The organism is Brevibacillus sp. MS2.2 (genome assembly GCF_013284345.1).
Classification (GTDB): Bacteria; Bacillota; Bacilli; order Brevibacillales; family Brevibacillaceae; genus Brevibacillus; species Brevibacillus brevis_C.
Genome location: NZ_JABSUZ010000004.1, coordinates 1 through 115,343, shown reverse-complemented (window position 1 = coordinate 115,343; position 115,343 = coordinate 1). Strand labels below are relative to the sequence as shown.

Genomic DNA, 115,343 nt, shown 5'->3' with positions numbered 1-115,343 from the left:
ATTTCCAGCAGGAGCCCCACCCGCTTGACCTCCCGCACTGTTAGTGGAAGCTCCTTCGCTACATCCGCTTACAAGTAGTGACAACGAGAATACGACTCCTGCGATTGTTTTCCATGTTTTTTTCATCTGTTCCATCCCCCAATTCTATTTGTTCGCGCTTACTTTTTCATTACTCCACCATTTGTAAATTTTCTGAAATCATTAAAGGTGCTCCAGTATTCGTGATGACATTCTCCAAAGTGTACGGGTACATTACCTCTGTCAAAAGCAAGCCTCTTTGCGTGACCTCGATAACGGCCCTCTCGGTGATAATGAGATCGACGCAGCCCTTCGCCGTCAGCGGCAATGTGCACTCCCTGCGTATTTTGGGCTCACCTGCTTGATTGACATGGCTCATGAGCACGATCACTTTTTTGGCGTAATAAGCCAGCTCCGCTCCTCCACCAACTCCATGTACGCGTGAGCCAGGAACAATCCAGTTTGCCAGATCTCCTCGGCGATTCACCTGCAAAGCTCCGATAAACGCTGCATCCAGCTTTCTTCTTCGGATCATGCCATACGCGATGGTGCTGTCGAAATACGATGCCCCCGGAACAACCGTAACAGGTGCTCCACCTGCGTTGGAAACATGCTGGTCCTCTTCTCCCTTTAATGGCGTAGGTCCGACACCCAAGATTCCATTCACTGAGTGAAACATGACTTGCCATTCATACGGGATAAAATCAGCGACGAGCTCAGGTATCCCGATCCCCAAGTTCACTGCCATTCCTGGAGCGACCTCTTTAGCTGCACGCCACGCAACCATATTTCGCTGATCCATTTCCAACCCCATTAGCTGTTCCCTCCGCTACGAACCACGATATAATCCACAAAAATGCCGGGCGTCACGATTTTATCCGGGTCCAGCTCTCCTGCTGGAACGATCTCCTCCACCTCAGCAATCGTGATATCTGCTGCCATCGCTACTAGCGGATTCAAATTCCTTGCCGCCTTGTCATAAATGAGATTTCCGTAGGTGTCCGCCTGTTTCGCATAGACGATTCCTACCTCCGCTGTAAGGGCGGCCTCAATCTGACAAGTTCTTCCGGCAAAAGCAAACGGCTCTGCTCCTTCCATTCGCTCTCCTCTCACATGTGCATCTACAACGATTCCCGGAATGCCAACACCTCCTGCCCGAATCTTTTCTGCGAAAATTCCTTGTGGACAAAATGTCACTTCCAGCATTCCGTCCATCATTTGTTGACCTGCCTCGGGATTGGAGCCAATATGTGTAGTTATCAGCCGCCTCACCCGTCCATGACTGATCAGCTTTCCGATCCCGATTTCCGGATACCCCGCATCAATTCCGATGAGTGTCAAACTTTGCACGCCTTTGTGCAAGATCGCATCAATCAAGTGTGCTGGGGAGCCAATCGTGCCGAATCCGCCATACATCAGCCGCGTGCCATCCAGAACATGCTCCACTGCTTGTTCGTGCGTCACCAGTTTTGATAACATCGCATGCATTTCCTTATCTCTTATTCTTGGGTAGATCGCTTACGTCCCACTATGTAATAGCAACTCTTGTGCCAAGCCTCAAAACGGCAAGAAAGCACAATCAAGGTAAAAGCAATTCCTATTGCCGAGTCGAAATAGACTCACTTTTGAATCGAAAAGGCAGGAAAAGTCTAACTTTTCGCTCGAATCGATTTCGACTCAACTAATTTTAAATTCGACTCACTATACAACTATCAATTTCATCTTGTACAATCAGTTGAAAAACCGGGGAGCTACTCAACATGGAAAAAGCTGCGGAGATACTAGCACTGTCTTCTGTTGATCGTTTTATTGACATCCTGAACACACTGGCAGATGGCATATTCATTGCTGATGCGCAGGGAACTACTTTATGGCTAAACAATGCTAGTGAAAACCTGTGTGGTCTACCAAAAGCCGAACTCATCGGGCAAAACGTATCCGACCTTGAAGAAATGGGGATTTTCAGCCCTTCTGTCACCCGCTTGGTTTTGGAAACGGGAAAACCGACCACAACCATTCAGCTCGTCAATAATAAGGGGAAATTTCTGGTGACTGGACATATCATCCCGGATGAGGAGGGGAGACCGGAGCTGATCGTTTCCCACTCACGCGATATCACGGAGGCAGCCCGTGCCAGTTCACAACTAGAAGAGACGGTCGCTTTGCTGAAGAGGTACAGCGAAGAGATTCAGCTCATGAAGTGGGAAGCGAGCCAGAGCTCCTCCCAAACCTTGATTGGCAACAGCCGTTCCTATCTCGCCCTGCTGGAATTAATGAAAAAAGCAGCCCCTGTCGACACGACCGTATTTATTACCGGTGAAACAGGTGTAGGAAAAAGCTATCTTGCCGAGCAAATCCACCTGTTGAGCGAACGAAGCAGCGGGCCATTCGTCCACGTCAACTGTAGCGCCATTCCTGAAACCTTGATCGAGTCAGAGCTGTTCGGCTACCACAAAGGGGCCTTTACGGGGGCGAGTCATTCAGGGAAAATCGGATTAGTGAAAATGGCGGACAAAGGGACGCTTTTCTTGGACGAAATCAGCGAGCTACCCTACCACTTGCAATCGAAATTACTGCTGCTTTTGCAAAACAAAACGTTTATGCCGATCGGCGGCACGAAAACATATACAGCTGACATCCGCATCATAACGGCAACCAATGCCAACCTTCAGGAGCTCGTGCGCCTGGGCAAATTCAGACACGACCTGTACTATCGTCTTAATATTTTGCCAATCAATGTTCCGCCATTACGGGAGAGAAAGGACGATATTTTCCCGTTACTCCACCACAATTTACAGCGTTTCAATAGCAAGCATAACCAGAAACGGCGTTTTTCCCCGGAAGCGCTGGATGTTTTGCATCAGTACGAATGGCCTGGAAATGTGCGGGAGTTGGAAAATTTGGTAGAACGAATCGTTATTACGTCCAAACTGGATGAAATCCAAGTCAGTGATTTGCCAGAAGAACTGCGGAGTATTCGGGAGCTGGAGGACGGAATTCTTTCGCTCGGTTCTCTTTCTCTTACAGAGCGGATGGAGAAAATAGAGATGGAATTTATTCTGCAAGCATTGCGTACACACAAAACGACTCGCAAAACAGCAGCGGCCCTCGGCATAACCCAGTCCCTACTTATGCGGCGGATTAAAAAGTATGAGATTCAACTGGATTCTGAGGAAGAATGATTGGGAAGCTGAGTCAACATTGTGGAGGAGAAGAAAAAGCACAAGTCTCTTCGACTCTGACACGCCCGCAAGGGTGATTGACTGCCCGTCTCCACTTCAAAAAGGGGACCGTCGAGCCAAAGCCACCCTACGGGCGGACGTTTCTCAGGGGAGAAGTGTTCGACAACCAGGTCCCCTTTTTGAAGTTCCGACTGGGTAGGCGTTGTCAAGGTCTGCGAGCCCTGTGCTTTTTCTTCTCACCAGCTTTGTTGGTTCATCGTTACCCTCTAACCTTAAGATCCTTTTCAGTATAAGCTGAGGGATAATCTTCACAACGCTCAATACTATAGCTGATCGTTCGTATACAATCTTATTGGTATAAAAAAGGAGCGCTATCTCGCAGCGCTCCTTTTCTTTCTTGGATTACTCCTCAATCTTCTTTGCTTTCTTGCCAAACCACGTGTTCGCAACCAGCTCGACTACTTGCTTCGGCAATGATTGTGGTGCTTGTATTTCCATTCCGGCCTTGTCCACTGTGCGGTACAGCAAAGCTTTGTCATCTGCTGGGTCTGACATGGTTTGCAGTGTCCACTCACCGATTTGTCCGGCGCTTGTCCACTCTTCGATCATCAGTTGATACTCTCCCGGAGCCAGCTCGATGTAATCCTCGTCTGTCACATCCACAATCGCATAGCCATCATGCTCGATTTCAGCATCGTATGTATTTCCGTTCGCCGCTTCGTACAGAGCGAGCTCCTCCGGGTTATTCAAGTTTTCTGTAAGATGAGTAAAATCCGCAATCGTCACCTTAATACGCTTTTTCATAGGTACCCCTCCCGTGTTGAACACATCATTTCACACTCTACCACAACATGGTCAGCCCTGCCAATTGTCTCTAAGCAGACGAACATGTTTGATTTCTTCGCGATGTCCCCCTTCTGAGCCTCTCGCCGTTTCCAGGACGATGGGAAGTCCTTGCAATTCGGGTGTTTGCAAAAAGGTGGCGATGGCTGCATCACCGATCATCCCTTTTCCGATGGAGGCATGCCGGTCTCGAAAGGAACCACTCGGATAAACGGAATCGTTCAGATGAACGGCACGCAAGCTCGTGAAATAATCGAGCTCACGCATGTGATCGGCTACCTCCCCCCAATCATTCCCTTTCCACAATCCGCTGGCAAATGCATGACACGTATCTAAGCAAAAGCCTACCTTCTGTGGCTCAGCAAACAATTGTCGAACCTGTGTAAGCTCTTCGAGTGTCGTGCCCATCCGGTTGCCTTGCCCGGCATTGTTTTCGATTAACAGCTGGGCTTTTCCATTCCAGCCATCCAGTATTTGATTGACCATCTGGATCATGATTTTGTAACCGGTTAGTACATCAACGCCTTTATATTGGCCAAAATGAACAACCACGCCCAACGCTCCACAAGCTTCGGCAATTTCAAGGTCATTTCGTACGGAGCCCACTGTGACGGCGAATAGCTCCTGCTCCTCGACGCAAAGATTCACCGGGTATGGCGTATGAGCGATCGATAGCATACCGTTTTGCTGACAAAACGAGCGACACCGCTCTGCGTCCCGGGCATCGAATTGCTTGACACCTAAGCTTCTCGGGTTTTTCGGGAAAAATTGAAATGCTAACGCTCCTTCTTTGTATGCAGTTCTTGCCGCCTCCTTGTACCCATGACGAATACTGACATGACAACCGATTTGCAAGGCAATCCCTCCTCTCTCGCTAGCTTCTTATCATTTTTCCCTCTGTCCCTTTTTCTCAATCGAGCACTTGCGTATCCCTGTCAGATCGAATAAACTAAAACTAAACCGAACGTTCAGTCTAGAATAAGGAGCTTTTCTAAAATGTCAAAGCGTCGTCTCGATGGGGAGAAAACCAAACAACATATCGTAGAGAAAGCCACCGAGTTATTTTCTCAGAAAGGCTATTCAGCCACTTCCATTGAGGACATTTGCCAAGCAACTGGAGCGAGTAAGGGCAGCCTCTATTACCACTTCAAAAACAAGGAGCAGTTGTTCCTTCATCTGCTTGAAAAGCAATACAACGAATGGGTAGATCTGTGGCAGGAAAAAGAAAAAGAATTCGAGACATCCATCGATAAACTGTACGGCTTAGCTGCTTTTTTCCTGGAGGATTTTTTGTCCCACCCTCTAAAAAAAGCAGGCGAAGAGTTCTCCGGTAGCCAGCTCGCTGATCCAGTCATTTTGGAACAAGTGCTGGAAATGCTCGGCTCCACGTATACCCTCTATACTTCCCTCTTCCAAGAAGGAATCGACCGAGGCGAGTTCGCTCCATGCGATCCCGAAGAAATGGCGATGATACTGGAGGGGCTCATGAACGGAATCATTAACGTAGGTTATCAAATGGATGACGAGCGTCTTCATGCACTGTTGAAGAGGAGCATTGACGTTTTGCTGCATGGCATTATTGCCAAGTAGCATTTTTTTCACCTTTAATTAGACCGGACGTTCGGTATAACTTTTTGGGAGTGATATGACCTATGAAAGGTCTTTGGGGAAACAAAGTTTTTCTCACCGTTTTTATCACGGATACATTAGAAAATATCGGTATATGGATTCGGAACATGGCCTTGCTCTACTATGTGATGGAGACGAGTGGCAACAATCCGACTGCCGTATCGCTCTTGACCGCTATCGAGCTTGCACCGATCCTGGTTTTTTCGATTATTGGCGGGGCATTGGCTGATCGCTGGAATCCGAAGCGAACGATGATAGCCGGGAACCTGTTAAGCGCCCTCTCTGTTTTGGTCATCGTGTATTTGCTCTGGCAAGGAATGTGGATTGCTGTATTCTTTGCGACATTTATCTCTGCTGTGGCGTCGCAGTTCTCCCAGCCTTCTTCTGCCAAGATGATGAAGCGTCATATTCCTGATGAGCAAGTTGCCGCAGCTGTGTCCATTTCACAAAGTACAGGTTCTATTTTTCTACTGCTTGGCCCGATTGTCGGTACTTTCTTCTTTGAAAAGTGGGGCATCTACCCTTCCCTGTTAACGATGGCTGGCCTCTTCTTCGTCTCGGCACTGATTCTCTTGACGCTCCCTACCTCAACTGCCACTGCAACAGAAGAAGGCGGAACCCTCCTTTCTGAGATTAAAGCAGGTTTTGCCTATGTAAAAAAGCGACCAGCCTTGCGCGGGATCGCGATTACCTTTGCATGTCTGGGGTTATCCTCGGGGTTTATTAATTCGCTAGAGGTATTCGTGGTCACGGATCGTCTTTTACTCTCCAAAGAAGCCATTCAATGGTTTACTGCTTTAGACGGATTGGGGATGCTGTTGGGCGGCATTATTGCTTCCATTTACCTCGATCGCCTGAATGGTCGCTGGATTATTACAGGTGGATTAATCTTCTTCGCGCTCTCTGTCGCCGTAGAAGTTCTCTCTATTTGGGTATACGTAACCGCAGCGATGCGCTTTTTCACCGGAATTGGAATGGCATTTTTACAGATCGTGATCAGTACGTTCATGATCAAGCTCGTTGATGAAGCGTTTATTGGACGAGTGAATGGAACGATTTCACCGCTCATGATCGGACTCATGATGGTCGGTTCTTTTTTGGCAGGCCCACTCATGCAGATAACTTCGTTGATCACGGTTTTTCTGATAGCATCCGTAATCATTTTACTCGCTGCATGGGGATGTGCACGAATCAAGTGGGATTCGCCAGAGGTTACACCAGATGGGGCTAGCCATCTGCTCGAACACAAACAAGCGCAAACTCTATTGTAAGAGAATGCGCCCAAGCAAAAAGCTGTCCACCATACGGACAGCTTTTTCTACTAAATGCTATGTTTTTACAATGAGGAGTGGTGTTTTCGTACGATGAATCGTTTTAAATGTAACACTACCAAGCAGCGTACCTGCAACTGCACCTTGACCATGATGACCGAGCACAACCAGTCCAGCGTTGATTTCTTCTGCCGTCTGGCGGATCACAGTAGCTGGATCTCCAACCACAACCTTGCTTTCAAAAGGAAGCGATGCAGCTTCAAGCAACTCCTCGCAAGGTTTTAGCGTTTCACGTCCCCAACCTTCGAGTGTATTCATGTTATCCCAGCCTACGCCGTACACACCTGCGTATGTGACTGGTGGGATGACTACGGACAGGAGCGTATACGATACATCCGGGAGATGCTGCCCCATCTCGATGGCTTTTTTCGCAGCTTCCATCGAATGATCGGAGCCATCTACTGCAATGAGTACTTGATTCCAAGGGAAACGACTCTCATCTGTCTCCTCCGCAATGAGGAAGACCGGAACTTTGACATCGTGGAGTGTCGGATAGCTGACGCTTTGCAACAGGAAGCCTGTAATGCGACCGTAGCCATGTGTACCCATTACGATGGCAGCATAGTCATTCGCTGCGTGCTTCGCAATGACTTCATGCGGCTCTCCGAACTCAATCTCCAGTTCATAGGTGATACCGGCTTCTTCTACGATCGACAGGAATTTTTTCAGATCATCTCTTGCTTCATCCAATTGATAATCTTCAACGACCTCTCGTCCCAACCTTCTGACAACATTGCGTGAAGGGAACGGCGGGATGGCATGAAGCAATGTGATATCATGCTTATTTTTGGCGTAGGCCAGCGCGAAGCGGACCGCCTGAATGGACTGCGCTGAGAAATCGACAGGGACTAGAATACGGGACATAATGACACGTCCTTCCTCTTTTTCATCTGGCAAATGTGGTGTTACTCTATGTATCCATCTGCCTTGAGTTCATTGTAGCCCTGTGAGCCCTACGTGTATGTAGGGGTATTCCCTGATCTTGGTAGGGATATTCCCTGATAGGGAGTCCTATTCTTTCCTTTGTTCTAGTCCATGATAGCTGTGATAAAAATAGTAGGCTTTTCACTCAAATCAATATCCGTAATCTCATGATCATCCACCATCCGCCGATTCGCCTGCTGGTCTCTTCGAATGACCCGAACGACTGGGCGCGAAGGCAAGCCTCTATTTTGGTCAATGATCACACCGATCTCTCCTGTCGACAGCTTCAGCGAGGTTCCTGTCGGGTACATGGCAATCGAGCGCAAAAAGTGAATGACCATTTTATGATCAAAGCGTTTCTCCGCGAGCCCCATGACTTTTTCGCAAGCCTCATACGCTGGCAACGTCTCCTCTTCCTCTGAGAAAGGCGAGATGAGATTATCATAGTAGTTGCAAATCGCAACAATCTTGGCGAAATCATGAATCTCATCGCCAGTCAATCCTCGTGGCTGCCCACTACCATCCACCCATTCATGATGCTGCAAAGGAACGTGTGCGGAGACAATGCTCATTTCATGTTTTTTTCGCAACAGATTAAAGCCCAGCCACGTATGATGATTGGTTTTGCTGTTCTTTTTGTAGGCTGGGGCTTCCTTGTCGACTGACAGCTTTCCAATGTCATGCAAGAGGGCTCCGATGGCGAGCTCTTTTAATTGAGCCGAATTATAGCCTAAACCTACGCCCATTACGGTTGCCATCATGCACACATTCAAGGAATGAATGTACATAGCGTTGTCATTCGTGCGAATTTCTCCCAGATTCAAGAGCACGCGGCGATTTCTCAAGGTTTCGTCGATAATACTTCCCACTGATTTTTGAATACCGCGGACATCAAAATTTTTTCCAGTCTGTACACACGAAATCGCTTGCGACAGATTGCGGATGGCGTCCTTCCGAGTAGTCTCCGTGACGACCTCCTGCTCTTTCACTTCATCGAGCAGCGGGTCTTTGATGCTTAGCATCGTGACGCCAAACCGACGCAATTTATTAATCATTCCGACAGTCAGTTGGACACCTGCATGCAAGAGCGTCAAGCCCTCGCTTGTATAAATGCTTCGAGCCAAAACGTCCCCTGGCTCTACTAGGTCTACATTCACATATTTCATGGGGTCTTTCCTCCTGATTCCATCCTCCCCTGATGCTTCTTCCCTATCTTCGCTTTGGAAAAACCTTTTTCGCATGATTTTGCCGAAAAAACATCCACGGGACAATGCCTCCTCATTTTTCACTTGTTCCTGCCAAGATCAAGCCATGTACAAAGCCCAGAAAATTGGGCGCGTGCATCCTGGTAGCCTTGCCGGTAATAATGCTCGAGCTTCTCCTCTTGACGTTCAAAACCTCGTAAAAAGGTACCCGCTGGTGGTGCGATGACAAACGCTCTGCCTTCCTTCTGCATCTCTTTGACCTGCTCTATAGCCTCGCAATAGATGCGAAAATGGCGAATGAACGCCTGGCACAAGCTCGTACTTCTGGAAAAAAGACGCTCGACACGCGAAAGCTTGCGCATCCATTCACCTGGTGGACAAGAAGAAGTCAGCACAATAATATGCTTTTGATTGCCATCAAGAATGGACTTCATGAAAGGTACCGGATGCACAATGCCCCCATCCCATAGCTTACGTCCATTGACCGTAACCTTTGGTGATAGAAACGGAAGACTGCACGAAGCTCGAATCACATGGAAAATATCCTCACAGTCGTCTTTCGTAAAGTAAACGGCTTCCCCTGTCGCGCAATCCGTTGTGACGACGACAAACTGTTCCTTTGCTTCACGAAACCGATCAAAGGCGAACGGCTCCAGCTTGTAAGGCATTTCATTGAAAATAAAATCCATGCCAAACAGCGAGCGCTTCGTAATTAAGTTTTTATAGTGAAAGTAACGGGGATCGTGAATGTATTTCGTATGATAAATCTTGCCCAATCCGCACTGCCTCGCCAAGTATGCCGCTCCATTGCACGCACCTGCTGACACGGCAATCACATACGGGATGTAAAGCTCCTGCTCCATGAAGTAATCCAGAACGCCAGCGGTATAAATCCCACGGCTTCCCCCTCCCTGCAAAACGAGTCCGACCTTTTCCATACCAATCACCCATTTGATGTCATTTACCCGTAGTATGAATGGTTGCCCAACGAAACATGCAGGGCGGAATCGTGCCAATCAAAAAACGACCCTCAAACGGGGTCGCCACTCAATCGTCTTTTTTCATCATACTGTACTCATCACGGACCATTGCTACGTTTTCCCCTTGCTGTGTCAACTCCAGCTTATAGAGGATATCGGCAAGCACCACCGCATAGATCAAGGTTAATTCCCCGGTATTGACAGGCTCTCGAAAGTAACTCCTGATCATCTCATAGCCTTTTCGCTTAAAGGATTCGGTATCTTCCGCTTCCAGTGCTTCGCATAGCTCTTCAATCAGATCATCCAGTGCCAGCCTTGCGCGTTCATAGACATCTGGCTGGTCATGTGATAAAGCGTCTGACTCTTTGGTCGTACCCACTTACCCTCCTCCTTCTACTCCTAGAGTGGGGCACGTGAAGAGGCTTTATGCAGATTCTTGTTCCGTTTTCTTCGCAGGGGGAACTCGGATTCCCGTCAGCGCCTGAAACAGTACGCGTTGGTACTTCTTCTCGGCATCAGGATCAGGCCGATCCAGTAGTGTTCCGACCACCGCCCCTAAAAAGCCGAGTGGTATGGAGACCAATCCAGGATTCGTCAGTGGAAATAGAGGCTCCACACGAATAAGTCCAGTTAAGGGATGCATAACAGTCGGTCCTAAAATGACAAGGACTACCGATGCCGTTAACCCTGTCAGGACACCACAAATCGCTCCCCGCACGGTAAACCGCTTCCAATACAACGTAAACAACAGCAGTGGCAAATTGGAGGATGCTGCTACGGCAAACGTAAGCGCAACGAGAATCGCCACGTTCATTTTTTCTGCACCGATAGCCAGCCAAATGGAGATCACGCCCACTGCAACTGACGATAGCTTTGCCATGGTGACCTGTTCTTTTTCCGATGCCACCCCTCGCCTGATCAGATGACTGTAGACATCATGCGCGAACGCAGAAGAGGCGGAGAGCACGAGTCCTGTCACGACTGCCAATATCGTCGCGAAGGCAACGGCAGCAATATACGCCATCAAAAACTCTCCACCAAGAGCATCCGCCAAGAGCGTGACCGTCAGATTCCCCCCGAAGCCTACATTTTTCAATGCCTCGTAGCCTACAAACGTACTCGCTCCGAATCCGAGAAAGATCGTCATCAAATAAAAAGCGCCGATGACCCAAGTTGCGGTGTAAATCGAATTACGAGTCGTCTTTGCATCCTTGACAGTGAACAACCGGGAGATAATATGAGGGAGACCAGCGGTACCGAGAATCAAAGCCAAATGCAAAGAGATCGTTTCCAGCGGATCATGAAGTTGATTACCCGGCTGTAAGAACTGTTCCTGAAGAGGGGTAATCGTACTCACATGTGAAAACATTTCGGAGAAGCTCCAATCAAAACGGGCAAGCACAATCAGACTTAGGATCAATGTCCCTGTCAGGAGCAAAATTGCTTTAATAATCTGAACCCAGGAGGTCGCTACCATCCCGCCGAACACCACGTAAAATGTCATTAGGCTCCCGACAATCAGGACAGCCGTATCGTAACGAACTCCCAATAAATAATGAATGAGGGCACCTGCCCCAACTAATTGCGCTAGCATGTAAAAAATCGTAATTAATAGAGTCGTACAGGCAACAACGCCACGCAACCAAAGACTGTCAAACCTGACGGCAATCGCGTCTGCCAACGTATAGCGTCCCAAATTATGCAACGGCTCGGCAACTAAAAACAAAATAATCAGATAAGAGACAAAAAAGCCAATCGCATACACGAACCCATCAAAGCCGTACATCGCAATCGTTCCCGCAATCCCCAAAAACGAGGCAGCACTCATGTAATCGCCTGCAATGGCAATGCCATTTTGTAATCCGTTCAAGCGATTTCCTGCTGCATAGAAATCTTTCGTCGTCCCCGTCTGTTTGGCAGCCGAATAAGTGATAGCCATCGTTCCGATAATGACGGCAAGGAAAAAGATGATCGTCGTCACGGACAATACCTCTCCCTTCTTGCAAAAATGAAAAAAAGACCAGGGGTTAACCCCAGCCTTCTCTTCGTGGCATGAGCTTCCTACGTTTACTGTTTCTACGCTGAATCTTTCATTCCTGTATTCGCTTTCACCAAAATTTCATCGTACTTCTTATCATCACGGGAGCTGGACAACAAGGTCCCGATCCATGCTGCCAAAAACCCTAACGGGATCGAGACAATGCCCGGATTCGGCAACGGGAACAGTGCTTCGCCGACCAAAATGGCTTTTCCAGCTACAGGATTCCAAACGTTCGGACTCAGCGCAACCAGAATGAGAGAGCTGAACAGACCGACAAGCATCCCGCTGATTGCTCCTGCCGTATTGAACCTTTTCCAGAAGATCGTGAACAAGATCACTGGTAGATTTGCACTCGCCGCTACTGCGAAAGCCAGGGCAACAAGGAAAGCCACGTTCAGATTTTGCGCAAACAAGGCGAGCAAGATAGAGACAATCGAGACTCCGACAGATGCCCATTTGGCCATCTTCATTTGCTCCTTTTCTGTTGCTTTTCCTTGGCGTAATACATGTCCGTAAAAGTCGTGTGCGAAGGCAGAAGCCGCAGTCAGCACCAGCCCGGCCACTACTGCGAGAATGGTAGCGAAGGCAACCGCAGATACGAAGGCGAATAAGAAGTTCCCGCCTAATGCTTGCGCTAAAAGTGGTGCTCCCATGTTGCCCGCAGGGTCCATATTCCCCGCACCGACAAACGCTGCTGCACCGAAGCCGAGGAAGATCGTCATGACATAGAAGGCGCCAATGATCCATGTCGCGTACACGACCGATTTGCGAGCTGTTGTGGCATCCTTAACGGTGAAGAAACGAATCAAAATATGCGGCAATCCCGCTGTTCCTAGCACAAGCGCGAGATTCAGTGAAATAGTATCGAGCCCCACTTTAAACTTGTTGCCAGGATTGAGGAATTGGTCTCCCAATGGTGTCGCCGTCTTCATTTGCTCGAACATTTTCAAGAGATTAAAATCGAATTTGGCGAAAACCATCATGGAGATGATGAATGTCCCGACCATCAACAAAACTGCTTTGACGATTTGCACCCACGAGGTTGCCGTCATCCCACCGAACACGACGTAGATCGTCATCAATGCCCCTACGATTAATACGGAGGTCGTGTAATCCAGCCCCAATAGCAGCTTGATCAAGGCACCTGCTCCGACCAATTGCGCGATCATATAAAAAATCGAGATGGCAATCGAATTGAGAGCGGCGACACCACGAACCTTTTTATTGTCAAAACGGGCGGCTATCATATCAGCCATCGTGTATTTTCCTAAATTACGCAAAGGCTCTGCTACCAAGTAGAGCACAACGAGATACGCGACAAGAAAACCGATACTGTAGAAGAAGCCATCAAACCCGCTCAACGCAATCATCCCTGCGATCCCAAGGAAGGAAGCAGCCGACATGTAATCTCCCGCAATCGCAAGGCCGTTTTGCCAACCCGTCAAGCCTCCTCCGGCGGTATAAAACTCACTAGTCGTGTTCGTCTTTTTTGAAGCGTAAAAGGTGATGACAAGTGTCAAAAGAACAATGACAAGAAAGAGTAAAAATGCAGTAACGTTCATTAGCCCCTTCCACCTGCCTCTTGTTTGATTTTCTCTACGAGTTGATCAAACTGCTCTGCCCGCCTGGTGTACAGGATACAGAGACCCCATGTCATGACGAACTGAGCAAAGGCAAATACCCACGCCCACGAAATAGCTCCAAACGCTGGTTGATTCAATACGGTGAAGTAGGAGGTTAAAATCGGAAGGGTAAAGTAAAATACGAAGAAAAAAATAGAAGATGGCAAAATAAACGCTTTTTTTCTTCTCAAGAGCTCTTTAAAAGTGGCTGACTGAATCACTGCGGCATAATCAACAGCGTCCTTCTTCTTATCCTCGGCTTTTTTTGCCGAAGCGGATTTGCCCATGGGAACCTCCCCCTCATCTACAAAATGTAAGCGCTTCCTACATTGTAGAGAATCCTTTTCTACCCGTGTATTTTTCTGCGTAAGATGTCGGGGAGAGTGTGTCAGTGGCAGATTTTTAACCACCATCTGCAAATGATTGAGCAACAGGCTACTCCTCGAGACGTTTGAGCAAATCCTTGGCGGAGGTCCGGGATACGGGGATACGCGGTCTTCCTTCTCCCTTCAAAATCAGATTGTAGGCTCCGTTGAACCATGGTTCGAGCTCGCTCACAAATTGAAGATTGACCAGATAGCTTTTGTGGGTACGAAAAAAGTCGTATGCGAAAAGCTTATCCGCCAGTTGTGTCAGAGTCATCCGCGTTGCGTAGGTTGCTGTTTGGGTGACGATTTGCACATATCGCTCCTCCCGTACTGCATATACAATCGTCGCTGGATCAATGACGACTAATCTGCTATTGTCTTCTACCAACAGCTTGGTTCGTTTTGGCTGGACAGGGTCTGCTTTCGGCTTGACCAGACGCTCGCGTATCCGTTGCATCGTTTCGACCAGCCGCTTTGGCTCTGTAGGCTTCAACAAATAATCGACGGCGTACAGCTTAAACGCATCGATAGCAAATTCCTCGTACGCGGTACAAAAAACGATCAGGGGATGCTGCTTGCGTGATGCGAGCATTCTTGCTGCCTGTGCCCCTTCCAGTTCAGGCATTTTCATATCGAGGAAGACGACATCCGGTTCGTGCACATCGACCATTTCCAACAGCTCTCGCCCGTTGGTGGCATAGGGCAACAGTTCTACGTCTCCTTCTTGTAGTAATAAATAACTCAGTTCTTCGCGTGCTAGTCGCTCGTCTTCTGCAATCATGACGCGTATTGGCATCAGGCACTCACCTCTTTTGTAATCGGAATGGTAAAGGTAATCGTACTGCCACCTTCTTGTTTATTGGCAAAATGAAGTTGGGCATCTTGTCCGCACAAGCTGATCAGACGCTGGTTGACATTATGGATGCCAATTCCGTTGCCCTCCTTACTCTCCATTGGCACCTTTCCCAGAACTGGCAACAAGTTGTCGGGAAAGCCTTCGCCATTATCTTCGATTTGAAAAACAACGTGCACATCCTGCCGTTTCACATGAAGGATGATCTCACCGCCGTTCGTGATGTCGCGAACACCATGCTGAATGCAATTCTCAAATAACGGCTGCAACGTGCCAGGAGGAATAAGGGCTTCCTCTACCCCCGCATCAATGATGGTGCGAACGGCGAATTGCTCGGAAAATCTGATTTTGATAATTTCCAAATAAGCATGCAGGTGATCCAGCTCCTGTCTCACGGTGACAAGGGGACTCGCTGTGAGCTTCAGGTTGAATCGCATGAACACGCCAAGCTGAATGGTCATATGCCGAGCTAGCTGCGGATCAATTCGTATCAAGGTCACAATGGAATTCAATGTGTTGAACAAAAAGTGAGGATGAATCTGTGCCTGAAGCATTCGCAACTCTGCATCCTTCATTAATCCTTTCATTTGCTCCGTGAGAGATAGGGTCAATTGATTGGAGATTAGGTTGCCCAGCCCTTTTGCTAGTGCTTCCTGGACTTTTCCGATTTGTTGTGGCCTCCGATAATAGAGTTTGATCAGACCAACGACGCTGTCCCCCTCTTTAATCGGCACGAGAATCGCTGCATGCAGGTTGCAATTTTTGCGCTTGCACCCGACGCTCTCGCGCGTCAATCCTTTGTCAATTCCACCGCTATACAGAGCCCGCTTATCGAGCTCACTATGGAGCGCTTCTCCCGGATGATGATGATCTGCCCCCACTCCAACGTGTGCTAGAAGCCGTTCTCGATCCGTCACCGCAACGGCTGCTGCTTTCGTTTCTTTTTGTAAGACAAGGGCTGCTGACTGAGCCGTTTGCGGTGTGAGCCCCCTTTTCAGATGTGGCAAAATTCTTTCCGCTATCGTAAAGGAACGCTCCGCCTCAATGGCAGCCGAACGTTCTGCCTCTTGCAAGGCCACCCGGATCATCGTTGTAAAAATCGCAATCGAAACACTGTTCGTCAGCACCATCGGAATCCCAATCACGTTGACCATCGTTCGCGCCAACTCGGGCACATCCGCCATGATCAATAAAAGCGACATCTGAATAATAGGTGCGAACATGCCGATGAACATGGCTTTGGACGGAGAAATAACCCGCTCCTGCGAGAAAAAACGTGCTACATATCCTGCCAGCAACCCCGTGATCGGGATCGACAAGCCCATTGATGCTGCGGCGAATCCTCCCAATTGAAAGACATGAAGCCCAGCAATGACACCTGCCCCCAGACCAACGAAAGGCCCGCCGAGCAAACCACCAATGACGACCCCTACCAAAGTAGAGTTGGCGATAATTTCGTCATGTGACAAACGAAATATCCAAAATGCAGGAAGATAGCTCTCCCCTTGCACGACCACTCCTGCATATGTACCCGCAATCCCAAACAACCCGAACATGACCGAAAATGCGATTGACGTCCCTACGTGCAATTCACGGTCTAAAAGCTGGCGAAACAACGGTGTCCTTGTCAAAATAAATGCTAGCGTCAAAAGAATACCCATTCTTTCAATGAGCAATAACGTGAGATTGTCCACCGCAGCCTCCCTTAGTTTAAATCTTCTATAAATTCCGCATATTACCCGCAATTCCCTGCTGGACAGACAACCTCGCTAGGCTGATTGCATACGCTGTGTGTGCAATGCTTCAGGAGAAGGGTGATCATATCATGTGTGGAATTGTAGGATGGATTGATTGGGAAAAGGACTTATCTGGTGAACGTGATGTGCTGCAAAAAATGACCCAATGCCTCAAGGATCGAGGCCCTGATGCAGAAGGCTTTTGGCTGACTCCTCGTGCGGCCCTCGGTCATCGTCGCCTTGTGGTCGTAGACCCTGCTGGCGGACAGCAGCCTATGTCGGCTCTCAAAAACGAACATGCCTGCACCATGATTTACAATGGTGAATTGTATAATACCGAGGATTTGCGAGCAGAACTGCTTGCTTGCGGACATACCTTTCAATCTCACTCGGATACGGAGGTACTTTTGCACACGTATTTGGAGTGGGGGCCAGATTGTCTGTCAAAGCTAAACGGCATCTTTGCTTTTGCGATCTGGGACGAACGCGAACAAAGATTGTTTGTCGGCCGTGACCGTATGGGGGTTAAGCCGTTGTTTTATGCGCAAAGAGGCAGTTCCTTTCTGTTTGCCTCCGAGCTCAAAGCCTTGCTCGCTCACCCTGATGTCAAACCAGAGCTCTCTCGTGAAGGCTTGGCGGAGGTTTTCGGAATCAGTCCCGCTCGTACGCCTGGCCATGGTGTTTTTCACAACGTACATGAGGTTCGGCCCGGCGCTTATCTGTTGGTGACGCGTGATGGTGTCATGCAAAAACGCTACTGGCAGCTCGAAAGCCACCCACATACAGATGACCTGGAGACGACAGCAGAACGTGTCAGGGAGTTAGTCACAGATTCGATTGAACGCCAATTGGTTGCGGATGTTCGCGTTTCGACCCTCTTATCAGGCGGGTTAGACTCGAGCATTATAACAGCGATTGCGGCAGATCATTTTCAAAAAACAGGCCGCGGAACCCTGCACAGCTACTCCATTGATTACGTAGACAACCGAAAACATTTCAAGGCAAGTACTTTTCAACCGAATGAGGATGAACCATATGTGCAGCTCGTTACAAAGTTTCTCGGAACCCAGCACCATACGATTGAGTTCGACACAGACGATTTAATTGAATCCCTGAAAACAGCGACACTCGCCCGCGACTTGCCGGGGATGGCTGATGTGGATGCGTCCCTTTACCTGTTTTGCCGAGAAATTAAAAAAGAGACGACCGTCGTCCTCTCTGGAGAATGCGCCGATGAAGTATTTGGTGGCTACCCGTGGTTTCATCGCGAGGAACTGCTGAATGCCGGGACGTTCCCATGGTCGAGAGCAACGAAACAACGTGCCTCCTGGCTATCCCCTGATCTTCGCGATTGGGTCAAACCCGAGGAATACGTTGCCATGCGATATGAGGAATCTCTCGATGAAGTTCCACATCTTCCAGGCGAAGATCCAATGGAAGCTCGCCGACGGGAAATGTTTTATTTGAATATAACGTGGTTCATGAACACGCTGTTGGATCGCAAAGACCGAATGAGTATGGCGGCCAGTCTGGAAGCGCGCGTCCCGTTCTGTGACCACCGCATCGTGGAATACGTCTGGAACATCCCATGGGATATGAAGACGCATGGGAATCGGGAAAAAGGAATTTTGCGAAAAGCCATGGAAGGAATCTTGCCTGATGAGGTTTTGTATCGCAAGAAAAGCCCGTATCCGAAAACACATAATCCCGCCTATACGGAAGCTGTACGCTCTTGGCTGCTGGACATATTAAACGACTCTTCCTCTCCACTGCTTCAACTGGTAGATGTTCCAACGATTCGAAAAATTGCCGAGTCAGATGCACAGGCTTCGAGCATTCCGTTTTTCGGTCAGCTCATGAGTACACCCCAATTGTTCGCCTATCTCGGCCAACTGGATTATTGGCTGCGGGAATACCGTGTTTCCATTCGTGCCTAACGACATTACAAAAGCTCCTCGCCCCTTATGATTCGGGGGAATTGAGGAGCTTTTCGTTACTTTTTGGTTCTTCCCCGTTGCTTGGTTCTACGTACGGGTTGTGCCTTCGGGTTGAGGGGTATGGTAGCAATAGATTGATATCTCAGATCAAACTGCTCGCCTGAGCGTTTCATGATCGTGAACGTTTTGGTTGCGCCGACTCGGATCAAACGGTAGTCGACTCTTGTTTTTTTCCCTCCCCCGCTCAGTATCGCAGCCACGGTCCGATGATCCGGCTGATTCACTTTTATCTGCAACGACAACACGGTTGCAGGAAAAGGTGGGATGTCACGATAAGGAACACAGAGCTTTCCTTTCAGCATCCGCAAATGGAGATTCCGAATCATCACTTCCGTCAATTGCTTCCCCCAATACCGGCGGAAAATACGGGAGATTTTTCGTTTTGTGTTGTATTTTTCGGGCAATGGCGTGTAATCCACACCGTTTACGGTATACACAGGCTTTCCTCTCGGCGAATTCGCGATCTGAGTCCAGACATGCTCTGCTGATGTGATAAACTGCTTGAGCCTCTGCAACTCATCCAAGGATTTCACCTCCTCCATAAACCGTATGGTGGTGGGCTTATGCTAGTACGCCCGATTTCAGCGTTTCAAACGTAACGGACAACAATTCTGAACATACATATAAATTGCAATCATATTATCGAGATGATAGAATATAAACCGCTTTCACTTCTCCTGTCGGGAAGTGCGTTTTTTTGCCCTTTAAGTTTAGTACTATTTAATTTCTCGGAGGTTGTAATGAATTTCATCATTCCCATCGCTGGCTTACTCATCGTGATCGGGTTAGCATTGTTAGGGAGCAATGGACGTAAACAGGTCAAATACAAACCGATCATCGTCATGATTGCTCTGCAATTTTTGCTTGCCTTTCTTCTTCTGCATACCAAGTTTGGGTTTATATTCGTTTCAGCCATTTCCAAATCGTTTGAAAAGCTTCTTGCTTTTGCTGCGGAAGGGATCAATTTCGTATTTGGCAATCTGGCAAACGACGGACAAATGTCCTTTTTCCTTGGTGTATTGCTCCCAATCGTCTTCATTTCCGTTCTCATCGGTATTTTGCGGCACTTCAAGATTTTACCGATTATCATGAAGGCAATTGGCTTTGTTCTAAGCAAAATTAACGGCATGGGTAAGCTGGAGTCTTACAACGCTGTTGCTTCTGCTATTGTCGGCCAAAATGAAGTATTCATCACCGTGAAAAAACAGCTCGGTTCCTTGCCGGAGCACCGTCTGTATACGCTGTGCGCGTCAGCCATGTCCACTGTTTCAATGTCGATTGTCGGTGCGTACATGACGATGATTGAGCCAAAATACGTTGTCACGGCCCTATTCTTGAACTTGTTTGGCGGCTTTATTATCGCATCGATCGTCAACCCTTATACAGTGAACGAAGAAGAAGATTTACTGGAGATTCAAAGCAATGAAAAGCAGTCCTTTTTCGAAATGCTCGTCGAGTACATCATGGACGGCTTCAAGGTAGCGGTAGTCGTGGGCGCTATGCTGCTCGGTTTTGTTGCCTTGATCGCGGCTGTGAATAGCTTGTTCGGCATGATTTTCGGCTGGACATTCCAAGAAATGCTTGGCTTCGTCTTCGCTCCTTTTGCCATCCTGATGGGCATTCCTTTTGCGGAAGCGATGACGGCTGGTAGTATCATGGCGACGAAGCTCGTAACGAACGAGTTTGTGGCCATGATCGAGCTGGGCAAAGTCGTATCTGAACTGAGCCCACGTACAGTAGGAATTCTCTCTGTCTTCCTCGTTTCGTTCGCGAACTTCTCCTCCATCGGCATTATCGCTGGTGCGGTGAAAGGGCTGAATGAGAAACAATCCAATGTAGTCGCTCGCTTTGGGTTGAAGCTGTTGTTCGGTGCCACACTGGTTAGTCTTTTGTCTGGTGTCGTCGTCAGCTTTGTCCTGTAAGTGACATAAGAAAGTGTCCCTCTGCTATGTGCAGTAGGGACACTTTTTTGTATGCAAAGGGTATAGCTAAAGTTCTATTACAAAAAAAGGATGATTGCATGGTTTGTGGAAATGAACCAAATAAAAAAATATTTGGAGGAGATAAAATGAGTGACATTGGAATAAATGAACCGAGTCAAAAGCTCGACATCGGTGGAGTTAGACTATGTTTCAAATATTTTGGTGAAATAAGTGATTTTCCGACGGTGGTTTTTGATTCTGGTTATGGGTGTACATTGAACTACTGGAGTTCGATTGGTGGTGACATTTCAAAGCATACTAGGATGTTCATTTATGACCGAGCAGGTATAGGGGAAAGTGAAAGTGATAAAAGACCTCGTCATAGTCAGCAAATCATTGAGAATCTTAGAAGCTTGCTTCAGAAAGCAAACGTGTCTCCCCCTTACGTTTTGGTCGGGCACTCTTTTGGAGGATTGAATGTTCGACTATATGCAAGTACATTCCCAGAAGAGGTTGCCGGAGTGATTTTATTAGATCCATGTCATGAAGATCAAAATAAAGTCATGGTTCCTTTGTTCTCTGAAGAAGTTCAAGCAGCGTACTATAGTCAGTTTGTTCTTGAAGGTTCTATTCAAGAGATGGAAGAAAGCTTTGAACAAGCTCGAAATTCTAAATCACTTGGTAACAAGCCACTCATTGTCGTATCGGGTACATTACAACCTCATCATAATCCCGAATCTATGGCTGCTTGGGTCCACTTACATAAAGAGCTTACGAAATTATCAACCCGCAGCAAGCATATCATCGTTGAAAATGCTGGACATGCCATTCATATTGATCAGCCAAATGTTGTCGTAGATATCATTAAAGACATGCTCCTTTTGTGTAAAGCTCAAAAATAATTAAGATGAATTAGTTTTACAGCAGCTATGATCATTGGACAACTCCCTCACTATAACCCTTGCTATCCTTTCGGGTAATAAAAGTAACCAGCGAGTGTCCGGCTACAATCGAGACACTCGCTGATTTTTATCGTATGACCTTTTCTACATCGACACGTCCGGAAAAAAAGGTAGCTCCTCCCCCCATGTCCGCGATGCGATCCGGGGTCAGCGCATTTACATGATGCTTTGAGTGAGGAGCATCAGCCCACAAGCCTTGACTGACCACCACTCCCGGTAAAACATTTTCTCCTATCGATACAACCAGCTCGCATTCTCCCCGTTCATTCCATATGCGGACCGTATCTCCGTCACTTATGCCTGATACAGACGCATCTGCCACATTCATATGCAAACGAGGTATTTTTTCCATCTTCTGATGTTTTTCATTATTCGAGAACGTGGAGTTCAAATAATTGTGATTGGGCCCCGGGACAAATAAATACGGGAAATCCCCATCATTCACCAATGGCGTGTACGTTGGTAATGGGGGCAGCCCTCGTTTTGCCATTGCTTGCGAGAAAAGCTCAATTTTACCACTTGGGGTGGGCAGGTGTTCCAAAAAGAAAGGTTCCAGATTGGCTTTGGCATATTGTTTTTCGACCAAAGTTTCATACGTGATTCCTTCCAGATGAGGATTGCCGTGCCCCTCCAACGCCTGTCTGACCATCTCTGCATCACTGTCTTGAAAAACAGGTTCGTCATATCCCATGGCAGCAGCCAGCAAACGGAAAACTTCCGTGTTGGACTTGCTCTCTCCAAATGGGGCGATCACTGGTTGCTGAAGTTGAATGTAATGATGCCAATAGGACGTGTAAAAATCCGTATTTTCATAAGAAGACGTCGCTGGCAAAACGATATCGGCATAGAGAGCCGTCTCCGTCAAAAATAAGTCGTGTACGACCGTGAACAAGTCCTCTCTCGCCAAGCCTTCCCGAACTTTGTTTCCATCCGGTGCAACAATGGCTGGATTGCTCGTATAGACGAAGAGCGATTTGACCGGCGGCTCTGTATCGAGCAACGCTTTTCCAAGTTCATTCATATTGATGACTCTCGTCTGTTTATTGTCCAGCAAATCTGGTCGCTGCACAGCAAGCTTATTGTGCTCCAAGAAACCTTTATTCCCTTTATTGGCCCCACCGCCTTTAACGAGCCACTGCCCTGTCAGGGCCGGAAGACAAGCAATCGTCCTTACACACATTCCACCATTGTCGTGATGCTGAATGCCGTTTCCAATGCGAATAAAGGACGGAGAAGTGGTGCCATACATTCTCGCCAATTTGTAAATATCGTCGACAGGGACACCCGTTATGACAGATACGGTAGCAGGATCGTAGGTGCGTACATGCTCCTTGAGCTCTTCATGTCCTACCGTATATTTTTCCATAAAGGCTGAATCTACCAAGTTTTCAGCAAAAAGCACATGCATGATGCCCAATGCCAAAGCCGTGTCTGTTCCGGGTAAAATCGGGATAAACCAATCAGCCCATCGACCCGTCTGATTTTTATGGACATCAATCACGACGATCTTCGCCCCATTTTTTCGAGCCTGTTCTGCAAACACCACTTGATGCATGTTCGTGCTAACCGTATTGATCCCCCACATGATGAACAGCTTGGAATGAACGGTGTCTTCCGGATCTGTTCCAAAGGCTCCGCCCATCGTGTAGCTGTACCCTACAGCCCCTGCACTGTTGCATATCGTTCGGTCAAGCTGACTGGCCCCCATACGATAGAAAAAACGGCGATCCATTCCTTCCACACTAATCCGCCCCATGTTTCCGTAAAAGCTGTAAGGCAAAATGCTCTCGGGACCGTCTGAGTCGATCAAGGCACGCCAGCGTTCGGTTATGGTAGTGATAGCTTCCTCCCAACTGATTTGAACGAACTCCCCGCTCCCTTTTTTGCCAATACGCTTCAGCGGATGCGTGAGTCGCTTGGGATCGTAAATGCGCTCTGTCATGTTCCGGACTTTGTTGCAAATATTTCCCTTCGTCACCGGATGGTTCGGGTCCCCTTCAATTTTGACGATTTTCCCCGCCTGTTTATGAAGGAGCAATCCACATTGGTCCGGGCAATCAAGTGAACAGACTGCTGGAAAAACACCGTTTTCCTGGGTTGTATAAGTCATGGAGGTTCCCTCTTTCTCATAACAGTAACTAGCTTTTATACGCTATTATAATCGATTGAAAAAAGAAGGCACTACCCCTGCTGCAACGAGAAGTTACGTATTTTTATTTTTATGTACCATTCGTCTCATTACGAATTCCAATGGTCCGTTCAGCTTATATTTTTCTAAAATCGTAGCCAATAGCAGTGAAAGACTCCATATACCCACGGCAATCAAAGCAGCCATTCCGTTACTAACGCGTCCCCCTAAATCAAGTGCTACTGGTGACAAGAAAAGAACAAGCATCGCCTCATTCCATACAAAGAAGGTTAAAGAACGTTTTCCTAAAGCCATAATCGACTGGAGGACAGGCCCCGCTTTTTTTACCTTTGCCCCAATGATTCCAAAGAAAGCCGCATAAGCTAATCCTCCAGCAATTCCGGTTAAAATGTGGAATCCATAAACGAAACCAGCGAGAAAAAAGCTCGGGCTCCATATGTTCCCAATAAAGCTTAAAGGCAATGCTCCTAGTATAGAAACAGCTAAGCCCATCGTTGTTAGGAAAGTAAGTGTTCGTAACTGTTGCTCTGGCTTGGTTAATAATTGATAGTTGGCAATCCACATACCCAGCAAAACAGAAGGAAGAATCGGGAACATACCATGAATAAAAATAGGGATAAACGGAAAATAAGTCAAACTAAGTATCAGCGTGCTAAGATAGGTGTCTGTAGCTAACACCTCTGGAGGAAACCCATAATCTCCGATGGATTCCATCGTGAAGCCCCACATTATCGGATTTGCGATGATATACAATAACGTGATACCAATAAAGGTTCGGATCAGCGTCTTGATTTCATGTGTTAACAGCCAACTGACGAGAAGTCCAGCTACCCCGTAGGCCATTAAAATATCTTGACCGCCAATGATCACCACTAAAACGGCTCCAAATACTATCAAATACCAGGAACGCCTCCGGACCACCTGTAAGGCTTCTTTTTCTCTTTTTCCTTTCGCCATTTGACTATCAAAAGCCAGTACCAAACCATAACCGAATAAAACAGCAAACATCGCTCTCGCTCTGTTATCAATGATGAACATGCCAAAAAGATTCACAACCTGATCAAAGAAATTCTGACTTTCCATCCTGTGAACGATCCCGGGTTCCAAAGCGTACAGATACAGCGGGGCATGCGCGAGAGCAATAAGTAGTAACATAGCGCCCCTGGCAAGATCTAATGAAACGGCACGTTTTTTTGTCTCCGCCGTTTTTATATGAGGTAAAACAGACATACGATCCTCTCCTGTGTTTGTTGACAAAAGTTCAACGGTATCGTTAAACAATGAGCTTCTTCACCATTTTTACGAGCTCAACGGCGTATTGCTCCATGGGTATAGATGAATTCACTTTAAGCATTCTTTCTTCGATCGCCCCGATAATAATGGATGCGACTATATCCGTTTGAAAAGATGAAGTAAATTCCCCATTCTGTTGGCCTTCCTCGAGAATATCCACTAACATCTTTCTAAGTCCGTCCTCTTCCTGTTCGTCTTCCATTCTGTAATAAGGCAACCCCTTTTCATTACGAGCCGTAAACACAATCTCAATCAAGGCAATCGTATGTTTATAATGGGTTTCTTGATAAGCCAGATGTCCCTCTATAAAAGCTTCCAGTTTTTTCGTTGCGGACTGCGATAACCCAACGTTCCCACGAATAAAATCAAGTTGCTTCGCTACCAGAAACAGTAAGGTATGATTCATGAGATCAAGCTTGTCATGAAAGTGATAAGAGATAAGCCCTGTGCTAATCCTGGCTCTCTTTGCTACCTTCGTTAAGCTTAAGTTGTGATAGCCAACCTCTTCCAATGTATCAATACAAGCAAGTACAATCTGCTCTCGTCTAGCCTCGGCAATAAAAGAATCAGTCATTGCTACTACACTCCTAGCGGGTCATTTTTGATCAATTAATCAAAAATTTGATCGGTCAGTCAAATTGTATGTAGTATGATTTCATTTGTCAAGAACATCCCGAGACAATAAAAAGGGCCCCATCACTGTGATGGCGCCCCCTTTGTCTACGATTTTAGAAATCCCAATCCAGTAAGTCCTCCAGCAGTTCGCGTGAAAATGCTAATTGCTCCGGTGTGTATTTATCCAGAAAGCTCTTAAATCGCTGTTCAATATCCTGATGCATCTGGTGATGAATCTTATGCAGCTTTTGTCCCTTTGCAGTTAGCCGATAGTACACTTCTTTCTTATTATCAATCAGTTGTTGCCTTTTAATTAAATCAAGCTTCCATAACTTTTTGCTGATCCGGGTAATGGACCCTTTCGTTAAGTTGACTTTTTCCGAAATCGTGGTGACATTGATCGGACCATAATCCCCGATACAGGCAATGAAATGAATTTCGGATAGGGTAAGGTTTAGCTTCATCCCCATCTCGGATTCCAGCTTCTGCATCTCTTCTGCCATTCGCGCAGTCAATTTGCTTTCTCGCCGCTCTTGCTGCGTGACTAGCTGTATGTAAAGCTGTATGATCCTCTGCTTGGAAAGTTCTGTGCTTTGCATATCATGTCTCCTAGATAACCATCTCCTTTCCATTATATACTGATTGTTTCGAGGAAAACAATTTCATTTTGTTTTTCACAAAACAATCTTGTTTCAATCAATATGTCGGGCACCAGTGGGAGATTCCTTTCCGAATCGCTTCCATCGGATTAGACTCCGCCTGAGAAACCGCCCATGCGACATATCCATCCGGTCGAATCAACGCTGTATGCACGTCATGCCAATCAGTAGCTCCCTTAGCAAGCGAAGCGCGAACTACATGGACATGCTTGTATTTCGACCAATCGAGAGCATCGCCTAATCGTTCATCCGAGTCGAAATGTAGCAAGAGGAATGAACCAGAATGAAAAAGCTCGTATGCATTCTGACACTCACCGTTCTCCAAACGCAGATTCAACTCTGTAAAACGTCGACCGTTCAATACATGCGGCTCCGTCTCCCCATCCGGTTCATACTCGACATTGAGCGCAGAGATTTGGGTAGCCAGCAGATAATTTGCCTCGGGTATTTGCAGCAGGTCGGACACCATATTCCTCAAAGCTATGACGGATGGGGAGAATTCCGAACTACCGAACAGAAGCGATTGCACCTGTGTATTCGTTAGCAATGCGGTAGTGATGGGGGAACGCTCCGTATGATAGCTGTCCAACAGCCAATCCGGTGCCCAGCCTTTTAAATGGGCCGCCAGCTTCCAACCCAGGTTGATTGCCTCTTGCAAGCCAACGTTCATCCCCTGTCCTCCGGCTGGAAAATGAATGTGCGCCGCATCTCCCGCCAAGAATATTCGTCCTTCCCGATAACGCTGAGCTTGCAAGGTCGCATTGCCAAAACGAGTCATCCAAAACGGATCGGAAATTCCAAAATCGTCTCCAAGAATGCGCAGCAAGCTAGCCCGCAGTTCCTCCAGTGAAACTGGTTCTTCTTTTGGTATGGCCATTCGCTCCGGATCGATCAGCACCACCCGATGCATCCCTTTTGGCAAGGGTACAATCATGACCAAACCTTGTTCATTAAAGTAGGAAGGAGCTCCCGATTCGGGCGGATTTTTTAAAACAACATCCCCTTGCATAGCCGTAAAAGTCGCATTCTTACCGACAAACGGAATGCCTGCCTGCTTGCGGACAATACTGGCAGCGCCATCTGCACCGACCACATAGCGTGCCGTCAGCACAGCCTTTCCATTCGGCCCGACAGCCTCAACCTCAACCTCAACCCCGTGCTGATCTTGGTGTACGGCCATTACTTCCACTTCCCTGCGTATTTCCACCCCCAGACTTTTTGCCCACTCCTCTAGTATCTTCTCTGTTTCATGTTGGGGAATAATCAGTGTGTAGTTGGACGAAGAATCTAAGACAGAAAAATCCAAGCGTGTATCAAGCGCAGCAAAATGCCCTGTCTTAATCGGCTTACCTCTATCAAGTAATTTGGCTTTTAGCCCGCGCAAATCCAGGATTTCCAGTGTGCGCGGATGTACAGTGAGCGCCCGTGAAAACGGGGTTGTTTCCTTTAAGCGCTCAAGCAGGCACACCTTCACTTTAGCCAACGCCAGCTCTCCAGCCACCATCATGCCAACTGGTCCACCCCCAACAATAATCACTTCATAATCAACCTGCATCGAAACCACTCCCTCTTTTTGTTTTGCGCGAAACAATATTAATATATCACTTCTTCTTTTCATTGAAAACGATTTTCAATGAAACACTTTTTAAAGACTATGCCAACAAATGAAAAAAGGCGACCCCTTCTCGAATCGAGCAAGAGATCGCCTTTTTCTATATTCTTATCGTTTGGCTACGACAATAACATAAACATGACCTTGATCATTTGTCCACAAATCCACTTTGTCCTTAGAGGAAAGATCGCTTTCTTTCAAGTCATTACCGTTGTAGTATTTGATCTTCGCGTCTTCTGTCATCTTCAAGCTCGTCGATACGTCATTGAAGAATACGTATTTATCTTTGTTCACGCGGGATTCAATTCCGACGAAACTCACGTTTTCCTTCGCCAGCTTTCCACTGATTGAAGCAGCAATGACATCACCATCACGATCAAGGGTCAATGTCACGTACTCAAATTGATCGACGTCTTCAATCGCATCCTCATCCGTTACATCGTATGTCTTGCCGTTAACCTCTACTTTCGCGGAAGTCACCTTGCCGTCATCGTTACGAACCTCAACAGCGTCAACCACGCCGCTTACTTTCTTAGGCGCACCTGTAACGGCCTTTACTTTACCAGCGTTGTTGAGTGTCAGCGTGTACTCTTTGTCGTTGGATGCTGCATCGCTGTCAATCGTGACGCCTGACAAGAGCTCATACACTTTCCCGTTCACAGTAATTTTGGAACCGGATTTTTTCGTCACGTATCCTTTTACGGTTTGCTTTTCCAAAGTCAGCTCCACAATGTCATTCGTGCCGACGTTGTATTTCCACGTAAGGATGCGGTGGTCATTAAACTGATCGGTTTTAACCGTCGTTGGTGATACGGAGCTGCCATCGACAGTCAGCTTCGCGTTGGTCAAGATATCGTAGGTTTTCCCGTCGATTTTCACAGTTGCCAGTTTTCCTGCTGCATACGCGGTTGTGTCCGAGACCAGCTTGTTCGTAGCTGCACCTACACCCTGCTCTACTTTGATTAGATTTCCATTTTTGTCAAACGTAAGCACTGCAATTTGGCCGCTCGCCAACTCATCCAGCTCATCTACTTCGTCTTCGTCTACGAACAACTCTGTATCTTCATGCACCTCGTAATTGACGCCGCTAACGCGAATCAAGTTTTTGTCTGTATCCACGGTGATCGTATCTGTGAAGCTCAGCTTCGTGTAAACAAGCTCAGATACTTTGCCGTCCACGTTGAGTGTCAGCTCGACCAAGTCATCTTTTTCGATGTCAGAGAACGAAGCACTTGTTGCTTTCGCCTCTGGATGCGCCTTGCCTTTGACCGTTGCTTTGGAATCCAGAGTATAGGTCGTGCCGTCTACTCTCAGCTCTTTCTTCGAGTTAGAACCGCTCACGGAAGATACTTTTTCCACAATTCCTTTTGTCGTGTTGTCGCTAATCGTGATGGACTTGATCTTGCCGTTATCCCCAACGACTGCCACAAACTTTTGGCCGATGTGAGAACGGCTTACATTTACGCCATCTTCTACTTCCAAAACGACTTCTCTTCCATTGACGATTGCCTTGAATTTCTTTTCATCGCCTACAGCCGTTGTAAAATTAAGACCAGTCTTCACGATTCCTTCGACAATTTCGGAGTCAGAAGTAACAACGGTGAGGAAAGACACACGGTCGTTTTTCGTCATGTATTCTACTTGCGCACCTACGACCAGATTGCCGTATACTTGCGCGGAATCAGCCAGTTCGATTTCTTTGTTTTGTCCGACTAGTTTCAGCTTTTTGCCAGACTTGTCATACGAAGCAACTGTGCCCTTCACTACTGGCAGCTTCTGATTGGTTCCTTTTGCATTGCCATTTTTGTCGTAGTATGCGCCATTTGCGTATACAGGCGTTTCCATAAAGCGATCGGTATACTTCGCGACGATATCACGCGGAGCTGCTGCTGTCGGTGTTTCTTTTGCATCGTAAATACCTGCTCTGTCGGCTTCCAGCAAGTACGGTATGTACCACTCGCTTGAGGCTGATGGACGAACGTCAATCTTCAAGCCCTGAACGTAAACAGTCAACGCTTCCGCAATTTTCACATTGTTGTTCGGTTTGAAGGTTCCATCCGGATATCCCTTGATGATGCCCTGGGATACCGCAAGATTAATGTATCCTGTTGCCCAGTGATCTGTTGGCAGATCTTTAAATACGGTCTTTCCTTGCAGTAACTTTGCTTGCGCATCTGTGTACCCGAGTGCCAGCACAGCTACTTTGGCGAACTCTGCTCTCGTCACTTCTTTATACGGTTTGAAAGTGCCATCGGTATATCCTTTTAATACACCGGCATAATTCAATTTCAGAATCGCGTCTTTATTTACGTTTCCGCCAATGTCGGAGAATGGCAGTGCCGTAGCGGCCCATCCGGTACCCGGCAATGCAAGCGATCCTGCCAGAACCGCTGTCGCTACTAATTTTTTGAAATCCCTGCTTGCTCGATTCTTTGCTTTTTGCAAAATAAACCCCTCCATCAATGTAACAGTGTTATCAGTTCATTCTCTCCAGCAAACTCTCCCATTTGAAGAAATGATGGAATAGTCTACAGTAGAACTGTTTTCTTCCGCCGAATGCTCTTTTTAGACGACAAGACTTCCGAAAAAGTTTCAAAGCTTGTTCGCGGTAAATCATTCCACTGTTCTTCAAACCACGCGAGTCTTGGTTGAACAACCTTAAGTCGATACCCAATTGCTTCTGAACAGAACCGCAACTGGAAGGGTCGACTGTCAACTGCAATAAAATCTTGCTCACGACGACCAGAACAAATCCGTTCAGTGTCCGAAACGCCCAATCTCATTCCCGTTTGCAGCAGCAGACATGAGGGCACGTTGGCGTTACAGCAAACGGCAAACGTCGTAACCGAGTCAATTGTTGACTTCACGGTCAACAATTGATAAGATGCGCTTATGAGTAGACCAAGAGAATTTGATGTTGATCGTGCGCTTCAACAGTCCATGGAAATGTTCTGGGCGAAAGGCTTCAAGTCGACTTCTTATGACGATTTGACTCGCACGACGCAAGTGAAAAAGCAAAGCTTGTATTGCGTGTTCAAGGACAAGCGGGATTTGTTCCTAAAAGCGTTGGCACTGTATCGCGAACGGAGCATAGCGATGCTGGAAGAGCTAGCCTCTCAGGAGGTGTCGCCATTGAAGAAGCTGGAGGCTATCTGCGACTCTACGCTGTATCAGAACGATGAAACATTGCGCCGAGGATGTCTCATGGTCAATTCCGCATTGGAATTCGGAGATGACGACCCGGAAGTCAACCGCGAAGTAATGCTGATGTTCGATCAGGTCGAACGTATTCTCGAAAAGATCATTCGCGACGGCCAGAAGCAAGGGCTCATTTCTGCACGACAGTCCAGCAAGGAGCTGGCGGTTTACTTGAACAACGTGCTTAGCGGGGCGAAGGTCATGGAGAAGTCGGGCGCTTCCCGGGAGCAGATCGCAACGGTTTTGCGTACGTCATTTGCGCTGATGATTTCGGAGAACGGTCGCTAGAGTCAGGCCATCCGAGCCGAAAGCTGCGGGGTGCGGGTTAAAAAGCGATTGCATTACTGGAGCGCCGTGACTAACGGATACCGTATCCGTTTTCGGCGGCAATTTCGCCCCTTCTCACTTCTAATGGACTCAGTTGCCCTTTTTTCGTGATAAATGCTGCTTGGTGCGTCCGTTAAAATGCTCAAAAGTGGAGTGGGAGGCGGGGGAGCATGTCTCGGTCGATTTCGGCTATGATCCGCAGAGCCGAGATTGCTCGAACATCTCCCGTCCAGGCGGGCGAGACGTTTGATTCAGAGTGGGATGCTTTTTTTTACGATGTTATTGACTACATAGTCAACAATGCGATAAAGGAGGTGGGGCTTAGGAATTATAAAGGAGCAACTGGGGAAAATCAAAGATGTAGCTTTTTTACGCCATGAAGGCTCATTTTTTTGTTATATTCTTGACTCGATAGTCAAGAAAAAAACTAAAGGAGGTTCTTATGACATATTCGCAATCCGTTCAATCCTTATTCCAATCGTTCTCAATCGGAAATCTTCAGCTATCCAATCGCATCGTAATGGCGCCGATGACTCGCCAATTCTCTCCGGAAGGCGTGCCCGGCCCTGATGTGGCGGCCTATTACCGCCGCAGGGCGGAGAACGGCATCGGCCTCATCGTGACAGAAGGCACGATTATCGATCATCCGGATTCGTCCAATCAACCAAATATACCGCATTTCTATGGCGAAGCCGCATTAAACGGTTGGGCGAACGTGTTGTCTGAGGTTCACGTGGCGGGTGGACGGATCATCCCGCAGATTTGGCATATGGGAGCCCGTGGCCAAGTTGACAATTATACGGAAACGGAGATCGCCGCCATCGTTCAGGCATTCGCTCAGGCGGCAGCTAATGCCAAACGGCTTGGCTTCGACGGCATCGAGCTTCACGGAGCCCACGGATATTTGATCGACCAATTTTTCTGGGAGAAAACGAACCAGCGCACCGATCGTTATGGCGGCGACATTGTGAAGCGCACCCGCTTTGCAGTAGAAGTCATCGAAGCTTGCCGCCGTGCTGTCGGTCCGGACTTCCCGATCGTCCTTCGTATCTCACAATGGAAGTCGGGCGACTATACGGCGAAATTGGCGGCAACGCCAGCTGAACTGGAGCAGTTCTTGGAGCCGTTAACCGGGGCTGGCGTCGATGTGTTCCACTGCTCCACCCGCCGTTTCTGGGAGCACGAGTTCGAAGGCTCCGATTTGAATCTGGCCGGATGGGTCAAAAAGTTGACGGGAAAACCGACGATTACGGTCGGATCGGTCGGCCTGGAAACTGAATTTATGAGTTTCTTTACAGAAGGTAAGGGCTCAAATATCACCAATATCGACGGGCTGATCGAAAGGCTGGAGCGTGGAGAATTCGATCTAGTGGCCATAGGTAGGGCATTATTGGCCGATCCCGCATGGGCAAGCAAGATTCGCGACGGCCGACTCGACGAGTTGCTCCCCTTTACGGCCGAAGCAGTGAAAACTTTGTATTAAGTTCCGCAAAAACTCCGGAGTTTACCCGGTGTTTTTGCGTTATGGCACCGACATTCAACTCATGAAAGCGTTCGGGAATCAAGCATCAGCACCCGCTTCACACAGGAAGACAAAGGCAGTTTAGGACTTTTTATTTCAAGCCCAGGCCGCCGCTATTTCATTTTTATTATCACTAGACAGATATGTCGTAGAACGTAATAAAACCACCTGAAACCTCAGGTGGTTTTACGTTTTATTCCAGCAGGAAATGCTATAAGCCAGGTTCTGTCTCTCCCGTGCTTCAAGCGGGGCAATCCCTCGCACCAAGAGCGGTAGCCATCTATCTATGGCATCCGAAGATACCATCCGTCCTTTCCGTTTGATTCCTTCAGGACGGTTCCCCTACCTAATTTGGGTTTCTCGCTCGCAGGGTTTACCGCGTTCCATCTTTTCTGTCGCCAGAAAAGCTACGTTTCTGTGGCACTTTCAGCGTACTCGGGCCTCAGAGAGAGCCCTTTCCACGCCGTCAGCAAGGCTCAGCACCTCACTGCCCTGGCTTGCACCAGGTACGAACACTCCAGGCATCTCAGCCTGGGCGAGCCTGGACTTTCCTCTACCACCAATCGTTAAAACGATTGCGGCAGCGACTACCCACATTTCCTGCACATCAGAATCAGTAACATTTACTCTATCACATGCCTCCTGCATGGTCAACAAGCAGGATTTGGAAGGTCCATTTGTAGTACAATAGAAATGGCTACGAGGAGGTATAACGATGATAACCATTACTCCAACTGCGGCAGTACGTCTTGCACAAATGATCGCGGAAGAATCGGATGCTGAACAGCTCGGAATCAGACTCGTCCCGACTACGACGGGTTGTGGCAGCTATTCATATAGCATCGCCATTACGGAAGCGGACAAACACGATATTGCCCAAAATATAGGTGGGATTCATTTCTTTTATCAAACGCATGAGATAGACAAGCTTTCCGGAACCGTCATCGACTGCGACCCTGCAACTGGCCGCTTCTCTATTTTCCATCCGCGCCCGATGCAAACAGATTGCTCGCTTACACATTGATTAGGAGGTTACTATGCTGCTCTTATCATTTGAAAACATCAAACCAAAGATTCACCCTACTGTTTTCCTGGCAAAAGGCTCCGTCGTTTCTGGCGATGTCGAAATCGGCGAGGATTCTTCTATTTGGTACAACACCGTGATCCGCGGGGACATCGCTCCGACCATCATTGGCAAACGTGTCAGCGTGCAAGACAATAGCACCCTGCATCAAAGCCCCAACAACCCGTTGATCCTCGAAGACGAGGTGACCGTTGGACATAATGCCGTTTTACATAGCTGCGTGGTACGACGCGGTGCATTGATCGGAATGGGCGCGATTGTGTTGGATCGTGCGGAAATCGGGGAAGAAGCGATGGTTGCGGCGGGTGCACTTGTTCCTCCAGGCATGAAGGTACCACCTCGCTCGCTTGTTGTCGGCAATCCAGCCAAAGTAAAACGCGAACTTAATGAGGCAGACTTGAAAGAATTCGTACGCATTCGCCAATCGTATGTAGATAAAGGAAAGATGTATCGCCAACTGGAAGAAACCCCGCTAGAACGGGAGTAGGAAAAAGAACAGGGAGGTCGAGGGCGCCTATGCCCCTTCTATCCTCCCTGTTTTTTATGATTTGCGAATTTCTAAATAATGCGTTGCGCCCACTAAAAACCGGAAGCTCGTCGGTTGCAGACTGGAAGTGTGGCCGAACCGTTGTATTTCTTCCATGAGCTGTGGCAGCTTGCTATATGGCTTACGATCCAATCCGATTAACGGATAGAGTCTGATTTGACCACCAGGCTGACAAACACGAAGTAATTCATTGATCGCGTCCAGGTGAAATTGCTCATCGAACTGTTGGTGGTACAAAAACAAAAAATGACTGCCAAGCACCAGTGAAAATTGATCGTTTGCAAAAGGCAATTCCGGCAGCAAGCCTGAGACGTATCTTTTACCGATGCCTTCATCGGCACGATACGCGGCAATGAATTTCTTCAGTGACCTTTCTCTATTTTGCTGATGCTGGCCAAGCGAGCCGTAATATTCCCAAAGAAGTGTATGTGCAATTCCAGCCAGCTTTTGTGTCGATTCCTCGATCTCTCGCTTCCCCTTCGTATCAATCTCTTCAGGCTTCATTTCGTAAAGCGGATCGACTGCGATTACCTCTCGTCCTTGTTGACATGCCTCTACTGTAAAGGAGGACGCTCCTGCCCCGACATCCAAGATCGGTCCCTTCGTCAAGATTTCCTCCGTGAGCGAAAACATATCCACATACTCTTGATAGGAACGGCATGTCATAGCCACTCCCACTTGCTCGTACACCCCTGCATCCTGTTCTTTTCTCATCTCGTCTCAGCTCTCCTCATCTCATATTCCTCGATCCTTTTCAAAGGAAAAGGAAAGAGTTGAGCAAATATTACCAAAATACTTTTCAGGATTCAATGACGCAACTAACCTGTGCATGGAACAAAAAAAGCGGCGTATCCATAATGGAAACACCGCTTTACCTTACGAAGCATTCTGCAATCGATCTACCTCGCGAATGTGTTCAAACAGCATATACGAGCGGATCGCTGTCTCTAAGTGGAGCCGATCCGGTTCTTTGGTCGTGCTGTATTTTTGAAAGAAAGCCGACAGCTTGTAAAGAAAGCCGAAATATTTGCGCACGTAGTGATCCCCGAGCATGCCAACAAGCAGTCCAGCTACTCCGCATGCGACGCTCCATTCCAAGGGTAAAATGAATACAGATAAAATGAACCCCGTAAAAAACCACACGACCAGATTCGTCGAGCAGCCGTCATTCACGATATTTGCCCGTTGAATCTCTTTCAATGCTGCTAACGACTTCTTACCCCCATAGCTAAACACTTTATGTTCCGCGCCGTGAAATTTTTTCATCATTTTCGGAAAAACGAAGTGAAAGCCCGCGATGTATACAGCTACCCACATTGGATCGAGGATGGCCCAATCAGGCTTCACGATCGCTGCCAGTACATAACCAGCGAGCAGGAGATGAAACAATTGATAGTACCACGGAAAGGAGAAAAATATTCGATACCAGAGCTTCCCTATCGTTTTCAATGTGATTTTTTCCGCCCACATATGAATCACGCCGTCTTTTACTTCCGCGCATGCCAGCACATTTCGATCATGAAAAAGCACACCGCGTCCAAATGACATCCCCATAATCATCTCGTTAGCTATTCTCCTTCCGCCCTAATGTCGTTATAATAGGTTGTTGTACGCAGAATGAAGGAGGTTTCCACAATTGATCCGCATGGTTCCAACTACACCATTAACACCTTTACACGATCCATGGGAGCCGTTGTTCAATGCGACACCCCCCGCCTATAAACTTACCAGCGTCGAGTTTACTGTAACGAATCTGTGCAATCTCCGCTGTGAGCATTGCGCGGTTGGTGATACATTGCGATACAAAGACGATCCCGCTCTCCCTGTCGATCTCATACTTCGTCGTCTCGATGAAGCAAAAGATCTGCTTACTATCAGTATAACAGGCGGAGAACCGATGTACAGCGAGCGCACCGTGAAAACTGTGATCGCGCCTATTCTACAATATGCAGCAGATCGTGGGCTGCGGACGCAAATCAACTCCAACATGTCCATGCCGTTTTCTCGGTATGAGTTGATCCTGCCTTACATCGACGTCATGCATATTTCGTGGAACTGGTCTACTCCTGAAGAATTCCATGATATTGTTTACGCAAAAGCACGGCAGCCGGTTTCAATCAAAAGAGCGGAAGCACAATTTCAAGAGATGATGGAAAATGCGCGAAAGCTTTCAGAAGCAGGTGTATTTGTCTCAGCCGAGACAATGCTGAATCATCGCACATGGACAAAGCTCGATACGCTCCACCGTCAGATTCAGGAGATGGGCAGCAAGCGCCATGAGGTACACCCGATGTATGCGAGTGATTTTGCCCGTGATCTGGATGTCCTTTCACTCGAAGAGCTCCGTCAAGCCATTCATCGGATGCTCGATGTACGCAATGAAGATTTGTGGATGCTTTTCGGGACGCTTCCGTTTTTCGCTTGCAGTCCTGAAGCAGCAGACAGGGAATTGATCAGCAGACTGCGCTCTGCGAAAAATGTGACGACTCGCAATGATCCAGATGGTCGCAATCGTCTTAACATCAACATTTTCACCGGCGATGTCATCGTGACCGATTTCGGAGATGTAGAGCCATTGGGCAATATTCAAACTGATCAGCTCCAGGCGATGTTTGAAAAATGGCAAGAACACACGCTGAATCAGAAGATCAATTGCTTCTGCCCTGCTGCTGGATGTGCAGGACCTAATCTGCTCGTTGCTAATACTTACTATCAGGAAACTGATTTTACTCTGCGCAAAGCACTCGTCTAATCGGGGCACACTAGGGCGTGAGGTGATCTACCATGAGCAGACGCAAACGCCCTCTCGTCCCCGAGGCGAGAAAAGGACTGGACGCGCTCAAAGCACAGGTTGCACACGTTGCTGATCCCGCTCTGGCCAAATTCGAGGTCGCAGAAGAAATTCATGTTCCGTTGCAGCACGGCTACAATGGACAGTTAACCTCTCACGATGCTGGTCGAATCGGAGGACGCTTGGGCGGCAGTATGGTCAGAGAGATGGTACGGATGGCCATGGAAGGCATGAATAAAAAACCGTAATCCTATTGTTTGGGACCCCCGTTATTCGATGGATGCGAAAAGCGGGGGTCTTTGTCGAGCAATCGAATATTGCCGAGTAGGACACTGGCTATCAGGCTGATTCCAATTAGAATCAATCCAGTGATAAAGACGCCGTGCAAAGCTTCACTAAACACCATTCCTGCCCGCATCTGCCATTCTACGATGGTCCCAAACACACTAATTCCAATCGTCCCCCCAAGGGAACGAAATAATTGCGATGTCGACATGGCAACGCCCCGATCTTGCGGTTTAACGGCGCAGTGTGCTGCTGTACCGAGTGCTGGATAGATTGCCCCCATGCCTAGACCTGTGACAATCATGTAGCTTGCGAGCCGTGTGTTGGTTGTCTCTACATCAATCGTGCTTAGAAGGAAAAAGCCTGTCGCCATGATGAGTAAGCTGGGAATCAGAATCGCCCGAAATGAAGCTTTTGCCATCCATCTTCCCCCAACCGTCGAAGAAATCGCTGCGGACAGCATGAGTGGCACTAAAAGGAATCCAGCTTCTGAGGGGCTCGCACCATATACTCCTTGGACGAACAGAGGGATATATGCGATTGCACCGAACAAAGCAGCACTCACAAAGAATCCTACGAGATTGCCATATCCAATGGCCGGAATGCGAAATAGGGACAGCGGAAGCAGGGGCTCCTTTGCTTTGGTTTCAATCCAGATGAACAAGCCGATAAGTAGAATACCCGCTCCCCCTAACCCAATCTTGTATTCCGTCTCCTCCATGACAAGGGACAGCAGGATGAGAATGATGGCTGCACTCAAACTAATCGCCCCATACCAATCAATCACTGGCTTCTTTTCGTAGTGCCGCAGATCACGAAAGGCTAGAGCAATGATCAAAAAGGCAGCGATACCGATGGGAAGGTTGATAAAGAAGATCCATCCCCATGGCAAAAGCTCCACAAGAATTCCTCCCAACGAGGGACCGAGTATACTCGTCATGGCAAAGACAGCTCCGAAAAGGCCTTGAAATTTGCCTCTCTTTTCGGGTGGATACAGTTCACCTACAATGATGAATGCAACCGGCATTAATGCCCCAGCGCCCAAACCTTGAACTCCTCTCGCTGTAATCAGACTCGTCATGGAATTCGCCATGCCGCACAGGAGAGATCCTAAGAGAAACAGAAACAACCCGATCAAATACATTTTTCTCGTTCCAAACAAGTCCGCCATTTTCCCATAAATGGGCATGCTCGTGGTCGATGTGAGCATATAAATAGCGAACACCCAGCTATAAAGAGATAGACCTCCCAGTTCTTTCGTGATTGTCGGCATGGCTGTTGAGACAATCGTCTGATCCAACGCTGACAAGACTAACCCCATCAGCACTCCACCCGTAATTAACCCCACGCGGCGCTTTTCCTTTTCCATCTCCATCGCACTCCCCTTTTTGAAGTCAGTTGATAACAGCTCCAAAAATATAAGGGAATTTCCGGAAAAAGAGTAGACTTTTTCTTTCTGATGAGTTATTCTGATGATAGAGTCTGCCCCTAAGAACCATGAATAAACTATAAATAAAAACCGCCTCCTTTACGGACGCGGTTTTTTTGTTTTGCCATTCATCTCAACTTATCGAGCTTTTTGGCACTTGCCTTACGAGGTCCAAGCATCGCCTTTCCTATGTCGCCTACTTTGTTTACAGAGTCAAAAACTTGGTCAATCACATCCACCAGTTCCCGAATCTGTACCACTTTTCCATAGACGCCCATGAAATGGTGTCGGACGTTTTTTCCATTTAACCCTAGCATGGCGCACCTCCTCTTAATCCTCTCGTATCACTTTATGCAGGATCAGGCGAAGAGGAAATGGCGAAGTGTGGAAAATTATTCGGCCCTCTATCCAGCAGCTTAGCGTGGACGAGGCGTGCCAGTCGGCCGTGGGCGTGGAGGTTGTGTCGGCGTAATGGCCCGCTCCAGACGAGTGACACGGTTCTCCAACCGATCTACCCGATTATCCAGCCTGCGATAGTCTTCGCGAAGCGCATCTACTCGATTCTCCAGTCGATTCAAGCGACGCTCGACATCTCCACCAGGAGCTGGTGTCGGAGTAATCGGGATGTACAAATTTTGACCAACGTAAATGTAATAGGGATAGGCAATATTATTCACGCGGATCAATTCCTGAACGGATACACCAAAACGAGCCGCAATGCTGTTCAGCGTATCTCCCGAACGGACTACATAGTTCACGAATCTCACTCCTTTTTTCTGTGATCATTCGTTATTAACCTATGCCCGCCCTGGTACACGCGCAATAAACCAATACCCATTTTGGCAAAGAATAGTCAAACACCCAGTACAAACGCCGTTACAAACCTGAAAGAGCAAGGCTCAGCCCCATCAGCACTTTGAATAGACAGTCACACCCTCAAGAAACACTTCCTCTACTTGCTTCAATGCCTCTATCTCTTGTAAAGGGTCCCCTTTTACCACAAGCAGATCTGCAAAATAACCCGGCGCTAGCGTACCGATCTTACTCCCTTGGTCCAGCACCTCAGCAGCGTTTTGAGTAGCAGCCTGGATCGCCCGAATTGGCTCCATCCCCAGCTCCACCATCAGCTTGATCTCCTCTGCCACAGGCGTAATCGGATAGCCTTCCAATACGATATCCGTACCCGTAGCGATCTTTACACCTGTATTTATCAATCGTGCAAAGTTCTCCCGGTACGCCTTTTCCGATTCGATGAAAAAGGCTCCCTGCTCCATAAGCCCTTCGCTCAATATGCCTTGATTCGCCTGTTGCTGTTCATTCCAAATATGCTTGTAATAATCAGCAATCTGGAAGAAGGTGACCATGGTCGGTACCCATACCAATCCTTTTTCTTTCATCTGCTCTGCCTGTTCAACGGTCATAAACGTCGCGTGCTCGATCGTATCAAATCCCGCATCAATCGCCATCTGTATCGCGGGTTGGAGCGAGGCATGCACACAGCATTTCCGTCCCAAGCGATGCGATTCATCAACCGCCGCATCCAGCTCCTCTTGAGTAAACTCCGGCGTTGGTGTCCGATGGCTCGTCATGAGCTTGATCCAGTCTGCCCCTGCCCTCACTTGTTCACGCACGGCTGTGCGTACTTCCCACGGACCATTTGCTTCTCGCAGGGCACCCTCTAATTGCCAGCCGTGCCCCCCGGTCATAATAATCCCCTGGTTTACCTGAAAAAGACGAGGGGAAACAATGAACTTGTTCTTGGCTGCCAGCTTCAGTGTACTGCACAATCCATCCGGTGCTGCAACATCACGGATCGTCGTGACCCCCAAAGAAAGTGCCTCTTTCAAGTTCGCTGTCGCAAGTAAAGCCACGAGTCCATCGTTGTTGCGATACTCAGCCGAGTCTGGTTTGCTCCACCAATACCCGATGTGAACATGTAAATCGATCAAACCTGGCAAAATGGAGCATCCGCTGTACCGCTTTACCTCTCCTTCCGAAATCGAATCTGTAAGCTCCGATTCTTTCCCTACTGTTACAATCTTTCCTCGCTCATCAATCCCGACAGCGCCTTGTTCGATTACATGCTCTCCATCTCCGATAATGACGCGATCAGCAATCAACCATTTCATTCCTGTCCCCCCTGTCAAAAATGAAAATCCATCTGTCCGCAATCGTGGTTAGTTCCTCGAAAGTTCATCATCTATCCAACTATTTCCTTCTCCTCTCCCGCCTAGTTTGAAAAAAAAGCCTCCGGTAGCACGTGAAGTGCGCCAGAGGCTTTCGTATTACATTCCTTATTTAAATACAGGTGCTGCAAACTGAGCCAATTTCTCTGCAGATGACTTTTCCACATCCGCATGCAAGCTGTTGCCATGAGAATCCATGGTGACGATTGCTGCGAAGCCTTTTACGCGCAGGTGCCACATCGCTTCTGGAATACCGAATTCCATGAAGTCGACACCTTCTACTTTTTCCAAGCATTCTGCATAATACTGGGCCGCTCCACCAATTGCATTTAAGTAAACAGCGCCATGCTCGTTCAATGCTTTCAGGGTTTTCGCACCCATTCCGCCTTTTCCGATAACGGCACGGATTCCGAATTTCTTGATGATTTCGCCTTGGTACGGCTCCTCGCGAATGGAGGTAGTCGGACCAGCCGCTTTTACATGCCAGTCGCCTGCTTCGTCCTTCAGCATGACTGGACCGCAATGGTAGATGATGCCACCGTTCAGGTCCACTGGACAGTCATGATCCATCAGGTAGCTGTGCAGGGCGTCGCGTCCTGTGTGCATTTCACCGTTGATAATGACCACATCGCCCACTCGCAGGCTGCGGATTTGTTCTTCAGAGATTGGCGCTTCGAGAACAACCTCTCTGCGCTTTTCGCCCGCATCGTCCGTAGCTGCTACCGGGGACAAGTCCATCGCTACTTCTTCGTCTTTATAGAGGTAACGGAGGATTTCGCCAGTCTCCGGATTCAGGCGAACACCTTGACGGCGGAATGCCCAGCAGTTGTACGCAACGGATACGAAAAAGCTTGCTGGCAGGCGGTTTTCCACGCCGATTTTACAGCCCAAGAGAGTCGAGTTACCACCAAAGCCCATGGTTCCGATTCCGAGTTGGTTTGCTGTTTCCATGATGTAGTCTTCCAATGCAGCCAAATCAGCAATTGGATTCACATCGTCTACTTTGCGGAACAATTGATGCTTCGCCAGTGCATAACCGGAGGTGCGATCGCCACCGATTCCTACGCCGATGAAGCCGGCACTACAGCCTTGTCCTTGTGCTTGGTAGACGGCGTGCAAAATGCACTTGCGAATGCCATCCAGGTTGCGGCCCACTTTGCCCAGGCCTTCGAGCTCACAGGGCAGGGAGTATTGGATGTTCTTGTTCTCACAGCCGCCGCCTTTGAGAATTAGCTTGATCTCGATTTCATCCTCTTCCCATTGCTCGAAGTGAATGACAGGAGTACCTGGTCCGAGGTTGTCCCCTGTGTTTGCACCCGTCAAGGAGTCTACGGAGTTGGAACGCAGCTTACCTGTTTTGGTTGCTTCTGCAATCATTTCTTTGATTGCTTGTTTAATGATCAGCTGGTTGACTCCAACCGGAGTTTTCACTTCGAATGTAGGCATCCCCGTATCTTGACAGATCGGAGAAACATTTTCTTCTGCCATGACAACGTTTTGCGCAATCGTAGACAACGACAGCGCTGCACGTGTGCCAAGATCCTCTTTCACTTTAGCTGCATTGACGGCACGACGCACGTCTGGTGGTAGATTCGTAGAAGTATCCGTGATGAGTTCCAGAATGCTTTGCTTCAAGTTTTCCATCTATGACGCCCCTTTTGACGTAGTGGTGTAAATGGTAGCATAAACCGCCTATTATTATAGCACACGCTCCCCCACCTGTCCGTAGATTGATGCCCAAAGAGTGTGTGAAACATTCCGTAAACACGCATCGTCTTATTACCGACAGAAAATTTTGGTAAGAAGCAGATACGAGGGGGATTAAAATGAAACGAACTTTTGCCGGGCTTCTCGCCTCCGTGCTGGTGGTGACCGCTATACCCTTCCTGTTCACGACGGGTACAGTAGTGGCACCAACCGTTCAAGCCGCAGCATCTACAGAAGAGTTGCCAGTAGTCGGTTCCTATGCGGAGCTGAAAAAGCTCATCCAATCATCAAACGCGGACAGCTACCATTACGGCACCATGGAAACCAGTAACGCTTTACCAGCAGCCGCACCTAGCACGGCCAACAAAGCAGCGGACACTTCCGGCGGCGCTGTGCGCGGTGATTTTTCCACAACGAATACCCAAGTGCAGGGCGTCGATGAAGCAGATATCGTCAAATCAGACGGAACTTATCTTTATCAATCCACGCAAAATGAAGTGCGCATCATCAAAGCGAATCCTGCCACCGAGATGAAGGTCGCAAGCCGTATCAGCTACGACAATGGAAAATTCGTACCGCAAGAAATGTACGTAGACGATCATAGACTCATCGTAATCGGTCAAGCGGATGAGACCATCTCCTATCCTCCTGGTCCTGCTTCCAAAAGAGGCATTCCCCGTTACCAAGGCATGCAGTCCGTGAAAACCATGATCTACGACATTACGGACAAAAAACAGCCTCGGCTCATTCGTCAACTGGAGCTGGAAGGTCAGTACATGTCGTCCCGCAAAATCGGTGGGAGCTTGTACGTGACAGCCAACCATTACATGGACACGTATCGAATTATGCAAGAGAAAGCAGAAGTGCCAGGCCCAGCGTATAAAGACAGCGCCCATCATAACCAATACCAAACCATTCCCTACAACGAGATTCGTTACTTCCCGGATCACTTTCGTCCAGAGTATTTGATCGTTGCTGGTGTGAATCTGGAAGATTCGAAACAAAAGATGTCACTGCATACGTATCTTGGTGCTGGCGAGAACATCTATGCATCCACCAAAAATCTGTATGTAGCCGTCACCCAGAACAATGCCCAGCCAGTAGCCGTTAAGCAAAAAGGAGTGACAACTCCTCTGATTGCCCCTCCCGTTGAGTTAGATACAACCATTTATCGTTTTGCTATGAACAAGGGAGACATTCGCTACACGGGGAAAGGGTCGGTGCCTGGACTCATTCTGAACCAGTTTTCCATGGATGAAAACGACGGTTATTTCCGCATTGCCACCACGAGCGGAAACATGTGGCGAGACGATGAGCATACGTCGAAAAACAACTTGTATGTACTGGACAACAAACTCGAGGTATTCGGCAAGCTAGAAGGCATCGCTCCAGGAGAACGCATTTACTCTGTCCGTTTCATGGGTGATCGTGCCTACATGGTCACCTTCAAAAAAGTCGACCCGCTGTTCGTTCTCGATCTGAAGAAGCCTTCTGCGCCAAAAGTACTGGGTGCCCTCAAAATTCCAGGTTACAGCGACTATTTACACCCGTATGATGAAAACCATATCATCGGTTTTGGTAAAGAAGCAGAATCAGATAAAGACTGGGCGTACTACCAAGGGATGAAAATCGCTCTCTTTGACGTCAGTGATGTAACGAAACCGAAGGAAAAGTTCAAGACTGTTATCGGGGACAGAGGAACAGACTCCGAGCTGTTGCATAATCACAAGGCTCTGCTGTTCTCCAAAGAAAAAAATCTGCTAGCCTTCCCTGTATCCGTCCATGAACGAACGGCTGAACAAAAAGCCAAAAACGATATGCGCGAGTACGGCCACTTTACTTTCCAAGGTGCCTATGTTTATCAGCTCGATTTGCAAAAAGGTTTTCAACTGACCGATCAGATCACCCATCTGACCAAGGAAGATGTCGCCAAAGCAGGCGAAGGCTGGTACGACAGCACCAGCAACATTAAACGGATACTCACGATTGGCAACACGCTCTATACCGTTTCCGACGATTACGTCAAAACGCAGCAGCTCTCTGCCCCCAAAAAAGAGAATATCTTGCCATTGACGAAATAGCGGTAATGCTCTGTCATGGGGACAGGTTCTGTGCTAAGATGGGGTAATAGATGCAGCGTAAATAGAGAGGGTGTCACTACGTGGAGTATTTGAGTTTTAATTTGACATCAACGCTGGCAGGGATTGCGGCTGTGCTGTTGGTTATGTTTATTCGCCTGCACTGGCCCTTCCGCTTTCAGTACATGGCCAATCTTTTCAAACGCCGTTTGAATATTCGATTGCGCTGGCTGGAGGCTTCCTATCGGAAGAACCGTTCCCGTGCTGTCGCTATGCTGGATAAATCAACCCATGAGATCATGCTTGGCAATTATGAAATGGCCGAAAAATATATCGTTCAAGGAATCAACGTCTGCAAAGAACGACCCACGTTATTCAATCAAGCGATGATTCACTACTTGTTTTACAACTTGGCGATCGTTTACTATTCATCCGAACGATACAACGAATCATTGGAAGTGGCGTTTCGTATTTACCAGCGCGATCAGGGAATGACTGATTCCTTAGCTCTTATTGCCTGCTCACATGCCCGCCTGGGTGAAGTCGAGAGTGCAATAGAAGCTTACCAGCTAATTGCAAGCAAACGATCGGCAAAAGACTGGAAGCTCTTCTGCTTGGCAGAGATTGAAGCTGCCAAAGGAAATTACGAGCGGGCCCTTTCCCATCTCAAGCAGTTGATGGACAAATCAGCCAGTCTTTTGCATCTGAATCACACCGTACTGGAAAAACGCTTGGAAGAGTGGAAAAAAGCCTCTACACAAGCCAGCTAATCGATTGACGACCGCACATTGCTTTATGTGTGCGGTTTTTATTTTCCGGTCCCCGTAACGCTGCTCTATGCACAGTCGTATTACTATCAAGAAAGTGAGGTATTTTTCATGAAAAAATTCAATGTATCTATACTCGCTGCCTCAGCACTTGTACTCGGTCTCGCTATAGCGGGCTGTACACCTGGAAAAGAAACTGCTTCTCCCTCTACAGAAGAACTGGCTAAAGTGGGAACTGTCTCTATTACCAAAGATCAAGTATATGAGGCTATGAAAAAAGAAGATGGGAAAAGCGTGATGTCTGATCTCATCACGAAGGAAGTGTATAAACAAGAAGCGATTGCACAGGGGATCACAGTAAGTGATCAGGAACTGGACGCAAAAATTAACCCCATCAAAGAAAAAATGGGTCCAGAGAAATTCCAGGAGTATTTGACTGAAGAAGAAATTACCGAGGATGAATTGCGTGAGAGATCACGTTTAATCATGTTAAGAGACAAGATGTTCGAGAAAGCTTACCCGATCACGGAAGAGCAAATCAAGGAATACTATGAGAAAAACAAAGAAAAGCTTGACGGCACACTGGAACAAGTACGTCCAAAGGTAACGGAGAAAGTAAAAGATAAAAACAAACGTTCCAACATGAGTAAGTGGATCAAGGAAATTAAGCAAAAGCATAATGTTCAAATTTTGGACAAAGCATTTGAAAAAGTAGAGGATCAAGAGAAAGAAGCGAACAAAGCAGAACTTCCTGCTTCAAAATAAATCGTACAAAAAAGACTTGTGTCAGCCTGTTGTGGCGCACAAGTCTTTTTTGTTACGGACGAGCAATCGCAATCAACTCTTGCAGGAACACCTTGATATCGCCTTGAAGAATGGGACCATGACCAGTGGCTAAATACTCAATGGGCCAATCCTGCAAAATCTCCAAGCCCTCCGTAAACTCCACCGCACGCTCTGGTTCACGGGCTACCCATTGCTGCAAGTGTTCTTGATAAGCTTTCCGACAATCCACTTCTCCGCCAACGATTTGGCCGAGTTCTGTGTTTTCAAAGCACAAATGATCACCAACAAAGCATATTTTCGACTGGGGATCAAAGAAGGCAACGGAGCCTTCTGTATGAAAAGAAAGCTGTCGGAAACGCAGGGAAGGCAGATCTCCCCCACTACCTGTAAACGTATGGCCGAATAGCGTCTGTGAAAAATCGTCCAGTTCGTAATAATCGTCGAGGTGAATCCAATTGTTTCGAGAAGGGAACATATCGGCATTTCCAATATGATCAGCATGTCGATGAGTGAAGTAGACATATTCCGTTCGCTCCGGCTTGACCCCGATCTCTTCCAACGCCTGTTGAAAAAATGAACGTTGCTTGCGCTGGTGAGAATCAATCAATACAAAGGCATTCCCTTGTTTGATCACATAGCTGTTCACGTAGCTATTCCACGCTTCCTCATAGGTGATGATCGCCCAGGTGGAGTCTGTGATTGGTGCAATCACATTGTTCATGCCTCCATCTCTCCTCTCCTCCCAGATACAATTTCTTATAGTTATTATACACAATCATGCACAACCGTGCTGACTCGTGCCCAAAACTTATCCTACACGATCAAACAGTTGTCTCTTCCCCTAAGCTTACCCAAGATCTTCCTTGCGAGCGTTGAATGTGAACAGGTACACCGAAAAAGCTTGTCAGACGTTCTGCCGTTAAGACTTCATCTGTTTTTCCAGCCTGATCTACTTCCCCCGCTTTTAGCAGCAAGGTATGCGTGAAACAAGGCAAAATTTCTTCAATGTGATGGGTGACATAAATAAGAGTAGGCCCGTTTGGCTGCTTGGCGATTTGTTCAATCATAGCCAACAGCTGTTCTCTTGAAAGCAAGTCCAATCCTGTACAAGGCTCGTCTAGGATAAGTAATTGAGGGGAAGCCATCAATGCACGAGCAATCAGTATTTTTTGTCTCTCCCCTTGCGATAAAGCGGCAAAACGTCTGTTTTTCAATGCACGGCATCCAAATGTATCGAGTAAATCCGACGCCCTCTCTATGTCCGCCTCCTCTGGAACGGAATACAAGCCGATGGTTGCCTCTCTTCCACTCAAGACGACACGGAGTGCAGTTTCATGCTCGTGAAGCTGTGCCATTAGCGCCGTGCTTACCCAACCGATTGATTTACGCACTTCACGTAAGTCGACAGTTCCGTAAAGATTGCCTAATACACTGACCTCCCCCTTTGTCGGCCACACATAGCCACAAATGATATTCAACAGACTGGTCTTACCGGAGCCATTTAAACCGACTAAACACCAATGCTCCTTGTCTTGCACTTGCCAGGCAATGTCTCGCAGAATGGTTGTTTCATCTCTTTGCCAGGTAACTTTTCTCACATCAATGATCATGCTTCTCTCCACTCCTGACTCTCACAGTTGTATGTGAAAAGAACCTCCATGGCATATGGAAGCACACGGAGGCCCTAACACAAAAACAGTTTCGTTAAAATTTGCCTTGAATCTTGAATACAATCTCTGCAAACAACGTAGCGAACAGAAACGTGCCGGTAAAGACGACGAGAGACACGACAACGATACGCCAGCTAAGCTGTTTGAATAGATGAACGTCTTTTCCGAGTGACAGACCTGCATACGCGAGAATCGGCGTGGCCAATGCGAGCAGATTGATCTTGGCAATCGCTGCAGCCGTATATTCGTTCCCTGGAAAAAACGGGGATGTAGCAAGCATCGCAAACAAAGAGATCCATACAATGACGGGAGATTTGAACGGAAGAATGCGAGTGAAGCCCATTCCGATCAATGTAATGACCGCCAGAAGCAAAATACCTGGCAATGATTCCATGAATGGTACTTTATAACCGATCCAGTTACCGATAAGAGCAATGAAGCCAATGATAAAAATCGTCAAGATTTGATTCATGCGCTTTTTCTCCCCCCTTCTGCTGCAGAAGAAGCGCCTTTGCGTCCAATGATAGGCTCAAGCCATGCGTACAGCTTTTGTGTGACCGGCAAGGAAAAGAAGATACATACGTACGTTCCGACGATACTCATCATCAAGTTTGCCGCTCCGGAATAAAAGGCAATGTCTTTTTGCGCTTCCGGGAAAATAACAGCCAATGAGCCTGTTGCTGCTGCCATCATGCTACCGGAACCAACTGCGGCTCCCATCGCCAGAGAAATCGGGTGAAACAACCCGCTGCTTCCTAAAATACTTGCAAGAATCGACATATAAATGGCACCAAACAAGGTTCCGCAAATATATACACCCAGTGCGCCACGAGCTTCGGCAGAGTTTGCTCCAAATTTATCAACAATGATTGCCAAGTTTGGCTCACGGTCGAGAGAATAAGTCGCCCCAATTGCTTCACGCTTCAGACCCAGCCACAATGCGATTGGCAGACCAAATGCGATTGTCCCTACAATATGTCCCATCTCTTGGACGATCAACGATACACCAGAACCGAGAAGCTTAGGCAGCTCAGGACCGATATTGGCTCCCAGCTTCGCAATAAAGATCAAAAACGAGACACCCAAAATATTGGCTGCGACGTTCATTTCTTTTTCGCTCAAAAATTTAAACTTAGGCCAACTGATTGCCCCGCCTAAAACGAGCGCGTAGAGCATCGGAAACAGAGCGATAACCCCGATGCCAATACTGATTTTCTTTGTCCCGATAAATTCTGTCAATGCGACGAGAACAAGTACGAGAAAATGCAGCTTGTACTCATTGACGCGTGCCTCTGCCATACAACATCCCCCTCATTCTATCTCGCTCTACTCCATGACGACTTTTTGAGCTGCACGCACAAACAATTCCACGCCGCGTACCATTGCATCCTCATCAAAATCAAAGCGTGGATGATGATGCGGATACGTAAAGCCTTTGTCCGGATTGCCAGCACCCAATTGAATAAAACAGCCTGGAGCTTTTTTCAAATACTCAGAGAAATCTTCACCTGGCATCAAAGGATCAATGTAAATAATCTCTTCTTCTCCCCAACGCTCGATGATCGTATCCTCCATCAGCTTGGTCACCTGCTTGTCGTTGACAACCGATGTGTAGCCATGTGAGAACGTGAATTCATAACTTGCGCCATGCGCTTCCGTAATTCCTTTGACAATTCGTTCAATCCACATCGGAATATTTTTGCGAATCTCCGCATCGAAGCAGCGTGTGGAGCCCGTCAGTGTCATCGAATCCGGAATGATGTTATAAGCTGTCCCTGCATTCAGCATGGTCACCGAAATAACGACTTTGTCTAACGCACTCACATTGCGGGATACAATTTGTTGTAGTCCAGTAATAACCTGTGCCCCAATGACGATCGGGTCCACGGATGCTTCCGGTTGCGAGGAGTGCCCGCCTTTTCCTTGAATCTTGATATCGAATCGATCTGTCGATGAAGTAAGTGCCCCGTACAGTACACCGAATTTCCCGACAGGCATGTACGATGCCAAATGAATGCCGATAATCGAATCCAGTCCGTCCGCTGCACCAGCTCTTACGATTTCAGCAGCGCCACCCGGCGGCAGCTCCTCGGCGTGCTGGAAAAAGAATCGAACCTCACCTTTGATTTGATCCTTGTACTGGGACAAAATTTTTGCGGCTCCCAACAGCATCGCTGTATGACCATCATGTCCGCACGCGTGCATCACGCCAGCTTTTCCTGATGCATATGGCACATCATTTTCTTCATGGATGGGGAGAGCATCAATGTCAGCGCGAATACCAAGAACTTTTCCTGGCTGTGATCCGATCAGTCGAGCGACTACACTCGTTTTGGTTGGACGCGAAAGCTCTAAATTCCCGAAAGATTCCAACGTTTCGTAAATAAATTGAGACGTCTTCTCTTCTTCAAACGACAATTCTGGATGCTGATGGAGGTATCGTCGCCATGAGACTACCTGTTCGGCTACTTCATCCGCCCATTTCTTCGTTTCCAAACTCACACAATCACTCCTTTTTTTGCTTTTCCCCTCAACGTTTTCCGAATCAGTTAAGTTTAGCTAAAAAAAATATCGTTTTGTGAATTCTATCACGGAACGATGAAAATAACAAACGTCCATTCCACAAGGACAAAGCTGTCGAATCTACATCTGTAGCTGTCTATTTATTTGTTATTTTAGAATTTTCTATCGATAATGTCCATGTAAAATATACTATTTGGAACAATAAAAACATCTACACTGCTAGATTGGGGCTTTTCTACTGAAAAGCCCTTGTCCTATTCTACATTTACTGCAAAAACGAAAAATCGATTCGAAAATTGCCCCAGCCACATTTCTCCATTCCCTACCATCACGCCTTGATCATTGACGAACGTATCGGTTACCTTTTGCTGTAAAAACGCTTCCTTTACCTTCTCCGTGATGATTCGATCATACTCTTCCAAAAACCGCTGTTCATCTGGGATAAAATGACTTTTCCCGTCTTTGTTCACACGTAGTGGATACCTTATATGCTTGGCTACTTCTGTCTTGTCATTTACTTTGACCGCTTCTTGAAGTTTTCCAAAAAAGGCTTCGAATGCGCCTGCATTTGTAATACCCGCGACTTCATACCGATTCGAGGAATTTCCTTCACGCGTATAGCCGTCATACCCACTCACCTGTGGAACCAAACTCATCGTTGCTTGTGCCATCAGCGCGATTCCCATCGCAAGCAACACCCATCTCATTCTTTTCATCATGTTCCTCCCATATGTCTTTCTATTTCCTTCCTACTGATAGCTTTTCGTCCTCTGCTATTCGTTATGCAAAACCACCTTCTACAAAAAAAGCCCCTATGCCAATACAGACATAAGGGAGGCTCTTCATATTTCATCAAATGGGACTTCTTTTCCATTAAGAGTCGCGAAATTTCGCTTCCTGACGTTTAATGTCTTCCTCCGAATTGCCCAGCGCAGCTTGCGGGCCCTTGAAATGCTTCCGGTAATAAGCCAAATCCATGATCAGCAGCACCAAAAACATGGCTATCAAGGCATACCCCGCTGTCTGATTGGGTGGAATCACCATCATAATCGAGATGAAAATGATCCAAATCATGCTCAACACATTAATGGGTTTACTCCAATTCCCCAGATGCCAGGGACCGTAATGCTTCCGCTGAAAAAGTCCTCGCGATTCCGCCCGAAGCTTGAGGTACAACGGAATCCCGTAGGCGACATAAAGCCCAACGACACTTACCGCCGTTAAAAATGCCAAGGTCGTATACGACGTGTTCGGATTGATGCTTTTCACGATGTAATCGAACAGGGCAAGCGCAAAGGAAAGAATGATAACCAGCCAAATTGCTTTTGCCGGCGTTCTGTACTTGGTCGATATTTCTGCCCACTGGTGGCTCCACGGCATTCCTTTGTCACGTGAAAACGCATACAACATTCGCGAAAAGGAAGTAATCGACGCCAAGCCACAGAACCACATTGCAAAGGTGACGAGCCACAGCACAACTGAACCAAATGTACCGCCTAATGCTTCGCTAATCACATAAATAAATGCATTTTCCGCTTCACTCGCAGCGGCTGCATTTTTGATGGATAAGGTGACAAAAGCAAGCATGATAAATCCAAAAATAAAAGAAAAGGCCACAGACGTATAAATTCCCCAAGCAGCACGAACCCGCGGGTTAATCGTTTCTTCAATTGTATGTGCCGATGCATCATAGCCAGTAAACGTCCACTGCGCTTGTAACAATCCAATTAAAAAAGCAATCGCGTACGGTTTGTCTGAAAAGGTTTGACCGACCTGAAAGAGGTAATCAAGCGGTTGCAAATCATGACGGGAGAAAAAGACGAGGCTTCCGACGAGTATGACGACGACGCCAATATGGTACCATGCGGAAAAGTCATTTAACCGGGCAACGAGTCGAATTCCAATGTGGTTAAACGTACCGTGCAAAAGGAGTGTGATCCCGAACAGGATTAACGTGGTCGTTTCTGTTGAGGTATAACCAAACGCACTCGCGAGCAGCGGGTCTGCAAACAAAGAGAACGAATAGTCGATGCCTGCGACAATCCCGATTTGGCCGATGAGATTGATCCAGGCTGTGTACCAGCCCCACCGTTTGCTACCTAAAATTGCTGCCCAGTGATACAACGCTCCGGCTGTAGGGATCGCCGATGCGAGTTCAGACATCGATGCTGCAATCAGGATGACGAATAACGCTACCAGCGTCCATCCGAAGCCCATCATGCCAGAACCGCCATACAGTAAACCGTGCCCGTATAAAGAGACTGCCCCTGTCAAAATAGAGATAATCGAAAATGAGATCGCAAAGTTCGAAAAGCCACCCATATCCCTCAGTAATTCTTGCGCATAACCAAACTTGTTCAGGTCTTTCTTGTCCTCGAGTAATTGCTGTTCTTTTTCCTGCTGCATTTCGTTATCCCTCCCTCTCTGCTTGGGAACCGATAAAACTCTCATGCGCGCTTTCGTCAAATTGCCGGACGCTTTCGTTTGCCCGATACCCAATGGCAATCGCAACTCCAATGGTAAACAACAATAAGATGACACCCAGAGCCAGCATTCTCTCCCTCCTTTCGTCCTAGATGCAATTCCTTGACAAGTTCGCAGGAATAGTACATTTTACGTGCCAATTTGACAGCTATACCACCTCATTTGGCTGGCCGATGCAAAACAAAAGAGCAACTCATGAGAGCTGCTCCGCTTGTTTAACTAGCACCTTTTTGAGCTTGCAAATAAAACGCTACGTCTTCACTCGGTAATGGTCTGCTGAATAAATAGCCTTGCACTTCTTCACACAGATGCTCCTGCAAAAACGCAAGCTCCTCCTTTGTCTCTACCCCTTCCGCGATCACATGCAGTTGCAAATGATGGGCCATGGAAATAATCGTGGACACGATAGCTTGATTGGAAGGCTGTTCGATCATGTCGCGCACAAACGAGCGATCTATTTTCAACCGATTCAACGGAAATTCTTTTAGATAATAGAGAGAACTGTAGCCCGTTCCAAAGTCGTCAATCGCAACGTGCACACCTAATTGCTTCAGTTCCTTCAGTGCCTGTGTGGCGCGTTGGACATCGATCATGCTGCTCTCAGTGATTTCCAGCTCCAGATATTCCGGTGCCAACCCTGTTTGGTCCAGAATCTCAGCTACCATCTGGGTAAAGTCCTGTTTGAGGAATTGACGTGCAGATAGATTAACGGCTACCCGAAGCGGCATGAGCCCCTGTTCTTGCCAGTGCTTGTTCTGTTTGCAGGCCGTCCGCAGCACCCATTCTCCAATCGGTACGATCAACCCGGTTTCTTCTGCAACAGAGATGAACTGGTCTGGCAAAAGCAAGCCTCGTTCAGGATGATCCCAACGAATCAACGCTTCTACGCCAACGATTACGCCAGATTTGGCACTTACCTGTGGCTGGTAGTGCAATAAAAATTCTTGTCTGGCCAAAGCGCGATTCAATTCATTTTGAATATTCATTTTGTCATTCACTGCTTGCTCCAGATTCGGTACGTACAGGTGGAAGCTGTTCTTCCCTTTGTCTTTGGCTGCATACATCGCCGCATCTGCGTTACGCATCAAGATACTTCTGTCTTGCCCATCCTCTGGATATCGAGAAATCCCGATACTCGTCGTTATGTACAACTCGTGCCCATGGATAAAAAATGCCTGTTCAATCCTTTGGTTGATTTCATTCGCCATGGAAGATACTTCTTTTTCCGTGACATCCGTAAGAATCACCATGAATTCGTCTCCGCCAAGCCTGCTCACCGCTCCTTTTTTACCCACACAATCCTGCAAACGCAAGGAGGCTTCCTGAAGTAACAGGTCACCAAAATCATGCCCCAAGGAATCGTTTACCAGCTTAAAATGGTCGAGATCCAGAAACAACACGTATACGTGTTGATCCGTTTTTTGCGCCTCCATAATCACCTGATCCAGTTGCTGTTCGACAAAACGTCGATTTGGCAAACCAGTCAGCGAATCGTGAAAAGCGAGATAATTGATTTTTGCCTCGTATTCTTTCTTATTGGTAATGTCTCTCACAATCATAAAGACTCCCGTAATCTGCTGATCGACAAATACGGGGGTATGGGTCATGTTCAGATGAAGCTGACAACCCTCGCTTGTGGTCAAGGTAATCTCGTAGTTGTGCGCCTCACCATGCACTGCATTTGTAAAATGTGTCGATATGAGCTCGGCATCTGCAGAAGCACACATCGCCATTAATTTTTCGAGAGGCAGGCTCTGCTCCTTTGTCAATCGCATCGCCGCAGGGTTCATGACGCTTTGGCTACCATCGATCGAGTAAAAGATCACCCCGTCGTAATTGTGCTCAAATAGCGATTTATAGCGCTGATCACTTTCTAGTACGCGCATGGTCTTCCCTGCGAATTGCTTGTCCACGTATACAGAAGCCAAGGTCACGACCAGAATCAACACGATGACAATGCCAATCATGGTAGCGATCAGCCCCGAATCATCATGCGCGATCACTGCGATTGTCAGGTGCTCGTGAGCGACGAACGTGGTGGCGTACATACCCGTGTAATGCATACCGGTAATGGCTGCCCCCATCAACAGCCCTGCAAAAATTTTACGCCAGAGACCTTTTACAGGGTCTACCGAACGCAATTGAAACGTAAGAATCAACGCAACCATCGAAACCAGGATGGCAACAAAAATGGATACGGTAAACCATAGCCAATCATACAGAATAATGGCGTTCATCATCATCGCTGCCATCCCTGTATAATGCATTCCGGCGATACCAGACCCAATGACAACCGATCCTGTTATTACCCTCGTTTTGGACATGGACTGCTCGCTCACGATCCATAACGTAAGCGCTGATGATAAAACGGCCAAAACAATCGAGAAAAATACAATCAGGTTATCATACTGGACGGCAATCGGCAGATGCAAGGCAAGTATGGCAACAAAATGCATAGCCCAAATACCAAGCCCCATGGAAACGGCTCCAGCACATAACCAAAACACACGTCCCCTGCCTTTTGCATAATGGAGACGTGCGCCTAGATCTAATGCTGTGTATGACGACATTGCTGAAATAAAATAGGAGAGAAAAACCAGAGTCATACTATAGGATTGGTCAAGACTATTCATTACATTCTCCTTCAAAACCCTCTACCGAAGTCTACTCACGAAGAACGTCCGCGCTTTTAAGGAATGTTCATCGACGTCCCTGTGACATTCTCCCATCTTATCCGTTTTATAATTCTCTGGCAAGAAGCCGACGACGTTCCCGTTTTGGAGATACTACAAAGGAATGCTGCTGCAAAGGAGGGAGATTTCCTTGATCCGTATGGGCTATGCCTGCATCAGTGTAAAGACGAAAAACAATCCAAACAAAAAAACGACAGTTGCCCAGGTAAATAAATTAGATCCCCAAGCTCGGTTAAAAAAGCTGCGGCAAGTTATGCAGGCAAACTTTTTCAATTTAATGGATTTGCTTGCTTATAATGTAGAAAATCATATCTTTGTGTATCGACTTCCTTCTGAATTTGTGCCACTGGCTACTCATCCAGTAGCAGCGCAATGGGATTGGGCAAAAGAATTCGCATGGGACTTCCAAAAGGCAGGGAATTATATCCGCAATCATGGCATTCGTTTGACAGCTCATCCAGGACATTACAGCATATTGAACAGCGACAAGCCTTCTGTGCTGGAATCGACGATTGCCGATTTTTCCTACCATGCAAAAGTGTTTGATTTACTGGGGCTCGACGATAATTCCGTCTTGGTGACGCACGTGGGGGGCGTATACGAAGACAAGGCCTCTTCTCTCGAGCGTTTTGCATCCAACTTCGAGCAGCTTCCTGAAAACGTCAAACGTCGTTTAGTCGTGGAAAACGATGACATGTCTTTTACCATGCGTGAGGTATTGGAGCTGTGCGAACGGATCGGTGTGCCGATGGTGCTCGATATTCACCATCACAACTGCCATTCTGATGGCGAAGATTGGACCGAATACCTTCCCCGGATTATTCAAACCTGGGGAGAGCGCACGCCGAAGATGCATATGTCCTCGCCTAAGTCAGCGAATGATTTTCGTGCCCATGCAGACGATATTGATCCAGAGGCGTTCCTTACATTTGTCAGTGCGCTTGCGGATTACAATGTGGACATCATATTGGAATGCAAAAACAAAGATGATGCCCTCCTTACATTGAGGCGCGAGTTAAAGAAAAAAGGAGTTGCGGTTGAAGCATTTACGAATTGAGTATGGAAAAGGACGCCGCTTAATGAGCTGGCGTCCTTCCTCATGCGCTTCAAAATGAACATCCGCAGCCACGCCCTCGTCTATGACCCCGTCTATGTCCGCAATGGCATCCGGAGGAAGAGCTACTGCCACCCGAAGATGAAGATGATGAGCCTCGACCAAAGGAACTGCTACCGTCATTCCATAATTGGCAACGGTCATGATAATGGTGCATTCTCCGTTCATGATGCTTGTAATGTTTGCGGTATTCCATGTATTTGCGGCGATTTTCACGATGCTCATCGCATTTGTGGCGGAAATACTGCATCCGGTCCATATGGAATTGGAATTTGAACAGGAACAGCTCCAGATCTCTTCCTATGTTCTCATTCGGTCGCGCATTCGGTCTCATATTTGGTCTAAGATTTGGCATCATGTTTGGACTTTCATTCGGCCGCACATTTGGTCTGATATTCGGTCTTAAATTTGGCATCATGTTTGGACTTTCATTCGGCCGCACATTTGGTCTGACATTTGGCCTTACATTTGGTCCAACATTTGGCCTCATGTTTGGACTTTCGTTTGGCCTTACGTTCGGTCTGACATTTGGTCTCATGTTTGGACTCTCATTCGGTCGCACGTTTGGTCGTACGTTTGGTCTCACATTGGGCCTTACATTTGGCTTCATGTTTGGGCTCTCATTTGGCCTTACATTCGGTGAAGCGTTAGGCATAGGGTTTGCCGGCATCCGATTCGGTGGCATGGGCATGGGCATTGGATTCGACGGTTTGAGGTTTGGTGGCATCGGATTTGGTGGCATTGGATTCGCTGGCATCCGATTTGGCGGCATCACGTTCGGCACATTCGGGTTAGCCAGATTGGGAGCAGGCATGATCGGTTTTTGTGGCATTGGGCGCGCAGGAATAGAATGATTCGGATTGATTGGACTTTCCGACTTGGGCTTTTCAGGAGAAGGCTTCATAGGTGACGGCATCGATGGAGACGGCAATGGCATCGCTGAAGAAGGCGGTTTCGGCATTTCTTTAGGACGCCTTGGGAGTGCGGTAGGCATAGGCGGCATCTTACGTCGCTTTTCCACGGAATTCTACACGTCCTTTCGGATAAACTAACACAGTACATGGTATGACATTTATCCAACTCGAGAGACGACTCTCGCCCAGTTTGAAAAAATGGACTAAGCCCGTTTTTTGCTCTCTAGGGAAGCCGCCGTGACAAGATCATCTTGACTGCACGTAGGCATTTGATACAATGATAGCAATAGCTAAAATAATCAGACAGTTGCACATGAACGAAAGTGAGGAAGAACGTATGCCGCGACGAATGCAGGCTTACACGTTTTTATCCAATCACATACATGCTCTCGAGCGAGGGGTTAGGAGATGATATCCTAACCCCTCGCTCTTTTCGTTCTCTGCTCTGCTAAAGGAGGAAATTACAGATGAATCAGCAAGCAAACGTTGTAAAAGTAGATGGGGATCAATTGCGTATCGAAGATGTTGTTTCCATTGCAAGAAAGGCCACTCACATTCAATTGACCGACGAAGCATTGCATCGTGTTCGTGCTTCACGTGCTATGGTGGAGAGAATGGTATCCCAGCAGGAAGTCGTATACGGAATCACTACTGGCTTCGGAAAATTCTCCGATGTCATGATCCAGGATGAGGACGTAAGCAAGCTGCAAGAAAATTTGATTATGAGTCATGCTTGCGGAATGGGCGACCCTTATGCCGTTGAAGTTGTTCGTGCGATGATGGCTTTGCGCATCAATGCGTTGGCAAAGGGCTATTCGGGAATTCGGGAAGAAACATTACTTCAGCTAGTGGAACTATGCAATCGAGGGGTTCATCCAATTATTCCTCAGCAAGGCTCCCTTGGTGCCAGCGGCGATCTAGCCCCTCTCGCTCATATGGTTTTGGTCATGCTCGGCAAAGGTGAAGCGCTTGTCAATGGTAAGCGGCTATCTGGAAAAGAAGCCCTGAGTGAAGTGGGTCTTTCCCCAATTCGACTGGAAGCAAAAGAAGGTCTCGCTCTTATTAACGGTACACAGGCAATGACTGCACAGCTTTGCCTCGCCTTGTATGATTCGCGAGTACTGCTTGAAAGCGCTGAATTGATTGCGGCGATGACGATTGAAGCGCTTCGTGGAATTCCAAAAGCATTTGATCCCCAGCTCCATCTTGTCCGCCCGCATCCAGGACAGCAGGAATCAGCAAAGCGCTTGCTTCAGCACTTATCCGGCAGCAAACGTACCACAGCGCAGGGTGAGCTACGTGTCCAAGATCCTTACAGCCTTCGTTGCCTCCCGCAAGTACATGGTGCAACTCGTGATACGCTCGAGTATGTATGGAACACGGTTACACGCGAATGCAATAGCGTCACCGATAACCCTATTCTTTTCACGGAAACAGGCGATGTCATCTCCGGTGGGAACTTCCATGGTCAACCAATGGCATTCGCAGCTGATTTTCTTGCCATTGCCATCGCTGAGCTTGCAAATATTTCCGAAAGACGCACCGAACGTCTCGTCAATCCACAGCTAAGTGGTCTTCCCGGATTCTTAACCGAAAATGGCGGACTCCATTCTGGATTTATGATTACACAATATGTAGCCGCTTCCATTGTTTCTGAAAACAAAGTGCTCTGCCATCCCGCATCGGTCGATTCGATTCCGTCATCTGCCAATCAGGAGGACCATGTCAGCATGGGTACGACTTCTGCTCGCAAGCTTCGCACGATCGTATCGAATGTCAGCAAGGTGCTTGCTATTGAATATTTGGCAGCAGCACAAGCTATCGATTTTGGCTCGGGAGATCTCGGGACAGGTACAGCCAGAGCCTATGAGCAGTTGCGCCGGGTGATTCCCCGCCTGCATGAAGACCGCGAAATGTATCCTGATCTCGTAAAGGCAGAAGAGCTGATCCAGCAAGGGACACTCGCGTTTGTGACGGAATAATCGTTTGTGTATGGGAACCATTGTCTTTCTTTGTTATGATGGAGCTAAGGATAAGCAATTAGACCAAACCACTTGAAGTATGGAGGGCTGTCTCATGAAAGCAGGCAGAGAACTGGACCATCCTGAGTACCTGTTGCTGTTTGATGGGGTTTGTCATCTATGCCACGGTGCCGTGCAGTTTATTTTGAAGCGTGATCCGCATGGACACATTCACTTTGCTTCCTTGCAGTCACAAAGAGCGCAGGAAATTTTGTCTCATTACAACTATCAGGAAAAAGACATGTCATCCGTGGTCTTTATCGCCAACGGACAGCTATATACAAAATCGGATGCGATCTTGCATGTCGGCCGCAAGCTTCAAGGTGGATGGCCTCTGTTGTCAAATGTAGCTCGGCTGATCCCTAGACCTGTCCGCAATCCGATTTATGATTGGGTCGCGAGAAATCGCTATCGGTGGATGGGCAAAGCAGAACAATGCATGCTTCCCACCCCCCAGATCAGATCCCGCTTTTTGGATTAAAAGCAAAAGGAGAAGTCGCTGTCCTAACGCGGCTCCTCCTTTTTTATTCTATGTGCCCAATCATTCGCTCTTGAATGACAATCCCTTTTCCTTCAATGCTGTCCGAAGCTTCGGCATAGATGCTGGCCCCATCCCATGATATTTCAGGATTTCTTTTTCGCTGTAACTAGCGAGCAGTTCTAAAGTTGTGATTCCATTGTGTTCCAATGCCCTTCTTGCTGGTGCAGAGAGCTGAGAAAGAAATCCTATGTCCGGTTGGCGTTCTTGCTCACAGATTGGACAAGTCGGACAATCACTGCTTTTCACGTATGAATGACCATTCGCGCAAGTTCTTACCGTTTTTTTGGAAGTTGTCATGGCACGTATCCTTTTTATTTCGACGTCGCTTGTGGATGCTCATCGCTCACATAGTCAGCCGCTTTGGCATTCGCCTCTACCTGCGCAGGGCTCTTGCTGCCTGGGATCACGGTCGTGACAGCCGGATGCTTAAGGCACCACGCCAATGCCCACTGCGCCATATCCATACCCTCTGGAACTTCATTTTTCTTGATTTCTTCTACTTGGAGCAACAGTTTGTTGACATGCTCCTGATCGTGTCGGTGTCGCACATCGTTTCCACCGAATACAGAACCCGGCTTATACTTTCCGCTCAAATAACCACTCGCCAACGGAACGCGAGCCAGTACACCCAGGTCTTGCTGCTGGCAAGAAGCAAAAATACCTTCTTCCGGCTTTTGATCCAAACGATTGTACACGACTTGAATTGCTTTTGCATTTACCGAAGTAGCGGCGGATGTTTGGTGCATGTTGTCATTTTTCGCAATCGAGAGGCCGATATGACGGATCGTTCCTGCCTGCACCTGCTTGTCGAGGTAGGTCCACAAGTCATCATTGTCAAAAGCCTCGTCAGGTCCCGAGTGGAATTGGTACAAGTCAATATAGTCGGACTGCAAGGCTTGCAGCGATTTTTCCAATTGCTGCTGAACTTCAGTTGCTCCGTAATGACTGGTTCGAGAAAATTTGTCATGAAAATGATGTCCGAATTTTGTCGCCACAATCCAGTCTTCCCGGTGGCTTTTTTTCAAATATCCTCCGATAAGCTGTTCGGACAGATGATCTCCGTAGCATTCCGCTGTATCAATCAGGTTGATGCCGAGATCCTTTGCTTTGTCGAGAATCTGGTCAACCGCTTCTTGCGAGAAATCCATTCCCCACTCCCCGCCAAATTGCCAGGTTCCTACACCGATTACGGATACGTTCAGGTCTGTTTTTCCTAATCTGCGGTACTTCATTGCCCGATTCCTCCTCATCATGGATAAACGAGAATCCCCTGAACGAATGTTCGCTCAGGGTGTAGACTAAAAAAAATTATATGCTTTTCTCGATGTTCAATTGGCTCACAAAATCTTGCAGATTCCCTTTTCGTTCCTTGCGCATTTTCTTGCGCTCATCCGCAGTGGCCATCAATCGCTCTTCTTCCTCTGTTTCAGGGGAAATAGCTGGTACATCAGTCGGATTCCCTTCCTCATCTAAGGCAACAAAGGTGAGAAAAGATGTCGCGGTCAAAATTCGCTTGCCAGTCTGGAGATTTTCCGAGATGACTTTTACGAAAACCTCCATAGACGTTCTGCCTGTTGAGGAAACAAAAGCTTCCAGGCAGATGGAATGTCCCATTTTGACGGGAGCAAGAAAGTCAATCGAGTCAATCGATGCTGTCACAACAGGGCGACGCGAATGTCGCATCGCAGCGATTGCAGCTACCTCATCTATATAAGCCATCATCGTACCACCAAAAATAGTCCCATGGTAATTTGTATCAGATGGCTGAACCAGTGATGCCTGAATTGTACGAGATTCTTGAGTTGTCTTGACGTTCATCGCTGTTGCTCCTTTATCAATCTACTTGATGCATACATCATCATATCACAAGGCATTCAACGTTCCAATCGATAGCTGCTCGCAAGCATGCTTTCTATTCTCTCTGCATGTTCTTGCAAAATGTAACGTAACAAAGGGAGATTCCACTCATAGGCTGGGCGATAGCCGTCTAAAGCAAACAGCTTGTCATCTATATGCGTGGCAAGCTTTCGGCGGGCCGGACTGGCACAGTAAAACTGCTCCAAATAATCCGTACCCCATCTGGAAAAGGAGGACGTTTCGGTGGTAACCGCCGTTAGCAGAATCCCTTCCCCTGTCTCAATTAAATCGATTGGATACAGTTGACAGCTAAATGGCTTGAGAGGCTCTACTTCACGACCAGCCTGCTCGGCATAAGCATGGATCGCACAGCCGTAACGCCCATTGTTTTCTTGATAAAAAAGACAATTGCCATGTCGCATGCGAATGGTTCCTGGAGGCTCATTGCGATCCCAAACCCCATGCGCAAGCCAATGATTGCGTTCAGACTCATCCTGGAGTCCAGCAGAGATAGAGGGGATTTCCCCCTCCATGATGGGAATCTGCCACTCTTCTACCGCGTAAGGTTGTCCACCCTCACAGCAGGTCTCGCGATGAACCATCCTGCAATTCCAACAGTCCAAGTGAAACAAGGCCTGGAGGGCTGTAACATCAACCAAATATTGTCCCGCTCTCACCAAGGAATGCTTGTTTTTCTTTATATATTTTTCGCAGTGGTACGCCTCTTTATCAGACATGGGATCGGGCGTGCCTACATAACGAAAAGCTCGCTTCGTTTTCATTTTTGCAAAACAATCTCCGCTTCTGTTCCAAAAATACGCAAATGGCCTTCCTCATAGCTAGCCAAATCTACTTCATCACCCGGAATTTCCATCAGAATTTCCATTTCTTCACCCTCTGCTGTCGTAAACACAAGGAGGAGATCTTTTTCTTCAAATTCATTGTCAGTCAGCTTGGTTTCGAGGAGTTGAGCCTGAAATTGTGTTACCTCTTCCTCTTCTTCACTATCGGTATCCCATTGGGTAAAAATCACGGTAACTTTTTGATTTTTATACTCCGCCAACAGTTGAATCAATTGCTCGTGTTGTTGAATGTCCATCTTGTAATCCCTCCGAAATGGTTCATACTGCCCATCATAACAAAGTAGCTCTTAAAAAGCCAAAAAGAAATACCGCTTCGATGTGGGAAGCGGTTATTTCTCTACTGCCAGTTAGCTTACTTTGCTAATGGTCTGGGCTAACGCAAAATCTTTGCCGGTTAAACCTTTTGCCTCGCGGGTGGCTAACGTAAACGTGACCGTTCCACCTGCCAAATGAATTTCCACGTGCTGATTGTCATGCTCAAGCATTTCTGCCACTCGGTTGACGAAACTGACCGCAGTGGAAAAGTCACGACAGTGGTACGTGCGTGATAGCGCCATTCGGTCTTCTACCAGCTTCCAGCCAGGTACCTTGCTCAGATACAATTTGACCTGTTCCAAAGACAGCTTGCTCATTTTAGCAATGCCCCCTTTTACCCGATGAATGGTTGTTACACCATCATATTCACGAGACGTACAGGTTATCCGCACCCTATTGCTTCACGGCATAAAAAATCATACGTGGTGATTCATGTGCCACATATTCTTCAAATTGGTAATTTCCAAATACTTGAATTTTTTCGAATCCCGCCTCTGTAAGCATCGAGATCATTTGCTGGGCAGAAAACAAACGAACCTGTTCCATATACTCACGCGGTTCATTCGACGATTCATCGGAAATCAGTATCCGCTTTTTCACAAATCCATCCTGAATCCAGCGTTCTTCTTTAATCAACATCCCACTGACTTCCTTTGTAGAGTGCGGCACGAGATTATCGATAACGTACGCTGCATTTAAGAAATCGATGACTACTTCACCTTTTGTTTTGAGTGCTTGTGCCATGTTACGAATAACGTTAGCATTTTCTTCATCTGTGGAGAAATAACCAAAGCTGGTAAACAAATTCACCACGATATCAAATTCATCGTGAAACGGAATGTCGCGCATGTCACAGCGGGCAAAACTTAGCTGTGGATAGGTGTTTTGTTCCTCAGCCAACTGTAAGAGAACAGGCGACAAATCCACACCAACTACTTCATAGCCCCGGCGAGCCAGCGCACGCGAATGACGCCCGCTCCCGCAGCAAAGATCAAGTACGCGTCCTGTGTCCTTTACCGGCAATCTTTCCAACAGATTAGCGATCTCTCCATCTGCTGCCGAATCGTCCCTATGACGATACACAAGCACATAATCTTCGCGAAAGCTGCGTTCAAACCATTCTTCTGCCATGTCTGAGCCCCTTTAATTCCAAGATGTTCTTATTATACCACAGCGGGGTTTATCCGTTGCCGATTTGCATGCGGCAAAGTGTACGAAAGCTTTGTTAAAAAATATAGAAAACACTTTACATACATACTGTATGTATGTAAAATTAACCTCATCCAATCGTGAGGGAGAGATCCATAATGAAAGTGAACAGCTTTTATCCTGTCATCTTGACAGAACAAATGGAGGCTAGCGCGAAGTTTTATCGAGAGCACTTTGGATTTGAAATTATTTTCGAAGCAGACTGGTATGTGAGCCTGCAAAATCAGAGCAGCACCCCGTCATTTGAGCTAGCCATCTTAGATCCTTCACACAACACGATTCCACAGGGTTTCCGAAAGCCAGTAGCTGGTGGTCTTATCCTTAATTTCGAAGTCGATGATGTTGACACTGAATACGAGAGACTTATTGTAAAAGCAGGTCTTCCTCTCCATCTCGACATTAGAGACGAGGAATTCGGTCAGCGGCATTTTATTACATCCGATCCGAACGGCATTTTACTTGATATCATAAAAGTAATCCCGCCTTCTGAAGCATTTGCTGAAAGTTATGTTGACCCTGTATAATCTGGCATGAAATAAGTAAGGAGACCTTACAGTATGAAGTTGTCCAAAGCAGAGCAAAAACAGCAGACGATGCAAAAACTGATCGAAGTGGCAAGAGAGATGTTCTCCAAGCAAGGCTACGCGGATGCCGCCATGGAAGACATTGTGAAACAAGCCGGGGTGACCCGTGGCGCACTGTACCATAACTTTGGGAGCAAAGAAGGATTATTTGAGGCAGTACTGGCTTCTGTCCAACAAGAAATCGGAGCCCGCGTAGAAGCAGAAGCTGCGAAAAGTGAGGATCCTTGGCAACAATTGATCTTGGGTTGCTTGGCCTTTGTCTCCTCGGCTGTCGAACATCGAAACAAGCGGATTTTGCTTATCGATGGCCCATCTGTCATCGGGTGGGAAACGTGGCGTCGAATGGACGAGGAAAACTCCATGCGCCATCTCAGGGAGCAGCTTCAAACGATGCAGGAGCAAGGGTACCTACGTCCCGTTTCGATCGATGCTCTGACACATTTGCTGTCTGGTGCGATGAATGAAGCGGTGCTCTGGATTTCGGAGACGCCTGATCATGAGAAGTCCTTTGAGGACATTTCAGCAGCAATGACCCTTCTCTTGGAAGGATATCGCACCAAATAAAAGCAAAGCACCCCTGCTTTAGCCTCTTATCGGCAAAATGCAGGGGTGCTCTATTATTGTAAAGGGTTTTTATGATGAAAAGCGGGTAGCTCGTCCAAGCCGAATTTTTTCAGCAGCCCGAGCAATAATGCTCTCTACCGAAGATGGGTCATCCACAACATCGTATTCGTTGATATTGACCCGCAAAATCGGACAGGAGGTAAAGGAGGCAATCCAGCTATCATAGCGGCCAAACAAATCCTGCCAGTAATCCACCGGCGTTTGTTGCTCCATTGGGCGCCCGCGCTCTTTTACGCGGCCAATAATATCATCGAAGCTTCCCTCTAAATAGATCAAAATATCTGGATGCGGGAAGTAAGGTGTCATGACCATCGCTTCAAAAAGTTCTGTATAAGTGCGGTAATCTTCTTCTGTCATGTTGCCTTGCTCGTACAGCATGCGGGCAAAAATCCCGGTATCCTCATAGATAGAGCGATCTTGGACAAAACCGCCACCATAATCAAACATCCGTTTTTGTTCCTTAAAGCGTTCTGCCAAAAAGAAAATTTGCAAATGGAAGCCCCATCGCGATAAATCGTTATAGTAACGGCCCAAATACGGGTTATTGTCAACCTTTTCTACCGACACACGAAATCCGAGCTGATCTGCCAAGGCATGTGTAAAGGTGGATTTTCCTACCCCTACCGTCCCCCCGATCGTAATCACTGCGTTGTTCGGTATCCCGTATTTTTCACGAAGCGTGCTGTTTTGAAACCTAGACATGTACGCAACTCCTTATCCCCATGCTTACTTTTCCTTTGTTCCCTAACCTTCTTGTCCCATCAACTCTTGAATCCGTGGTGCAATTCGATCCAGTACAACCTTCAAATCTTCTGGTCTATGTACGAAATCCAAATCGTCACAATCGAATTTGATGACAGGCGTATCCGGATGATGTTTTTCAAATGCTTCCATAAACTCGTTGTAATCAGCAATCAGGTTCTCCATATAGGTGACATCCATGCTGCGCTCCATTTCGCGATCGCGCATCGCAATCCGCTTCATCACGGTCTCAATCGAAGCTGTCATGTAGATCACCAAATGGGCCTGAGGCAAATCCTCTGTTAGGATATCATAAATTTTGAGGTACTTTGGCAGGTTATCTCCTTGTAACGTCCGTTTGGCAAAAATCGTATTTTTGAAAATATTGTAATCAGAAACAACGGAAATACCTTGATTCAGGAACTTTGAATGAATATCCTGCAACTGCTTGTAACGATTGCAGAGGAAAAACATCTCGAGTTGAAAGCTCCATTCGGCAATATTTTCATAAAATTTACCCAGGAACGGGTTTTCGTAGACGATCTCTTCCAGTAGTTGCAAGTTGCATGCACGGCTTAGTTCCCGCGATAAAGAGGTTTTCCCAATACCAATAGGTCCCTCAACGGTAATCAATATGGACTTCATGTATGCTTCGATTCCTTTCAAGAAAATGAGAGCACCCCATATTCTAGCACGTATGTAAGCGTTTGTCGAAAACATTCGCATCGTGTCGTTTGGTATCGTTTGGTACTTGTCTTTTATTAAAAAACTGCTCTTCAGAAAGAGCAGTCTGGTTCTTACGTAAAATATTCAACACGAGCCTGAGGAAACAGTCGGGCAATTTCACTTTCCAAATGGGCCTGCAAAGCCTTTGCTTGGATATCGGGATAGACATACTTCCCTTTCCCGTATTTGCCCCATTTGTACTTGCGCTCTTCTTCCTTCATCTCCAGCTTTGTTTTCGGATAGCGCTGGAGGATCAAGTTTTTCGCAATCTTGGTAAAACGATGCTGGATCAGCTCGAACGTCAAATCCTCCATCGCTTCGGGAACCAACTGCGAACGTAGCCTTTCCAGCAAATCAGTATACCCCGCTTCCCATCCGTCAAACCAATACAAAGGCGCTAAAATAAAGCCAAGCGGATAACCAGCTTTCGCTACCTTCCCTGCTGCCTTCAGTCGCTGATGAAAGCTGGAGGTGCCTGGTTCGAAATTTTTGATGACATAGTCAGCATTCATGCTGAAGCGAAATCGGGTATGCTTGTTGTGCTTGGCATCCAGCAAGGAATCCACGTGGTGAAACTTGGTCACGAAGCGCAACCGCCCAAACTCCTGCTGGCCCATAAACTCAATCGCTCGTTTCAGATTGCCCGTAAGATGCTCAATGCTAACCGGATCGGATGTACAAGCTGCCTCAAAACGCGTAATCTCACCCGGGCGTTCTTGGATATACTTCTTGGCCTGCGCAAGAATCTCATCTGTATTAACGTACACCCGCACGTACGGCTTTGTCCCGATGTTTGTGTTCAAATAGCAATAATGACAGTGGGCAGCACATCCCGTAGCCAATGGAATGGCATATTCTGCGGAAGGCTTGGAGGTCTCGAACTTCAATGTTTTGCGTACACCAATGACCAACGTCCGCTTCGCATTGCGATACTTCTCCACTTCTGTATCCCCAGGGATGCCTCGGACCTGATTATGGCTGGTCGTCATCTGCATCGGAATACCTTCCTTTTGAAAACGCCGATACAGTTCTTGACCAAGTGGATAATTCAATGCATGTGGCTCGACGAAAATATAATCCGGAACAAACAGCTTGCTACCTTTCTGCTCCTTCTTTTCCGATCTTTCCAAAAGGGTCGTTCCCATAGCCATCATCCCCCCTTCACCTAGTATGCCCGTGCCATTCGACTGGACGTAAGGGGAAGTATGGCTGTGCCCGTCATTTCAGGGTGTTCTTAAAGTCGCGTAGCAGCGCCTTTGCTTGCTCCTGTTGAGCTAGCGGTACTTGCAGTGTATAGACATGTCCTGCTTTTTTGGTCTGTCTGGACAAAAGTCTGACTCGAATTCCTTTCATTTCTAAATAACGCCGACATTCCTGAGCAATCCGCGGGAGGCCATACGATTCATGAATCGTAACCCATTTGATCCACATGCACCTGCACCCCATCCTTACAACTTCTTTCTTTTACAGTAAGCAATGGACGGGTGATTGGTTCAAAACAAAAGAGAGTTGCTGACATTTTAGGAAAACCGTTTTTGCCTCTGAGCCGTCTAATGGTATAGGAGGGGGAAAAAGTGAATCTGGAACAGCTCGTTTCACGCGCAAAAAATGGGGATGATGATGCCTTTTTTCAACTCGTCAGCCTTCATAAAGAACAACTGTATAAAATCGCCTACGCCTTTCTTCGTAATGAGACAGATGCATTGGAAGCTATTCAGGAAGCGACGTGCCGTTCCTATCTCAAGCTGGCACGCTTAAAACAGCCTGCGTATTTTCGTACTTGGCTGACGCGCATCCTTATTCATATTTGTCTGGATGAACAAAAGCGCCGAAAACGGATCATCTTGGACCCCATGGAAGATGACGTCGAAAATCGTGCAAGTATTCCTATGGACGACCAAAATGTCGAGCGTATTCAAATCGAAGAGGCTCTCGCTCGTCTCAGTCCGAATTATCGCCACATCATTATTTTGAAATATTTTGAAGATCGAACGATACGCGATATTGCAGAAGTACTCGGTCATCCGGAAGGTACTATCAAAACATGGCTACACAAGGCTTTGGGTGCACTCCGCAAAGATCTCGGGAAAGGCTGGTGAGCTTTATGCGCGAAAATGAAAAAAAGAATGCGAGTCCATTCATGATTCCCGCTGAGATTGATCAATACATTCGAAGAGGGATGGAGCAAGCAAAAGAGCTGCGTCAAAATCGGAGACGCAATCGATGGATACGCGTTGGTTCTAGTCTCGTTGCTTGTTTGTTCCTTTTTGTGTTTATTTTTTCCGTTCGCCTTTCACCCGCTGTTGCCGCTTATGTTAGCTCGATTCCTGGAATGGAAAAGATCGTGGATTTCCTTCGGGATGACAAAGGCTTGCAAAAGGCAGCCGAACACAATCTTGTCCAAAATATTGGCGCCAGTGGTTCACTTGACGGTGTCACCTTTACGATCGATCAGGTATTGGCAGATGAAAAACGGATGCTCCTCTTCTATACACTGAAGAATGATCTTCCCGATAAAGAAGTAGCACTTTACAAAATCGAGTTGTTCGATCAGTCAGGAAAGGAATGGGAGCACGGTGCTTCCTGGTCCGGCATGGGCAGCGAAGACCCTGTGATCCGAAACCGCATCGATATTATCATCAACGAAGCTACCGAAATACCTGATTTCATGACAGCGAAAGTCACGTTGGAAATCGATCATATCAAACAAGATAATCCCCTATCGATTGACTTTGTGGTCGACAAAAGCAAGTACAAGACTTTTGAGAAAAAAGTGTATCCCGTGATAAAGGAAGTCACGGTTGACGGACAGCGGTTTACGATTGAACAAATTGCAGTCTTTCCTACACAAACAGAAGTAAGTATCCGATTTGACCCAGCCAATAAAAAACATGTCTTTGACTTCGATAAGCTAAGACTTGAGGATGAAAAAGGGCAAACGTTTGCTTTTTGGGGGAATGGCGTTCCTGTTCGTGACAACGGAGAAAACGGAAAGATATACCATCTGGAAAGCATCTATTTTGTGGAACCCGAAAAGCTCTACCTGAAAACAGATGGCATCCGTGCTTTGGACAAAGATCAATTGCAAATCGTAATTGATGCGAAGACAGGTACACTCACAAAAGTCCCGAATGATCGCCTGAAACTAACGGCGCTGCGTCAAGTCGATGATGTGGTAGGCATGGACTTCTCTTTGAAAGTGCCGCCTCAAGATAATCACTCTCATATCTCTCTTGGGTATAATATGACGGATGACCTAGGAAATGAATATGAATACGTGCAAGGGAGCTCTTCATCTGCAACGAAAGATGAATCCATTCAAAACTATTCCATGCTATTCAAACGAAAAACAAACAAAGGTACGCCTACTTCCTATTCCTTTCCTCTGTCCAGCTATCCTGAACGACTTCAAGGTACTTTTTCTATTGAAGTCAAATAATAAATGCCCCATTAGCGATTGCTTGTACGGCATCGCTGTGGGGCATTCTTCATTTGATAACCTTAGTCTACAACCGCCCAGTGATTGGTCGGCCCATGCCCGCCACCCAATTGCGGAGCTGTCTTAATTGCTTCGAAAATAAAACGATTTGCTTTTTCAACCGCAGTGATGAGCGGTGTATTTTTGGCTAACTCTGCTGTAAGAGCCGCTGAGAATGTACAACCTGTGCCGTGCGTATGACGTGTATGGATACGCTCATGGGACAATTCATGGAATGCCCTGCCATCGAACAAAATGTCCACGACAATGTCCCCCTGCATATGTCCACCCTTCATCAGGACATTGCGAGCGCCTAACGCATGTATCGCTTTTGCCCCTTCGCGCATCTCATCTGTCGTCTCGATTCTCATGCCAGTCAAGCATTCTGCTTCCGGCAAGTTGGGTGTGACGACTTCTGCGAGAGGCAACAACTCTTTTTTCAATGCAACGATCGCCTCATCCAACAGTAGTTTTGACCCTCCCTTGGCAATCATCACCGGGTCTACTACCAGCTTTTTCAGGCCAAATGCTTTGACCTCTTCTGCAACAGCACGAATGATATCAGCGTTAAACAGCATTCCCGTTTTCGCCGCGTCAGCGCCAAGATCACGCAGCACCTCATGCATTTGCTGGGCAACCGCCTCTGTCGGCAACGGGTAAACGCCTGCTACGCCCAATGTATTTTGTGCAGTGATTGCTGTGATCGCACTCATTCCGTACACACCGAGTTGATGAAAGGTTTTCAGATCTGCCTGAATCCCAGCTCCCCCACCGCTATCTGAACCCGCTATCGTCAATGCTTTCGCAATCGTGCTCATGACATTCCCTCCTGCTTTCCACCTTTTCTCACCTGAGTATACCATCCGCTCGTCCCATTCGGTATACTAAAGGAATGTTTGCCAACAGTCATGCAAGGAGGCATCTGCATGTCCTATCGGATCTTTTATTGGTTGACCTTTTTGATACCAACCATCATCATCGGGGGGTTTGAATTCATCCGTCACGACTTTCTGCTGCCCTATATGTCTATGGAAGCCGGGAATGTGTACATTACCCTCTTGACGCTCTTTCTCTCTTTTTTATTCGCTACCTGGATGTTTCACACGCTTAAACAAATGAATGCACGAATTGTCGAGGAACAAGCTCGTCGCGCTGTTTATGAAGAACGGGAACGCCTTGCCCGCGAATTACACGACGGGATTGCACAGTCTCTGTTCTTCCTTAACGTAAAGCTGAAGCAGGGACAATTGGACGATGCGCGGGTCGCTGTTTCTGCCATCGACAATCATGTACGCCAAGCCATTTTCAACTTGCGCTCATTACCAGAAGAAGGCAGTCTGGATCAACGCCTTGAGAAATGGCTGGCGCAATGGAGCGCTTTATCTGGAATCGACGTTGCTAGCGAATTGCATGTCAAAGATGGCTTTTTTACTCCCACCGCAGAAGTACAACTGTTCGGGATCATCCAAGAAGCTTTTGCCAACATTCGCAAGCATTCTCAGGCCAAGCATTCGTGGATTCACCTCACGACAGATGAAACAACTGGCTGGGTTCTCGCTGTTGAGGATGACGGCATTGGGATTTCCAACCCTTCTCCCGATACGAAAAAATACGGTTTGTCCATGATGCGCGAGCGAGCACGCCAGTTAAACGCCACCATTGACGTTCAGTTACGATCGGAAGGCGGTACAATCATCCGCTTATCTTCTCATTCAGGAGGAAAAATCCAATGAACGCTTACCGTGTATTGATCGCTGACGATCACCCGATGGCTCGTATGGCGATTCGCAGTCTGCTTGATCCTGATCCCTCTTTTGAAGTCATCGGAGAAGCGCAAAATGGCGAGGAAGCTTTTCTCTTATGCGGACAAATACAACCGGACCTTGTGCTCATGGACATCAACATGCCGAAATGGAGCGGACTCGAAGCAACCCGTGAGGTGAAAAAAGCATACCCGCACATCAAGGTCGTCATTCTCAGTGTCTCCGATGACGTTGCTGACCTGATCACGGCTATTCAGTTCGGCGCCCAAGGTTACTTGCTGAAAAATTTAGAGCCTGATGACTGGATTAACTACTTGCATGCCTTGCTCGGCGAGGACAGTGAGTTGACTCGTGAAATGGCAACCCGCCTCATGTACCGCTTCCGTCAAGAAGAGGCGACAGATGAAATGGTACCAGATGTTCTGACCCCGCGAGAGCGAGAGATTGTCATGTATGTAGGAGCAGGAAAAACGAATCGGGAAATAAGTGAGGCGCTGATCATCGCAGAAAACACTGTGAAAAACCACCTGAAAAACATTCTCGAGAAGCTGCAATTGGCTAATCGCGTCCAGCTCGCTGCTTATGCAGTTCGCCATCATTTGGTCATCAAATAAAAAACATTGCTTTCTTCTCGATCAACTGTCATCCTTAGTAAGATACGTTTTCCACAGACATAAGAAATGCAGGTGATCCGCATGATCGAAGTCAAGACCTCCAAACTAAGCAATGGAGAATTAAATAGAGGTGTATTTGCAACGCAAGATATCCGAAAAGGCGACCTGATTCATGAAGCACCCGTGCTGCCCTATTTGAACGAAGAGCATGAGCATATCGAGAAAACCTTACTCGCGGATTATGCATTTGAGTACGGTGCCAATCACACAGCCTTCTTGTTAGGCTATGGCATGCTATTTAATCATTCCTACACGCCAAATGCCACGTATGAGATTAACTTCGAAAACCACACGTTTGATTTTTATGCTTATACGGACATTCAAGCGGGTGAAGAAATCTTAATCAACTACAATGGTGATGAGGATTGTGATGATCCTCTCTGGTTCTATGAAGACCAGCAGAAAGAAACAGATGATACCAAATAAGCGAAGGTCTTAAGGAAGAATGAAAACCCGGAAACAGACACTTTGGAATAAGTGCCCGTTATCCGGGTTGTTCTGTGTAGAGGGTCAACTATAAACGCAACCACTTGGCGAAGTACTGTTCGTTCACTGGAAAATATGCCGTGGCAAAACGAATAAACTCAGGCGTATCTACCTGTTTGTAGGCGTACGTCTGATAATAGTCATGCAAAAACTCCCAGCCATCCGCCTCATCGCCGTAGGTTGTAATCAGCTTCCATAACTCTTTCACTGGCTGTCCGTACACCGGACCCGTGATCGGTCCCTTGTCAAACGCATCCAACGGCAGGTTGGAAACCGATTTGGTCGCATCCGCTTGCTCGGCAAAATAAAAGCTGGCGTCCCCTTTTTTCTCCACATCGTAAAAATAGAGCGTTGTGGCCAATTCTGTTATTCCTTCATCCAGCCAGGCGTGATGGAACGGATCATTCGAGACCACTCCATAAAACCATTGATGGGCAATCTCATGCACCACGGTATGACTCAAATCAGGGTCCACACTCCCCGTGTGTCCGACAGTCACCACTCCGGGGTATTCCATACTTGCAGTTTCATCCAAAAGGATATCGAGTTGTTTATGCGGGTACGGACCCAATTTATCCGTGAATTGTTCAAACGATTTTTCGGCAGCTTGCAGAGCGGCTGTCATCGCTTCCTTGTCTGCGTCCTTTCCCCATACTCGAAGCTCGACACCTTTGACCTTTTTGCTTTTACTCTGCATTCCTTTTACAACTGCGATGAATACTTCTTTCGTATTTTTCACTTTTATTTTACCGCTCTGACTATTCGTTCCCTTGTCCTGATCAGACGAGCTGATGACGGTATACTCTTGCGGCAAGCGGTACGAAATAGAAAAATCCGCATGACTCGTATGATACGATTCGCCTCGAAGCGAGTACGGCTTTTTATTCCATCCGTCCTTCCCCTGGTAGGAGGCGAGCATCGGATAGGCTTGCGCCAAATGGAAGCCATTTTCTGTACGGTCAAAGCGCAAACCTTTTCTAGGAACAGTAAACTCATATGTTACGGTTACATCTCGAGTCTCATGTGGCGCAAGCTTTTCGGCAAGTGGGATGGCAAGCGTATCACCGGTTAGCTGATACTTTGCTTTCACATCATCTAGCTTGACATCACGAATTTTCACTTCGGCTGCGTCCTCGAAGAATGGGGGTTTATTCTCTTTTGTAAATGCATTGGGCAGGAAATAAAAGACCAACTGATCCCATTCGTCCTTGGAACGATTTTCAACAGTGATCTTGGCCTCAGCGGTAAACATTCCTTCTGGCGACATCTCGAACTTCAGGTCGTACGTGCCTTTACTGCCATCTGCTACGGGCTTGGCTGTGAAGTCGTCTATCTTCCCCACCGAAGGAGACTGCGCCCCTACCCGTTCTGGCATCCACCAGCCACTTCCAGATCCACCGAGCACCAAAGTCAACGCGGAAGCCATTGCCGTCACCTTGAGCAAACGCTGCTGCCACTTGATATCCTTCCTATTCGATATCAACTCCAGCCCTCCCAACCTTTCGCCTTATCGTTGAATCGTTTTCTCGAAAAAAGACAGCCGCAGACCGGGCTTCACTTCTTTTTGATCCGTCAAGGTAAATCCATGTCTTTCATACAAGCGAACAGCCGGTTCATTCAAGGACCCCGTCGCAACGACGATCTTGCTGCAACCATGCTCGTGGACAGAGGCAAGCAATTGACTCGCGATCCCTTTGCGAAAATGAACAGGATCGACAATCATCCGATGAATATCCAACGTTTCCCCTTCGATCACAAAAGAAACCGCCCCTGCCAGCTTGCCTTCCTCTATGAAGCCATAGAACGTTTCTTCACATGTCCTCAGTTGTTCTACTGATTCTCGCAGAGGAGGAATCTCTTCCGTTCCAATTAACTCCGCCTCTACACGATACGCTCTTTGCTGCATGTCCCAAAGTTTTTGTACTGTTTGTTCATCCTGTAAATCTAGTCGCACGATCATTTCGGTTTCCCCCGCATGTTAACTGTCTGGTGCTGCTTCAAAGCTATAGTACACATAAGGATCTTTCGGTGCGGAGACGGCTTCAACCTGAGAGGCTTTGAGAACGAGCATGTCATATCCGTCCACCTGACGCAGCTCGAGCTTTCCGCGAACTTTTACCCAGCTATCTTTTGCCCATTTGTTGGCGTCCTCCTTTTCCACCAAAACGCCATAAACACTGGAATCTGCTGTACAGCAGGTGACGGAAAAGCGCGCTACGACAAACTGTTGCTTCGTAAAATCAGGCTGCCGATAGACAAACCCGATCGTCTCAAGCTCTTTTCCAGCAAATTCTTTTGCATATAGTTCCATCGTGGTGAGTCCGTCCAGGAACACTTTGTCATTCAGTTCAATCACTGGCTGTTTATGTAAAAAGACGGCGATATCTGTGTAAAAGTCACCAAATCCCCCGTTCGAGAATCTTTGCCGCAATTGTTCGTCATCTGTAGCCTCCACCGGGGGTGTTGCTACTTGATTGGTAGCCCCTGACTGTGGTTCTACGCTTGGTTTGGCATCTTCTTTTACCTCTGCTGTCTGCTTCTCATTCTCTGTTGCATTCGCATTCGCGTTCGCCGTAACATCCGCCAGCTTTCGTACATCATTGCTGAGAAGTGTGATTCCCCGCTTCTCTGCTACATCACTGCCAAGAATTTTATCCGGCATGACAAAACCCATCACGATTGGGAGTACAAACAAGCCATAAACCAAAAGGGAGCCCATGGGAGTACGAGGCACTTTATGCTGCTCCTCACAATCGCAATCGTAAACACTACTGCCAACAAAAATTTGCCGGATGCTGACCATTGTCAACAAGGACAGGATGACGAGCGTGACATAACTGAACATGTGTAACCGCGGTGCTAGGTAGTAACTGAGCGTTTCCGACAGGATCAAATAGGCCAACAACGCTGTAATGCCCGCCAATATCAAACTGCGCATGACATGATGACGCTTTAATTTGTTCTGATCCATATTTTCCTCCTTACATCGGTATGAGCATAGTGACGCAAATGACCAAAAGCGTAATAGCTACGACTAGCTTGACAACAAAACCAAAGCGAAACGTTCCCAAAAGCATTAACGTCGTTTTTAAATCGAGCATGGGACCGAAAACCAGAAAGGCAAGCAACGAGCTGCTTGAAAACGTATTGGCAAAGGAAGCAGCGATAAAAGCATCTGCCTCTGAACAAAGCGAAAACAAATACGCCATCCCCATCATGACCAAATTGGACGTGAGCGGCGTTTGACCGATGTCCATGAGCGTGTCCCGACTGATGTACACCTGTAGTAGCGCGCTGATAAACGCTCCAAACAACAAATATTTTCCCATGTCAAAAAATTCATCTACAGCGTGGGCAAACGTCGAGGACAGCTTTCCACTCGTCGCTTTTACATGTTCGGCTTCATGACTGTTTTGCGATTCCATGCCGAGCCGTATCGGATTTTTTTTGACAAACAGGAAAACGAGCATGCCCACAATGAGGGCAACAACGAATCCCGCAATGCCCCGGTACAGAGCCATTTCCGGCTGACGGGCGAAGGCAACATAGGTCGATGACAAAACAACGGGATTCACAATCGGTCCCGCCAATAAGAAAACAATCCCGACTGACAGCGGCATCCCTTTTTGGATCAAGCGACGAACCACAGGGATAATGGCACATTCACATACAGGGAACAAAAACCCGAGCAACCCGGCAAACGGCAGGGCTACGAGTGGATGCTTCGGTGTCCAACGCCTCACCTGCTCTTCTGTCACAAACGTCTGGATAAACGCAGAAAAGAATACACCCAAGAGGACAAACGGGATTGCTTCCAGCCAAATACTAAGGAAAAAGGTTTTCACATCAAGCCACAAGGGGGACCATTCTATACTCCAACCGGAAAACAAGCTGCTTTCTCTGCCCATGGTTAACCAGACGACACTTAGTCCAAGCAGGAGCGCCCCGATTATTTCAACCAGGAATTGGCGAATCTTCAGAATCAAGTGGGAATTCTCTCCTCTCCATTTGCAAATAGGTATCATTCCTATTTATATAAAGACATCTATATTTCCTTCTTGTCCTTTACTTTTTTTACAAGATGAACAGGTTGTACAGCCTTCCCTTCCCCCTCTATCCGTCTTATAATGGGGAAAATGGTACGGTTCGGGGTGAATGAAGTGAGCGATGATATTCAGCGCATTCCCACTGATCTAGAGGTTTGTGAAGTACAGACGATCGATGAAGAAAAAGTAAACAGGCTTCGTCCCAGAATGGTGGAGACGGAAGGCGTCGCCCCTCTATTCAAGGCTCTCGCAGACGATACGCGAGCAAAAATCATTTACGCGCTGGCACTTGAAGGTGAACTATGCGTTTGTGATGTCGCTGCAACCATCAATAGTTCGATCCCGAATACCTCTCACCATCTGCGCTTGTTAAAAAACATGGGCCTCGCCCGGTACCGCAAAAACGGCAAGCTCGTCTATTACTCGCTCGATGATGATCATGTCCGTCATTTAATCATGTGTGGTATTGAGCATGCTGCCGAATTAAAGCAATCAAAACCGTAAAACCACTGGCTACATACAGGTCCGTCACTATAAGTGGCGGCTTTTTTTGCGTATGCTCAAAAAAACATTCAAACAATTACTTGAATATAATAATGAATATGGTATGATTTAGTTAATCCTTACCGAAAGAAGGCATTAATCATGAACGACTATGATGTCATCGTAATTGGCGGGGGGCAGGCAGGACTTGCTCTCGGATATGCACTCAAGCGTAAAAATCGCCGTTTTGTCATCGTGGAGCAAAACCAACGGATCGGGGACAGTTGGCGGCAACGCTACGATTCACTGGTGCTTTTTACACCACGTAAACATAATCAACTACCTGGTCTTACGTTTCCCGGAGAGCGGAATACGCTCCCGAACAAGGATGAAGCGGCAGACTACCTCGAATTGTACGCCAAACATTTCGAATTGCCTGTCATGCTGGGTACGACTGTTATGGAGCTCAGCAAAATTGGTTTCCGCTTCCAAGTACGGACACAAGACCGTCTGCTCTACGCGAAGCAAGTCGTCATTGCAACAGGGCCATTTCATACGCCGTTTATCCCAGGTATTGCGAATAGCTTGGACCACACCGTTCATCAACTGCACACTTCGCAGTACAAGAATGAGAGCCAGCTCATCGACGGCCCAGTCCTTGTCGTTGGCAGCGGCAACTCTGGGGCACAGATTGCGGTAGAGCTCGCCGCTCATCGACCCGTTATTTTTTCACAGGGAGATTCACGCTCTTACTTGCCAAACTTCATATTTGGAAAACCTATATTTGATTACATGAAAACACTTGGATTACTCGATGCTCCCCACTCCACCTGGATCGGCAAGAAAATGCGCAGCTCACCCGATCCGATATTCGGCTACAAAAAGCAGGTGCGCGAGCTCTCTCGCTCAGGAGCATTGCGGTTGGTTTCTCGAACCGTACAGGTTAATGGGCATACCGTTTATTTTGCAGATGGAACAGAGGCAACAGTCTATAACGTATTGTGGGCCACTGGCTTTCGACCAAACTACGATTGGCTGAGTATTCCAGATGTGCTTGATTCGAAAGGCAGACCCATTCATCTTCGGGGTGTCACAAAAGTGCCTGGCCTATTCTTTCTCGGACTTCCATGGCAGCATACGAGGGCGTCAGCACTTATGGGCGGCGTAGGAAAAGACGCCCTTTATCTAGTGGAACATCTATAAATTATTTTCTAGAAGGAGGATTCTATCATGGGCTTTCACCATCACGATCATGGAGATGGACACGATCACCATCACCATGGAAAAGGAGCCAGTAAACGTGCTCTTCTCACTGCTTTCCTCATCATCGCTGTATTTTTGGTCGTAGAAACCATTGGGGGCTTCATCACTAACAGTTTGGCATTGCTATCCGATGCTGGTCATATGCTAAGCGATGCATTAGCGCTTTTGTTGAGCTTGATTGCTGTCCATTTCGCATCACGTCCCCCTTCTGCCAAGAGAACGTTCGGAATGAAGCGTTTTGAAATTTTGGCTGCGCTGACCAATGGCGTCACTCTCGTCGTGATTTCCTTGTTCATTTTCTGGGAAGGATTCGAACGTATGTGGAATCCACCTGAGGTAGCCAGCGGCTCAATGATCATCATCGCTACTGTAGGGCTCCTCGCCAATATCGCTGCAGCCATGGTACTCATGCGTGGTGATACCAAGAACAACGTCAATTTACGCAGCGCATACCTTCATGTACTCGGCGATCTACTCGGTTCCGTAGCCGCGATACTAGGCGGTATTCTCATGTGGGCATTTGGTTGGTATATTGCCGACCCGATCATCAGTATCATTGTTTCTATCCTGATCATGCTGAGCGCATGGCGCGTCACGAAAGAATCCATCAATATTTTGCTGGAAGGAGCTCCATCTCGGCTGGATACAACCAAAGTAGAACAAAGACTCAGCCAGTTAACCGGAGTAGTCAAGGTGCATGATCTTCATATTTGGACGGTTACTTCCGGCTTTGATTCTCTTACCTGCCATCTCGTTGTCGAGGATGATTTGCCCAGCTACCCTGTTTTAAATGACGCGCTTGCGCTGTTGGAAAAAGAATTCGGCATTACACACGCGACCATCCAGATTGAGAACTCGTCTACTACACACGGTGACTTACATTGCCAGGCAACAGCCGATTCCCACGATCATGATCACGATCATAACCATGAGCACAACCACGACCATCCGCATGATCATAAACAACATAGCCATTCCTAAATAAAAGAAACCATCTCCCGACATTTTCGAGAGATGGTTTTTCTTGTGATTAATCCTCCATGGTAGACAGGTCACCAGTCGGTAGACCTAATTCCCACGCTTTCAAGACGCGGCGCATGATTTTTCCGGAACGCGTTTTTGGCAACTTGTCGCGAAATTCAATTTCACGAGGAGCAGCATGTGCAGCCAATCCTTCTTTCACAAACTTGCGAATTTCTTCCATCAACGCTTCACTTGGCTCATAGCCAGCTCGCAGCGCGATGAATGCTTTGATAATTTCACCACGAACCGGATCTGGTTTGCCGATGACACCCGCTTCGGCTACTGCTGGATGCTCCACGAGCTTGCTCTCTACTTCAAACGGACCGACTCGCTCACCGGAAGTATTGATCACATCATCAATACGGCCTTGGAACCAGAAGTAGCCTTCTTCATCCTTGTATGCAGAATCCCCGGATACATACCAGCCCGGGATGCTGAAGTATTCCTCGTACTTCGCTGGGTTGTTCCAGATTTGTCTCATCATGGCTGGCCAACCAGTACGGATTGCCAGATTCCCCATTCGATTCGGCGGCAGCTCATTTCCACGGTCGTCAATAATCGCTGCATAAATACCTGGGAACGGCTTACCCATCGATCCAGGCTTGATCGCCATACAGCGATAGTTAGAAATCAACTGAGCACCTGTTTCCGTCATCCACCAGTTGTCGTGGATGCGTTGATTGAACACGCGCATTCCCCAGTGAACGACTTCAGGATTGAGTGGTTCACCAACGCTCAGGACGTGACGCAGACTGGATAAGTCAAATTGCTTGACGAGTTCATCCCCTGCTCCCATGAACATGCGGAACGTAGTCGGAGCACTAAACCAGATCGATACTTTGTTTTTCTCAATGACTTTATACCAGTCTTCGGGAGTGAAGCGTCCACCACGTACAACAATGGTTGCTCCATTCAACCAAGGTGAAAAAATGCCGTAAGAAGTACCCGTTACCCAGCCTGGGTCTGCTGTGCACCAATAAATATCATCCTCTTGCAAGTCGAGAATCCATTTCCCAGTCTGGTAATGCTGGATCATGGCATTGTGAACATGCAGAACACCCTTTGGCTTGCCCGTTGAGCCTGAGGTGTAATGGAGAATCATTCCATCCTCACGATCAACCCATTCGATTTCCAACTCGGTGGAGGCTTCTTCCATCGCTTGTTCAAAGCGGATGTAACCTTCTTTTAGCTCCTGTTCTGCACCTACAACAATTACGTGTTTTAAGGCAGGCAGGTCGTTTACGGGAATACGTGGCAGGAGTGCAGGTGTCGTAACGATCGCAACTGCTTCGCTATTTTCCAAGCGATCACGAACAGCTGCTTCCATAAACGCTTCGAACAGCGGTCCTACGATTGCGCCAACCTTGATCGTGCCTAAAACGCTTACATAAAGCTCCGGCGAACGCGGCATAAAGACGAAAACGCGGTCCCCCTTCACAATGCCCAAATTCCGCAAAACATTACCAAATTTATTGGATAATTCACTTAATTGCGCAAAAGTGTAAGTCTCGTCTCTCGTCGCATTGCTGTACATCAATGCGATTTTGTCTTTCCGATCAGTAGCGAGATGTCGATCAATGGCTTCATACACCATGTTCACTTTCCCGGTCTCATACCAAGAGAATTGCTTCTCCACATCCGCCCAATCAAAATTCGCATATGCTTCGTCATAATTTTCCAGATTATAAGGGCCTTCCGTTGCTGGAATTTTCTCCACGTTCATGTCTTCACTCTCCCACTCTACTTCGTTTTTCTCACTACGCAACATTCATAATATTTCTACATTTTTTGCGTAATTCCTCCTGCCAGAACCTACTTATTCGATCGCGAACTTTTTCTTGTATAATGACGGTATTCTTACCGCAAAGGAGATGGCTGACCATGATGATCTGGTTTATTTTACTTGGCGCTATCGCCTTGTTGCTTTTTCGAGCCTATCGCAATACATTTGATGTTCAAATAAAGGAAATAGCCATACCCTTGAAAAAATCCCGACACCTTCAACAACCGCATGAGTTTGAGCCGCTTTCGATCTTGCATTTGTCTGATTTGCACATGGAAAACTTGTCTGTATTGCCCCAGTGCATTGTCGATGACTTCTCGCAGCGTCAGGTAGACCTGATTGCGATTACCGGAGATTTGCTCGACCGCGAAAAAAACATTCCGAAGGCAGTTGCTTTTGTGCAATGTCTCCAGCAATTACAGCCAGCACTCGGAACTTATGTGGTTTTTGGCAATCACGACTACGTTCTTACCCCTTTCAAGCTCGCACAGTTGAAATCAGAGTTAGAACGTATTGGCTGCCGTGTTCTTATCAACGAAAATGAAACCATCTATCACAAGGGACAGCCCCTGCACATTATCGGTGTGGATGATTTCAGCACGCGCCATAGCAACCTGGACAAGTCTTTCTTCGGTGTACCCGAGACTGGAGCAAGGCTCGTCTTGACTCATGATCCTAATATAGTTTTGCACATGAAAGAGTATGCTTACGATTATTTGTTGTCAGGGCATTTTCACGGCGGACAAATCCATTGGCCTCGCCCCTTTCATCTCGCAACGATGGGGAAGCTGCCTAAGCTAAATATCGTGAAAGGTCTTCACGAGATGGATGGTCGACTCTTTTACATCAGTGAGGGCCTGGGGCAAACAGGGGTAAACATCCGTCTGCGTTCCCGTCCCGAGATAACTTTGCATGTACTGGGCAGTGATGCTCCATTCAACGAGATGGCCGCTCCAGCTTTGGCTCTACAAGAAACAGCTGCCACGCTCGCCCTCGACTAAGGTATAATAGCCTTACTTTCATGTCGAGATGGGGGAACCTTGTGGAAAAATGGAAGAGAGATGTCGAGCACATCCGACAAGCGACAAATTTACCTATCGAATATGTACATGTCTCACAAACAGAAGCAGCACAAGTCCAGCTCGATTGGATACAAAAGGGCTGGGAGCAAGTTGCCCTCCATTCGAGCAACGGTGAAATGACATTGATCCTTATCGAAACGGCATCTTGGCATACTTCAGCCCGGGCGTTGTTGGATCTGATTTTTCCTCAAGTGGATGATCCAGCAACGCTTCCCCTCTCAAAACAGATATTCAATTGGCTTTCGGGCATTGTCTCTGGTACCCCTGTTGCAATGCCTGATCAGCTGGAAGCGAAATGGCCGTGGAAAGAAGCACGCGTCTCATTTTTATTAGAGCGATGCAGACCAGACCGCAAAGGAGAATGGGGTTCCTTGCAGCCCTTGTTGCATGATTTTTTTGAAGGAGTACCCGATTTTATTCCTTTGACCCAAACACATGCCCTTCTCATCGTCCCTGTCTCCATGCTCGATCATCAAAAATCGGCATCAGAGCTTTTGGAGTGGGCATCTGGCTTACATGATCTGATTTCGATGGAATGGATGGAACCCGTTCGCCTTGTTGTTGGATCGCCAATCACGAGTCCACTTGCATTGGGCGACACTCTTTTACGACAAGTATCACTCGCCCGCGCCCTCCAATCCTATCGACCACAAATGATGGTTGCTGGGGATTGGTCTTATCCGTTAGAACGATGGGCAGCTTCTCTCCCCAAAGAAATAGCAGCCGCAATCGCCAACGAGCTAGCCGCTGTCATAACCGTTCCGCACATGACAGATGAACAACGGGAAACATTAGATACGTTGTTCGCCAGACAATTGAATGTAAGCGATACAGCGCGGCAGCTTTTCCTTCACCGGAATACACTGCTGTATCGATTGGACAAGCTGACAGAACAAACCGGATTAGACCCGCGATTGTTTCCTGATGCCGTCATGCTTCAGCTCTACCTTCTCTTTCGTCAAAATTGACGAAACATTTTGTATATACTGTCCGTATCCATCTTGCCTATGACTTGGTACCCTACCCTTACAGTCATCCAAGAATTTGCTCTCTTCACAAACCCGAGGAGGTGCCTTTTTCATGGCAAAGGTAAGTCTTTCCCACATTTATAAACGATATGGAAGCAACGTTACGGCAGTTGACGATTTTCACTTGGAAATTCAAGATCGCGAATTCCTCGTTCTAGTCGGACCATCTGGTTGTGGAAAATCTACTACGCTGCGCATGATTGCAGGTCTGGAAGAGATTTCGGAAGGTGATTTATACATAGGCGATCGCCGTGTCAACGATGTGGCTCCCAAAGATCGCGACATCGCCATGGTTTTCCAAAGCTATGCACTCTATCCGCATATGAATGTATACGAAAATATGGCTTTCGGCCTGAAATTGCGCAAATTCTCCAAATCCGATATTGATAAGCGCATTCAAGATGCAGCTCGAATTCTCGATATTTCCCATTTGTTAGACCGCAAGCCAAAAGCGCTGTCAGGGGGACAAAGACAGCGTGTCGCGTTGGGTCGTGCGATCGTTCGTGAGCCGCAAGTATTTTTGATGGATGAACCGTTGTCCAACCTCGATGCGAAGCTGCGTGTACAAATGCGCACGGAAATATTGAAACTGCACCAACGGTTGAATACGACGATTATTTATGTAACGCACGATCAGACGGAAGCCATGACCATGGGAGACCGGATTGTCGTCATGAAGGACGGCCTGATCCAACAGGTGGCAACCCCTACTGAAATCTACAATTATCCAGTCAATCTGTTTGTTGCGAGCTTTATCGGCTCACCTGCGATGAACTTTGTGAAAGGGAGTCTTTCCGAGAAAGACGGGGCACTCTATTTTGATGCACAAAATATTCATGTACGCTTCCCAGAAGATAAAGCCAAAACTTTACGGGAAAAAGGTTATGTAAATAAGCAGGTTATTTTTGGTATTCGCCCGGAGGACATTTACAGCGACGCCTCTTTTATGGAAGCCAATCCCTTTGAGAGCTCACTGGAAGCAGAAGTGGAAGTCGTAGAAAACATGGGCTCCGAATTGTACGTCTATTTCCACAATATCGGGGATACCCAGATGGTAGCACGCGTGGATTCTCGTGAAGCGCTAAAACCAAAGATGAAGGTAAAACTAGCGATGGATCTTGCCAAATGTCATGTATTTGACAGCGAGACAGAAGTAGCTGTATTCTAATAGCGAAATGAGAAGGAGTGTCCCAGCAGGCATTCCTTTTCCTATTTTTTTGTGCAAAACCTATATAAAGAGAACAACTAGAGATAGCGTGGAGAGGAGCGGATAAGAAGTGGCTTATCAAATCGTCTTTTTTGACATTGACGGAACCTTACTGAACACCGATCACATCATTCCACAAACAACAGTGGACGCCGTACAAACATTAAAACAAAACGGTGTCCATGTCGCGATCGCAACTGGCCGAGCTCCTTATCATTTGATGCCCATCGCTGAGCAATTGGGCATTGAGACATTCGTGGGCTTTAACGGGTCGTATGTGAAGAGCGAAGGGAAGATCATCCATCACACGCCAATTGCTACAGATACATTGGCAACGCTCGAACAAATGGCTGAGGGTCATTCCCATCCCATGGTATTTTTGAGCGCAGAACACTGCTATGCCAATGCGATGGACCACCCACATATCATTGAGTCTTTTGATTGGTTGCGACTGGAATCTCCAGCGTATCGCCATCGCTACTGGGAGGAAACGCCGATTTATCAAGCATTTCTCTACTGTGGCGCTGATGAATCAAGATACACGGGTGAATTCCATGACGTCTCTTACATTCGCTGGCATGAGCACTGCATGGATATTTTGCCCCCAAACGGCTCAAAAGCAAAAGGAATTGAAGCCGTCTTAAAACATTTTGGACTCACTCCTGCGGATGCTGTTGCCTTTGGAGATGGATTGAACGACAAAGAGATGCTCTCCTATGTTGGTATGGGGGTAGCGATGGGTAATGCTCATGAAGAATTGAAGCCGTTCGCCAATATGATTACGCGCCATGTAAACGACAGTGGCATCCAGCATGGCTTAGCAAAGCTTGGTTTAATCTAGTTACGCTAATTGTAAGCTATTTCCTTCATAATCACTCCCTTCATGTGCACGCTATAGACAACAGCACTGGAGGGAGTGAGTTTTTTTGCGCGTCTGGCCTTTTGTTGCCGCTGTTGCCTTGGTTGGTCTCGTAGTTGTCCCGTATCGGATGAATCAGAATGCAGAACAGGAAATGCGCGAACCTCATCCCCGCGTGACATCGGTTCAAGCGAGAATTCCCCGCATTAACTACATTGAACAGGTGAAAGACATTCGTCGTGACCTGGAGAAAAAAAGCCATATTCAAACGCTTCATCATAACCAGCGTGACCGCAGTCATTATGTAGAAAACGAAGTCGTCGTGCGCTTTTCACCACGCCCCAAGCAAGAAAAAATTGATCAGCTCGTTTCTTCTTTGGATGCCAAGATCAAACGTGATTTTGACAAATTTCTCATTATCAAATCAAAGAGTATGACTACCAAGCAGCTCATGAAAAAACTGGCTGAACACCCTGACTCCGTATTTGCCGAGCCAAATTACCTCTTACTTCCTAACGTGAAACCAAACGATACGTATTACAAGGAATACCAGTGGAATCTTCCTCTGATCGGCATGGAGCAAAGCTGGGACGTCAGCGAAGGCAGCAGTGATGTCATTGTTGCAGTCGTCGATACAGGTGTGGATATGAAGCATCCGGAATTTGCTGGTAAGCTGGTCAAAGGCTACAACGTTTTGGATGGCAGTAACAAACCGGAGGATGATAATGGCCATGGAACCCACGTATCTGGTGTCATAGCGGCGAAAACGAATAACAAAGATGGCATTGCTGGAATGTCCTGGAATAGCAAGATCATGCCGGTCAAAGCTATTGGCGCAGACGGTTCCGGATCAGCGGTGGACATCGCACAAGGTATTTATTGGGCGACAGATAACGGAGCAGATGTCATCAACTTGAGTGTAGGTAACTACACCTCTTCTGCTGCTCTGCGGGAAGCTTGTCGCTATGCCTTTGATAATAATGTCGTGTTAGTCGCGGCTTCCGGAAACGATGCGAGCGATCAGCCTAGCTTTCCTGCTGCCTATGATGAAGTCCTTGCCGTCGCCGCTGTCGATCACCGTAAAGAACGCGCCGATTTTTCCAACTTTGGTGATTATGTGGATGTATCTGCTCCTGGGGTGGATATTCCGAGCACGTACATTTATAGTGACTATGCCTCGCTATCAGGTACTTCGATGGCGTGCCCTCATGTCGCTGCACTCGCTTCGCTCATCCGTTCCATTCATCCCAATATGAATACCCAAGACGTGATGAATCTCATTAGACAGTCTTCGACTGACCTCGGTGCTCCTGGGCACGATCAGTTATACGGGTACGGTATGATCAATGTGAACCAGGCCCTTCGCCAAGCCCAGCCGGCCGAGCGAGTCAAAACAGAACAACCGCCCAAAACAATCGGCGGCTTGCTTAATAAATTCTTTCAACGACTGCGTTTTGGTGGGTAATAAGTTCAGTGAAAAAAAGCCGCACCAAGAAAAAAGCACAAAAATAAAAAAGGTGGTCGATTCCACCTTTTTTTACTTTATATGAAGGCACGAATCTATTAAGCTCGTGCTTTTTCTTGTTGCATTTGTTTTTTCGCAATATAGTCTGTCTCATAATACTGCAAATCATTTCGCATCTGTTCGAACACTCTGGACAGGGACAAAGTCAACTGCTGTAACTCAGGGGTCACCTGCTTGCGAAAAATGATACAGTCCTGACCCGTATAGGCCAATCGCCCATCTTCTTCGTAAACCTCACCTTTGGGATAGTAGAAGTTATTTATACAGGTATGGTATACCTGATACAATACTTCCTCGGCGAACTCCTCATGAAATCGTGCGCGTCGGAGCGATACTCCCAGCCTTTCGTATGCATTTTCGCAGTAAACCAAAAGGTGGCGCAAGTCGGAAAGATAGTTACGGTAATACGTTTCAAATTCTTCAGGATCACCTGACGCGGATACAAGACCAGCTAAGGTAATCTGATTCAAAAAACGTTCCACTTCCATGCTGACCTTTTTCAACTTGGTGTACGTCTCTTCGCACAATTGCTTTAGATGAGTCGCTGACATAAAGTCCCCCTAATGTTGAAGAATCTGCCTTTTTTATAATAAGTATAAAGGAAAGATTATTTATTACACAAGGGTTATTTTTATACATCCAGGCTGCTTTGGAAGTTGATAAGGAACATCATATAAGCGCAAATAAGGCTACGCCAAAGCTTTGGCGCAGCCCAGTTATCCTATGCAATTGCTATTTATGCTGCTGTTTGCTCACTAACTTTTCCCTTAATTTTCCTTATCTGCAACAAATAAATGACATAGGCTGCGAACAACCCGATGAGAGTCATGAAGCCGAGAACAACAAAGTCGTTCCTCACTGCTGACAGACCATGTCCCTTCGTCAATATCTCTCTGACACCATTCAAGAAATACGTCAGTGGCAAAGATTTTGCAATCGCGACAATTCCGGTCGGCATCGACATGAGTGGCCAGGTATAGCCAGATAACATAAACGAAGGTACTGCAATCATCATCCCGATCTGAGTAGCTTGGAGCTGGCTGCTAGACACAAAGGAGATGGCATAACCAATAGCCAACACCGCCAAGTTAAACATGGTAGCCAGTAGCATCAGGTCGACAGTGCTTCCGTAATAAGGGATATCAAAACCTTTTAACATCAGTGTAAACGCCAGGAACATGTTGAGGGTTCCTGCCAGAAAGTACGGCAGCAATTTGCTCGCTGTGATTGCGAAGAAGCTATAGCGAGAGAGTGTATCCTTCCAGGTACCCTCTTCTTTTTGTTGGGCTACAGACAATACGATTCCGAGGAACAGCACTTGCTGAAGTACTGTACCTGCAAGTCCGAATACCATGAAAGACAGATAGCTGAAGGTCGGATTATACAGCACTCTGTATCGATAGTCGATACCGGTAAACATGTTTTTTCCTTCTTCTCCCCAGCCGCCAAGTGCTTCCATCTTCTTCAGCGTGGTTCCTGCTGAAACAGACTTAATCGCTGTATTCGCTGCTCGAACTGCCGTATTCGAAATCATGATGTTACTGCCGTCGATAACAGTCAGTACCTCTGCCTCTCTCCCAGCCTTCACATCCTTTTCTAATCCAGCAGGAATGATCAGGGCGATATTTGCTTCGCCCTTGTCAACCAATTTCATTGCTTCTTCTTCTGTTCCTACAACAGACGTGATTCGAAATGTATGATCGACCTCAAAGGCGCGATAGAGCTCACGACTCAATTCGGTTTGATCGGCATCCACCATCACAGTAGGGATCTCCATCACTTTTTTCTCACTGTACAGAAATCCGAACATCGTCAGATAAATCAGCGGAACAAGAAAGAGAATATTACGAATGGTTTTGTTTGCAAAAAGATTTTTCCATTCGCTCCAGAACAGGTGAGAGAAACTATTCACCATTACCAGCTCCTTCAAGCTTCCACTCAACCGTCAGGCCTGGACGTAATTCCGGATCGGACACCAGCAGCTTCACCTGGAAGGAACGAATGTCACGATCACCGAGTTCTTGTGTGGCTTTTTTTACGGCAAAGTCAGCAGCAGGAGCTACAGTAACCACTTTGGCGTCTACTTCTCTGCTCAGGGCTGGGACAAACAATTTCACTTGATCGCCTGTTTTCACATTCGCGAGCATGTATTCATTTACATAAAATTTGACATAGTTGTCTGATTTCGTTTGGATCGTCAAAACGGTGAAGCCTTGGGAAACCAGCTCTCCCTTTTGAACGGCAACTGATTTTACAATACCGTCTACTGGAGCTGTCAGCTTGGTGTTGTTCACATAGGCTTCCATTTCTGCCAGTGCACCTTTTGCCTGCATCACGTTCGCCTCTGCGGATTTAACATCCAGCTCCTTCAAGCCTACTTGACCTCTCCCTGCGACAGCTTGGTTGTATGCAGCTTTTGCTTGATCCAGCTGTGCTTGTGCAGCATCGACCTGCTCTTTGCGCGATCCAGTTTGAGCCATTTTCAACTGCTCTTCTGCTGCTTTAAACTCCGCTTGCGCCTTTTCTGCTTGCATCTGCGCCTCTTCCACTTTCACTTGTGGAACGGCACCTTCCGCCATTAATTTTTTCATTCGTTCCAAATTCGTCGCGGCAATTTGATTCGATGTTTGTGCTGCTTGCAATTTCGCTTTGAGCTGCGTAATTTCTTCTGAACGCGCTCCATTTTTGTTCGCGTCAAGCTGTGCTTGCGCCGAGTTAACTGCTGCTTTTGCTTGGTCGACTTGGGCATTGCTGGAGTTATCCGTCACCGATACTCCTTTTTTCGCCTGGTCAAGTTTGACTAGAGAGAGCTTGTAAGCAGCTTCAGCCTGCTCTTTTTTCGCGAGAATCTCCGCGCTGCTTAGCGTGGCAACTACTTGCCCTGCTTTTACTTCGTCTCCTTCTTTTAGTGAGAGCTGTTCGATGGAACCGCCCATTTTAAAAGAGAGGTCTACCTCTGTTCCCTCGATTACACCTGCTAATTTCGTTGTATTCTGACCAGCCATGCTACTCACATTTGAACCAAACAATACGGTTCCCAGTACTGCAATGCCAACTACAAAGCTACCTACACCGATCCATGCACGTTTGTTCATCTGTCTTCTCCTCTTGTTTTACGTTTCTCTAGACGTTATTTGGTTTGAAACATTCCTGAAAGCATATAACGAAGCGTCTGTTTATCTGCGGCACTATTGACTGGCTCTTTGCGAAATTGCTTGCGAAGCACGGTAAAGCCAACCATGCCAAACAATGCGGAAGCAAGTGTACGAATATCGATATCTGCCCGGATATACCCTTGCTGCTGCAATTCCAGCATGTGTGACTCCATTGTGCTGAAATAGCCACCTAACAGATTGCCAACCATCCTGTCGCGCTGTCCATCTCCTGAAAAGGCGCTCAGCAACAGGAAACACAAATCTTGATTCTCGGAAAAGAAGCGAAGATGCTCATCCAGCACATTCAGAATGCGATCCTCCAAGGAAAGCTCTTCATTTTGCATGACATTATCTACATGGTAAATCAGCATCTTCACGCCTTTTTCTATCACGTACAAAAACAGCTCTTCCTTTGTGGAAAAGTGATAATAGAGTGTTCCTTTTGCCACCTGCGCCATTTCCGCGATTGCATCCATGGTTGTTTCGCTATATCCCAATTGGGCAAATGCGGTTAAAGCTCCATTTGCAATTTGATCTTTTTTGGATGGTGCCATCACTCCTGTCCCCTTTCGATCTTTTGAACTGACTGGTCAGTACAAAGATTATATTACGAATACTTCCTAGTTTTGTCAAGCAGCCATTACTTCTATGTACAAAAAAAGATCGCTTTGTAGGCGATCTTTTACTTCTCTATAATTTGAAGGTATGTCTCCATGGTTGCAGGCATTGGTGCGACACCGAGGTTCTCCCTCAGTTTTGCTACACATTTTTCGTACCAGCGAATGGCCTGTGTCCGATTATTTTGCTGATAATACGCAGTCATAAGTAAGCGGTACGACTCCTCCCAGCAATCGTCCACCCGCAGAATCGCTTCACACCAGCGGATCGTTTTTTCCAATTGCCCATCCTCAAGCATGATTTTGGCTACCCTCTCTGCTCCGCGTAAAAACAGTGCCTGCACTCTCTCACGCTCTTCTACACACCAATCCTCATAACGGCATTCCGGCATGTAATCGCCCAAGTAATACGCAAGCCCTTTTTCCAAAAGGATGGCGCTCTGACGCCGGTCTGATTCTGCCAGGCCCAGGGTAACGAGCTTCTCGAACTCCTCGACGTCCATATGGTAGCCCGATGCCAGGTTAAAACCGTAAGAGCTGCCATGGCGTTGAATGAAGAATGTATCTGTTCTTGCAGCACGATCTGGCTCGAGTGCTTTGTTCAATGCATTCAGCGACACTTTAAAATCGCGGATTGCCGCTTCCTCGATACTGTCTGGCCAAAGTCGGTTCATGATTTCTTCCCGGGCTAACAAATGATGTCTCTTTGTCAATAAAAGCTGAAACAACAGCTTTGCCGTCCCTCGCTGCCATGCCTTTTCGCTCAGTTCCCGCTCTCCCAGCCATACACGGAACGCGCCCAACGTCTGAATGCGAAGGGTATAGCCGGGGTGGAATGTCACGTTTTGCAAGCCCAAATCATTTAACAGCTGAGAGACGTAATCCGGCGATACCTTTCGACGCTCTGCCTCAATCAGAATTGGCATAAGCTGCTGCACATCATGGGGGGTAAGCAGAGTAGGCCTTTGCAGAAGGAATTGATATTCACCAGACTGCATCAAGGACAGAGCTTGCGTCACCGCAGGTATGAACAAATCCCATTGCTTTTTACGATAAGCCAAGAAGCTCAGCCATAATTGGCAAATGACGACACTGTAGCTATCCCCGCAATGACTAAGTCGATCGGCACAATCGATAAAGGTAGCCCACGCTTCCTCTTCTTTACCGTATTTGGCGTATGCAATCCCAATCGCCATCCGTACCAGACTGCCTAACCAGTCGTCGCGCATCGCCTCAGTCTCTTGTATCCCCCTGGTGCCATACAAAAGAGCTTGGTCGAGTGCCTTTTCTCTTGCGTGAAGCAAGGTTAGTCCCAGAAGCGTTTCTGACTTGCCGCGTGTCGACTGGAGCTCCTCCATGATTTGCAAGCCTTTTTCATAAAGCTGACGAATCTCATCCGTAGGCAATGTTTGACTGATGAGGGCCGCATGGGCTTTTCGAACATAGCCATTCGCTTCTACAAAAGGGGAATGTGCTGCACGTCCGAGTTGTATGGCCGTTTCTGCGGATTCCCACCCTCGCTCCCATTCGCCATTCAATGCATAGACGAAAGATAGCAGCAAAGAGGTTTCGCGATACGATCTCGTCAGCGGAGGATGCTTCCTCTGTTCTACCTGCCACTTACTCTCCAAGAGCTGAATGGAGGACTGCAATCGGCCGGTACGGAACAACAGGCGCGATTCCAGCTCCACCTCCGTCTGCTGCTCTAATTCCTGACTCCGTTCATACCATGCTGCCGCCTGTTTGGCATCTCCGCGATTCGTATAAATTTCTGCCAGCAAGCGGTATAGTCTCGGTGCCATTTCATTCTCTTGCTCAAATGGAGGCAACAGTTGAATCGCCCTCTTCAGCAGTTCTTCTGCCCGGACGCCTTGTACGCTGTCGAGATGAACGCGTGCTTGCCCTTCCAACCCGCGACACAATCCGATTTGATCTTGCTTTTGTTCACATTGTTTCAGAAATTGCTCATAAGAAGAAAAGGCCTTCGCATATAGACAGCGATAGCGTTCTACTTCACCTTGATAAAACAACAGCCAATGCTCTTCGCACTTGATGCTATCTGGTAACAGTGTTATCCACTCGTATAAAAAGTCCAGCTTCCCTGCTTGCAGCAATCTTTCCGATGCTTGGCACAACCATTCACCCAGCACCTCCCACTGCTCGACGAGACGCAACCGCCCAAAAGCTTTTGCCTCGTCCCCTTTACGTCTGTACCATCCTGCGGCCTTGTGATTGACATGCACGTATGTCGCTTGGTTCGCAGCCAGCTTGCTAGATAGGAGGCGCTGGAAAAGCGGATGAAAGGAATAATGAGATCCTGCATGGACATGAAGAAAAAGATTACAACGCTGTGCTTCCAGCAGATACTCAATGCATCCTTCCCCGAGTATTTGCTTACAATCCTCCAGATCGAATTGTTCGAGAACCGCTGCCTCCATCAAGAAGCGCTGCATACCTGCATCCAGCTGTGTCCAGACTTCCACTTCCAGCAAATGCAACAATCGCGATAACTCACGCAGACTGTCAGAAACCGTCTGCCCCCTCGTTACCATTTCCCCAAAAGTGCGAAGCGCCATCACCCAGCCTTGTGCCACTTCTTCCACTCGGCCCCAATCGTCTTCGGATAGCGTGATGTCGTATTGATCAGAATAAAAGGCTTCACTTTCCTCCAACGTAAAAGAAAGGTCATTTGTTGTAAGTTCGAGACACTCTCCTCTTGCGGACAACAAGTCGAGATTGGACCATTTCGGTCGAGCGCGCGTTAAGATGACCAGCTTGACCTTTTGTGGAAGAGCCTCAGCTAACCGTTGAACAAATCGATCGACGTCACTATCACTATCCATTCGTTGGTAATGGTCCAAAACAAGTATGTGGTCCACCTGGAGCTGTACACATTCCCCGACGAACCAGTCGACCAGTACCTTACTGTCTATGGAAGGCACCTGACTTTGCTTTGTGATACGTACAAGCTGCTCTCGCAATACCTGACCAAAATCAGAATGAACCTGACGAACACTTTCGACGAGACAGATGACAAACGCAAGAAGAGCATCGTCTCCATCCTGGATGGTATACCAGGACGCAGCCAGTGCTTCATCATGTAGAAATGTAGCCAGAGATGTCGTTTTGCCATAGCCTGTCCCTGCATGAATGAGACAAAGCTGCGTATATTTCAACAGGCGCATTTTTTTTGCCAATGCAGGTCGCCGTAAGACGTATGGCTTCTGTCCTGGAGGAGTTATCTTGGATATAGGGATGTGGATTGGAATCATAGAATGTGCACTCCTTGCCGTTCTCCTGCTCTTCTTTGACTATTTCCCCATTTCTAACTATTCTCCTGCCATTTAGCCCTTAATCGACAAAAAGCCCACCCGGGAGTCCAGGTGGTGCTCTTTCAATCCACTAAATTATATCCAATGACTGAATAGCCAATATCATTTAACAGGACTTGGAATTCTTCGTCACTGATGTGCTCTCCGTTCGTAATTCGTGAATGCAAATTTGCGATTCGGTCATAAACTGCGCGATTGGTAGACACGTACAAAATGTTGAAGCGTGTTTCTGCCTGTAAGCGTGATCTCATCCGATCCACAACACGTTTATGCAGCGAATCTGGATGTCCATTATCGACTCGCACAATTTTCCCAGGCGTATACGGGATCGACGGCCGCGGATTCACTTCGTCAGGCTTTGGTGTATCGACTGGCAGCACACCTACAATCAAGTTATCCTTGTAGGCCAACACCTTGATATCGGTTACACCGGGTAGCTTTTCCGCATGTCCTTCCAAGCGCGTCACGAGTTGCGGCTCTCGCTGATGAACCATCTTTTGGCTAATCATGGCTGCCGGTCCTTTGTCCCTAGCGACGTTATCGTTCTGGATGTTAATCCCGAGAGATTCAAATTTGGCCTTATTTCCGTTCTGATCTTCGGTGCCCTGTTCTTTGTTAGGCGAACACCCTGTCAGCAAGCCGGCAAACAGGAGCACAGCAATGATACTCCCACTCATTCGTCTCACAACAAAAACACCTCCTTGCACTTAGTGTGATGTGCAGGAGGTGTTCTTACTCAGGAAGTAGCTGCCTTAATTCGTCTTTTTGAAGTCCCCTTCAAACGTATCCTTTTTGCCGCCTTTTTCAGCATTGAGCGTGTAACTTCTGATTCCATCATTCGTGGATTGGTAAAACTCAAAAGTACCTTCAGCAGTTACTTCAACTTCGTATGTTTTGTCTTCCAACGTTACGGTAACATCTGTTCCAGGTTCTACTTTACCGACGATTTGGTAAACTCCCAAATTGGCTAAAGAAAAGGTCTTACCTTCAACACTTTCCTTGTCAATAAATGCAACCTGCTCAGGCTTTTTCTCGTCTGTTGCTGGTTTTGTCGGATCTTTTGGTTTTTCCTGTTGTCCGGCTTGATTAGGGTTCACATTATCCGCAATCAAAACGGTTTGCGTTTTTGGATCCCAATCTACTTTGTAACTCAGCGCTTCCGCAATAAAACGAACAGGTACTACAGTGCGCTTGTTCACAATCTGTGCAGGCACGTCCAGGTTGATCGTTTGTCCATTTTTCTTGGCAATTTTTTGTGTAACGACCAGTCCGATGTTATCTTTCCCTTTATTAATCGTTACGGTACGAGTAGCTTCGTTCCATTGCACTTCAAAACCAAGGCTTTCTGCAATCGGACGAATCGGAACCAGTGTACGCCCCTGGCTGATAATAGGTGCTTGGTCAGGAAACGCGATTTGTTTTTTATTGTACTCCACTTTAACAGCATTCTGTACGGCTTTAGGCGCTACAGATGCAGGTGCTGCCGCTGCAGAAAATGCTGCCATCGGTACCAAGGCGATTGCTAGCAGTAATGAGGTTACTTTTTTAAGCAAAACATTCACTCCATTTCCAAAAAGGTTCACACGATTCTTAATCTACTATAGGATGAGGGCTGTTTCAAGAATTTCCTATAGTCTTCCTTTTAAAAGATCGTTCTTTCCTAGTAGCTCCCTCTTTTACGTTACTTTTTCCTCCTCCTTTTGACCTAATTTCAAATTGTTACAAAAATGCAACCATCTTGCTTTCCAAAAACGTTACAATAGACAAGAAGCGACAGTATTTTATCTTGAAAGAGGCAATGAATGATGAACAAATTTCTCCCTTTCCTCATCCTGGCACTTATCTTAACTTTAATTCCTCCAGTAGGAAGCTCCGCCAATACGACTGCCATTCAATTGGGAAGTGATGTACTGTTCAATCAGTTCCACCATCTCATTGAAGGCAAGAAAGTCGGGTTGATTACGAATCAAACAGGTCTGAACAGTCAAATGGTTAGCACGATCGACATACTACGACGTGATCGCTCGGTCCATTTAACCACTCTGTATGCACCTGAGCATGGCCTCGACGGAAAAACGGTCGCAGGAAAACAAGTAACGAGCTTTGTTCATCCTGTCTACGCTATACCGGTCTACGGCTTGTCTGGATCAACTCGCAAGCCGACACCAGAAATGCTGAAAGACATTGATGTTCTTCTCGTCGATTTACAGGATATCGGATCGAGAACCTACACATACATATCTACCTTGCAATACGCCATGACTGCTGCAAAGGAACAAGGAAAAGAAGTAATGGTACTGGATCGACCGAATCCTCTCGGCGGAACAATTATCGAGGGTCCTGTCGTTGAACTGCCTTACCGCTCCTTTATCGGAGTGGATACCCTCCCGCTTGCACATGGCATGACAATCGGAGAGCTGGCATTGTTTTTCAATCGTACCATCGGTGTAGATCTTACCGTCATTCCAATGCAAGGGTATACACGCAACATGATTTATCAACAGACAGGTTTGGCCTGGATTCCGAGTTCTCCGCATATCCCTAACTTGACCTCGGTTTTCGGGTATATGGCAACTGGTTTGGGTGAGGGTACTCCTATTCGGCAAGGCGACCATTTTACCTGGATCGGGGCAGAGGGTTTAGATTCGCACAAGTACGCCGATCTGTTAAATGGAAGTCTTTTACCTGGTGTCATCTTTATTCCTGAGAATAAAGGAACGGCCGGGGGCGTACGCCTTCAAATCAACGATTCACATCAGTTTAACCCGGTAAAAACAGGTATTTACGCGCTTGCTTATGCCAAGCAATTGAAGCCATTCCCTATACCAAAAAGTACGAGTACGCAAATCTCCATGTTCGACAAGGTGATGGGTACCAACAAAATCGGTCTGCTTCTCGAACAAGGCAAATCCCCACAGGAGATTGTTTCTTCCTATGAAGCGGATCTTAAGAAATTTGTAGAGCTCCGACAAAAATATTTGATCTATGGCGATGAACCGTTAATCCCGCTGCAGCCGATTCAACAGAAACAACCAAAGCAACCAGAACAACCGAAACCATCCAAGCCAGGAAAGCCAGAAACACCGACTCCAACGCAGCCTGGTAAGCATAATGGAACAGCCAATCAGACGAAGAAGCCTGAACCAGCTACAAAACCGGTCCCTCAGACACCGAAGTCTTCTGAGAAGATCGCTTATTTAACTTTTGACGATGGACCCTCCCCTGTAACTCCACGCGTTTTGGATACGCTGAAAACGCATCAGGTCAAAGGCACCTTCTTTATTGTAGGTCGTGAGGTAGCTGGTCATGAGGCCATTCTCAAAAGGATTGTAGCCGAAGGCCATGCGGTGGGAGGACATTCGTATTCCCATAATTATCAGCTTGTTTACAAAAACATGGAGAGCTTTTTTGCAGACGTAGAAAAAGGAAGTCAAATGATTGAAAAAGTAACCGGCGTAAAACCAACAGTATTCCGCTATCCAGGTGGCAGCACGAATACAGTCAGTTTGAAATATCAAGATCCCAAACGCTATAACAAGCAGCACACAGTCATGCAGGCGATCAAAGCAGAGGCGCAACAACGTGGCTATACGTTTATCGACTGGAATGTAACAAACGGCGATGCAAGAAGCAACAAATACACAGCCGCTCAAGCACTGGCAAATATAAAGCAGCAAGTAAAGTCACAAAAAGAAATCGTCGTCTTGATGCATGATTCCAGCACAAAGTCGCCAACAGTTGAAGCTCTCCCAGAAATCATTTCGTACTTGAAACAAAAAGGCTATCGTTTTGAAGTCATTCAAGCTGATCGTCCAACTGTTTCCAACGTAAAATAATCTCAGCAGCAAATAAACCCGCTCCGTAACAGAGCGGGTTTTGCTGTACTTTGACCTTGTTATAATTGGCTAAGTCGTCAGCGTTTCGTATCGGAGGCGCAGCTCTCTTTTCAAAATTTTGCCGCTCGGGTTTCTTGGAAGATTGTCAGCAATCACTACATATTTGGGTGTTTTGAAGGAGGAAAGACGATCTTTGCAAAAAGCAAGCATCTCGTTAACAGTCAGTAACTCACCTGCTTTTGGTACAACGACAGCCGTCACTGCTTCGATCCAGTACGGATGGGGAACTCCGATCACTGCGACCTCAGACACTTTCGGATGTTGATAAATAAGTTCCTCAACCTCTCTGCTTGCTACGTTCTCTCCTCCCGATTTAATCATGTCCTTTTTCCGATCAACGACGGTGATATAGCCTTCGTCATCCATGATGCCCAAATCCCCGCTGTGAAACCACCCTCCCTGGAAGGCAGCCTGTGTCTTTTCCTCATCACGGAAATACCCCAGCATTGCATGGCTGGTCCTGTGAACAATCTCACCAACACTCCCACGAGGGACTTCTTTTCCATCATCATCGACGATTTTCGTTTCCACATTTAACGCAGGCTTGCCTGCAGAGCCTGCTTTTCTCATTTGATCCTTCGGTGGCAAAACAGTTGCTAATGGCGCCACTTCCGTCTGCCCGTAAAAATTGTAAAACTGGGCGTTCGGGAGGCGTTGACCAAGTTCTTTTAACACTTCTACCGGCATGATTGCTGCACCGTAATAGCACTTTTGCAAAGAACTCAAATTACGCGCGGCAAAATCAGGAGAACGCAGCAAAGCAATCCACACGGTTGGCGGGCAAAACAACTGAGTAGCCTTGTACGCCTCTACCGTCTGCAACATCAACGCAGGGGTTGCCTGTTCCAAAATAATTCCGCTCCCACCTAGGTACACGTACGGTCCCAAAAAGCAATGAAGCTGCGCACTATGGAACAAGGGAAGTGCGTGAACAGCCACATCATCCTTCGTCATCCCGCCTTCGATAATCGTGCTGACATATTCGGAGATGATGCTTTTATGAGTGAGCATAACGCCCTTTGGCTTTGATTCCGTTCCACTGGTATACAAAATTTGCACAACATCTTCATCCGCTATGTCTATTTCAGGCTCATGGTCGTCTGCCGCTTCAATCAGCGTGCGAAAAGGCAACCATTCTCCTGCTTGTACTGCTGGTTTGGACACGAGGCAAAGCAGATTGGGGGAAATTCCAGCTAATTGGAGTCCGTCTTGAGCGAGCTGCAGGAATTCGGGAGCTACGAAGCACGCACTCACTTCCGCATGACCGAAAATATAGGCGACATCTTCCTTATTCAACATGAAGTTGATCGGCACCATGATGACTCCTGCTTTCGCTAGCCCAAAGTTCAGAATCGCAAAATCCATCGAGTTGCGTGACAGTACTGCTACCCGCTCCCCTTTTTGCAAGCCTTTTGAAAGAAGCGTATGAGCCGTCTTATTTGCAAGCTGATCAAGCTGCGTGTAGGTCAATACTTCTTCTTCAAAGTACAGGGCAGGCTTATCAGGATTTCGCCTACGACTTCTTCGCAAAATATCGCCAAGTGTATTTCTACGAACTCTTTGCGCTTCGAGCATGCAAATTCCCCCATCACTTATAGTCTCATCTCCATTATATAATAATTTTCTTTATTTTCTGATATTTTTACGGAAAAGAAACGAACTTAATCTGATATTATCCCCTTTGAGTAGACAGTGTAAAAAGCCCGCTCACCTAACAGTGGGTGGTACACTCTACTTGGAGGGGATTTTCTCATGGCTAAAATAGTCAAACATTAAGACGGTGGAACTATACGGTCCACCGTCCAATTACACTACGTTTCTTTACCAACCAGCTTGGAGCCTGTATTTACCGTTGCTCCACTTACTTTCTGCTCCTTTTCTAACTTCTATGTAGTACGGTTTAAAACCATTAACATTTGGGATATAGACTTCATCTTCGTAACCATCCCATGGTTGCTCCGATTTTCCAACAAGTAGTAGTTTATCATCATAAACATATAAATTATAGTTTTGGGGATACGTTTGTGAATCTGACAGCATAATTCTAATTGGACCGTAGTGATTAAACGTAATCTTAAAATAATCAGACTCGTCATAACGATCAATTTGCCCGTATACCTCGGTTCCTTCTTCTATTACTGTAGCTTGAGCAGACGAGTTATTTGGCTCTGATTCATTTTGTTGGTCACCGTACCCAGCAAACGCCGTACTTGAATGAAGAGTTAATAGAGCAAAAATGGTCATTGTGATTGCAGAAAAACGTTTCATAAATGCACCTCCTCAGATTTCTTTTAATGTAACATATTAACAATTAAACAAACATGAAAAATCCCATTTTTAACAAAACATTCAATATTTATTTCGATTATAGAGAAAATCCGCCAATTAACAGGCAGCCTTCCCACTTCTTACACTTTGTAAACTGGACGTTTTTTTAGATCGATGCCGTCCGTTGTCAACGACGTAATTTCAAAATCACGGAAGCCCGCGTACCTCCTTTTATTGGGCATGTCCAATAAAAGAGCCGCCTGCTCGCAGATCATATCTTCTTCCACAAGCTGTTTCTTAATGTAGCCGCAGGCTTCTTAGTAATTTTGCCCCTTGGCGCTCCTTCGTTTTTTTCGAATTGCGGATCGTCTCTGTAATACCGTTTGTAGTACGTCACGCAATAAATGTATTCGCGTGGCATCCTCGGTGAAATCTCCTGCACCATCTATACTTTCCGACGCGTTTCGATAAGTCAGTCCGCAAACCATCCATGGTGATCGTGGTATTCTCTTAACGTCCACTCCGTAATCCTTCTGTAACCTTGGCGCATAAATAAAAACAACCTCCGCATTATAACGTGAGGTTGACAAGTTCGTTTGCATATTATTTTTTCGCGTGTTCCGTCAATTTTCAATGAATACACTACATACGTTTCCATTACTTCGCTATCCTATTGTGACACAAATCATTAAAGAAACGTTGTATGACGAGCTTTAGTAAGATATGGCGGAGGGAGCAGGATTCGAACCCGCGTGAGCTTGCACTCTAACGGTTTTCAAGACCGCCCCGTTATGACCACTTCGGTATCCCTCCGTATTTCAACAATACTTACTATATCACAGCTCTACTATTTTTTGCAAGAGCCCGGATTTGTTTCCTTTATCGTTTGATCGCAACGAGTTTCAATTCCGTCATTTCTTCTATCGCGTATTTGACCCCTTCCCGACCAAGTCCGCTTTCCTTTACGCCACCGTAGGGCATATGGTCTACGCGAAAAGTCGGAATGTCATTTACCATCACACCACCCACGCGCAGCTCTTCTGCGGCTTCCAGAGCCAATGACAGATTGTTGGTATAGACACCAGCCTGTAGTCCATACCGTGAATCATTGACCAACGCAATGCCTTGCCGGACGGACTCCACTGGATTAATCAGAACGACAGGACCAAATACTTCCTGACAAGATACTTTTGCATCTGCCGGAACACCCGTCAACACCGTAGGTTGGAGCATCCGATCCACGATCTGTCCTCCACACTCCAAACGTGCCCCCTGCTCGAGCGCCTCATGAATCCACTCCATCGCACGTTCTGTTTCGCGTGGATGGATCATGGCGGAATAGTCCGCGTCCTCAGAGAGCGAATCCCCACCGCGAAGTGCTCTTGTCTGTTCAACAAAACGTTGGACGAAATCTTGATAGATCTCTTTGACCACATAAATTCTTTGCACAGAGATACATACCTGCCCAGAGTAGGCGAAGGCGCCAAAAACGCATCGGGGAATGACTTCATTCAGTTGCACATCACGATCAACGATCACTGCCGAATTCGATCCCAGCTCGAGCGTGACTCTTTTCATACCCGCTCGATTACGTATATCCAGCCCAACACTTGGGCTCCCTGTAAACGTCACCGCCCTGACTCTCGGGTCAGACACGATTTTATCGCCAACACTCGCACCACTGCCTGTGATCACATTGAGCGCTCCTGCTGGCACCCCAGCTTGCTCTGCGAGCTCTGCAAGAAATAGTGCACTAAGCGGTGTCTGTGATGCAGGCTTGAGAACAACGGTATTGCCAGCAGCGAGAGCAGGTCCGACCTTATGGGCGACGAGATTCATCGGAAAATTATAGGGCGTAATTGCTCCAATGACTCCCAATGGTTCACGCACGGTATACGCCAAGCGTCCCTCTCCCCCGATAGCTGCATCGAGTGGTACAGTTTCTCCGTGAAGGCGTTTGGCTTCCTCTGCTGCGAACTTATACGTCTGAATCGTTCGAATCACTTCACCGCGGGCTGTTTTAATTGGTTTTCCCGCTTCTATTGCGATGATCCGCGCCGCTTCCTCCAAACGTTCATTCATCAAGATCGAGATTTTTTCAAGCAGGAAGGCGCGTTGATAGGCAGGAAGGCGACGCATGACGGCAGTCGCTTCGTGGGCCGCAGCAATTGCTTTTTCAACCAATGATGAGTCTGCTTGCGAAATTTGTGCAATCTCATGTCCCGTACATGGAGAGAATAGCGGTGCATGAGCAGTAGCTGGCACCCACTCTCCCCCGATAAAGCACGTTTTTTTCATCGGCATATCCCCACTCTCATGGATTGGCGTTCATCTTCCAATCATTCTCCCTCATACGCGTGCCTTCCTGTCTCGATTTTGAAATATTTAGATATCTCTTTTACTCTTTCACACTTTCAGCCACACCGCACCATTCGAGTAACGTAAGCGCAAAGATCTCAGCACAACGGAATACCTCATCCAAAACGATGTATTCATTCGGGTAGTGTGCAACCTGTGTGACTCCGGGTCCAACCACAATCGCTGGGGTATTGGCCAAAGCAGTCAACAAACCGCCATCTGTTCCCCAAGGTGATGCTTCCACAGTGGCACGCTCTCCTGTCACAGCTTCAAACTGCGCTTGCAAAATATCCATCAACGGATGATCGAGCTCCACTGCTCCCGGAACCCAGCGAGCTCCGAACCACTCCAGCTCAACAGGCTGTTCTGCAAACCACGGGTCGACCTCTGCCAGCTTTTTGAGTGCTGCTGCCATTTCGGCTTTGGCATCGTCCATCTGCTCTCCTGGGGCAACCCCCATCCTTCCTTCCAGCTTGACGAGGTCAGCTACAGACGAAGGCCACTTGCCACCCTCAATCACCCCCAGATTAATCGGGATCGGAATGGGCAGCTTGGCGTAGAGCGGATCGTCGAGTCGATCGTTACGCTCTTTTTCCAATTGGCCAATTGCTTGAACGACGAGCATGCTCTTTTCGATGGCGCTGACTCCCTCGTAGCGAGTACCTCCGTGAGCAGAACGCCCTTTGACGGTTAATCTGAACCACATGGAGCCTTGCTGCTTCGGGAAAATTTTCATATTGGTCGGCTCTGGAATCAGGGCAGCATCCGCTTTGTACCCGCGAATGATCGTCGCCAATGTGCCTGCACCGCCGCTTTCTTCTTCTACGACACTCTGAAAAATGACGTCGCCTTTCAGTTGCACACCCAACTTCTGTAGAACCTGGATCGCCAACAACGATGATAAATTTCCACCCTTCATGTCGGTTGCTCCGCGTCCGTAAAGCTTGCCGTCCTCAATCTTCCCGCTAAAAGGATCATCGCTCCACTGTGCCAGATCGCCCGCGGGCACTACATCCACGTGTCCGTTTAGAATGATGGAACGCCCATCCCCATGCCCCTTCCACACACCGACGACATTCGGGCTGCCTTCAAAGGTAGTACGCGGGGAGACAAAATATGGATGTGACACCAGCTCTTCGCCTTCCATGACCCATAAGTCAACGTCCAGCCCCATCTGCCCCAAAAGCTCTGCAATACTTTGCTGGATAGATTGCTCTTCTCCTTGTACACTCGGGCTTTTTACCCATTGCTGCAGCAGTTGAACAGCAGCCTCGCGATCCTTTTCCAATTGCTCCCGTATAAGCACCTGCCAGTTTGCCATGTTTTTCCCCCGTTCCATGGTTTTTGTCTTTGCTTAGCGGAAAACGCCAACCTCTCCGTCCATCTTGAGTTCGGCTTCCGTTGCTCCAATTACGTCAGCGACACTGTATGGATACATGACTTCTCGCAGATACAAACCATCTGGCATGACCTCCATTACTGCCATGTCTGTGATGATCAAATCCGCAGCTTTTGTCGCGGTTAACGGCAGTGAGCATTCTCGAACGATTTTCGAACGTCCGTTTTTATCCAGATGCGTGGTCACAACCATGACCTTCTTGGCCTTTTGTGCCAGCTCCATGGCTCCTCCCATGCCTGGGACACGTTTGCCTGGAACGATCCAGTTGGCAATGTCACCATTTTGGCTGACTTCCAGGACTCCTAAAATCGTCATGTCCAATAGCCCACGGCGGATGATGGCAAAAGCAGTCGCACTGTCAAAAAAGGATGCCCCTGTGGCGAGCGTGACAGGAAAACCGCCCGCATTGCAAAGCATGGCATTCTCCTCGCCTTTCGCAGGGCTTGGTCCTGTACCGAGAATGCCGTTCTCCGCGTGAAACATGACTCGTTTTTCAGATGGGATAAAATCCGCAACCAACGTTGGAATGCCGATTCCCAGATTAATAATCATGCCGTCTTCTACTTCCAATGCTGCGCGGCGGGCAATACGTTCACGATAGCTCTCTGTTTCTTTTACTTCTCCCATGCCCATTGCCAGTTCACCCCTTCACTTTGGACGATAAAGTTCACGAAAACGCCCGGGGTGACGATTTCTTCCGGGTCGATCATGCCTACCTCAACTATCTCATCCGCTTCCACGATGGTAATGTCGCCTGCCATCGCCACTAACGGATTGAAATTGCGTGCACTTGTATCAAACACCAAATTGCCGAAGCGATCCGCTTTTTTCGCATGTACGATAGCCACTTCGGCAGTGAGCGGTGTCTCCAATAGATATTCTTTTCCATCCAGAACGACCTTTTGTTTCCCTTTTTCCGCGATCGTCCCGATACCGACATCTGATAGAATGCCTCCCAGACCGACTCCACCTGCCCGTACACGCTCTGCAAGTATCCCCTGCGGGCAGAACTCTACTTCCAGCTCTCCAGCCGTCATTTGGGCCCCTGCGTTCGGATTGGAGCCAATGTGGGAAGCTATCACTTTTTTGACGCGCTTTTCGGTCACCAGCTTGCCAATTCCGATATGCGGAAAAGCAGTATCGTTACTGATCAGCGTCAGATCACGCACGCCCCTATCCAAAATCCCTTGAATCAAAGTAGGCGGGTTGCCTACCCCACCGAAGCCCCCTGCCAACAGCGTCATCCCATCACGAAAATGGGTGAGCGCTTCGGACAGGGAGACGACCTTTTCAAATCGGTTTGTCATCCTCGTTCCTCCTTCTCTATCCGATCAGTGCCTTGTCTTGGAGCTCTTGCTGAACAGCTATCACCGCTTCTTTCAGCAGAGATATCAGCTCATCGATTTGCTCTGTAGTAATGGTCAGTGGAGGTGAGATGATGACAGCGTCTCCTGCCACTCCTTCGATTCCGCCCATTGCCGGATAAATAAGCAAGCCTTTTTCAAATGCTTTTTCAATGACCTTCACACCTACTCCTTGCGAAAGCGCAAACGGCTCTTTTGTCTGCTTGTTTTTCACAAATTCCAGCGCGCACAGCATGCCAAGACCGCGTGCATCTCCGATCAACGGGAGCTCGTCAGCCAGTTCTTTTAGGCGGGCAAGCAAATACGCACCTTGTTCTCTTGCTTTGTCGACTAGCTGATGCTTCTCCACATAGTCAAGGACAGCCAGAGAAACAGCAGCAGATTGTGGATTGGCGCTATACGTATGTCCTGCCATAATCGAGCCGCTGCCTTTTGTAATGGTCTCAATGATTTCGTCCGAGACAATCGTAGCAGCCATAGGTGTGTAACCGGCACTCATACCTTTGCCCAATGTCATCAGGTCAGGTACGACGCCCCAATGGTCGATCCCAAACGCTTTCCCCGTGCGACCTACCCCTGTCATCACTTCGTCTGCGATAAATAGAACCTCATATTTGTCGCAAATCTCGCGAATGCGTTGGAAGTAACCATCTGGCGGCACGACCGCTCCGCCAGAAGCCCCGATGACAGGCTCAGCGATGAATGCCGCTACCTGCTCAGGTCCGACGCGCAAAATCGCCGTCTCCAGCTCGTTTGCACACGCAAGCGCATACGAATCGAGGGACATGTCTTCTGGTTTGCGATACGGATATGGTCCTGTGATCGCCGGATAGTCAGCCAATAATGGAGTGAATCGCTTTCTGCGCAAGACGTGCCCAGACATCGAAAGAGCACCCATTGTAATCCCGTGATAGCTCATCCAGCGGGAGATAATCCGGTTTTTCGTTGGCCTTCCTTTTTCCTGCCAGTATTGAATCGCGATTTTTTGTGCCGTCTCTGTTGCTTCCGAACCGCTGCTGACAAAAAACGTCCAGTTCAGTGAGCCCGGTGCCCACTCAGCCAGCTTTGTAGCCAGCTTCTCCACAGCATCGCTGCTAAAATGCGAGCGGTATACGAAGGAAACCTCCTTGGCTTGCGCATACATCGCCTCAGCCACTTCTTCTACACCGTGACCAATGCTTGCCGTCACCGCTCCACTGGAACCGTCGATGTAACGATTCCCCTCTTGATCGTAAAGATAGATCCCTTTGCCGTGAGAAATAACCGGATACTCTTTGCCCAATTCAGGCTTGATTACATAGCTTTTCGTCATTTTCGTCGCCACCTCGCTTATTCTCTACCTCTATCCTAGCTGACCAGCACGCAAGAGCCATCCTACGTGCTGGCAAAAAAACATGGTAAAGAGACAAAATCTTTTGTACATTTTGTATAAGAGAACCTTTACCGAGGCTTTTGGAGGAGATACCTGATGACCATCACGATAAGAGAAGCGCTGCAACTGCCGGACATGGTTCACACCAGGCTGATCGCAGGAGCAGGCGGACTGGACAATCCGATTCGTTGGGTGACAATTGTCGAGGTGCTGGAGGATACAAGTCGCTTGCAGGAAGGCGAATTTTTGATTACAACCGGCTTTGGGCTTGCTGAACATACGGAAAAGCTCGCTTCTTTTATTCCTTCGTTGGCGAAGCAAAAGCTGAGTGGTGTTGCGATTCATACGGGCTTTTATTTACGGGAAATTCCCGAGACGTTTTTGACTTTGGCGGATCACTATCAACTTCCATTGATTGAAATTCCCACGGAGATAAACTTTTCAACCATAACCAAAGCCATCTTGCAGCCGATCATGAATCGGCAATTTGAAACGCTGGCTTATTCCTCAGCGATTCATAACCGAATGATTGATGCTGCCCTGTCCAAGGGAGGCCTTCCCGCCATCGCTGGCGAGCTCGCTGCACTTACCGGAGGCGCCGTGTCGCTCATCGATGCATTAGGCTTTGAAGTCACGCAGCATGGCAGCTCGGAAGCACTGCCGCATGATCAGTCCCAGGAAATCGCGCATCGTGTACCGATTCGAGCCAATCGCGAGCATTTTGGCACGTTGACATTAACGAAACCCGAGCACGCCTGGAAAGAGCTCGATGACGTCGCTCTACAGCATGCTTCTACCTTATGTGCTCTCGAATATGTAAAGGAAAGGGCAGTAGCCGCAACGGAATGGCGGTTAAAAGGGGATTTTGTGGAGGAACTCCTAAACGGACAGCAAATGACCCATACGGAGCTGGAGAGCCGTTGCCGCATGCTGGGGTACCCCCTTGCTGGACATCATCTCTGTGTCGCTGTTCGCGTAGATGTAGCCGATCAGACGATGCTCGGAGACATGCATCAAAGTGTCATTACGTTGATGCGGAGGCTTAGCGACCGTCATCAGCGCTCTTATTTGCTGCGTGAACGGCCACATTGCCTCTTGTTTATTTTGCAGGATGATCAGACGAGCCTGCGCTTATTAGAACAGCTCACTTCCCGCTGGAGAGGGCTTCATCCTTCACTTGACCTACAAATCGCCTTGAGCAATCCCTGTGAGCAATTGCCAAACGTCGTCAGTGCCTCCGAAGAAGCGATGTTTGCTCTACAAGCGTACCCACTGTTAGCCCAATCCCCGCAAATTTTGCGATACCGGGATATGCAGGGCTATCAGTTTTTGTTTCCGTACCATCGTGAAAAAGAAAGCTTGCTCCGCCTGTGGAACCCATTGCTGGAACCATTAATTCGCTATGATACGAAATACAATCAACAGCTTCTCGAAACACTTGAAGTGTATTTGGCCCAGAATGGAAACGGTCTACAGACCTCGCAAGCCTTGTATATCCATCGACACACGCTCAAGTACCGGTTGACCCAAATTGAAGAAAAAACAGGCTACCGCCTGGAGGATGCTCATCAACGCTGGCAGCTTCAGTTAGCCCTGATGGCCCGTCGTCTGCAACAGCAGTTGTATCCTACAAACAGGTAGCCCGTTATTCCCTCGTCGGGCGAAGTGGCTTTACCCATATATTCATGTCTTCATAGCCTGAAAAGATCGTACAATTGTTAATCAGACGTCCACGGTATGCATAGCCCATTTTGGCAGCCGTCACATTCATTCCTGCAGATTGTGCCCGGGTCAAGGTGTACAAAAAGTAAATCCCCGCCTCCTCCATCCTTTGTTCCAGCGCGATAAACAGCGGTTGGAGGAGACCTTTCCCCGCATGATCTGGATGGGTTGCACAATCTGTCATCTCCGCTGAACCAAATCGTTCGGAGACTTCAGCTGACGCAGCACATGCAATCTTGCCTTCAAATTCAACGACATAGTAGATGGTGCCTTCTTGCATGGTTTTGCGAATGTAGGACGGATCGTTCATCGGTGTAGGATACGTCGCGAATACCAGTCCATACAAACACGCCAATTCCTTCGTGTCTGCATCCGTTGCTTCACGCAGGTGGTATCCCTCAGGTAATGATTTCTCTATCGTACTCCCCGCTCGTAACAGGCTCAGCGTAAGAATTTCCTCGGCAAGTTTTGCTGCCCCAGAGGTAGCCCGCTCTTTTGTCAGATAGCAGGTGAGCATCTGTGCGTTTTCCCCTTGAAAAAAACCATCGATGGTTCCCTCTAGCTCGTAACCTAGGGATTGCCATTGCGTAATATCTTGTTTTTTCCCGTACACAATGACTTTTGTTGCCTCTGACTTTTCGGCTAGCTCCTTCAAGACCCGATCCCACTGCTCGATTTGTGATGGTTCATACACGTGCAGCTTTACCCGGCGATTTTGTCGATCAATGATCAGGTCGCCAGCGTCCTGTGCACCTCCAACATTTATCACGGTCTTCATCCTCCCCTACAGTACTCCTCCTCTCATTGTAGCAAAACAAATAAGACCGTCATCTGCCAATCTGTATAAAAAAGCTTTCCTCATGCACAAAAAAACACAAGGTGGGCATTCTGTTGGGTCATATTCACTCGTTTTTCATACCATGAAAGTAGATGCTTCATGTGCGAGAAGGAGGGTGTTTTTTGTGAGCTGCAATAACAATTTTGCCCTGATCCTTGTCCTTTTTGTCCTTTTGGTCATCGTACTCGTCGTAATCGGATAGACTTTTGGAGATGCCTCTCATGTCAGGTCGTATCGAGGGGCCCTTTACATATCATGGTAATAGGTAATGACACGCTCGAGAAGGGAGGAAGCCCTCGTGCCCCCACTTATCTATGCCCATCGTGGAGCTTCCGGCCTGTTTCCGGAAAATACGATGGAATCGTTTCAAGGAGCCGTCCGGCGAAAAGCCAATGGGATCGAATTGGACGTCCAGCTCAGCAGTGACAATAAGCTGGTTGTTATTCATGACCATAGCCTGGAGCGCACGACCAATGGTTCAGGTTTGGTGCGCCATTACTCACTGCGCGAACTGCGTCAGCTACGTGCGGATAAAGACTCCTCTATGCGAGTACCAAAAGCCCACATCCCAACCTTACAGGAGGTATTCCAGACGTTTGTCGACACACCTCTACGCTTCATTATCGAGATGAAAAATTTTTTCCAGGATCAACCCCACTTAGAGGAGCTCGTCATCGAACAAATCAGGCGATACCAGCTAACAGGGCGAACCATCATTTCAACGTTTAACTTCGACAGCCTTTTACGAATCAAGCAATTGGATGCAACACAAACGACAGGACTTTTATACGTTGGACCACTCGCCAAGCCTTGGGAAATAGCCCGCAACTATCGAGCTGATCAATTGCACGTCCCTTTTGATCAGTTGACGGAAGACTTGGTCAAACAAGCAAAGGAGCATCATTTTGAAGTTTTGAGCTGGACGGTAAATACTGGTCGGCAAATCCAGCGAGCCATTGACTGTGGTGTAGATGGTCTGATCACCAATTACCCGAAGCGTGCGAGAAATCTGATTCGCAATCTATAAAAAAAAAGGGAGCCAAGAAAAGGCTCCCTTTTTGTAATTGCATCATTACGTATGTGGTACAAAAAATTTTCCTTGCCAGCTATTTCGGGCTTTTAGTTCTGCATCAATGCCATTCAGAACTTCCCACTTTTTACGACTCCACATCGGCCCAATCAAGAGATCAGGTGGTCCGTCTCCTGTGATTCGATGGACAATCATCTCTGGAGGTAAAATTTCCAATGTATCCACAACGAGCTTCGTGTACTCTTCCTGTGACAAGAATTCCAAGAGTCCTGCTTCATATTGCTTCACCATCGGCGTTTTGCGCAGCAGGTGCAATAGGTGTATCTTGATCCCCTGCACATCCAGATGTGCCACAGCTTCTGCAGTCTGCATCATTTCTTCGTGGCTCTCTCCTGGCAATCCGTAGATAATGTGAGAGCATACACGGATGTTGTGCTTGCGCAATCTCTCAACAGCATCCACGTAGCATTGATAATCGTGCGCTCGATTAATTAACTGGGCTGTGTGCTCATGGACTGTTTGTAGACCGAGCTCCACCCACAAATATGTGCGCTCATTCAATTCAGCCAAATACTCCACAACGTCGTCTGGCAGGCAGTCAGGACGCGTAGCAATGGAGAGTCCGACTACACCTTCTTGTTGGAGGATGACTTCGTACATCTCCCGCAGCTCCTCTACAGGTGCATACGTATTCGTGTACGCTTGGAAGAAGCCCAAATACTTGGCTTGCGGCCATTTCTCGTGCATCCGGTTTTTCACATCATGAAACTGTCTTTCCAGGTCCATTCTGCGATCACCAGCAAAATCTCCAGATCCTCTCGCACTGCAAAACGTGCAACCGCCTGTCGCTACTTTCCCATCCCGATTCGGACAACTAAAACCGCCATCCAATGGAACCTTGAAAATCTTTTCGTGAAAAGTCCCTCTTAAATGGTAATTCCATGTATGGTATCGTTTATCGCCCCACAACAATGGGACGTCGTTGTTGTGAATGTCTGTCGCGAGCTTCATTGCTGTTTTCCTCCTATGGGCACCGCTACGTCTGGCGCTGGTGCCTTAATCCCGTTGGCGAACGCTACTTGCTTGATCACGTCATTATACCAAATTCGGCAACGGTCTCGCTACTTTAAGATAATAGGAAAACCACAGGGAAGATTCCCCCTGTGGTTTTTGCTTGTTTACGTCACTATTGCTGGATCTCCTCGATACGAATCGCGCGTGTATGAGAGGTATGACTCCACTCTTGGTTTTTCTTCGTAAAGAACGCGTAAAACATAATCGGAAGCCAGGTCAGGAAAAAGAATGGTAGCAAGAGGAGCCCGAAGTACCCCTTCCACGGAACTTTATCCAAATAGAGGGCCAGGATCGGCAACAGGTAGAACACGGCAGTAGAACCGTATACCAGCCACGTAGGCAAGATCGTGGATACCGTTGTCAGGGTACCAACATCAAAAAATCTTGCCAGGAACAATACCGACATCATCGTCACCATTAGCACGTACATCGGTTGGAAGAGGTAGAAGGCTGCATCAAGCATTCCCAGCTTTCTCGACTTCATACCATTAAACAAGACAGATCGAATGTAGCGTCCTGCCACATCGTAGTGCCCTTGCATCCAACGCAAACGCTGGCGCATAGACGATTTTAAGTCAATCGGTTTTTCATCCCAGACCTTGGTGTCATGTGCCCATGTCGGGTAAATACCGCGTTCAATACAACGTGTTGCAAATTCCAGGTCTTCCGTGAGACTGGTTGCTCCCCAACCCATTTCTTTGAGCAGGTTGCTCTCAATGCACAAGCCGGTTCCGCCCAAAGTGTTCGGCAGTCCCAAATTGTGACGAGCCAGTTGCCACATACGGTTTGTAAACCAGTAGGTAACCGCATAGGACAGCGTAATCCATGAATCAAACGGGTTCTTGGAGTCGAGGTAACCTTGGATCACACGCGCCCCTTTGCAGAGACGGTCATTCATTACTTTCAGGAAGTTTTTCTCAACCAAGTTGTCAGCATCAAACATGACGACAGCGTCGTACTGCTTAGGTCTTGCCCAGAGGTTCTCCAGCATCCATTCGATGCCGTAGCCTTTCCCACGCTTGGATGTGTCAAAACGCTCACATGCAATTGCACCATGCGCCCGACTAATTTCTGCCGTGTTATCTGTACAGTTGTCGCAAATGACGAAGATGTCGTACATTTCACGTGGATAGTCGAGTTTCTTCAGGTTTTCAATTAGCGGAGCAATTACGGCGCTCTCATTGTGAGCTGCCACGAGCACAGCAAACGTCTTTTGCGGCTCAGTTGTTACTTGCTCTTTTTTGCGGAACAGGCCTGCACATGAAACTAATGTTTGATATGTGCCGATTACACCCACCGCAGAAGTAAATCCGATGAATAATCCCTCAATGATCTCTCTAATTACACTCATGGGTTCTTCTCCTCGACCTAAACCAGATTGGGTCTGATCTGAATTTAGGTAGTGTTGTTTTTCCAACATTTCTCTATTGTTTTTCTCTCAATTGGCAGTTTACATCAAATGCGATTCATAAGCAATGACCCAAAAGTGGGAAAAAATAAGGCACTGCTATCACCTTTCCCACCTTTTTCTCTTTCTATTCGACAGTGCTTTGCAGTTGGCAGAAAAAAAAGCCCTTGTCGAAAAAGGCTCCGTTTATTTAGAAAAATACAAACACTCGTTTCCATTTCTTCCTGTTTGTTTTCGGGATTGGTGCGGTCGGCGAGACTCGAACTCGCACGGGTCGCCCCGCCACCCCCTCAAGATGGTGTGTCTGCCAATTCCACCACGACCGCCTATAAACGCTGATTTTACTCGTGTTTTTCTGTTGACACGAAGTACGTTTTTGAGTATACACAATCAATTTTCGCAAGTCAATATTGTTTTCGACTAGATGGAGCCCATATTTTTCCTGTCTAACTATCGTTTTTTTGTCCAGTCTTCTATTAGATACGTTTGTCGAAAAAGAAAGTTACATGTCGCAAAAATTTTGTAAGAATGCAAACGCCTCTCTACAAAAATATCATCGTTTCGTCACATTTTCCGAATAAAATGGAAGCCATATTCTGTGAATTTTTTACATAATTTATGACAAATTAGACAAAATATTTCCAGTTATGGATGAAAGTTTTTTATCTATTTTTTTGAAATAGGCCATTTGACTTATCACTTGCCTCTGTTTGCATCCTAAAAGACGCGCTAACTTCTACGAAAAAAACCTCCTGCAGGCGCCACAACGTCCTAAGGAGGCTATCTTTTTGAAAAGGCGTGGCGTCCCAGGAGAGATTCGAACTCCCGACCGACGGCTTAGAAGGCCGTTGCTCTATCCTGCTGAGCTACTGGGACTAAAATGGAGGGAGTACCCGGATTTGAACCGGGGATAAGGGTTTTGCAGACCCGTGCCTTACCACTTGGCTATACTCCCATGTTGTTATGGGGCGATCGATGGGACTTGAACCCACGAGTGCCGGAGCCACAATCCGGTGCGTTAACCCCTTCGCCACGACCGCCATATTTTTTTATGTAGTTTGGTAGCGGTGGAGGGAATCGAACCCCCGACCTTTCGGGTATGAACCGAACGCTCTAACCAGCTGAGCTACGCCGCCAAAATAAAAATGGCGGAGAGTGAGGGATTCGAACCCTCGCTACGCTTGCGCATACTAACGGTTTAGCAAACCGTCCCCTTCGGCCTCTTGGGTAACTCTCCGTGATTATATGCACCTTCAAAACTAGATATGCATGATTGCTAAGAG

The 115,343-nt window shown here is 47.4% G+C and carries 110 protein-coding genes, 7 tRNA genes and 1 other RNA gene (1 of these 118 running past the window's edge); 38 read left to right on the top strand and 80 right to left on the bottom strand.

Features of this window, described 5'->3' with window-relative positions; all coding sequences use genetic code 11:
- The 3 genes in view from HP568_RS04880 to HP568_RS04870 are tightly spaced (at most 43 nt apart) and all read right to left on the bottom strand, a layout consistent with a single transcriptional unit that may run on beyond the window.
- Positions 1–126 carry the 5' end (the start) of an ABC transporter substrate-binding protein gene (locus HP568_RS04880; RefSeq protein WP_048035774.1) on the bottom strand. The gene continues 693 nt to the left of window position 1, outside the view, so only the first 126 of its 819 coding nucleotides appear in the window; the start codon lies at positions 124–126; its stop codon lies off the left edge, out of view.
- Positions 127–169: 43 nt separating this feature from the next.
- On the bottom strand, positions 170–832 hold the full coding sequence (locus HP568_RS04875; protein ID WP_048032418.1) for a 3-oxoacid CoA-transferase subunit B: 663 nt from the start codon (positions 830–832) through the stop codon (positions 170–172).
- The gene (locus HP568_RS04870; protein WP_082196042.1) at positions 832–1,497 is read right to left on the bottom strand and encodes a CoA transferase subunit A; all 666 of its coding nucleotides are present in this window, start codon (positions 1,495–1,497) and stop codon (positions 832–834) included. Before HP568_RS04870 ends, HP568_RS04875 begins: the two co-directional genes overlap by 1 nt.
- 281 nt (positions 1,498–1,778) lie before the next feature.
- On the opposite strand from HP568_RS04870, the gene HP568_RS04865 reads away from it, so the two are divergent.
- A complete protein-coding gene (locus HP568_RS04865) occupies positions 1,779–3,200 on the top strand; it encodes a sigma-54 interaction domain-containing protein (RefSeq protein ID WP_173628492.1) in 1,422 nt (473 codons plus the stop codon).
- Between the two features lie 402 nt (positions 3,201–3,602).
- Here HP568_RS04865 and HP568_RS04860 read toward each other — a convergent pair whose 3' ends face one another.
- Together HP568_RS04860 and HP568_RS04855 are read right to left on the bottom strand one after the other, a co-directional pair.
- Positions 3,603–4,004 (bottom strand): hypothetical protein, encoded by a 402-nt coding sequence (locus HP568_RS04860; protein WP_173628491.1) that lies wholly within the window; start codon positions 4,002–4,004, stop codon positions 3,603–3,605.
- Between the two features lie 51 nt (positions 4,005–4,055).
- On the bottom strand, positions 4,056–4,898 hold the full coding sequence (locus tag HP568_RS04855; protein WP_173628490.1) for a deoxyribonuclease IV: 843 nt from the start codon (positions 4,896–4,898) through the stop codon (positions 4,056–4,058).
- 141 nt (positions 4,899–5,039) lie between these two features.
- On the opposite strand from HP568_RS04855, the gene HP568_RS04850 reads away from it, so the two are divergent.
- Together HP568_RS04850 and HP568_RS04845 are read left to right on the top strand one after the other, a co-directional pair.
- Positions 5,040–5,633 carry a TetR/AcrR family transcriptional regulator gene (locus HP568_RS04850; RefSeq protein ID WP_048032404.1) on the top strand — a complete coding sequence of 198 codons (594 nt, stop codon included), beginning with the start codon at positions 5,040–5,042 and terminating at the stop codon, positions 5,631–5,633.
- 62 nt (positions 5,634–5,695) lie between these two features.
- On the top strand, positions 5,696–6,943 hold the full coding sequence (locus HP568_RS04845; protein ID WP_173628489.1) for an MFS transporter: 1,248 nt from the start codon (positions 5,696–5,698) through the stop codon (positions 6,941–6,943).
- 57 nt (positions 6,944–7,000) lie between these two features.
- On the opposite strand, the gene HP568_RS04840 is transcribed toward HP568_RS04845, so the two are convergent.
- The 9 genes from HP568_RS04840 to HP568_RS04800 form a co-directional block, all read right to left on the bottom strand.
- Positions 7,001–7,867, bottom strand: coding sequence for a universal stress protein (locus tag HP568_RS04840; RefSeq protein ID WP_048035772.1), 867 nt, complete (start codon positions 7,865–7,867; stop codon positions 7,001–7,003).
- 164 nt (positions 7,868–8,031) lie between these two features.
- Entirely contained in the window at positions 8,032–9,093 is a 1,062-nt protein-coding gene (locus HP568_RS04835; protein ID WP_048032402.1) for an HD-GYP domain-containing protein, read from the bottom strand.
- A gap of 119 nt (positions 9,094–9,212) precedes the next feature.
- Entirely contained in the window at positions 9,213–10,070 is an 858-nt protein-coding gene (locus HP568_RS04830; RefSeq protein WP_048032401.1) for a patatin-like phospholipase family protein, read from the bottom strand.
- A gap of 109 nt (positions 10,071–10,179) precedes the next feature.
- Positions 10,180–10,491: a hypothetical protein gene (locus HP568_RS04825; protein ID WP_173628488.1), complete on the bottom strand. Its 312-nt coding sequence runs from the start codon at positions 10,489–10,491 to the stop codon at positions 10,180–10,182.
- A 45-nt stretch (positions 10,492–10,536) separates the two neighbouring features.
- The gene (locus tag HP568_RS04820; RefSeq protein ID WP_375154922.1) at positions 10,537–12,099 is read right to left on the bottom strand and encodes a solute symporter family protein; all 1,563 of its coding nucleotides are present in this window, start codon (positions 12,097–12,099) and stop codon (positions 10,537–10,539) included.
- 89 nt (positions 12,100–12,188) lie between these two features.
- Positions 12,189–13,715 carry a solute symporter family protein gene (locus tag HP568_RS04815; protein ID WP_056490073.1) on the bottom strand — a complete coding sequence of 509 codons (1,527 nt, stop codon included), beginning with the start codon at positions 13,713–13,715 and terminating at the stop codon, positions 12,189–12,191.
- A complete protein-coding gene (locus HP568_RS04810; RefSeq protein WP_056490072.1) occupies positions 13,715–14,062 on the bottom strand; it encodes a DUF485 domain-containing protein in 348 nt (115 codons plus the stop codon). The genes HP568_RS04815 and HP568_RS04810 overlap by 1 nt, the downstream gene beginning before the upstream one ends.
- A gap of 148 nt (positions 14,063–14,210) precedes the next feature.
- Entirely contained in the window at positions 14,211–14,939 is a 729-nt protein-coding gene (locus HP568_RS04805) for a LytR/AlgR family response regulator transcription factor (protein ID WP_173628487.1), read from the bottom strand.
- Positions 14,939–16,690, bottom strand: coding sequence for a LytS/YhcK type 5TM receptor domain-containing protein (locus HP568_RS04800; protein ID WP_173628486.1), 1,752 nt, complete (start codon positions 16,688–16,690; stop codon positions 14,939–14,941). The genes HP568_RS04805 and HP568_RS04800 overlap by 1 nt, the downstream gene beginning before the upstream one ends.
- 131 nt (positions 16,691–16,821) lie before the next feature.
- Here HP568_RS04800 and asnB point away from each other — a divergent pair, with 131 nt between their 5' ends.
- Positions 16,822–18,669: an asparagine synthase (glutamine-hydrolyzing) gene (asnB, locus tag HP568_RS04795; protein WP_173628566.1), complete on the top strand. Its 1,848-nt coding sequence runs from the start codon at positions 16,822–16,824 to the stop codon at positions 18,667–18,669.
- A gap of 56 nt (positions 18,670–18,725) precedes the next feature.
- Here the strand turns inward: asnB and HP568_RS04790 are convergent, their stop codons facing one another.
- Positions 18,726–19,262, bottom strand: a complete 537-nt coding sequence (locus HP568_RS04790) for a DL-endopeptidase inhibitor IseA family protein (protein ID WP_082195906.1) — start codon at positions 19,260–19,262, stop codon at positions 18,726–18,728.
- A 207-nt stretch (positions 19,263–19,469) separates the two neighbouring features.
- On the opposite strand from HP568_RS04790, the gene HP568_RS04785 reads away from it, so the two are divergent.
- Positions 19,470–20,651, top strand: coding sequence for a NupC/NupG family nucleoside CNT transporter (locus tag HP568_RS04785; RefSeq protein ID WP_173628485.1), 1,182 nt, complete (start codon positions 19,470–19,472; stop codon positions 20,649–20,651).
- 146 nt (positions 20,652–20,797) lie between these two features.
- Positions 20,798–21,553 (top strand): alpha/beta fold hydrolase, encoded by a 756-nt coding sequence (locus HP568_RS04780; RefSeq protein WP_173628484.1) that lies wholly within the window; start codon positions 20,798–20,800, stop codon positions 21,551–21,553.
- A 127-nt stretch (positions 21,554–21,680) separates the two neighbouring features.
- Here the strand turns inward: HP568_RS04780 and HP568_RS04775 are convergent, their stop codons facing one another.
- The 6 genes from HP568_RS04775 to HP568_RS04750 form a co-directional block, all read right to left on the bottom strand.
- Positions 21,681–23,723 (bottom strand): molybdopterin-containing oxidoreductase family protein, encoded by a 2,043-nt coding sequence (locus HP568_RS04775; RefSeq protein WP_173628483.1) that lies wholly within the window; start codon positions 23,721–23,723, stop codon positions 21,681–21,683.
- Positions 23,724–23,816: 93 nt separating this feature from the next.
- A complete protein-coding gene (locus HP568_RS04770) occupies positions 23,817–24,992 on the bottom strand; it encodes a DUF418 domain-containing protein (RefSeq protein WP_173628482.1) in 1,176 nt (391 codons plus the stop codon).
- A 43-nt stretch (positions 24,993–25,035) separates the two neighbouring features.
- A complete protein-coding gene (locus HP568_RS04765) occupies positions 25,036–25,629 on the bottom strand; it encodes a TetR/AcrR family transcriptional regulator (RefSeq protein ID WP_173628481.1) in 594 nt (197 codons plus the stop codon).
- Between the two features lie 154 nt (positions 25,630–25,783).
- On the bottom strand, positions 25,784–26,269 hold the full coding sequence (locus HP568_RS04760; protein ID WP_173628480.1) for a MarR family transcriptional regulator: 486 nt from the start codon (positions 26,267–26,269) through the stop codon (positions 25,784–25,786).
- A 97-nt stretch (positions 26,270–26,366) separates the two neighbouring features.
- Positions 26,367–27,884: a monooxygenase gene (locus HP568_RS04755; protein ID WP_173628479.1), complete on the bottom strand. Its 1,518-nt coding sequence runs from the start codon at positions 27,882–27,884 to the stop codon at positions 26,367–26,369.
- A 165-nt stretch (positions 27,885–28,049) separates the two neighbouring features.
- Positions 28,050–30,386 carry an S-layer homology domain-containing protein gene (locus tag HP568_RS04750; protein WP_173628478.1) on the bottom strand — a complete coding sequence of 779 codons (2,337 nt, stop codon included), beginning with the start codon at positions 30,384–30,386 and terminating at the stop codon, positions 28,050–28,052.
- 447 nt (positions 30,387–30,833) lie between these two features.
- On the opposite strand from HP568_RS04750, the gene HP568_RS04745 reads away from it, so the two are divergent.
- On the top strand, positions 30,834–31,427 hold the full coding sequence (locus HP568_RS04745; RefSeq protein ID WP_173628477.1) for a TetR/AcrR family transcriptional regulator: 594 nt from the start codon (positions 30,834–30,836) through the stop codon (positions 31,425–31,427).
- A gap of 481 nt (positions 31,428–31,908) precedes the next feature.
- Positions 31,909–32,949, top strand: a complete 1,041-nt coding sequence (locus HP568_RS04740) for an NADH:flavin oxidoreductase (protein WP_173628476.1) — start codon at positions 31,909–31,911, stop codon at positions 32,947–32,949.
- Between the two features lie 248 nt (positions 32,950–33,197).
- On the opposite strand, the gene rnpB is transcribed toward HP568_RS04740, so the two are convergent.
- Positions 33,198–33,587: RNase P RNA component class B (gene rnpB, locus HP568_RS04735), an RNA gene on the bottom strand.
- Positions 33,588–33,703: 116 nt separating this feature from the next.
- On the opposite strand from rnpB, the gene HP568_RS04730 reads away from it, so the two are divergent.
- On the top strand, positions 33,704–34,012 hold the full coding sequence (locus HP568_RS04730; RefSeq protein WP_048032381.1) for an iron-sulfur cluster biosynthesis family protein: 309 nt from the start codon (positions 33,704–33,706) through the stop codon (positions 34,010–34,012).
- 13 nt (positions 34,013–34,025) lie between these two features.
- Positions 34,026–34,559 carry a gamma carbonic anhydrase gene (locus HP568_RS04725; RefSeq protein ID WP_048032380.1) on the top strand — a complete coding sequence of 178 codons (534 nt, stop codon included), beginning with the start codon at positions 34,026–34,028 and terminating at the stop codon, positions 34,557–34,559.
- Positions 34,560–34,613: 54 nt separating this feature from the next.
- On the opposite strand, the gene HP568_RS04720 is transcribed toward HP568_RS04725, so the two are convergent.
- Both HP568_RS04720 and HP568_RS04715 read right to left on the bottom strand, forming a co-directional pair.
- Positions 34,614–35,333, bottom strand: coding sequence for a class I SAM-dependent methyltransferase (locus HP568_RS04720; RefSeq protein ID WP_173628475.1), 720 nt, complete (start codon positions 35,331–35,333; stop codon positions 34,614–34,616).
- A 162-nt stretch (positions 35,334–35,495) separates the two neighbouring features.
- The gene (locus HP568_RS04715) at positions 35,496–36,179 is read right to left on the bottom strand and encodes a DUF1385 domain-containing protein (protein ID WP_173628474.1); all 684 of its coding nucleotides are present in this window, start codon (positions 36,177–36,179) and stop codon (positions 35,496–35,498) included.
- Between the two features lie 76 nt (positions 36,180–36,255).
- Here HP568_RS04715 and yfkAB point away from each other — a divergent pair, with 76 nt between their 5' ends.
- The gene (gene yfkAB / locus HP568_RS04710) at positions 36,256–37,371 is read left to right on the top strand and encodes a radical SAM/CxCxxxxC motif protein YfkAB (protein WP_173628473.1); all 1,116 of its coding nucleotides are present in this window, start codon (positions 36,256–36,258) and stop codon (positions 37,369–37,371) included.
- A 32-nt stretch (positions 37,372–37,403) separates the two neighbouring features.
- Positions 37,404–37,658 (top strand): alpha/beta-type small acid-soluble spore protein, encoded by a 255-nt coding sequence (locus HP568_RS04705; RefSeq protein WP_173628472.1) that lies wholly within the window; start codon positions 37,404–37,406, stop codon positions 37,656–37,658.
- Between the two features lie 2 nt (positions 37,659–37,660).
- Here HP568_RS04705 and HP568_RS04700 read toward each other — a convergent pair whose 3' ends face one another.
- The 5 genes from HP568_RS04700 to HP568_RS04680 form a co-directional block, all read right to left on the bottom strand.
- Positions 37,661–39,070, bottom strand: a complete 1,410-nt coding sequence (locus HP568_RS04700) for an MDR family MFS transporter (protein WP_173628565.1) — start codon at positions 39,068–39,070, stop codon at positions 37,661–37,663.
- Between the two features lie 182 nt (positions 39,071–39,252).
- Positions 39,253–39,441 (bottom strand): hypothetical protein, encoded by a 189-nt coding sequence (locus HP568_RS04695; RefSeq protein ID WP_007724315.1) that lies wholly within the window; start codon positions 39,439–39,441, stop codon positions 39,253–39,255.
- Between the two features lie 99 nt (positions 39,442–39,540).
- Positions 39,541–39,882 carry a LysM peptidoglycan-binding domain-containing protein gene (locus tag HP568_RS04690; protein ID WP_048032375.1) on the bottom strand — a complete coding sequence of 114 codons (342 nt, stop codon included), beginning with the start codon at positions 39,880–39,882 and terminating at the stop codon, positions 39,541–39,543.
- 150 nt (positions 39,883–40,032) lie between these two features.
- Positions 40,033–41,253 carry a metal-dependent hydrolase family protein gene (locus HP568_RS04685; protein WP_048032374.1) on the bottom strand — a complete coding sequence of 407 codons (1,221 nt, stop codon included), beginning with the start codon at positions 41,251–41,253 and terminating at the stop codon, positions 40,033–40,035.
- A gap of 165 nt (positions 41,254–41,418) precedes the next feature.
- Complete coding sequence (locus tag HP568_RS04680) at positions 41,419–42,954, bottom strand: fumarate hydratase (RefSeq protein WP_048032373.1); 1,536 nt, start codon at positions 42,952–42,954, stop codon at positions 41,419–41,421.
- A 182-nt stretch (positions 42,955–43,136) separates the two neighbouring features.
- Here HP568_RS04680 and HP568_RS04675 point away from each other — a divergent pair, with 182 nt between their 5' ends.
- The 3 genes from HP568_RS04675 to HP568_RS04665 all read left to right on the top strand — a co-directional run bounded on the left by HP568_RS04675 (position 43,137) and on the right by HP568_RS04665 (position 46,627).
- Positions 43,137–45,098 carry a beta-propeller domain-containing protein gene (locus tag HP568_RS04675; protein WP_173628471.1) on the top strand — a complete coding sequence of 654 codons (1,962 nt, stop codon included), beginning with the start codon at positions 43,137–43,139 and terminating at the stop codon, positions 45,096–45,098.
- An 80-nt stretch (positions 45,099–45,178) separates the two neighbouring features.
- Positions 45,179–45,865, top strand: coding sequence for a tetratricopeptide repeat protein (locus HP568_RS04670; RefSeq protein ID WP_048032371.1), 687 nt, complete (start codon positions 45,179–45,181; stop codon positions 45,863–45,865).
- 108 nt (positions 45,866–45,973) lie between these two features.
- Positions 45,974–46,627 (top strand): SurA N-terminal domain-containing protein, encoded by a 654-nt coding sequence (locus HP568_RS04665; RefSeq protein ID WP_048032370.1) that lies wholly within the window; start codon positions 45,974–45,976, stop codon positions 46,625–46,627.
- Between the two features lie 52 nt (positions 46,628–46,679).
- Here the strand turns inward: HP568_RS04665 and HP568_RS04660 are convergent, their stop codons facing one another.
- The 9 genes from HP568_RS04660 to HP568_RS04620 all read right to left on the bottom strand — a co-directional run bounded on the left by HP568_RS04660 (position 46,680) and on the right by HP568_RS04620 (position 55,802).
- A complete protein-coding gene (locus HP568_RS04660; RefSeq protein WP_048032369.1) occupies positions 46,680–47,369 on the bottom strand; it encodes an MBL fold metallo-hydrolase in 690 nt (229 codons plus the stop codon).
- A gap of 100 nt (positions 47,370–47,469) precedes the next feature.
- Positions 47,470–48,258: an ABC transporter ATP-binding protein gene (locus HP568_RS04655; RefSeq protein WP_173628470.1), complete on the bottom strand. Its 789-nt coding sequence runs from the start codon at positions 48,256–48,258 to the stop codon at positions 47,470–47,472.
- A gap of 94 nt (positions 48,259–48,352) precedes the next feature.
- On the bottom strand, positions 48,353–48,790 hold the full coding sequence (locus HP568_RS04650) for a hypothetical protein (RefSeq protein ID WP_048032367.1): 438 nt from the start codon (positions 48,788–48,790) through the stop codon (positions 48,353–48,355).
- Complete coding sequence (locus tag HP568_RS04645) at positions 48,787–49,617, bottom strand: DUF3100 domain-containing protein (RefSeq protein WP_048032366.1); 831 nt, start codon at positions 49,615–49,617, stop codon at positions 48,787–48,789. Before HP568_RS04645 ends, HP568_RS04650 begins: the two co-directional genes overlap by 4 nt.
- 27 nt (positions 49,618–49,644) lie before the next feature.
- A complete protein-coding gene (locus tag HP568_RS04640; protein ID WP_048032365.1) occupies positions 49,645–50,820 on the bottom strand; it encodes an amidohydrolase in 1,176 nt (391 codons plus the stop codon).
- A 275-nt stretch (positions 50,821–51,095) separates the two neighbouring features.
- Positions 51,096–51,557 carry a hypothetical protein gene (locus HP568_RS04635; protein WP_173628469.1) on the bottom strand — a complete coding sequence of 154 codons (462 nt, stop codon included), beginning with the start codon at positions 51,555–51,557 and terminating at the stop codon, positions 51,096–51,098.
- Between the two features lie 157 nt (positions 51,558–51,714).
- Positions 51,715–53,247, bottom strand: a complete 1,533-nt coding sequence (locus HP568_RS04630; RefSeq protein WP_173628468.1) for an amino acid permease — start codon at positions 53,245–53,247, stop codon at positions 51,715–51,717.
- Between the two features lie 4 nt (positions 53,248–53,251).
- Positions 53,252–53,395 carry a hypothetical protein gene (locus HP568_RS04625; RefSeq protein WP_007724273.1) on the bottom strand — a complete coding sequence of 48 codons (144 nt, stop codon included), beginning with the start codon at positions 53,393–53,395 and terminating at the stop codon, positions 53,252–53,254.
- 145 nt (positions 53,396–53,540) lie between these two features.
- Positions 53,541–55,802 carry a bifunctional diguanylate cyclase/phosphodiesterase gene (locus tag HP568_RS04620; protein WP_254551034.1) on the bottom strand — a complete coding sequence of 754 codons (2,262 nt, stop codon included), beginning with the start codon at positions 55,800–55,802 and terminating at the stop codon, positions 53,541–53,543.
- A gap of 346 nt (positions 55,803–56,148) precedes the next feature.
- Between HP568_RS04620 and uvsE the strand changes: the two genes are divergently transcribed.
- Positions 56,149–57,075, top strand: a complete 927-nt coding sequence (uvsE, locus tag HP568_RS04615; protein ID WP_048032361.1) for a UV DNA damage repair endonuclease UvsE — start codon at positions 56,149–56,151, stop codon at positions 57,073–57,075.
- On the opposite strand, the gene HP568_RS04610 is transcribed toward uvsE, so the two are convergent.
- Positions 57,034–57,357, bottom strand: a complete 324-nt coding sequence (locus HP568_RS04610; RefSeq protein ID WP_217366399.1) for a hypothetical protein — start codon at positions 57,355–57,357, stop codon at positions 57,034–57,036. The genes uvsE and HP568_RS04610 overlap by 42 nt on opposite strands.
- A 77-nt stretch (positions 57,358–57,434) precedes the next feature.
- On the opposite strand from HP568_RS04610, the gene HP568_RS04605 reads away from it, so the two are divergent.
- The 3 genes from HP568_RS04605 to HP568_RS04595 all read left to right on the top strand — a co-directional run bounded on the left by HP568_RS04605 (position 57,435) and on the right by HP568_RS04595 (position 60,548).
- A complete protein-coding gene (locus tag HP568_RS04605) occupies positions 57,435–57,986 on the top strand; it encodes a hypothetical protein (RefSeq protein WP_173628466.1) in 552 nt (183 codons plus the stop codon).
- 527 nt (positions 57,987–58,513) lie between these two features.
- Positions 58,514–60,028, top strand: a complete 1,515-nt coding sequence (gene hutH, locus HP568_RS04600; RefSeq protein ID WP_173628465.1) for a histidine ammonia-lyase — start codon at positions 58,514–58,516, stop codon at positions 60,026–60,028.
- A 79-nt stretch (positions 60,029–60,107) separates the two neighbouring features.
- Positions 60,108–60,548 (top strand): thiol-disulfide oxidoreductase DCC family protein, encoded by a 441-nt coding sequence (locus HP568_RS04595; RefSeq protein WP_017247820.1) that lies wholly within the window; start codon positions 60,108–60,110, stop codon positions 60,546–60,548.
- A 60-nt stretch (positions 60,549–60,608) separates the two neighbouring features.
- Here the strand turns inward: HP568_RS04595 and HP568_RS04590 are convergent, their stop codons facing one another.
- The 7 genes from HP568_RS04590 to HP568_RS04560 all read right to left on the bottom strand — a co-directional run bounded on the left by HP568_RS04590 (position 60,609) and on the right by HP568_RS04560 (position 64,774).
- On the bottom strand, positions 60,609–60,905 hold the full coding sequence (locus HP568_RS04590; RefSeq protein WP_173628464.1) for an RNA polymerase alpha subunit C-terminal domain-containing protein: 297 nt from the start codon (positions 60,903–60,905) through the stop codon (positions 60,609–60,611).
- 14 nt (positions 60,906–60,919) lie between these two features.
- On the bottom strand, positions 60,920–61,840 hold the full coding sequence (locus tag HP568_RS04585; protein WP_173628463.1) for an aldo/keto reductase: 921 nt from the start codon (positions 61,838–61,840) through the stop codon (positions 60,920–60,922).
- 76 nt (positions 61,841–61,916) lie between these two features.
- Entirely contained in the window at positions 61,917–62,426 is a 510-nt protein-coding gene (locus HP568_RS04580) for an acyl-CoA thioesterase (protein WP_048032354.1), read from the bottom strand.
- 56 nt (positions 62,427–62,482) lie between these two features.
- Positions 62,483–63,247 carry a DUF3109 family protein gene (locus HP568_RS04575; protein ID WP_048032353.1) on the bottom strand — a complete coding sequence of 255 codons (765 nt, stop codon included), beginning with the start codon at positions 63,245–63,247 and terminating at the stop codon, positions 62,483–62,485.
- Positions 63,244–63,564: a hypothetical protein gene (locus HP568_RS04570; protein WP_173628462.1), complete on the bottom strand. Its 321-nt coding sequence runs from the start codon at positions 63,562–63,564 to the stop codon at positions 63,244–63,246. Before HP568_RS04570 ends, HP568_RS04575 begins: the two co-directional genes overlap by 4 nt.
- 111 nt (positions 63,565–63,675) lie before the next feature.
- Complete coding sequence (locus tag HP568_RS04565) at positions 63,676–63,960, bottom strand: 4a-hydroxytetrahydrobiopterin dehydratase (protein WP_048032351.1); 285 nt, start codon at positions 63,958–63,960, stop codon at positions 63,676–63,678.
- A gap of 76 nt (positions 63,961–64,036) precedes the next feature.
- Complete coding sequence (locus HP568_RS04560) at positions 64,037–64,774, bottom strand: class I SAM-dependent methyltransferase (protein WP_048032350.1); 738 nt, start codon at positions 64,772–64,774, stop codon at positions 64,037–64,039.
- 176 nt (positions 64,775–64,950) lie between these two features.
- Here HP568_RS04560 and HP568_RS04555 point away from each other — a divergent pair, with 176 nt between their 5' ends.
- The gene (locus HP568_RS04555; protein ID WP_173628461.1) at positions 64,951–65,376 is read left to right on the top strand and encodes a VOC family protein; all 426 of its coding nucleotides are present in this window, start codon (positions 64,951–64,953) and stop codon (positions 65,374–65,376) included.
- A 33-nt stretch (positions 65,377–65,409) separates the two neighbouring features.
- Entirely contained in the window at positions 65,410–66,000 is a 591-nt protein-coding gene (locus HP568_RS04550; RefSeq protein ID WP_173628460.1) for a TetR/AcrR family transcriptional regulator, read from the top strand.
- A 69-nt stretch (positions 66,001–66,069) separates the two neighbouring features.
- On the opposite strand, the gene HP568_RS04545 is transcribed toward HP568_RS04550, so the two are convergent.
- The 4 genes from HP568_RS04545 to HP568_RS04530 all read right to left on the bottom strand — a co-directional run bounded on the left by HP568_RS04545 (position 66,070) and on the right by HP568_RS04530 (position 68,973).
- Positions 66,070–66,762 (bottom strand): deoxynucleoside kinase, encoded by a 693-nt coding sequence (locus HP568_RS04545; protein WP_048032347.1) that lies wholly within the window; start codon positions 66,760–66,762, stop codon positions 66,070–66,072.
- A gap of 42 nt (positions 66,763–66,804) precedes the next feature.
- Positions 66,805–67,446, bottom strand: coding sequence for a deoxynucleoside kinase (locus HP568_RS04540; protein ID WP_048035769.1), 642 nt, complete (start codon positions 67,444–67,446; stop codon positions 66,805–66,807).
- Between the two features lie 152 nt (positions 67,447–67,598).
- A complete protein-coding gene (gene splB / locus HP568_RS04535) occupies positions 67,599–68,672 on the bottom strand; it encodes a spore photoproduct lyase (RefSeq protein ID WP_173628459.1) in 1,074 nt (357 codons plus the stop codon).
- A 73-nt stretch (positions 68,673–68,745) separates the two neighbouring features.
- Entirely contained in the window at positions 68,746–68,973 is a 228-nt protein-coding gene (locus tag HP568_RS04530; protein WP_017247807.1) for a hypothetical protein, read from the bottom strand.
- Between the two features lie 128 nt (positions 68,974–69,101).
- On the opposite strand from HP568_RS04530, the gene HP568_RS04525 reads away from it, so the two are divergent.
- Positions 69,102–69,626, top strand: a complete 525-nt coding sequence (locus HP568_RS04525) for a sigma-70 family RNA polymerase sigma factor (protein WP_173628458.1) — start codon at positions 69,102–69,104, stop codon at positions 69,624–69,626.
- Positions 69,627–69,631: 5 nt separating this feature from the next.
- Positions 69,632–70,966, top strand: a complete 1,335-nt coding sequence (locus tag HP568_RS04520) for a DUF4179 domain-containing protein (RefSeq protein ID WP_173628457.1) — start codon at positions 69,632–69,634, stop codon at positions 70,964–70,966.
- A 62-nt stretch (positions 70,967–71,028) separates the two neighbouring features.
- On the opposite strand, the gene thiD is transcribed toward HP568_RS04520, so the two are convergent.
- Complete coding sequence (gene thiD / locus HP568_RS04515; protein WP_048032344.1) at positions 71,029–71,823, bottom strand: bifunctional hydroxymethylpyrimidine kinase/phosphomethylpyrimidine kinase; 795 nt, start codon at positions 71,821–71,823, stop codon at positions 71,029–71,031.
- A 108-nt stretch (positions 71,824–71,931) separates the two neighbouring features.
- Between thiD and HP568_RS04510 the strand changes: the two genes are divergently transcribed.
- The 3 genes from HP568_RS04510 (at position 71,932) to HP568_RS04500 (ending at position 73,868) form a co-directional block, all read left to right on the top strand.
- Positions 71,932–72,738: a sensor histidine kinase gene (locus HP568_RS04510; RefSeq protein ID WP_173628456.1), complete on the top strand. Its 807-nt coding sequence runs from the start codon at positions 71,932–71,934 to the stop codon at positions 72,736–72,738.
- The gene (locus tag HP568_RS04505) at positions 72,735–73,382 is read left to right on the top strand and encodes a response regulator (protein WP_007724217.1); all 648 of its coding nucleotides are present in this window, start codon (positions 72,735–72,737) and stop codon (positions 73,380–73,382) included. Before HP568_RS04510 ends, HP568_RS04505 begins: the two co-directional genes overlap by 4 nt.
- Positions 73,383–73,463: 81 nt before the next feature.
- Positions 73,464–73,868, top strand: a complete 405-nt coding sequence (locus HP568_RS04500) for an SET domain-containing protein (protein WP_173628455.1) — start codon at positions 73,464–73,466, stop codon at positions 73,866–73,868.
- A gap of 88 nt (positions 73,869–73,956) precedes the next feature.
- Here the strand turns inward: HP568_RS04500 and HP568_RS04495 are convergent, their stop codons facing one another.
- Genes HP568_RS04495 through HP568_RS04480 form a run of 4 tightly spaced genes read right to left on the bottom strand, consistent with a single transcriptional unit; the run spans position 73,957 to position 77,836 of the window.
- Positions 73,957–75,411 (bottom strand): M1 family metallopeptidase, encoded by a 1,455-nt coding sequence (locus HP568_RS04495; RefSeq protein ID WP_254551033.1) that lies wholly within the window; start codon positions 75,409–75,411, stop codon positions 73,957–73,959.
- Between the two features lie 24 nt (positions 75,412–75,435).
- Positions 75,436–75,888, bottom strand: coding sequence for a GNAT family N-acetyltransferase (locus HP568_RS04490; protein ID WP_173628454.1), 453 nt, complete (start codon positions 75,886–75,888; stop codon positions 75,436–75,438).
- Between the two features lie 18 nt (positions 75,889–75,906).
- Positions 75,907–76,899, bottom strand: a complete 993-nt coding sequence (locus HP568_RS04485; RefSeq protein ID WP_173628453.1) for a TIGR03943 family putative permease subunit — start codon at positions 76,897–76,899, stop codon at positions 75,907–75,909.
- A 10-nt stretch (positions 76,900–76,909) separates the two neighbouring features.
- Positions 76,910–77,836 (bottom strand): permease, encoded by a 927-nt coding sequence (locus tag HP568_RS04480; RefSeq protein ID WP_483862126.1) that lies wholly within the window; start codon positions 77,834–77,836, stop codon positions 76,910–76,912.
- A gap of 252 nt (positions 77,837–78,088) precedes the next feature.
- Between HP568_RS04480 and HP568_RS04475 the strand changes: the two genes are divergently transcribed.
- From HP568_RS04475 to HP568_RS04465, 3 genes are all read left to right on the top strand, one after another.
- The gene (locus HP568_RS04475; RefSeq protein WP_309142205.1) at positions 78,089–78,478 is read left to right on the top strand and encodes an ArsR/SmtB family transcription factor; all 390 of its coding nucleotides are present in this window, start codon (positions 78,089–78,091) and stop codon (positions 78,476–78,478) included.
- A 141-nt stretch (positions 78,479–78,619) separates the two neighbouring features.
- The gene (locus tag HP568_RS04470; protein ID WP_048032338.1) at positions 78,620–79,660 is read left to right on the top strand and encodes a flavin-containing monooxygenase; all 1,041 of its coding nucleotides are present in this window, start codon (positions 78,620–78,622) and stop codon (positions 79,658–79,660) included.
- A gap of 27 nt (positions 79,661–79,687) precedes the next feature.
- Positions 79,688–80,701 carry a cation diffusion facilitator family transporter gene (locus HP568_RS04465; RefSeq protein WP_048032337.1) on the top strand — a complete coding sequence of 338 codons (1,014 nt, stop codon included), beginning with the start codon at positions 79,688–79,690 and terminating at the stop codon, positions 80,699–80,701.
- Between the two features lie 49 nt (positions 80,702–80,750).
- Here the strand turns inward: HP568_RS04465 and acsA are convergent, their stop codons facing one another.
- Positions 80,751–82,466, bottom strand: coding sequence for an acetate--CoA ligase (gene acsA / locus HP568_RS04460; RefSeq protein WP_048035766.1), 1,716 nt, complete (start codon positions 82,464–82,466; stop codon positions 80,751–80,753).
- Positions 82,467–82,627: 161 nt separating this feature from the next.
- On the opposite strand from acsA, the gene HP568_RS04455 reads away from it, so the two are divergent.
- The 5 genes from HP568_RS04455 to HP568_RS04435 all read left to right on the top strand — a co-directional run bounded on the left by HP568_RS04455 (position 82,628) and on the right by HP568_RS04435 (position 88,167).
- Positions 82,628–83,527 (top strand): metallophosphoesterase, encoded by a 900-nt coding sequence (locus HP568_RS04455; protein WP_173628562.1) that lies wholly within the window; start codon positions 82,628–82,630, stop codon positions 83,525–83,527.
- 41 nt (positions 83,528–83,568) lie between these two features.
- The gene (locus tag HP568_RS04450) at positions 83,569–84,576 is read left to right on the top strand and encodes a PucR family transcriptional regulator (RefSeq protein WP_173628451.1); all 1,008 of its coding nucleotides are present in this window, start codon (positions 83,569–83,571) and stop codon (positions 84,574–84,576) included.
- A 112-nt stretch (positions 84,577–84,688) separates the two neighbouring features.
- Positions 84,689–85,804 (top strand): ABC transporter ATP-binding protein, encoded by a 1,116-nt coding sequence (locus HP568_RS04445; RefSeq protein WP_048032335.1) that lies wholly within the window; start codon positions 84,689–84,691, stop codon positions 85,802–85,804.
- 109 nt (positions 85,805–85,913) lie between these two features.
- The gene (locus HP568_RS04440; protein WP_048032334.1) at positions 85,914–86,684 is read left to right on the top strand and encodes a Cof-type HAD-IIB family hydrolase; all 771 of its coding nucleotides are present in this window, start codon (positions 85,914–85,916) and stop codon (positions 86,682–86,684) included.
- Between the two features lie 85 nt (positions 86,685–86,769).
- Positions 86,770–88,167, top strand: coding sequence for a S8 family peptidase (locus HP568_RS04435; protein WP_173628450.1), 1,398 nt, complete (start codon positions 86,770–86,772; stop codon positions 88,165–88,167).
- A gap of 98 nt (positions 88,168–88,265) precedes the next feature.
- On the opposite strand, the gene HP568_RS04430 is transcribed toward HP568_RS04435, so the two are convergent.
- The 7 genes from HP568_RS04430 to HP568_RS04400 all read right to left on the bottom strand — a co-directional run bounded on the left by HP568_RS04430 (position 88,266) and on the right by HP568_RS04400 (position 96,914).
- Positions 88,266–88,778, bottom strand: a complete 513-nt coding sequence (locus HP568_RS04430; RefSeq protein WP_173628449.1) for a DUF3907 family protein — start codon at positions 88,776–88,778, stop codon at positions 88,266–88,268.
- 185 nt (positions 88,779–88,963) lie between these two features.
- Positions 88,964–90,142 (bottom strand): ABC transporter permease, encoded by a 1,179-nt coding sequence (locus HP568_RS04425; protein WP_173628448.1) that lies wholly within the window; start codon positions 90,140–90,142, stop codon positions 88,964–88,966.
- Positions 90,132–91,322 carry an HlyD family secretion protein gene (locus HP568_RS04420; protein ID WP_048032324.1) on the bottom strand — a complete coding sequence of 397 codons (1,191 nt, stop codon included), beginning with the start codon at positions 91,320–91,322 and terminating at the stop codon, positions 90,132–90,134. The genes HP568_RS04425 and HP568_RS04420 overlap by 11 nt, the downstream gene beginning before the upstream one ends.
- A gap of 35 nt (positions 91,323–91,357) precedes the next feature.
- A complete protein-coding gene (locus HP568_RS04415; RefSeq protein WP_048032323.1) occupies positions 91,358–91,936 on the bottom strand; it encodes a TetR/AcrR family transcriptional regulator in 579 nt (192 codons plus the stop codon).
- Positions 91,937–92,064: 128 nt separating this feature from the next.
- The gene (locus tag HP568_RS04410) at positions 92,065–95,271 is read right to left on the bottom strand and encodes an AfsR/SARP family transcriptional regulator (RefSeq protein WP_173628447.1); all 3,207 of its coding nucleotides are present in this window, start codon (positions 95,269–95,271) and stop codon (positions 92,065–92,067) included.
- Between the two features lie 122 nt (positions 95,272–95,393).
- Entirely contained in the window at positions 95,394–96,008 is a 615-nt protein-coding gene (locus HP568_RS04405) for a YhcN/YlaJ family sporulation lipoprotein (RefSeq protein ID WP_217366405.1), read from the bottom strand.
- Positions 96,009–96,083: 75 nt separating this feature from the next.
- Entirely contained in the window at positions 96,084–96,914 is an 831-nt protein-coding gene (locus HP568_RS04400; RefSeq protein ID WP_173628446.1) for a copper amine oxidase N-terminal domain-containing protein, read from the bottom strand.
- 222 nt (positions 96,915–97,136) lie between these two features.
- Here HP568_RS04400 and HP568_RS04395 point away from each other — a divergent pair, with 222 nt between their 5' ends.
- A complete protein-coding gene (locus HP568_RS04395) occupies positions 97,137–99,167 on the top strand; it encodes an exo-beta-N-acetylmuramidase NamZ domain-containing protein (protein WP_173628445.1) in 2,031 nt (676 codons plus the stop codon).
- Between the two features lie 69 nt (positions 99,168–99,236).
- Here HP568_RS04395 and HP568_RS04390 read toward each other — a convergent pair whose 3' ends face one another.
- From HP568_RS04390 to HP568_RS04355, 8 genes are all read right to left on the bottom strand, one after another.
- Complete coding sequence (locus tag HP568_RS04390; RefSeq protein ID WP_173628444.1) at positions 99,237–100,802, bottom strand: acyl-CoA synthetase; 1,566 nt, start codon at positions 100,800–100,802, stop codon at positions 99,237–99,239.
- Positions 100,803–101,048: 246 nt separating this feature from the next.
- The gene (locus HP568_RS04385; protein ID WP_173628443.1) at positions 101,049–101,495 is read right to left on the bottom strand and encodes a hypothetical protein; all 447 of its coding nucleotides are present in this window, start codon (positions 101,493–101,495) and stop codon (positions 101,049–101,051) included.
- Positions 101,496–102,219: 724 nt separating this feature from the next.
- Positions 102,220–102,308 (bottom strand) — tRNA-Ser (locus HP568_RS04380).
- 66 nt (positions 102,309–102,374) lie between these two features.
- Positions 102,375–103,793: an aldehyde dehydrogenase family protein gene (locus tag HP568_RS04375; protein ID WP_173628442.1), complete on the bottom strand. Its 1,419-nt coding sequence runs from the start codon at positions 103,791–103,793 to the stop codon at positions 102,375–102,377.
- A 100-nt stretch (positions 103,794–103,893) separates the two neighbouring features.
- The gene (locus tag HP568_RS04370; RefSeq protein ID WP_173628561.1) at positions 103,894–105,174 is read right to left on the bottom strand and encodes a peptidase; all 1,281 of its coding nucleotides are present in this window, start codon (positions 105,172–105,174) and stop codon (positions 103,894–103,896) included.
- A 33-nt stretch (positions 105,175–105,207) separates the two neighbouring features.
- Positions 105,208–105,885 (bottom strand): 3-oxoacid CoA-transferase subunit B, encoded by a 678-nt coding sequence (locus HP568_RS04365; RefSeq protein ID WP_048032316.1) that lies wholly within the window; start codon positions 105,883–105,885, stop codon positions 105,208–105,210.
- A complete protein-coding gene (locus tag HP568_RS04360) occupies positions 105,867–106,559 on the bottom strand; it encodes a 3-oxoacid CoA-transferase subunit A (RefSeq protein ID WP_048032315.1) in 693 nt (230 codons plus the stop codon). The genes HP568_RS04365 and HP568_RS04360 overlap by 19 nt, the downstream gene beginning before the upstream one ends.
- 16 nt (positions 106,560–106,575) lie before the next feature.
- Positions 106,576–107,928, bottom strand: a complete 1,353-nt coding sequence (locus tag HP568_RS04355) for an aspartate aminotransferase family protein (RefSeq protein WP_173628441.1) — start codon at positions 107,926–107,928, stop codon at positions 106,576–106,578.
- 156 nt (positions 107,929–108,084) lie between these two features.
- Between HP568_RS04355 and HP568_RS04350 the strand changes: the two genes are divergently transcribed.
- Positions 108,085–109,629 carry a PucR family transcriptional regulator gene (locus tag HP568_RS04350; protein ID WP_173628440.1) on the top strand — a complete coding sequence of 515 codons (1,545 nt, stop codon included), beginning with the start codon at positions 108,085–108,087 and terminating at the stop codon, positions 109,627–109,629.
- Positions 109,630–109,633: 4 nt separating this feature from the next.
- Here the strand turns inward: HP568_RS04350 and ablB are convergent, their stop codons facing one another.
- Positions 109,634–110,488 carry a putative beta-lysine N-acetyltransferase gene (ablB, locus tag HP568_RS04345; RefSeq protein ID WP_173628439.1) on the bottom strand — a complete coding sequence of 285 codons (855 nt, stop codon included), beginning with the start codon at positions 110,486–110,488 and terminating at the stop codon, positions 109,634–109,636.
- Between ablB and yjcZ the strand changes: the two genes are divergently transcribed.
- Positions 110,436–110,750, top strand: coding sequence for a sporulation protein YjcZ (yjcZ, locus tag HP568_RS30200; protein WP_113732303.1), 315 nt, complete (start codon positions 110,436–110,438; stop codon positions 110,748–110,750). The genes ablB and yjcZ overlap by 53 nt on opposite strands.
- Positions 110,751–110,846: 96 nt before the next feature.
- A complete protein-coding gene (locus HP568_RS04335; protein WP_053079566.1) occupies positions 110,847–111,575 on the top strand; it encodes a glycerophosphodiester phosphodiesterase in 729 nt (242 codons plus the stop codon).
- Positions 111,576–111,620: 45 nt separating this feature from the next.
- Here the strand turns inward: HP568_RS04335 and mnmL are convergent, their stop codons facing one another.
- The 8 genes from mnmL to HP568_RS04295 all read right to left on the bottom strand — a co-directional run bounded on the left by mnmL (position 111,621) and on the right by HP568_RS04295 (position 115,297).
- Positions 111,621–112,589 carry a tRNA modification radical SAM protein MnmL/YtqA gene (mnmL, locus tag HP568_RS04330; protein WP_048032310.1) on the bottom strand — a complete coding sequence of 323 codons (969 nt, stop codon included), beginning with the start codon at positions 112,587–112,589 and terminating at the stop codon, positions 111,621–111,623.
- A gap of 175 nt (positions 112,590–112,764) precedes the next feature.
- Positions 112,765–114,003 (bottom strand): glycosyltransferase family 2 protein, encoded by a 1,239-nt coding sequence (locus HP568_RS04325; RefSeq protein ID WP_048032309.1) that lies wholly within the window; start codon positions 114,001–114,003, stop codon positions 112,765–112,767.
- A gap of 298 nt (positions 114,004–114,301) precedes the next feature.
- Positions 114,302–114,386, bottom strand: a tRNA-Leu gene (locus HP568_RS04320).
- A 473-nt stretch (positions 114,387–114,859) separates the two neighbouring features.
- A tRNA-Arg gene (locus tag HP568_RS04315) sits at positions 114,860–114,936 on the bottom strand.
- A 5-nt stretch (positions 114,937–114,941) separates the two neighbouring features.
- Positions 114,942–115,015, bottom strand: a tRNA-Cys gene (locus HP568_RS04310).
- 9 nt (positions 115,016–115,024) lie between these two features.
- A tRNA-His gene (locus HP568_RS04305) sits at positions 115,025–115,100 on the bottom strand.
- A gap of 19 nt (positions 115,101–115,119) precedes the next feature.
- Positions 115,120–115,196: transfer RNA gene (locus HP568_RS04300), tRNA-Met, on the bottom strand.
- Between the two features lie 10 nt (positions 115,197–115,206).
- A tRNA-Ser gene (locus HP568_RS04295) sits at positions 115,207–115,297 on the bottom strand.
- Between the last annotated feature and the right edge of the window lie 46 nt (positions 115,298–115,343).

Coding starts and splice junctions, on each gene's coding strand:
- HP568_RS04355 (WP_173628441.1), bottom strand. CDS start 107,928: ATGACGAAAAGCTATGTAATCAAGCCTGAATTGGGCAAAGAGTATCCG.
- HP568_RS04465 (WP_048032337.1), top strand. CDS start 79,688: ATGGGCTTTCACCATCACGATCATGGAGATGGACACGATCACCATCAC.
- HP568_RS04590 (WP_173628464.1), bottom strand. CDS start 60,905: ATGACAACTTCCAAAAAAACGGTAAGAACTTGCGCGAATGGTCATTCA.
- HP568_RS04720 (WP_173628475.1), bottom strand. CDS start 35,333: ATGAGAAAAGAACAGGATGCAGGGGTGTACGAGCAAGTGGGAGTGGCT.
- HP568_RS04840 (WP_048035772.1), bottom strand. CDS start 7,867: ATGTCCCGTATTCTAGTCCCTGTCGATTTCTCAGCGCAGTCCATTCAG.
- HP568_RS04470 (WP_048032338.1), top strand. CDS start 78,620: ATGAACGACTATGATGTCATCGTAATTGGCGGGGGGCAGGCAGGACTT.
- HP568_RS04505 (WP_007724217.1), top strand. CDS start 72,735: ATGAACGCTTACCGTGTATTGATCGCTGACGATCACCCGATGGCTCGT.
- HP568_RS04730 (WP_048032381.1), top strand. CDS start 33,704: ATGATAACCATTACTCCAACTGCGGCAGTACGTCTTGCACAAATGATC.
- HP568_RS04325 (WP_048032309.1), bottom strand. CDS start 114,003: ATGAGTGTAATTAGAGAGATCATTGAGGGATTATTCATCGGATTTACT.
- HP568_RS04545 (WP_048032347.1), bottom strand. CDS start 66,762: ATGTCTAGGTTTCAAAACAGCACGCTTCGTGAAAAATACGGGATACCG.
- HP568_RS04745 (WP_173628477.1), top strand. CDS start 30,834: ATGAGTAGACCAAGAGAATTTGATGTTGATCGTGCGCTTCAACAGTCC.
- HP568_RS04360 (WP_048032315.1), bottom strand. CDS start 106,559: ATGACAAACCGATTTGAAAAGGTCGTCTCCCTGTCCGAAGCGCTCACC.
- HP568_RS04785 (WP_173628485.1), top strand. CDS start 19,470: ATGAATTTCATCATTCCCATCGCTGGCTTACTCATCGTGATCGGGTTA.
- HP568_RS04660 (WP_048032369.1), bottom strand. CDS start 47,369: ATGAACAATGTGATTGCACCAATCACAGACTCCACCTGGGCGATCATC.
- HP568_RS04480 (WP_483862126.1), bottom strand. CDS start 77,836: ATGGGCAGAGAAAGCAGCTTGTTTTCCGGTTGGAGTATAGAATGGTCC.
- HP568_RS04370 (WP_173628561.1), bottom strand. CDS start 105,174: ATGGCAAACTGGCAGGTGCTTATACGGGAGCAATTGGAAAAGGATCGC.
- HP568_RS04350 (WP_173628440.1), top strand. CDS start 108,085: ATGACCATCACGATAAGAGAAGCGCTGCAACTGCCGGACATGGTTCAC.
- HP568_RS04805 (WP_173628487.1), bottom strand. CDS start 14,939: ATGCCAATACGCGTCATGATTGCAGAAGACGAGCGACTAGCACGCGAA.
- HP568_RS04385 (WP_173628443.1), bottom strand. CDS start 101,495: ATGAAACGTTTTTCTGCAATCACAATGACCATTTTTGCTCTATTAACT.
- HP568_RS04760 (WP_173628480.1), bottom strand. CDS start 26,269: ATGCAAAGCACAGAACTTTCCAAGCAGAGGATCATACAGCTTTACATA.
- HP568_RS04765 (WP_173628481.1), bottom strand. CDS start 25,629: ATGACTGATTCTTTTATTGCCGAGGCTAGACGAGAGCAGATTGTACTT.
- HP568_RS04520 (WP_173628457.1), top strand. CDS start 69,632: ATGCGCGAAAATGAAAAAAAGAATGCGAGTCCATTCATGATTCCCGCT.
- HP568_RS04625 (WP_007724273.1), bottom strand. CDS start 53,395: ATGCTGGCTCTGGGTGTCATCTTATTGTTGTTTACCATTGGAGTTGCG.
- HP568_RS04395 (WP_173628445.1), top strand. CDS start 97,137: ATGAACAAATTTCTCCCTTTCCTCATCCTGGCACTTATCTTAACTTTA.
- yjcZ (WP_113732303.1), top strand. CDS start 110,436: ATGATCAGGTCGCCAGCGTCCTGTGCACCTCCAACATTTATCACGGTC.
- HP568_RS04410 (WP_173628447.1), bottom strand. CDS start 95,271: ATGATTCCAATCCACATCCCTATATCCAAGATAACTCCTCCAGGACAG.
- HP568_RS04585 (WP_173628463.1), bottom strand. CDS start 61,840: ATGAAGTACCGCAGATTAGGAAAAACAGACCTGAACGTATCCGTAATC.
- HP568_RS04830 (WP_048032401.1), bottom strand. CDS start 10,070: ATGGAAAAGGTCGGACTCGTTTTGCAGGGAGGGGGAAGCCGTGGGATT.
- HP568_RS04675 (WP_173628471.1), top strand. CDS start 43,137: ATGAAACGAACTTTTGCCGGGCTTCTCGCCTCCGTGCTGGTGGTGACC.
- HP568_RS04755 (WP_173628479.1), bottom strand. CDS start 27,884: ATGCAGGTTGATTATGAAGTGATTATTGTTGGGGGTGGACCAGTTGGC.
- mnmL (WP_048032310.1), bottom strand. CDS start 112,589: ATGAAGCTCGCGACAGACATTCACAACAACGACGTCCCATTGTTGTGG.
- HP568_RS04605 (WP_173628466.1), top strand. CDS start 57,435: ATGTTCTCATTCGGTCGCGCATTCGGTCTCATATTTGGTCTAAGATTT.
- HP568_RS04375 (WP_173628442.1), bottom strand. CDS start 103,793: ATGAAAAAAACGTGCTTTATCGGGGGAGAGTGGGTGCCAGCTACTGCT.
- HP568_RS04780 (WP_173628484.1), top strand. CDS start 20,798: ATGAGTGACATTGGAATAAATGAACCGAGTCAAAAGCTCGACATCGGT.
- HP568_RS04865 (WP_173628492.1), top strand. CDS start 1,779: ATGGAAAAAGCTGCGGAGATACTAGCACTGTCTTCTGTTGATCGTTTT.
- HP568_RS04420 (WP_048032324.1), bottom strand. CDS start 91,322: ATGAACAAACGTGCATGGATCGGTGTAGGTAGCTTTGTAGTTGGCATT.
- acsA (WP_048035766.1), bottom strand. CDS start 82,466: ATGAACGTGGAGAAAATTCCAGCAACGGAAGGCCCTTATAATCTGGAA.
- HP568_RS04485 (WP_173628453.1), bottom strand. CDS start 76,899: ATGGATCAGAACAAATTAAAGCGTCATCATGTCATGCGCAGTTTGATA.
- HP568_RS04770 (WP_173628482.1), bottom strand. CDS start 24,992: ATGTCTGTTTTACCTCATATAAAAACGGCGGAGACAAAAAAACGTGCC.
- HP568_RS04575 (WP_048032353.1), bottom strand. CDS start 63,247: ATGAAAACGAAGCGAGCTTTTCGTTATGTAGGCACGCCCGATCCCATG.
- HP568_RS04635 (WP_173628469.1), bottom strand. CDS start 51,557: ATGAAAAGAATGAGATGGGTGTTGCTTGCGATGGGAATCGCGCTGATG.
- HP568_RS04860 (WP_173628491.1), bottom strand. CDS start 4,004: ATGAAAAAGCGTATTAAGGTGACGATTGCGGATTTTACTCATCTTACA.
- HP568_RS04715 (WP_173628474.1), bottom strand. CDS start 36,179: ATGATTATGGGGATGTCATTTGGACGCGGTGTGCTTTTTCATGATCGA.
- HP568_RS04630 (WP_173628468.1), bottom strand. CDS start 53,247: ATGCAGCAGGAAAAAGAACAGCAATTACTCGAGGACAAGAAAGACCTG.
- hutH (WP_173628465.1), top strand. CDS start 58,514: ATGAATCAGCAAGCAAACGTTGTAAAAGTAGATGGGGATCAATTGCGT.
- HP568_RS04705 (WP_173628472.1), top strand. CDS start 37,404: ATGAGCAGACGCAAACGCCCTCTCGTCCCCGAGGCGAGAAAAGGACTG.
- HP568_RS04610 (WP_217366399.1), bottom strand. CDS start 57,357: ATGAGCATCGTGAAAATCGCCGCAAATACATGGAATACCGCAAACATT.
- HP568_RS04700 (WP_173628565.1), bottom strand. CDS start 39,070: ATGGAGATGGAAAAGGAAAAGCGCCGCGTGGGGTTAATTACGGGTGGA.
- HP568_RS04695 (WP_007724315.1), bottom strand. CDS start 39,441: ATGCTAGGGTTAAATGGAAAAAACGTCCGACACCATTTCATGGGCGTC.
- HP568_RS04655 (WP_173628470.1), bottom strand. CDS start 48,258: ATGATCATTGATGTGAGAAAAGTTACCTGGCAAAGAGATGAAACAACC.
- HP568_RS04530 (WP_017247807.1), bottom strand. CDS start 68,973: ATGGGGTGCAGGTGCATGTGGATCAAATGGGTTACGATTCATGAATCG.
- HP568_RS04560 (WP_048032350.1), bottom strand. CDS start 64,774: ATGGCAGAAGAATGGTTTGAACGCAGCTTTCGCGAAGATTATGTGCTT.
- ablB (WP_173628439.1), bottom strand. CDS start 110,488: ATGAAGACCGTGATAAATGTTGGAGGTGCACAGGACGCTGGCGACCTG.
- asnB (WP_173628566.1), top strand. CDS start 16,822: ATGTGTGGAATTGTAGGATGGATTGATTGGGAAAAGGACTTATCTGGT.
- HP568_RS04390 (WP_173628444.1), bottom strand. CDS start 100,802: ATGCTCGAAGCGCAAAGAGTTCGTAGAAATACACTTGGCGATATTTTG.
- HP568_RS04580 (WP_048032354.1), bottom strand. CDS start 62,426: ATGAACGTCAAGACAACTCAAGAATCTCGTACAATTCAGGCATCACTG.
- HP568_RS04490 (WP_173628454.1), bottom strand. CDS start 75,888: ATGATCGTGCGACTAGATTTACAGGATGAACAAACAGTACAAAAACTT.
- HP568_RS04850 (WP_048032404.1), top strand. CDS start 5,040: ATGTCAAAGCGTCGTCTCGATGGGGAGAAAACCAAACAACATATCGTA.
- HP568_RS04550 (WP_173628460.1), top strand. CDS start 65,410: ATGAAGTTGTCCAAAGCAGAGCAAAAACAGCAGACGATGCAAAAACTG.
- HP568_RS04870 (WP_082196042.1), bottom strand. CDS start 1,497: ATGTTATCAAAACTGGTGACGCACGAACAAGCAGTGGAGCATGTTCTG.
- HP568_RS04645 (WP_048032366.1), bottom strand. CDS start 49,617: ATGGCAGAGGCACGCGTCAATGAGTACAAGCTGCATTTTCTCGTACTT.
- HP568_RS04835 (WP_048032402.1), bottom strand. CDS start 9,093: ATGAAATATGTGAATGTAGACCTAGTAGAGCCAGGGGACGTTTTGGCT.
- HP568_RS04430 (WP_173628449.1), bottom strand. CDS start 88,778: ATGTCAGCGACTCATCTAAAGCAATTGTGCGAAGAGACGTACACCAAG.
- HP568_RS04595 (WP_017247820.1), top strand. CDS start 60,108: ATGGAGGGCTGTCTCATGAAAGCAGGCAGAGAACTGGACCATCCTGAG.
- HP568_RS04740 (WP_173628476.1), top strand. CDS start 31,909: ATGACATATTCGCAATCCGTTCAATCCTTATTCCAATCGTTCTCAATC.
- HP568_RS04540 (WP_048035769.1), bottom strand. CDS start 67,446: ATGAAGTCCATATTGATTACCGTTGAGGGACCTATTGGTATTGGGAAA.
- HP568_RS04555 (WP_173628461.1), top strand. CDS start 64,951: ATGAAAGTGAACAGCTTTTATCCTGTCATCTTGACAGAACAAATGGAG.
- HP568_RS04445 (WP_048032335.1), top strand. CDS start 84,689: ATGGCAAAGGTAAGTCTTTCCCACATTTATAAACGATATGGAAGCAAC.
- HP568_RS04415 (WP_048032323.1), bottom strand. CDS start 91,936: ATGGCACCATCCAAAAAAGATCAAATTGCAAATGGAGCTTTAACCGCA.
- HP568_RS04510 (WP_173628456.1), top strand. CDS start 71,932: ATGTCCTATCGGATCTTTTATTGGTTGACCTTTTTGATACCAACCATC.
- HP568_RS04725 (WP_048032380.1), top strand. CDS start 34,026: ATGCTGCTCTTATCATTTGAAAACATCAAACCAAAGATTCACCCTACT.
- HP568_RS04455 (WP_173628562.1), top strand. CDS start 82,628: ATGATCTGGTTTATTTTACTTGGCGCTATCGCCTTGTTGCTTTTTCGA.
- HP568_RS04665 (WP_048032370.1), top strand. CDS start 45,974: ATGAAAAAATTCAATGTATCTATACTCGCTGCCTCAGCACTTGTACTC.
- HP568_RS04810 (WP_056490072.1), bottom strand. CDS start 14,062: ATGGGCAAATCCGCTTCGGCAAAAAAAGCCGAGGATAAGAAGAAGGAC.
- HP568_RS04365 (WP_048032316.1), bottom strand. CDS start 105,885: ATGGGCATGGGAGAAGTAAAAGAAACAGAGAGCTATCGTGAACGTATT.
- HP568_RS04570 (WP_173628462.1), bottom strand. CDS start 63,564: ATGGACATTCAACAACACGAGCAATTGATTCAACTGTTGGCGGAGTAT.
- HP568_RS04405 (WP_217366405.1), bottom strand. CDS start 96,008: ATGAGTGGGAGTATCATTGCTGTGCTCCTGTTTGCCGGCTTGCTGACA.
- HP568_RS04685 (WP_048032374.1), bottom strand. CDS start 41,253: ATGAAATGGTTGATTGCTGATCGCGTCATTATCGGAGATGGAGAGCAT.
- splB (WP_173628459.1), bottom strand. CDS start 68,672: ATGGGAACGACCCTTTTGGAAAGATCGGAAAAGAAGGAGCAGAAAGGT.
- HP568_RS04500 (WP_173628455.1), top strand. CDS start 73,464: ATGATCGAAGTCAAGACCTCCAAACTAAGCAATGGAGAATTAAATAGA.
- HP568_RS04650 (WP_048032367.1), bottom strand. CDS start 48,790: ATGAATCAAATCTTGACGATTTTTATCATTGGCTTCATTGCTCTTATC.
- HP568_RS04680 (WP_048032373.1), bottom strand. CDS start 42,954: ATGGAAAACTTGAAGCAAAGCATTCTGGAACTCATCACGGATACTTCT.
- HP568_RS04425 (WP_173628448.1), bottom strand. CDS start 90,142: ATGGTGAATAGTTTCTCTCACCTGTTCTGGAGCGAATGGAAAAATCTT.
- thiD (WP_048032344.1), bottom strand. CDS start 71,823: ATGAGCACGATTGCGAAAGCATTGACGATAGCGGGTTCAGATAGCGGT.
- HP568_RS04565 (WP_048032351.1), bottom strand. CDS start 63,960: ATGAGCAAGCTGTCTTTGGAACAGGTCAAATTGTATCTGAGCAAGGTA.
- HP568_RS04815 (WP_056490073.1), bottom strand. CDS start 13,715: ATGAACGTTACTGCATTTTTACTCTTTCTTGTCATTGTTCTTTTGACA.
- HP568_RS04875 (WP_048032418.1), bottom strand. CDS start 832: ATGGGGTTGGAAATGGATCAGCGAAATATGGTTGCGTGGCGTGCAGCT.
- HP568_RS04845 (WP_173628489.1), top strand. CDS start 5,696: ATGAAAGGTCTTTGGGGAAACAAAGTTTTTCTCACCGTTTTTATCACG.
- HP568_RS04775 (WP_173628483.1), bottom strand. CDS start 23,723: ATGACTTATACAACCCAGGAAAACGGTGTTTTTCCAGCAGTCTGTTCA.
- HP568_RS04620 (WP_254551034.1), bottom strand. CDS start 55,802: ATGGGGCTTGGTATTTGGGCTATGCATTTTGTTGCCATACTTGCCTTG.